108 protein-coding genes and 1 tRNA gene (2 of these 109 only partly in view) are annotated in these 113,257 nt (G+C 72.3%); 40 read left to right on the top strand and 69 right to left on the bottom strand.

Annotation, left to right across the window (positions count from 1 at the left end; translation table 11 throughout):
• The 5 genes from Pta02_RS03370 to Pta02_RS03390 all read right to left on the bottom strand — a co-directional run.
• Positions 1–309, bottom strand: partial view of a CinA family protein gene (locus Pta02_RS03370; protein WP_203873148.1) — the 5' portion only. It extends 198 nt beyond the left edge of the window; the window shows 309 of its 507 coding nt (coding positions 1–309); it begins with the start codon at positions 307–309; its stop codon lies beyond the left edge, outside the window.
• The gene (gene pgsA / locus Pta02_RS03375; RefSeq protein WP_203873149.1) at positions 306–914 is read right to left on the bottom strand and encodes a CDP-diacylglycerol--glycerol-3-phosphate 3-phosphatidyltransferase; all 609 of its coding nucleotides are present in this window, start codon (positions 912–914) and stop codon (positions 306–308) included. Before pgsA ends, Pta02_RS03370 begins: the two co-directional genes overlap by 4 nt.
• A 25-nt stretch (positions 915–939) precedes the next feature.
• On the bottom strand, positions 940–2,349 hold the full coding sequence (rimO, locus tag Pta02_RS03380; RefSeq protein ID WP_203873150.1) for a 30S ribosomal protein S12 methylthiotransferase RimO: 1,410 nt from the start codon (positions 2,347–2,349) through the stop codon (positions 940–942).
• A gap of 73 nt (positions 2,350–2,422) precedes the next feature.
• Positions 2,423–3,256 carry a helix-turn-helix domain-containing protein gene (locus tag Pta02_RS03385; protein WP_203873151.1) on the bottom strand — a complete coding sequence of 278 codons (834 nt, stop codon included), beginning with the start codon at positions 3,254–3,256 and terminating at the stop codon, positions 2,423–2,425.
• A gap of 81 nt (positions 3,257–3,337) precedes the next feature.
• Entirely contained in the window at positions 3,338–5,878 is a 2,541-nt protein-coding gene (locus Pta02_RS03390; RefSeq protein WP_203873152.1) for a DNA translocase FtsK, read from the bottom strand.
• 271 nt (positions 5,879–6,149) lie between these two features.
• Here Pta02_RS03390 and Pta02_RS03395 point away from each other — a divergent pair, with 271 nt between their 5' ends.
• Positions 6,150–7,646, top strand: coding sequence for a sodium:solute symporter family protein (locus Pta02_RS03395; RefSeq protein WP_203873153.1), 1,497 nt, complete (start codon positions 6,150–6,152; stop codon positions 7,644–7,646).
• An 87-nt stretch (positions 7,647–7,733) separates the two neighbouring features.
• Here Pta02_RS03395 and Pta02_RS03400 read toward each other — a convergent pair whose 3' ends face one another.
• Positions 7,734–7,919, bottom strand: coding sequence for a tautomerase family protein (locus Pta02_RS03400; RefSeq protein WP_203873154.1), 186 nt, complete (start codon positions 7,917–7,919; stop codon positions 7,734–7,736).
• 51 nt (positions 7,920–7,970) lie between these two features.
• Here Pta02_RS03400 and Pta02_RS03405 point away from each other — a divergent pair, with 51 nt between their 5' ends.
• On the top strand, positions 7,971–8,903 hold the full coding sequence (locus Pta02_RS03405) for a sugar kinase (RefSeq protein WP_203873155.1): 933 nt from the start codon (positions 7,971–7,973) through the stop codon (positions 8,901–8,903).
• Positions 8,904–9,006: 103 nt separating this feature from the next.
• Here the strand turns inward: Pta02_RS03405 and Pta02_RS03410 are convergent, their stop codons facing one another.
• The 5 genes from Pta02_RS03410 to dapA all read right to left on the bottom strand — a co-directional run bounded on the left by Pta02_RS03410 (position 9,007) and on the right by dapA (position 14,327).
• A complete protein-coding gene (locus Pta02_RS03410) occupies positions 9,007–9,771 on the bottom strand; it encodes an IclR family transcriptional regulator (protein ID WP_203873156.1) in 765 nt (254 codons plus the stop codon).
• 17 nt (positions 9,772–9,788) lie between these two features.
• The gene (locus Pta02_RS03415) at positions 9,789–10,544 is read right to left on the bottom strand and encodes an SDR family oxidoreductase (protein ID WP_203873157.1); all 756 of its coding nucleotides are present in this window, start codon (positions 10,542–10,544) and stop codon (positions 9,789–9,791) included.
• Entirely contained in the window at positions 10,544–11,347 is an 804-nt protein-coding gene (kduI, locus tag Pta02_RS03420; RefSeq protein ID WP_203873158.1) for a 5-dehydro-4-deoxy-D-glucuronate isomerase, read from the bottom strand. Before kduI ends, Pta02_RS03415 begins: the two co-directional genes overlap by 1 nt.
• A 201-nt stretch (positions 11,348–11,548) precedes the next feature.
• Complete coding sequence (locus Pta02_RS03425) at positions 11,549–13,234, bottom strand: ribonuclease J (protein ID WP_203873159.1); 1,686 nt, start codon at positions 13,232–13,234, stop codon at positions 11,549–11,551.
• Between the two features lie 166 nt (positions 13,235–13,400).
• Complete coding sequence (gene dapA, locus Pta02_RS03430) at positions 13,401–14,327, bottom strand: 4-hydroxy-tetrahydrodipicolinate synthase (protein WP_203873160.1); 927 nt, start codon at positions 14,325–14,327, stop codon at positions 13,401–13,403.
• A 416-nt stretch (positions 14,328–14,743) separates the two neighbouring features.
• Between dapA and Pta02_RS03435 the strand changes: the two genes are divergently transcribed.
• Positions 14,744–15,469 (top strand): GntR family transcriptional regulator, encoded by a 726-nt coding sequence (locus Pta02_RS03435; protein ID WP_203873161.1) that lies wholly within the window; start codon positions 14,744–14,746, stop codon positions 15,467–15,469.
• Positions 15,470–15,631: 162 nt separating this feature from the next.
• Positions 15,632–16,324: a JAB domain-containing protein gene (locus Pta02_RS03440; protein ID WP_203873162.1), complete on the top strand. Its 693-nt coding sequence runs from the start codon at positions 15,632–15,634 to the stop codon at positions 16,322–16,324.
• 856 nt (positions 16,325–17,180) lie between these two features.
• Here Pta02_RS03440 and Pta02_RS03445 read toward each other — a convergent pair.
• Positions 17,181–17,513, bottom strand: a complete 333-nt coding sequence (locus Pta02_RS03445) for a hypothetical protein (protein WP_203873163.1) — start codon at positions 17,511–17,513, stop codon at positions 17,181–17,183.
• 110 nt (positions 17,514–17,623) lie between these two features.
• Between Pta02_RS03445 and Pta02_RS03450 the strand changes: the two genes are divergently transcribed.
• Positions 17,624–18,106 (top strand): GntR family transcriptional regulator, encoded by a 483-nt coding sequence (locus Pta02_RS03450; RefSeq protein ID WP_203873164.1) that lies wholly within the window; start codon positions 17,624–17,626, stop codon positions 18,104–18,106.
• A gap of 58 nt (positions 18,107–18,164) precedes the next feature.
• Entirely contained in the window at positions 18,165–18,305 is a 141-nt protein-coding gene (locus Pta02_RS03455) for a hypothetical protein (RefSeq protein WP_203873165.1), read from the top strand.
• Positions 18,306–18,320: 15 nt separating this feature from the next.
• Here the strand turns inward: Pta02_RS03455 and Pta02_RS03460 are convergent, their stop codons facing one another.
• The 4 genes from Pta02_RS03460 to Pta02_RS03475 all read right to left on the bottom strand — a co-directional run bounded on the left by Pta02_RS03460 (position 18,321) and on the right by Pta02_RS03475 (position 21,478).
• Positions 18,321–18,794: a peroxiredoxin gene (locus tag Pta02_RS03460; RefSeq protein WP_203873166.1), complete on the bottom strand. Its 474-nt coding sequence runs from the start codon at positions 18,792–18,794 to the stop codon at positions 18,321–18,323.
• 152 nt (positions 18,795–18,946) lie between these two features.
• On the bottom strand, positions 18,947–19,405 hold the full coding sequence (locus Pta02_RS03465) for a GNAT family N-acetyltransferase (protein ID WP_203873167.1): 459 nt from the start codon (positions 19,403–19,405) through the stop codon (positions 18,947–18,949).
• Positions 19,406–19,499: 94 nt separating this feature from the next.
• Positions 19,500–20,522: a hypothetical protein gene (locus Pta02_RS03470; protein ID WP_203873168.1), complete on the bottom strand. Its 1,023-nt coding sequence runs from the start codon at positions 20,520–20,522 to the stop codon at positions 19,500–19,502.
• A 56-nt stretch (positions 20,523–20,578) separates the two neighbouring features.
• Complete coding sequence (locus tag Pta02_RS03475; RefSeq protein ID WP_275423553.1) at positions 20,579–21,478, bottom strand: DMT family transporter; 900 nt, start codon at positions 21,476–21,478, stop codon at positions 20,579–20,581.
• 163 nt (positions 21,479–21,641) lie between these two features.
• Here Pta02_RS03475 and Pta02_RS03480 point away from each other — a divergent pair, with 163 nt between their 5' ends.
• From Pta02_RS03480 to Pta02_RS03495, 4 genes are all read left to right on the top strand, one after another.
• Positions 21,642–23,051 carry an aminotransferase-like domain-containing protein gene (locus tag Pta02_RS03480; RefSeq protein ID WP_239129513.1) on the top strand — a complete coding sequence of 470 codons (1,410 nt, stop codon included), beginning with the start codon at positions 21,642–21,644 and terminating at the stop codon, positions 23,049–23,051.
• 179 nt (positions 23,052–23,230) lie between these two features.
• A complete protein-coding gene (locus Pta02_RS03485; protein WP_203873171.1) occupies positions 23,231–23,848 on the top strand; it encodes a CGNR zinc finger domain-containing protein in 618 nt (205 codons plus the stop codon).
• Between the two features lie 127 nt (positions 23,849–23,975).
• Positions 23,976–24,587, top strand: coding sequence for a GNAT family N-acetyltransferase (locus Pta02_RS03490; RefSeq protein ID WP_203873172.1), 612 nt, complete (start codon positions 23,976–23,978; stop codon positions 24,585–24,587).
• Between the two features lie 70 nt (positions 24,588–24,657).
• Positions 24,658–25,527 carry a 1,4-dihydroxy-2-naphthoate polyprenyltransferase gene (locus tag Pta02_RS03495; RefSeq protein WP_203873173.1) on the top strand — a complete coding sequence of 290 codons (870 nt, stop codon included), beginning with the start codon at positions 24,658–24,660 and terminating at the stop codon, positions 25,525–25,527.
• Between the two features lie 41 nt (positions 25,528–25,568).
• Here Pta02_RS03495 and Pta02_RS03500 read toward each other — a convergent pair whose 3' ends face one another.
• The 3 genes from Pta02_RS03500 to dapB are packed head-to-tail and all read right to left on the bottom strand — an operon-like array spanning position 25,569 to position 27,018.
• The gene (locus Pta02_RS03500) at positions 25,569–26,078 is read right to left on the bottom strand and encodes a GNAT family N-acetyltransferase (protein WP_203873174.1); all 510 of its coding nucleotides are present in this window, start codon (positions 26,076–26,078) and stop codon (positions 25,569–25,571) included.
• Positions 26,047–26,223: a hypothetical protein gene (locus Pta02_RS03505; RefSeq protein ID WP_203873175.1), complete on the bottom strand. Its 177-nt coding sequence runs from the start codon at positions 26,221–26,223 to the stop codon at positions 26,047–26,049. Before Pta02_RS03505 ends, Pta02_RS03500 begins: the two co-directional genes overlap by 32 nt.
• A gap of 57 nt (positions 26,224–26,280) precedes the next feature.
• On the bottom strand, positions 26,281–27,018 hold the full coding sequence (dapB, locus tag Pta02_RS03510; protein ID WP_203873176.1) for a 4-hydroxy-tetrahydrodipicolinate reductase: 738 nt from the start codon (positions 27,016–27,018) through the stop codon (positions 26,281–26,283).
• Between the two features lie 212 nt (positions 27,019–27,230).
• Between dapB and Pta02_RS03515 the strand changes: the two genes are divergently transcribed.
• Entirely contained in the window at positions 27,231–27,533 is a 303-nt protein-coding gene (locus Pta02_RS03515; RefSeq protein ID WP_203873177.1) for a hypothetical protein, read from the top strand.
• Positions 27,534–27,611: 78 nt separating this feature from the next.
• Here Pta02_RS03515 and Pta02_RS03520 read toward each other — a convergent pair whose 3' ends face one another.
• The 5 genes from Pta02_RS03520 to Pta02_RS03540 all read right to left on the bottom strand — a co-directional run bounded on the left by Pta02_RS03520 (position 27,612) and on the right by Pta02_RS03540 (position 35,057).
• A complete protein-coding gene (locus tag Pta02_RS03520; RefSeq protein ID WP_203873334.1) occupies positions 27,612–28,922 on the bottom strand; it encodes a M16 family metallopeptidase in 1,311 nt (436 codons plus the stop codon).
• Positions 28,922–31,273 (bottom strand): polyribonucleotide nucleotidyltransferase, encoded by a 2,352-nt coding sequence (locus tag Pta02_RS03525; protein WP_203873178.1) that lies wholly within the window; start codon positions 31,271–31,273, stop codon positions 28,922–28,924. Before Pta02_RS03525 ends, Pta02_RS03520 begins: the two co-directional genes overlap by 1 nt.
• A 323-nt stretch (positions 31,274–31,596) precedes the next feature.
• A complete protein-coding gene (gene rpsO / locus Pta02_RS03530; RefSeq protein WP_203873179.1) occupies positions 31,597–31,866 on the bottom strand; it encodes a 30S ribosomal protein S15 in 270 nt (89 codons plus the stop codon).
• A gap of 195 nt (positions 31,867–32,061) precedes the next feature.
• Positions 32,062–33,678 (bottom strand): amidohydrolase, encoded by a 1,617-nt coding sequence (locus Pta02_RS03535; RefSeq protein ID WP_203873180.1) that lies wholly within the window; start codon positions 33,676–33,678, stop codon positions 32,062–32,064.
• Complete coding sequence (locus Pta02_RS03540) at positions 33,675–35,057, bottom strand: APC family permease (protein WP_203873181.1); 1,383 nt, start codon at positions 35,055–35,057, stop codon at positions 33,675–33,677. Before Pta02_RS03540 ends, Pta02_RS03535 begins: the two co-directional genes overlap by 4 nt.
• A gap of 125 nt (positions 35,058–35,182) precedes the next feature.
• Between Pta02_RS03540 and Pta02_RS03545 the strand changes: the two genes are divergently transcribed.
• Both Pta02_RS03545 and Pta02_RS03550 read left to right on the top strand, forming a co-directional pair.
• Positions 35,183–35,803 (top strand): TetR/AcrR family transcriptional regulator, encoded by a 621-nt coding sequence (locus Pta02_RS03545; RefSeq protein ID WP_203873182.1) that lies wholly within the window; start codon positions 35,183–35,185, stop codon positions 35,801–35,803.
• Between the two features lie 64 nt (positions 35,804–35,867).
• On the top strand, positions 35,868–36,188 hold the full coding sequence (locus tag Pta02_RS03550; protein ID WP_203873183.1) for a hypothetical protein: 321 nt from the start codon (positions 35,868–35,870) through the stop codon (positions 36,186–36,188).
• 81 nt (positions 36,189–36,269) lie between these two features.
• Here the strand turns inward: Pta02_RS03550 and Pta02_RS03555 are convergent, their stop codons facing one another.
• The 9 genes from Pta02_RS03555 to rimP all read right to left on the bottom strand — a co-directional run bounded on the left by Pta02_RS03555 (position 36,270) and on the right by rimP (position 45,322).
• Entirely contained in the window at positions 36,270–37,223 is a 954-nt protein-coding gene (locus Pta02_RS03555; RefSeq protein ID WP_203873184.1) for a bifunctional riboflavin kinase/FAD synthetase, read from the bottom strand.
• 153 nt (positions 37,224–37,376) lie between these two features.
• Positions 37,377–38,276 (bottom strand): tRNA pseudouridine(55) synthase TruB, encoded by a 900-nt coding sequence (gene truB / locus Pta02_RS03560; protein WP_203873185.1) that lies wholly within the window; start codon positions 38,274–38,276, stop codon positions 37,377–37,379.
• A 12-nt stretch (positions 38,277–38,288) separates the two neighbouring features.
• Complete coding sequence (locus Pta02_RS03565) at positions 38,289–39,287, bottom strand: DHH family phosphoesterase (RefSeq protein WP_203873186.1); 999 nt, start codon at positions 39,285–39,287, stop codon at positions 38,289–38,291.
• Positions 39,284–39,766: a 30S ribosome-binding factor RbfA gene (gene rbfA / locus Pta02_RS03570; protein WP_203873187.1), complete on the bottom strand. Its 483-nt coding sequence runs from the start codon at positions 39,764–39,766 to the stop codon at positions 39,284–39,286. The genes Pta02_RS03565 and rbfA overlap by 4 nt, the downstream gene beginning before the upstream one ends.
• A 67-nt stretch (positions 39,767–39,833) precedes the next feature.
• On the bottom strand, positions 39,834–40,133 hold the full coding sequence (locus tag Pta02_RS03575) for a DUF503 domain-containing protein (RefSeq protein ID WP_203873188.1): 300 nt from the start codon (positions 40,131–40,133) through the stop codon (positions 39,834–39,836).
• 75 nt (positions 40,134–40,208) lie between these two features.
• Positions 40,209–43,355, bottom strand: a complete 3,147-nt coding sequence (gene infB, locus Pta02_RS03580) for a translation initiation factor IF-2 (RefSeq protein ID WP_203873189.1) — start codon at positions 43,353–43,355, stop codon at positions 40,209–40,211.
• A 143-nt stretch (positions 43,356–43,498) separates the two neighbouring features.
• Positions 43,499–43,801, bottom strand: a complete 303-nt coding sequence (locus tag Pta02_RS03585; RefSeq protein WP_203873190.1) for a YlxR family protein — start codon at positions 43,799–43,801, stop codon at positions 43,499–43,501.
• Positions 43,785–44,789 (bottom strand): transcription termination factor NusA, encoded by a 1,005-nt coding sequence (gene nusA, locus Pta02_RS03590; RefSeq protein ID WP_239129458.1) that lies wholly within the window; start codon positions 44,787–44,789, stop codon positions 43,785–43,787. The genes Pta02_RS03585 and nusA overlap by 17 nt, the downstream gene beginning before the upstream one ends.
• A gap of 11 nt (positions 44,790–44,800) precedes the next feature.
• Entirely contained in the window at positions 44,801–45,322 is a 522-nt protein-coding gene (rimP, locus tag Pta02_RS03595) for a ribosome maturation factor RimP (protein ID WP_203873191.1), read from the bottom strand.
• Between the two features lie 187 nt (positions 45,323–45,509).
• On the opposite strand from rimP, the gene Pta02_RS03600 reads away from it, so the two are divergent.
• The 4 genes from Pta02_RS03600 (at position 45,510) to Pta02_RS03615 (ending at position 47,064) form a co-directional block, all read left to right on the top strand.
• On the top strand, positions 45,510–46,013 hold the full coding sequence (locus Pta02_RS03600) for a hypothetical protein (RefSeq protein ID WP_203873192.1): 504 nt from the start codon (positions 45,510–45,512) through the stop codon (positions 46,011–46,013).
• On the top strand, positions 46,010–46,477 hold the full coding sequence (locus Pta02_RS03605; RefSeq protein ID WP_203873193.1) for a ferritin-like domain-containing protein: 468 nt from the start codon (positions 46,010–46,012) through the stop codon (positions 46,475–46,477). Before Pta02_RS03600 ends, Pta02_RS03605 begins: the two co-directional genes overlap by 4 nt.
• 113 nt (positions 46,478–46,590) lie before the next feature.
• Positions 46,591–46,782 carry a DUF4236 domain-containing protein gene (locus Pta02_RS03610; RefSeq protein WP_203873194.1) on the top strand — a complete coding sequence of 64 codons (192 nt, stop codon included), beginning with the start codon at positions 46,591–46,593 and terminating at the stop codon, positions 46,780–46,782.
• Between the two features lie 72 nt (positions 46,783–46,854).
• Entirely contained in the window at positions 46,855–47,064 is a 210-nt protein-coding gene (locus Pta02_RS03615; protein ID WP_203873195.1) for a DUF4236 domain-containing protein, read from the top strand.
• Between the two features lie 58 nt (positions 47,065–47,122).
• Here the strand turns inward: Pta02_RS03615 and Pta02_RS41810 are convergent, their stop codons facing one another.
• The 3 genes from Pta02_RS41810 to Pta02_RS03630 form a co-directional block, all read right to left on the bottom strand.
• On the bottom strand, positions 47,123–47,710 hold the full coding sequence (locus tag Pta02_RS41810; protein ID WP_203873196.1) for a methyl-accepting chemotaxis protein: 588 nt from the start codon (positions 47,708–47,710) through the stop codon (positions 47,123–47,125).
• A gap of 104 nt (positions 47,711–47,814) precedes the next feature.
• Entirely contained in the window at positions 47,815–49,557 is a 1,743-nt protein-coding gene (locus Pta02_RS03625) for a proline--tRNA ligase (protein ID WP_203873197.1), read from the bottom strand.
• A 137-nt stretch (positions 49,558–49,694) separates the two neighbouring features.
• On the bottom strand, positions 49,695–50,303 hold the full coding sequence (locus Pta02_RS03630) for a hypothetical protein (RefSeq protein WP_203873198.1): 609 nt from the start codon (positions 50,301–50,303) through the stop codon (positions 49,695–49,697).
• 119 nt (positions 50,304–50,422) lie between these two features.
• Between Pta02_RS03630 and Pta02_RS03635 the strand changes: the two genes are divergently transcribed.
• On the top strand, positions 50,423–51,409 hold the full coding sequence (locus tag Pta02_RS03635; protein WP_307837442.1) for an acyl-CoA dehydrogenase family protein: 987 nt from the start codon (positions 50,423–50,425) through the stop codon (positions 51,407–51,409).
• A gap of 76 nt (positions 51,410–51,485) precedes the next feature.
• On the opposite strand, the gene Pta02_RS03640 is transcribed toward Pta02_RS03635, so the two are convergent.
• Entirely contained in the window at positions 51,486–51,947 is a 462-nt protein-coding gene (locus tag Pta02_RS03640) for a sensor histidine kinase (RefSeq protein ID WP_203873199.1), read from the bottom strand.
• A 76-nt stretch (positions 51,948–52,023) separates the two neighbouring features.
• The gene (locus tag Pta02_RS03645; protein ID WP_239129461.1) at positions 52,024–52,482 is read right to left on the bottom strand and encodes a hypothetical protein; all 459 of its coding nucleotides are present in this window, start codon (positions 52,480–52,482) and stop codon (positions 52,024–52,026) included.
• A 232-nt stretch (positions 52,483–52,714) separates the two neighbouring features.
• Between Pta02_RS03645 and Pta02_RS03650 the strand changes: the two genes are divergently transcribed.
• The 7 genes from Pta02_RS03650 (at position 52,715) to Pta02_RS03680 (ending at position 62,555) form a co-directional block, all read left to right on the top strand.
• The gene (locus Pta02_RS03650; protein ID WP_203873200.1) at positions 52,715–53,782 is read left to right on the top strand and encodes an LLM class flavin-dependent oxidoreductase; all 1,068 of its coding nucleotides are present in this window, start codon (positions 52,715–52,717) and stop codon (positions 53,780–53,782) included.
• Complete coding sequence (locus tag Pta02_RS03655; protein WP_203873201.1) at positions 53,779–54,882, top strand: phenylacetate--CoA ligase family protein; 1,104 nt, start codon at positions 53,779–53,781, stop codon at positions 54,880–54,882. The genes Pta02_RS03650 and Pta02_RS03655 overlap by 4 nt, the downstream gene beginning before the upstream one ends.
• 22 nt (positions 54,883–54,904) lie before the next feature.
• Positions 54,905–56,494 carry an AMP-binding protein gene (locus tag Pta02_RS03660; protein ID WP_203873202.1) on the top strand — a complete coding sequence of 530 codons (1,590 nt, stop codon included), beginning with the start codon at positions 54,905–54,907 and terminating at the stop codon, positions 56,492–56,494.
• A gap of 193 nt (positions 56,495–56,687) precedes the next feature.
• Positions 56,688–57,941, top strand: a complete 1,254-nt coding sequence (locus Pta02_RS03665; protein ID WP_203873203.1) for a class I adenylate-forming enzyme family protein — start codon at positions 56,688–56,690, stop codon at positions 57,939–57,941.
• 31 nt (positions 57,942–57,972) lie between these two features.
• Positions 57,973–59,304 carry an FAD-dependent oxidoreductase gene (locus Pta02_RS03670; RefSeq protein ID WP_203873204.1) on the top strand — a complete coding sequence of 444 codons (1,332 nt, stop codon included), beginning with the start codon at positions 57,973–57,975 and terminating at the stop codon, positions 59,302–59,304.
• 158 nt (positions 59,305–59,462) lie between these two features.
• Positions 59,463–61,280, top strand: coding sequence for a tetratricopeptide repeat-containing diguanylate cyclase (locus Pta02_RS03675; protein ID WP_203873205.1), 1,818 nt, complete (start codon positions 59,463–59,465; stop codon positions 61,278–61,280).
• Positions 61,281–61,379: 99 nt separating this feature from the next.
• Positions 61,380–62,555, top strand: a complete 1,176-nt coding sequence (locus Pta02_RS03680; RefSeq protein WP_203873206.1) for a DUF6986 family protein — start codon at positions 61,380–61,382, stop codon at positions 62,553–62,555.
• Between the two features lie 21 nt (positions 62,556–62,576).
• Here Pta02_RS03680 and Pta02_RS03685 read toward each other — a convergent pair whose 3' ends face one another.
• The 3 genes from Pta02_RS03685 to Pta02_RS03695 form a co-directional block, all read right to left on the bottom strand.
• Positions 62,577–63,251, bottom strand: coding sequence for a copper homeostasis protein CutC (locus Pta02_RS03685; RefSeq protein ID WP_203873207.1), 675 nt, complete (start codon positions 63,249–63,251; stop codon positions 62,577–62,579).
• Between the two features lie 43 nt (positions 63,252–63,294).
• A complete protein-coding gene (locus Pta02_RS03690) occupies positions 63,295–63,909 on the bottom strand; it encodes a GNAT family N-acetyltransferase (RefSeq protein ID WP_203873208.1) in 615 nt (204 codons plus the stop codon).
• Positions 63,910–64,123: 214 nt separating this feature from the next.
• Complete coding sequence (locus Pta02_RS03695; protein ID WP_203873209.1) at positions 64,124–64,870, bottom strand: GntR family transcriptional regulator; 747 nt, start codon at positions 64,868–64,870, stop codon at positions 64,124–64,126.
• A gap of 129 nt (positions 64,871–64,999) precedes the next feature.
• Between Pta02_RS03695 and Pta02_RS03700 the strand changes: the two genes are divergently transcribed.
• The 3 genes from Pta02_RS03700 to Pta02_RS03710 all read left to right on the top strand — a co-directional run bounded on the left by Pta02_RS03700 (position 65,000) and on the right by Pta02_RS03710 (position 69,493).
• Positions 65,000–65,338 carry a hypothetical protein gene (locus Pta02_RS03700; RefSeq protein ID WP_203873210.1) on the top strand — a complete coding sequence of 113 codons (339 nt, stop codon included), beginning with the start codon at positions 65,000–65,002 and terminating at the stop codon, positions 65,336–65,338.
• Between the two features lie 211 nt (positions 65,339–65,549).
• Complete coding sequence (locus Pta02_RS03705) at positions 65,550–67,526, top strand: serine/threonine-protein kinase (protein ID WP_203873211.1); 1,977 nt, start codon at positions 65,550–65,552, stop codon at positions 67,524–67,526.
• Positions 67,526–69,493 (top strand): serine/threonine-protein kinase, encoded by a 1,968-nt coding sequence (locus Pta02_RS03710; protein ID WP_203873212.1) that lies wholly within the window; start codon positions 67,526–67,528, stop codon positions 69,491–69,493. Before Pta02_RS03705 ends, Pta02_RS03710 begins: the two co-directional genes overlap by 1 nt.
• 67 nt (positions 69,494–69,560) lie before the next feature.
• Here Pta02_RS03710 and Pta02_RS03715 read toward each other — a convergent pair whose 3' ends face one another.
• Both Pta02_RS03715 and Pta02_RS03720 read right to left on the bottom strand, forming a co-directional pair.
• Complete coding sequence (locus Pta02_RS03715) at positions 69,561–69,947, bottom strand: Zn-ribbon domain-containing OB-fold protein (protein ID WP_203873213.1); 387 nt, start codon at positions 69,945–69,947, stop codon at positions 69,561–69,563.
• Between the two features lie 28 nt (positions 69,948–69,975).
• On the bottom strand, positions 69,976–71,124 hold the full coding sequence (locus tag Pta02_RS03720) for a thiolase C-terminal domain-containing protein (RefSeq protein ID WP_373872336.1): 1,149 nt from the start codon (positions 71,122–71,124) through the stop codon (positions 69,976–69,978).
• A gap of 194 nt (positions 71,125–71,318) precedes the next feature.
• On the opposite strand from Pta02_RS03720, the gene Pta02_RS03725 reads away from it, so the two are divergent.
• Both Pta02_RS03725 and Pta02_RS03730 read left to right on the top strand, forming a co-directional pair.
• The gene (locus tag Pta02_RS03725; RefSeq protein ID WP_203873338.1) at positions 71,319–71,936 is read left to right on the top strand and encodes a flavin reductase family protein; all 618 of its coding nucleotides are present in this window, start codon (positions 71,319–71,321) and stop codon (positions 71,934–71,936) included.
• On the top strand, positions 71,933–73,099 hold the full coding sequence (locus Pta02_RS03730) for an acyl-CoA dehydrogenase family protein (protein ID WP_239129474.1): 1,167 nt from the start codon (positions 71,933–71,935) through the stop codon (positions 73,097–73,099). The genes Pta02_RS03725 and Pta02_RS03730 overlap by 4 nt, the downstream gene beginning before the upstream one ends.
• Positions 73,100–73,159: 60 nt before the next feature.
• On the opposite strand, the gene Pta02_RS03735 is transcribed toward Pta02_RS03730, so the two are convergent.
• The 5 genes from Pta02_RS03735 to Pta02_RS03755 all read right to left on the bottom strand — a co-directional run bounded on the left by Pta02_RS03735 (position 73,160) and on the right by Pta02_RS03755 (position 77,943).
• The gene (locus tag Pta02_RS03735; RefSeq protein WP_203873215.1) at positions 73,160–74,203 is read right to left on the bottom strand and encodes a VWA domain-containing protein; all 1,044 of its coding nucleotides are present in this window, start codon (positions 74,201–74,203) and stop codon (positions 73,160–73,162) included.
• Positions 74,204–75,154 carry a VWA domain-containing protein gene (locus Pta02_RS03740; protein WP_203873216.1) on the bottom strand — a complete coding sequence of 317 codons (951 nt, stop codon included), beginning with the start codon at positions 75,152–75,154 and terminating at the stop codon, positions 74,204–74,206. It abuts the gene before it with no gap.
• A gap of 112 nt (positions 75,155–75,266) precedes the next feature.
• Positions 75,267–76,163, bottom strand: coding sequence for a DUF58 domain-containing protein (locus Pta02_RS03745; RefSeq protein WP_203873217.1), 897 nt, complete (start codon positions 76,161–76,163; stop codon positions 75,267–75,269).
• Positions 76,164–76,166: 3 nt separating this feature from the next.
• Entirely contained in the window at positions 76,167–77,156 is a 990-nt protein-coding gene (locus Pta02_RS03750; RefSeq protein ID WP_203873218.1) for an AAA family ATPase, read from the bottom strand.
• 37 nt (positions 77,157–77,193) lie between these two features.
• Positions 77,194–77,943: a S1C family serine protease gene (locus tag Pta02_RS03755; protein WP_239129483.1), complete on the bottom strand. Its 750-nt coding sequence runs from the start codon at positions 77,941–77,943 to the stop codon at positions 77,194–77,196.
• 247 nt (positions 77,944–78,190) lie between these two features.
• On the opposite strand from Pta02_RS03755, the gene Pta02_RS03760 reads away from it, so the two are divergent.
• The 4 genes from Pta02_RS03760 to Pta02_RS03775 all read left to right on the top strand — a co-directional run bounded on the left by Pta02_RS03760 (position 78,191) and on the right by Pta02_RS03775 (position 84,634).
• Entirely contained in the window at positions 78,191–78,811 is a 621-nt protein-coding gene (locus Pta02_RS03760) for a pentapeptide repeat-containing protein (protein ID WP_203873220.1), read from the top strand.
• Between the two features lie 168 nt (positions 78,812–78,979).
• Positions 78,980–80,152: an FAD-dependent monooxygenase gene (locus Pta02_RS03765; RefSeq protein ID WP_203873221.1), complete on the top strand. Its 1,173-nt coding sequence runs from the start codon at positions 78,980–78,982 to the stop codon at positions 80,150–80,152.
• 150 nt (positions 80,153–80,302) lie between these two features.
• Positions 80,303–81,601, top strand: coding sequence for a DUF2252 domain-containing protein (locus Pta02_RS03770; RefSeq protein WP_203873222.1), 1,299 nt, complete (start codon positions 80,303–80,305; stop codon positions 81,599–81,601).
• Between the two features lie 330 nt (positions 81,602–81,931).
• Positions 81,932–84,634: a hypothetical protein gene (locus tag Pta02_RS03775; protein WP_203873223.1), complete on the top strand. Its 2,703-nt coding sequence runs from the start codon at positions 81,932–81,934 to the stop codon at positions 84,632–84,634.
• A gap of 122 nt (positions 84,635–84,756) precedes the next feature.
• On the opposite strand, the gene Pta02_RS03780 is transcribed toward Pta02_RS03775, so the two are convergent.
• The 5 genes from Pta02_RS03780 to Pta02_RS03800 form a co-directional block, all read right to left on the bottom strand.
• A complete protein-coding gene (locus Pta02_RS03780) occupies positions 84,757–85,725 on the bottom strand; it encodes an ABC transporter ATP-binding protein (protein ID WP_203873224.1) in 969 nt (322 codons plus the stop codon).
• Entirely contained in the window at positions 85,722–86,723 is a 1,002-nt protein-coding gene (locus tag Pta02_RS03785) for an ABC transporter ATP-binding protein (protein ID WP_307837443.1), read from the bottom strand. Before Pta02_RS03785 ends, Pta02_RS03780 begins: the two co-directional genes overlap by 4 nt.
• Positions 86,724–86,803: 80 nt before the next feature.
• Positions 86,804–87,682 (bottom strand): ABC transporter permease, encoded by an 879-nt coding sequence (locus Pta02_RS03790; protein ID WP_203873225.1) that lies wholly within the window; start codon positions 87,680–87,682, stop codon positions 86,804–86,806.
• A complete protein-coding gene (locus tag Pta02_RS03795) occupies positions 87,679–88,731 on the bottom strand; it encodes an ABC transporter permease (RefSeq protein WP_203873226.1) in 1,053 nt (350 codons plus the stop codon). The genes Pta02_RS03790 and Pta02_RS03795 overlap by 4 nt, the downstream gene beginning before the upstream one ends.
• Before the next feature lie 6 nt (positions 88,732–88,737).
• On the bottom strand, positions 88,738–90,582 hold the full coding sequence (locus Pta02_RS03800; protein WP_203873227.1) for an ABC transporter substrate-binding protein: 1,845 nt from the start codon (positions 90,580–90,582) through the stop codon (positions 88,738–88,740).
• Positions 90,583–90,794: 212 nt separating this feature from the next.
• Here Pta02_RS03800 and Pta02_RS03805 point away from each other — a divergent pair, with 212 nt between their 5' ends.
• The gene (locus Pta02_RS03805; protein WP_203873228.1) at positions 90,795–91,556 is read left to right on the top strand and encodes an SDR family oxidoreductase; all 762 of its coding nucleotides are present in this window, start codon (positions 90,795–90,797) and stop codon (positions 91,554–91,556) included.
• Positions 91,557–91,772: 216 nt separating this feature from the next.
• Complete coding sequence (locus Pta02_RS03810) at positions 91,773–94,304, top strand: M14 family zinc carboxypeptidase (protein ID WP_203873229.1); 2,532 nt, start codon at positions 91,773–91,775, stop codon at positions 94,302–94,304.
• A 90-nt stretch (positions 94,305–94,394) separates the two neighbouring features.
• Here Pta02_RS03810 and Pta02_RS03815 read toward each other — a convergent pair whose 3' ends face one another.
• The 5 genes from Pta02_RS03815 to Pta02_RS03835 all read right to left on the bottom strand — a co-directional run bounded on the left by Pta02_RS03815 (position 94,395) and on the right by Pta02_RS03835 (position 97,881).
• Positions 94,395–94,769 (bottom strand): type II toxin-antitoxin system PemK/MazF family toxin, encoded by a 375-nt coding sequence (locus Pta02_RS03815; RefSeq protein ID WP_203873230.1) that lies wholly within the window; start codon positions 94,767–94,769, stop codon positions 94,395–94,397.
• Positions 94,769–95,452 (bottom strand): hypothetical protein, encoded by a 684-nt coding sequence (locus Pta02_RS03820; RefSeq protein ID WP_203873231.1) that lies wholly within the window; start codon positions 95,450–95,452, stop codon positions 94,769–94,771. The genes Pta02_RS03815 and Pta02_RS03820 overlap by 1 nt, the downstream gene beginning before the upstream one ends.
• Positions 95,453–95,677: 225 nt before the next feature.
• Positions 95,678–96,535 (bottom strand): NUDIX hydrolase, encoded by an 858-nt coding sequence (locus Pta02_RS03825; protein ID WP_203873232.1) that lies wholly within the window; start codon positions 96,533–96,535, stop codon positions 95,678–95,680.
• A gap of 56 nt (positions 96,536–96,591) precedes the next feature.
• Positions 96,592–97,305 carry an alkylmercury lyase family protein gene (locus tag Pta02_RS03830; RefSeq protein WP_203873233.1) on the bottom strand — a complete coding sequence of 238 codons (714 nt, stop codon included), beginning with the start codon at positions 97,303–97,305 and terminating at the stop codon, positions 96,592–96,594.
• A 30-nt stretch (positions 97,306–97,335) separates the two neighbouring features.
• Positions 97,336–97,881 (bottom strand): RNA 2'-phosphotransferase, encoded by a 546-nt coding sequence (locus Pta02_RS03835; protein ID WP_203873234.1) that lies wholly within the window; start codon positions 97,879–97,881, stop codon positions 97,336–97,338.
• Positions 97,882–98,013: 132 nt separating this feature from the next.
• Between Pta02_RS03835 and Pta02_RS03840 the strand changes: the two genes are divergently transcribed.
• Entirely contained in the window at positions 98,014–99,429 is a 1,416-nt protein-coding gene (locus Pta02_RS03840; protein ID WP_203873235.1) for a hypothetical protein, read from the top strand.
• Positions 99,430–99,575: 146 nt separating this feature from the next.
• Positions 99,576–99,648 (top strand) — tRNA-Gln (locus Pta02_RS03845).
• A gap of 114 nt (positions 99,649–99,762) precedes the next feature.
• On the opposite strand, the gene Pta02_RS03850 is transcribed toward Pta02_RS03845, so the two are convergent.
• The 5 genes from Pta02_RS03850 to Pta02_RS03870 form a co-directional block, all read right to left on the bottom strand.
• Positions 99,763–100,596: an ATP-grasp domain-containing protein gene (locus Pta02_RS03850; protein ID WP_203873236.1), complete on the bottom strand. Its 834-nt coding sequence runs from the start codon at positions 100,594–100,596 to the stop codon at positions 99,763–99,765.
• Positions 100,597–100,718: 122 nt separating this feature from the next.
• Positions 100,719–101,624 (bottom strand): SDR family oxidoreductase, encoded by a 906-nt coding sequence (locus tag Pta02_RS03855; RefSeq protein ID WP_203873237.1) that lies wholly within the window; start codon positions 101,622–101,624, stop codon positions 100,719–100,721.
• A gap of 43 nt (positions 101,625–101,667) precedes the next feature.
• On the bottom strand, positions 101,668–102,555 hold the full coding sequence (locus Pta02_RS03860; protein ID WP_239129514.1) for an SDR family oxidoreductase: 888 nt from the start codon (positions 102,553–102,555) through the stop codon (positions 101,668–101,670).
• A 132-nt stretch (positions 102,556–102,687) separates the two neighbouring features.
• A complete protein-coding gene (locus Pta02_RS03865) occupies positions 102,688–104,196 on the bottom strand; it encodes a glycoside hydrolase family 3 protein (protein ID WP_203873238.1) in 1,509 nt (502 codons plus the stop codon).
• A gap of 232 nt (positions 104,197–104,428) precedes the next feature.
• Positions 104,429–105,832 carry an alkaline phosphatase D family protein gene (locus tag Pta02_RS03870; protein ID WP_203873239.1) on the bottom strand — a complete coding sequence of 468 codons (1,404 nt, stop codon included), beginning with the start codon at positions 105,830–105,832 and terminating at the stop codon, positions 104,429–104,431.
• Positions 105,833–106,003: 171 nt separating this feature from the next.
• Here Pta02_RS03870 and Pta02_RS03875 point away from each other — a divergent pair, with 171 nt between their 5' ends.
• Both Pta02_RS03875 and Pta02_RS03880 read left to right on the top strand, forming a co-directional pair.
• Complete coding sequence (locus Pta02_RS03875) at positions 106,004–106,690, top strand: TetR/AcrR family transcriptional regulator (RefSeq protein WP_203873240.1); 687 nt, start codon at positions 106,004–106,006, stop codon at positions 106,688–106,690.
• 169 nt (positions 106,691–106,859) lie between these two features.
• A complete protein-coding gene (locus tag Pta02_RS03880; protein ID WP_203873241.1) occupies positions 106,860–107,540 on the top strand; it encodes a DNA alkylation repair protein in 681 nt (226 codons plus the stop codon).
• 57 nt (positions 107,541–107,597) lie between these two features.
• Here the strand turns inward: Pta02_RS03880 and Pta02_RS03885 are convergent, their stop codons facing one another.
• From Pta02_RS03885 to Pta02_RS03910, 6 genes are all read right to left on the bottom strand, one after another.
• Positions 107,598–108,509: a carbohydrate ABC transporter permease gene (locus Pta02_RS03885; protein WP_203873242.1), complete on the bottom strand. Its 912-nt coding sequence runs from the start codon at positions 108,507–108,509 to the stop codon at positions 107,598–107,600.
• Positions 108,509–109,396, bottom strand: coding sequence for a carbohydrate ABC transporter permease (locus Pta02_RS03890; protein WP_239129488.1), 888 nt, complete (start codon positions 109,394–109,396; stop codon positions 108,509–108,511). The genes Pta02_RS03885 and Pta02_RS03890 overlap by 1 nt, the downstream gene beginning before the upstream one ends.
• 61 nt (positions 109,397–109,457) lie before the next feature.
• Positions 109,458–110,864, bottom strand: coding sequence for an N-acetylglucosamine/diacetylchitobiose ABC transporter substrate-binding protein (gene ngcE, locus Pta02_RS03895; RefSeq protein ID WP_239129492.1), 1,407 nt, complete (start codon positions 110,862–110,864; stop codon positions 109,458–109,460).
• A 16-nt stretch (positions 110,865–110,880) separates the two neighbouring features.
• Entirely contained in the window at positions 110,881–111,639 is a 759-nt protein-coding gene (locus Pta02_RS03900) for a sugar isomerase domain-containing protein (RefSeq protein ID WP_203873245.1), read from the bottom strand.
• A 4-nt stretch (positions 111,640–111,643) separates the two neighbouring features.
• The gene (locus Pta02_RS03905; RefSeq protein ID WP_203873342.1) at positions 111,644–112,519 is read right to left on the bottom strand and encodes a MurR/RpiR family transcriptional regulator; all 876 of its coding nucleotides are present in this window, start codon (positions 112,517–112,519) and stop codon (positions 111,644–111,646) included.
• Positions 112,520–112,665: 146 nt separating this feature from the next.
• Positions 112,666–113,257, bottom strand: partial view of a thiolase C-terminal domain-containing protein gene (locus Pta02_RS03910; RefSeq protein WP_203873246.1) — the 3' portion only. 491 nt of this gene lie beyond the right edge of the window; only the last 592 of its 1,083 coding nucleotides appear in the window; its start codon lies off the right edge, out of view; its stop codon occupies positions 112,666–112,668.

The raw sequence follows: 113,257 nt of genomic DNA on the forward strand, positions 1-113,257 counted from the left end.
CCCGGTGGCCGCCAGGCCGTAGGTGGCGCCGGTGAGCTCGCGCACCCCGGTCGCCATCGCCGCGGCGACCTGGGGGTGCACCGCCCCCTCGCGCTCCAGCAGATCGGCGGGGACGCCGAGCAGGCGCCGCTTGAGCTCGGTGGCGTAGGACAGGACGCCGCCCACGAAGGCCGCGGAGGCGCCCGGCGGGCCGGTCAGCGCCGCACCGATCATCCCGGCCGTCAGCGACTCGGCCGTCGCCACCGTCTCGCCCCGGCGGACGAGCAGCGCGAGCACCCGGGCGGCGGCGGGAGACGGGCCGGGGTTCACCGCTCGGCCCGCGCCCGTCTGGCCACCTGCCGCAGCTTGATCGCCCGTACCACGTAGTCGATCCCGGTGCCGACGGTCACCAGGACCGCCGCGCCCATGGTGATCCAGCGGACCAGGTCGGGCACCCCGGGCCACATGTAGAAGGTGATGGCGAGGATCTGCAGGACGGTCTTGACCTTGCCGCCGTAACTGGCCGGGATGACGCCGTGCCGCAGGACCGCGAAGCGCAGCAGCGTGACGCCGAGCTCCCTGCCGATGATCACCGCGGTCGCCCACCACGTCAGCTCGCCCAGGATCGACAGGCTGATCAGGGCGGTGCCGATGAGCGCCTTGTCGGCGATCGGGTCGGCGATCTTCCCGAAGTCGGTGACCAGGCCGTAGCGGCGCGCCAGCTCGCCGTCCAGGAGATCGGTCAGCGAGGCCGCCAGGAAGACCGCCAGCGCGGTGACCCGCCAGCCGGTGCCCGGCAGGAACAGGCAGACCGCGAAGAACGGAACCATCGCCAGTCGTAGCACCGTCACGACGTTGGCGATGTTCCACGCGCTCACCTTGGGGCTCGCGATCGCCGGCGTCACGTCGGTGCCGGTCTCTGGCGTGTTGGTCATACGCTCTCCCGGCCCGGCGGCGCGCTCATGGTGCGACCTTGATGCGTGCGATCAGGTCGACCCCCTCGGAGTCGACGACCACGGCCCGGACGATCTGCCCGGGGACCAGCCCGATGCCCTGCACCGTGACGGAGCCGTCGACCTCGGGCCCCTGGTGGGCCGCGCGGCCCTCGTAGCCGCCGTCGCCGAGGTCCTCCTCGATGAGGACGTCGACCTCGGTGCCGATCCGCTCCTCGGCCCGCTGGGCCATGAGCTCCTCGGCCAGCTCGGTGAGGGCGGCCACGCGGGCGTCCACGGTCTCCTGGTCCAGCTTGCCGGGCAGCGTCGCGGCCTCGGTGCCCTCCTCGTCGGAGTAGCCGAAGACGCCGATCACGTCGAGCCTGGCCTCCTGCAGGAAGTCGACCAGCTCGGCGAACTCCTCCTCCGTCTCGCCGGGGAAGCCGACGATGAAGTTGGAGCGCACACCCGCCTCGGGGACCAGGGCCCGGATGCTCTCCAGCAGGCCCAGGAAGCGCCTGGGGTCGCCGAAACGGCGCATCCGGCGCAGCACGGAGCCGCTGGCGTGCTGGAAGGACAGGTCGAAGTACGGTGCCACGCCCTCGGTGGTGGCGATCACCTCCAGCAGGCCCGGGCGGAGCTCGGCCGGCTGCAGGTAGCTGACCCGCACCCGCTCGATCCCCTCGACCGCGGCCAGGGAGGGCAGCAGCTTCTCCAGGGCCCGCAGGTCGCCGAGGTCCTTGCCGTAGGAGGTGGAGTTCTCGCTGACCAGCACGAGCTCCCTGACGCCCTGCGTGGCCAGCCAGGCGGCCTCGGCCAGCAGTTCCTCGGGGCCGCGCGAGACGTAGGCGCCGCGGAAGGCGGGGATGGCGCAGAAGGTGCAGCGCCGGTCGCAGCCGGAGGCCAGCTTCAGCGAGGCCACCGGCCCGTCGCCCAGGCGCTTGCGCAGCGGCCTGGGCCCGCTGGCCGGGGCGAGGCCCTCGGGCAGCTCGCCGTGGCCGGGGATGCTGGCCTTGGGGGCCGCGGCACGCTCGACCGGCGAGATGGGCAGCAGCGTCCGGCGGTCGCGCGGGCTGTGCGGGACCAGCGGCCGGCCCGCCAGCACGTCGTCCAGGCGCGTGCCGATCTCGGTGTAGTCGTCGAAGGAGATGACGGCCGCGGCCTCGGGCAGGGCGTCGGCGAGCTGGTCACCGTACCGCTCGGCCATGCAGCCCGCAGCGACCACCTTGGCCCCGGAGTCGGCAGCGGCGAGCAGCGTGTCGATGGAGTCCTTTTTCGCTGAGTCGATGAAGCCACAGGTGTTGACGACGATGACATCGGGGTCGTCGTCGCCCAGCTGCCAGCCGGCAGCCTCAAGCCGCGCGGCGAGCTCCTCGGAGTCGACCTCGTTGCGCGCGCAGCCCAGTGTGATCAGCGATGCGGTTCGGCGGGATGACATGGTGAACACTACGGTATCGGGAGTTGGCCACTACCCGATGCACCTCCCCCGCTCCAGCCTCCCGCCCGGGAGCTCAGCCGGTCTTCGCGGAGGCCTTGTAGTAACGCTGGACACGCTGTCCCGAGCGGCCGGGCGAACCCACGTCCTTGCCGTTCACCTGCAGGGAGACCGCTCCCGCGTCGCCGAAGGTGACCCGCACCCCCGTCTTGGCCTTCCACACGGAGGTTTTACCCGCCTTCAGCGTGCCGGCGAACAGCCGGCGCCCCTTGGCGTCCCTGATGTGGAGTCGGGAGGAGCGTTCGGCCTTCACCTCGAGCACGACCGTGTCACCGCGGCTGCCGGCCGCCAGGGCGGTCGCCTGGCGCGGCTGCTCCGGCGCCAGGGCCATGGAGGGCGAGGAGGAGGGAGGCGGGATCGAGCTCGCCTGCATCTCCGCCGTGGTGGTGTCCCCGGCCCCGCCCATCGTCTTCACCACTCCGAACACGACGATGACGGCCAGTGCGACCCCCATGGCCATCGACCAGTTGGGCGAGCGGCGGTCACGGATCTTGATGGGCCTCTCCACCTGGAAGACGCTGGCGGCCCGCACCGGCAGCGGCACCCCGCCGTGCAGTTCGTCGAACTCGTGCACCAGGGCCTCGGCGTCCAGGCCGAGGATCGCCGCCAGGTTGCGCACGTGCCCCCGGGCGTAGAAGTCCCCCCCGCACGGGGAGAAGTCGTCCTTCTCGATCGCCTCGATCAGCGTCTCGCGCACGCACGAGCGCGCGCTCAGCTGCTGCACGCTGAGGCCCGCCGCCTGGCGGGCCTCGGCGAGAACGGTGCCGACGCTCTTGCGAGCGTGCCGCGGCTGCGCCGCCCCGTCCCCGTCGTGGTCCTTCTCGCGCCCTTCCGTCCCCGCTTTTCGCACGTATGTACGCCTCCCCCGTCCCCCGACGCTGCGTAGTGACTCCCATTCAAGCAGTAACGGGCGAAAAGGGGGAGAGGGGGGTCATTCTCCGCGTAGGTCGGCGAGCAGACCCGGGAGATCGTCCGGCTTGACCATCACCTCGCGGGCCTTGGACCCCTCGCTCGGGCCGACCACGTTGCGGCTCTCCAGCAGGTCCATCAGGCGGCCCGCCTTGGCGAAGCCCACCCGCAGCTTGCGCTGGAGCATCGAGGTGGATCCGAACTGGGTGGTCACGATGAGCTCGGCGGCCTGGATCAGCAGGTCGAGGTCGTCGCCGATGTCCTCGTCGATCTCCTTCTTGGCGGTGGCCGCCGCGGCGACGTCCTCGCGGTACTCCACCGCCATCTGCGCCTTGCAGTGGGTGACGACCTCCGTGATCTCCTTTTCGGAGACGAAGGCGTTCTGCAGGCGCATGGGCTTGCTCGCGCCCATCGGCAGGAACAGCGCGTCGCCCTGGCCCACCAGCTTCTCGGCGCCCGGCTGGTCCAGGATGACCCGGGAGTCGGCCAGCGAGGAGGTGGCGAAGGCCAGCCGGGAGGGCACGTTGGCCTTGATCAGGCCGGTGACGACGTCCACCGACGGCCGCTGGGTGGCGATCACCAGGTGGATGCCGGCGGCGCGGGCGAGCTGGGTGATGCGCACGATGGAGTCCTCGACGTCGCGCGGGGCGACCATCATCAGGTCGGCCAGCTCGTCGACGATGACCAGCAGATAGGGGTAGGGCTGGTAGACCCGTTCGCTGCCCGGCGGGGGGACCAGCTTGCCCGCGCGCACCGCCTTGTTGAAGTCGTCGACGTGCCGGAACCCGCTGGCCGCCAGGTCGTCGTAGCGGCGGTCCATCTCCCCCACCACCCACTCCAGGGCCTCGGCGGCCTTCTTGGGGTTGGTGATGATCGGCGTGATCAGGTGCGGGATGCCCTCGTAGACGCTGAGCTCCACCCGCTTGGGGTCGACCAGCACCATCCGGACCTCGTCGGGGGTGGCGCGCATCAGGATCGAGGAGATCAGGCCGTTGACGCAGACCGACTTGCCCGCGCCGGTGGCGCCGGCGATGAGCAGGTGCGGCATCTTGGCCAGGTTGGCCACTATCGTGCGGCCCTCGACGTCCTTGCCCAGGCCCACGATCATCGGGTGGTGGTCGGCCTGGGCCACCTGCGAGCGCAGGATGTCGCCGAGCGAGACCAGGTCCTTGTCGGTGTTGGGGATCTCGACGCCGATCGCCGACCGGCCCGGGATGGGCGACAGGATCCGCACGTCGGCCGACTTGACCGCGTAGGCGATGTTCTTGGTGAGCGCCGTCACCTTCTCGACCTTGACCGCCGGGCCCAGCTCGATCTCGTAGCGCGTCACCGTCGGGCCCCGGGTGAAGCCGATCACCTGGGCGTCGATCGAGAACTGCTCCAGCACGCTGGTGAGCGCGTTGACGACGACGGTGTTGGCCTTGGTCTGCGGCTTGGGCGCGCTGCCCGGCCGCAGCAGCTGGGTGTCGGGCAGGGTGTACGGCCCCGCCTGCGGGGAGAGCACGAGCTGCTCGACCTTGCGGGGCGCCGGGGTGGGCGCGGGGGGCTCGCTCCTGCGGGCCGGGGGCTCCTCCTCCGGGTCCACCAGGCCCGGCACGATCTCCGGCGAGTGGTCGGCGAGCTTGTCCGGCGCGTCGGCGATCACGGGCGTGTCGTAGGGCTTGACGCCCTCTCCGCCCTCGCCGCCCTCCTGCGGGTCCCGGCCCGCGCCGCCGGCCTTCCTGCGCGCGGGCCGCCCGGCGGGCGCGCGGGGGGCGCGCGGCGCGACCGGCACGTCCCGGGTGAAGAGCATGTGCCTGATCTCGGCCAGCCGCTCCGGGATGCGGTGCACCGGGGTGGCGGTGATGACCAGCACCCCGAAGCCGGAAAGGAGCAGCAGCAGCGGGATCGTGATGAAGACCGGCAGGATGCTGTCGGGCGGCGCGGAGACGACGAAGCCGATCATGCCGCCCGCGGCCGACACCTTGTCCATGCCGTCGGCGGCGCCGCCCGAGGGGTACGGCGTGCCGTTGGCGACGTGCACGACGCCGAGCACGCCGATCGTGAGGGCGGAGCACCCGATCATCATCCGGCCGGTGTCGGTGTTCTGGTCGGGATGGCGCAGCAGCCGCCAGGCCAGCAGCGCCAGGAAGACGGGGACCAGCCAGGCCAGCGCCCCGAAGACGCCGCGCATGACGGAGCCGACCACCTCGGAGACCGCGCCTGTGGGGGTGCGCCAGGTCATCGCGGCCAGCACGATCGCCCCGGCGATCACGGCCAGGCCCAGGCCGTCGCGGCGGTGCACCGGGTCGAGCTCCCGCGCGTTGCGGCCCAGGGCCCGCGCCGCGCTGCCGATGCCGCCCGCCAGCAGCATCCAGATGCCCACGAAGAGCTTGCCGATCATCGTGAAGACCCAGCCGAGCGGGTCGGGCTGGGCGGTCGCGGGCCTGCGGGCGGGGGGCTTCGGCCGGGCGGCGGAGGGCCGCTTGGCGGAGGCCGTACGGGCCTGGGCGGGCCTCGGACGGCCGGCGGCTCCCTTGCCCGGGGGCTTTCCTTGGGCGCCTTTAGACGTACGGGTGGCCATGGTAGGGAGGCTAGCCACGAGACGGGCGGTTCGCCCGCAGGCACGCCGAGCGGGCGGGAAGATCCCGATTCGGCGGAGGGACTCCGGTGAGGCGGCCGGGCAAGACGTCCGCCCGCCGGACGGAAAGGTCTCGTTCCGGATACGACGGTCATGACCTCACAGGTGGACCGGCCGCACTTTGAGGAGAGGGAAACCGCATTCCGTCCCATGTATTGACATAGCGTTTCATGTAGTAGAACCTCCTTGCCGACAGGACGTTGGGAGGAGACTCATGTCCGTACTCGACTGGTCCGTTCTGGGCGCGTACTTCCTCGTGATGGTCGGCATCGGCGTGTGGTCGAAGAGCCGGATCCGGAACGTGGTCGACTTCTTCACCGCCGGGGGCCGGATCCCCTGGTGGCTGTCCGGCATCTCCCATCACATGTCGGGCTACAGCGCGGTCATGTTCGTGGCGTTCGCGGCGGTCGCCTACAACTACGGCATGGCCATGTATGTCTGGTGGGCCCTGACCATCGGGCTCGGCGTCGGCATCGGCGCGTTCGTCTGGGCGGCCCGGTGGAACCGGCTCCGCTCCAAGCACGGCGTGGCCTCGCCGCTGGAGTATCTGGCCCGGCGCTACAACCTGCCCACCCAGCAGGTGCTGGCCTACAGCGGCGCGTTGCTGAAGGTCGTGGACATCGCGGCCAAGTGGGTGGCGATCGCGGTGCTGCTGCGCGGCTTCGCCGGGATCCCCATCGCCTGGGGCATCCTCATCACCGGGGCCGTCACCCTGGTCTACATCACCGCCGGCGGCCTCTGGGCCGACGTGCTCACCGACTTCGGCCAGTTCGTCATCCAGGGCGTCGCCGGCGTCGCCATGTTCGTCGCGATCATGTCCCACCTGGACGGCGTCCCCACGTTGTGGACCATGTGGGACAAGCTGCCCGAGGGACACGGCGACCCGTTCGCCGGGCCGTACACCACGACGTTCTTCCTGGCCATGCTGTTCATCAAGACCTTCGAGTACAACGGCGGCATGTGGAACCTCGCCCAGCGCTACATGGCCTCGCCCTCGGGCTCGGCGGCCAGGCGCTCGGCGCTGCTGTCCAGCGCGCTGTGGCTCGTCTGGCCGCTGATCCTGTTCATCCCGATGTTCGCCGCCCCGCTCATCGTGCCGGGCCTGGCCGACGCCGAGGAGGCCTACGTACGGCTGGCGCAGACCCTGCTGCCGCAAGGCGTGATCGGGCTGGTGCTCGCGGGCTTCTTCTCCCACACCATGGCCATGGTCGCCTCCGACGCCAACGTGATCTCCTCCGTCGTCACCCGGGACATCGCGCCGGTGCTCGTGCGCAAGGTGCGGGAGCTGTCGGAGCGGGCCGAGCTGACCTTCGCCCGGGTGACGACGTTCACCTTCGTGCTGATCAGCATGCTCATCGCGATCTCCACCGAGGGCCGGGGCGTGGTCCTGAAGATCGTCGTGGATCTCGTCGCGGCCACCATGGGACCGATCTCCATCCCGCTGATGCTCGGCCTGCTGCCGTGGTTCAAGCGGAGCGGACCGACCGCGGCGATCGCCTCCTGGGCGGCGGGGCTGGGCGTGTGGGCCTACATCAAGTGGATCATCGAGTCCAAGGACACCGCGATGGTGGTGGGGGTGCCGCTGGTCACCTCGCTGGTCCTCTACGTGGCGATCGGCCTGCTGAAGCCGGAGAACACCCCGGACCGCGACGCGCTGGTCGACTCGCTCGACACCGACCCCGAGACCGAGCGGGCCGCCGCGCCCGCCTGAACACGCCGGACCTGAACACGCCGAAAGGGGGCCGGGTGACCCGGCCCCCTTTCTCATGCCCCGAAGCCCTGCGAGGCTCTCCCGGGGTTATCTGTCGGACTCCAGAACGCCGCCGTTGGCCACATCGGACTTCTCGATCTCGGTGAAGACGATGCGCACCGCCTCACGGCGGGCCTTCAGCACGTCGACGGCGGCGTCGGTCACCGCGGCCACGAACTCCCTGCGCTGATCCGGGGTCCGCCCCGAGAGCAACTCGACGGTGATGTTCGGCATACTGTCCTCCAGCTCAATGTTGTCGCATAACATGAGACCACATTCCACTACATGAAACAAGGAGCCGCCGTGGACGTGATCGTGCTGGGCGAGCCGCTGGTGGAGTTCTCCGCCGACCGGGCGCTGACGGAGGCCGTGAGCTTCCGCCTGTCCTTCTCCGGCGACGCGCTCAACGCCTCCGTCGCCGCCGCGGCGCAGGAGGCGCGGGTGGCGCTGGTGACCCGCGTCGGCGCCGACGAGTTCGGCGAGCGCCTGACCGGCTTCGCGGCCGCCAGGGGCGTGGACACCCGGTGGATGACCCCCGGCGAGGGCTCCACCGGCGCCTACGCGCTGGGCGCCGACCCCTCGGGCGAGCGGGCCTTCTGCTACATGCGGTACGGCAGCGCCGCCTCGCGCATGGACCGCGGCGACGTCGACCGCTCCCCTGTGGCCACGGCCCGGGTGGTGGTGCTGGGCGGCATCACCGCGGCGCTCTCCGCCTCCTGCGCGGACGCCGTACGGCACGCCGCCGCGACGGCCTCGGGACGGGTCGTCTACGACGCCAACTTCCGCTCCCGCCTGACCACTCCCGAGGCCGGGGCGGCGGTCCTGCGGGACGTCGCGCCGCACGCCGCGGTGGTCAAGATCTCCTCCCCCGGCGACGGGGAGGCGCTGCTCGGCCGTACCGACCCCGGGGAGATCGGGCGCGCCTGCCTGGAGATGGGCGCGGCGGCCGTGGCGGTGACCATGGGCGCCGGGGGGGTGCTGCTGGCCGAGGCGGACGGCGGGACGACCACGATCCCCGCCCATCCCGTCGCCGAGGTGGTCGACCAGACGGGCGCGGGCGACGCCTTCACCGGCGTCATGGCCGCCTGGCTCGCCCGGGGCGAGAGCCTGCCCGACGCGGTCAGAGCGGGGGCCGCCGCGGCCTCGGTCAACCTCACCGGCCGGGGAGGCACCGGCCGCGTCGCCACCCCCGACGAGATCAGGAAGCTGATCGGCTGACCAGCCGCCGGAGGCGCTCCCCCGGGCCGGTGACCGGCAAGCCGGCGGACCGCCGCACAGGCCGGAGGGACCGCCGGCCCTGCGGAGGGCCGGCCCGGCACGGTCAGCGGCCGGCCGCGGGCTGGGGCGCGCCGAGCGCGGCGGAGACCTCGCGGGCGGCCGCCACGACCTCGGGGGCCAGACGCTCCAGCTCCTGCGGGGTCATGTCCATCTTGAGCGCGGAGACGGAGATCCCGCCCAGGACGTGGCCGGTGTGGTCGAAGACCGGGGCGCCCACGCACAGGATCTCGGGCAGGTTCTCCTCCTCGTCGAAGGCGTAGCCCCGCGCGCGGACCTCGGTCAGGTGGGCCAGGAGGCCGTCGACGGTGGTGATCGTGTTGGGGGTCGGCGCGGGCAGCCCGGTGCGGCCGCAGATCGCGCGCACCTCCTCGGCGGGCAGCTGGGCGAGGATCGCCTTGCCGATGGCGGTGCAGTGCAGGCGCAGGCTCATCCCGACGCGCGAGGGCATCTGGTACGGCCGCCGCCCCTCCAGCTTGTCGACGTAGACCGCCTCGTCACCGCTGCGGATCGCGAAGTGCGTGGTGTAGCCGATCTTCTCGTGCAGGGCGCCCAGCGCCCCGGACGCCTGGCGCGCCGGGTCGAACCGGTTCATCACCCGGCCCGCCAGGGTGAGGATGCGCGGGCCGGGCTCGTAGCCCCCGTTGCCGTCCGCCCGCGCGAACCCCCAGTCCACCAGCGACTGCAGGATGCGGTGGACGGTCGACTTCGACACGCCCGTCGCCGCGGCGATGTCGGTCACGCGGTGGTGCTCGGCGAGAGCCTCCAGCACCGCCAGCGCCTTGTCGATGGAACTGCCTTCCCTGACCACGCCCGAAAGCCTAGTGGTCAGCGGGCCAGCCATCCTCCGTCCACCGCCAGCACGTGCCCGTTGACGTAGTCGGAGGCGCCGGAGGCCAGGAAGACCGCGGCGCCCACGAGGTCCCCGGGCACGCCCCACCGGCCGGCGGGGATCCGCCCCCTGATCTCGGTCTCCCTGACCGGGTCGGCGCGCAGCCGCTCGGTGTTGCCGGTGGCGATGTAGCCGGGGGCGATGGCGTTGACCTGCACCCCCGAGGCCGCCCACTCGACGGCCAGCGCCTTGGTCAGCCCCGCCACGGCGTGCTTGGCCGCGGTGTAGCCGGGCACGTTCAGGCCGCCCTGGAAGGAGAGCATCGACGCGATCGTGATGATCTTCCCGGTCCCCCGGGCCAGCATCCCCGCCCCCACGGCCTTGCTGAGCAGGAAGACCGCGTCGAGGTCGACGTCGAGCACCTGGCGGAAGTCGGCGTAGGAGTGCTCGGCGGCGGGCGCCCGGCGGATCACTCCGGCGTTGTTGACGAGCACGTCGATCCTGCCGAGCGCGGCCGCCGCCTCGGGGATCCGGCCGGGCCGCGACAGGTCCAGGACCCACCGGGAGACCTGGCGGCCGGTCTTGCGGACCTCGGCCTCGACCTCGTCGAGGTCGTCGTCGCGCCCGTGCAGCACCATGTCGGCCCCGGCCTCGGCCAGGCCCACGGCCAGCGCCCGGCCGATGCCCGTGCGGGCCCCGGTGACGAGCGCCGTCCTGCCCTCCAGCGAGAACATCTCCCCCGGTGCGGGCATCAGCGCAACTCCCCGATCGCGACCTGCTCCATGTCGTCGTAGGCCTGGTTCTCCCCGCCCATCGCCCACACGAAGGAGTAGCTGCGGGTGCCGAAACCGCAGTGCACCGACCAGGCGGGCGATATCACCGCCTGCCGGTCGGCGACCACCAGGTTGCGGGTCTCCTCGGGGCGCCCCATCAGGTGGATCACCCGCTGGTCCTCGGGGAGGCCGAAGTAGAAGTAGACCTCGGTCCTGCGCTCGTGGGTGTGGCAGGGCATGGTGTTCCACATGCTGCCGGGCTCCAGCACGGTGACGCCGAGCACGAGCCGGCAGCTCCGCACGCCCTTGGCGTGGACGTGCTTGTAGATCGTGCGGTCGTTGGAGCCCTCCGCGCCGCCCAGCCGTACGGGCTCGGCGTCCTCCAGCGTGCTCCTGGCCGTCGGGTGCTCGGTGTGCGCGGGGGTGGAGACGAGGTAGAACGCGCCCTCGTCGAAGGTCACCTCGCGGGCCCCGCGGCCGACGTAGAGACACTCCTTGCCCCCCAGCTCGTACGGCGTGCCGTCCACCGTCACCACGCCCGGCCCGCCCACGTTGACCACGCCCAGCTCGCGCCGCTCCAGGAAGTGCTCCGCACGCAGCGGATCGGGGTTCGGCAGGCGTGCCGGCCCCACCGCCCCGCCCACCACCATCCGGTCCTCGTGCGAGTAGACCAGCCGCACCTCCCCGGGGGCGAACAGGTCCTCCACCAGGAACCGGCCCCGCAGCCACTCGGTCGTCGCCCCCGGGATCTGATCCGGCGCCGTGGCGTGCCGTACCTCCATCGCCCCTCCACGTCCCGCTCGTGTTCCGACGTCGCTTCATGCGCTTCGTTTCATTACACAGAACAAAAAATTGCTACATGAAACATTAGGAGCATACAACGACACCGCCTCCCGGCGCATCAGGCCGGGAGGCGGTGTCGGAGACGGCGGGGCGCCGAGTGAGAGCGCCCCGGTTCGCGCGTCGCCGTGCGGGCGGGCGGCTCAGACCTCGACGACCACCGGGATGATCATCGGGCGGCGGCGGTAGGTGTCGCTCACCCAGCGGCCCACGGTCCTGCGGACCACGCGGCGGATCTGCTGGATGTCGACCACCCCGTCGGCGGCGTTGTCCTGCAGGGCCCTCTCGACCTGGGGAATGACCTCGTCGAAGCGGTCGGGGTCGATGCCCGAGCCGCGGGCGTGGATCTCGGGCCCGGCCGTCAGCTTGCCGGTGTTCGAGTCGACCACGACGACGACCGAGATGAACCCCTCCTCGCCCAGGATCCTGCGGTCCTTCAGCGCGAAGTCGGTCACGTCGCCGACGGAGGTGCCGTCCACGTAGACGTAGCCGGCCTGGACGGCGCCCGAGATCCGCGCGCGGCCGTCGATGAGGTCGACCACCACGCCGTCCTCGGCGATCACGATGTGATCGTCGGGCACGCCGGTCAGCGCGGCCAGCTTGGCGTGCGCCCGCAGGTGCCGCCACTCGCCGTGCACCGGCATGAAGTTGGACGGCCGGGTCAGGTTGAGCACGTACAGCAGCTCCCCCGCGGCCGCGTGCCCGGACACGTGCACCTTGGCGTTGCCCTTGTGCACGACCCGGGCGCCCCAGCGGGTCAGCCCGTTGATCACCCTCGTGACGGCGGTCTCGTTGCCCGGCACCAGCGAGGAGGCCAGCAGCACGGTGTCGCCCTCGGCGATGCGGATGGGGTGGTCGCGGTTGGCCATGCGCGACAGCGCGGCCATCGGCTCGCCCTGGGAACCGGTGCAGATCAGCACCACGTCCTCCGGCGGCCAGCCCTCGATCTCCTTGGAGTCGACGATCAGGCCCGGCGGCACCTTCAGGTAGCCCAGGTCGCGCGCCACGCCCATGTTGCGGACCATGGAGCGGCCGATCAGCGCGACCTTGCGGCCGTGCCTCTCGGCGGAGTCCACGACCTGCTGGACGCGGTGGATGTGGGAGGCGAAGCTCGCCACGATCACGCGCTTGGTCGCGGTGCGGACCACCTCGTCGATGACCGGCGCGATCTCCCGCTCGCTGGTGACGAAGCCCGGCACCTCGGCGTTGGTGGAGTCGGACATCAGCAGGTCGACACCCTCGCGGCCGAGCCTGGCGAACCCGCCCAGGTCGGTCAGGCGCCCGTCGCTGGGCAACTGGTCCATCCGGAAGTCCCCGGTGTGCAGGACGATGCCCGCGGGCGTCCTGATCGCGACCGCCAGGGCGTCCGGGATCGAGTGGTTGACCGCGAGGAACTCGCAGTCGAACGGCCCGAACCGGTGCCGCTGCTCCTCGGCGACCTCGACCTTGACCGGCTGGATGCGGTGCTCGGTCAGCTTGGCCTCGATCAGCGCCAGGGTGAGCCTGGAGCCGACGACCGGGATGTCGCGACGTTCGCGCAGGAGGTACGGCACCGCGCCGATGTGGTCCTCGTGGGCGTGGGTCAGCACCACGGCTTCGACGTCGTCCAGGCGGTCGCGGATGTAGTCGAAGTCGGGCAGGATCAGGTCGACTCCGGGCTGCTCCGGTTCGGGGAACAGCACTCCGCAGTCGACGATCAGCAGGCGGCCGTCGAACTCGAACACCGCCATGTTGCGGCCGATCTCCCCGAGCCCGCCCAGCGCCACGATGCGCAGCGCGCCCTCGGGAAGCAACGGGGGCGGGCCGAGTTCGGGATGGGGGTGACTCATCCGGTCACACCTCTCTCACATGTACGAACTCACATGTACGAACGAACCTCCCGGACGACCGGACTGCCCCCTCGCCGAGCACTCCGGACTCCATCGGGTCCCTGCGTCGGTCGTTCAAACCGTCGTTCCTCCCTCCAGCGGCCCTCTGCGGCCGCGACGTTCCGTCTCATGCCACGACCCCGTCGGACAGCTTCACGCCGCCCGCCACGAGGTCCTCGCGCAGTCGCGCGATCTGCTGTTCGGTGGCCTCCGCCAGCGGCAGCCGTACGGGCCCCGCGGGCCGGCCCACCAGCGCCAGCGCCGCCTTGACCATGATCGCGCCTCCGGCCTGCATCATGATCCCGGAGACGACCGGGAGCAGACGGCGGTGGACGGCCAGCGCTCCGGCGACGTCGCCGGAGCGGTACAGCTCCATCATGGTGGCGATCTCGGCGCCCACGACGTGGCCCACGACGCTCACGCATCCGGCGGCGCCGACCGAGAGCCAGGGCAGGTTCAGGGTGTCGTCACCCGAGTAGAAGACCAGGTCGGTGGCCGCCATGACCTGCGACCCCGCGAAGAGGTCGGCCTTGGCGTCCTTCACCGCGACGATGCGCTCGTGGTGCGCCAGCCGGAGGAGGGTCTCGCTCTGGATCGGCACACCGCTGCGGCCGGGGATGTCGTAGAGCATGACCGGCAGCCCCGTGGCGTCGGCCACGGCGGTGAAGTGCCGGTAGAGCCCCTCCTGCGGGGGCTTGTTGTAGTACGGCGTCACCACCAGCAGGCCGTGGGCCCCGGCGCGCTCGGCGGCGCGGGCCAGCTCGATGCTGTGGTGGGTGTCGTTGCTGCCCGCTCCTGCCACCACGACGGCGCGGTCGCCGACCGCTTCGAGGACGGCGCGCAGAAGGCGCTCCTTCTCCTCGTCGGTGGTGGTCGGGGACTCGCCCGTCGTGCCGCTCACCACGAGGCCGTCGTTGCTCTGCTCGTCCACCAGGTAGGTCGCCAGGCGCTGCACCGCCTCGTAGTCGACCGCGCCGTCATCGGTGAACGGTGTCACCATGGCGGTCAGCATGCGGCCGAAGGGGGCGTCGGAGGTCGTCATTGGTGCTGCCATAGACGGAACGGTACCCGGATCCGGCGGGACGGTGGACGCCGCCACCCCGCTCCGCCCGCCCGGCGAGCCGCTCACGGCTCCCCGGGGGCCCGTCGAACGGTCGATGACCCCAAAGCACTCCTAATATCCCGTAACTCCACCTTCACAGGACATTCCCCGATCAAAGCCCCGAAACTCCCCCCGGGCACACGAAAGAGGCCGCCGATATGTGCTCGGGGGTACACACATCGACGACCTCTACCGTTCAATCGGGGGCGCCCACGGAGGTGTTACACGATCTCCGAGAGATTTTTCCCTTCCGGGAGAAGGCCTGCGGAAGGCCCTAAAGTTGGAGCTCCAAATTCCTGCCATTACCCTGAGTTTTCCGCCGAATACGCCAGGATGGGACATCGTCCAAGAACCTTGGGATGGATCACGTGGCAAGTTCCGATCCGGTCTACCTGCGCGTCGTCGCAGACATCCGCCGCCAGATCGTCGACGGATCGCTGCCCCCCGGCGCCCCGATCCCCTCGCGGGCCCAGCTCACCCGTAAGTACGGCGTCGGCGAAACCGCGGCACGCCACGCGCTGCGCGTGCTCGCCTCCGAAGGCCTCATCGTCGGCCGTGTCGGCTCCGGCCACTACGTCCGGGCCAGACCCGTGCTCCTGCCGCTGTACCGATGGCGGTTCCACGACAACCGCGTCCCCTTCGGGGCCGACCTGCCGTCGCAGGGCACCCGCACCACCTGGGACTGGCGCGCCGAACCCGCCGAGGCCACCCCCGACATCGCCCAGCGGCTGCGCCTGAAGGAGGCGGCCCCCGTCACCCGCATCCGCTACGTGTTCCGCGGCGACGGCAAACCCGTCCAGCTGGCGACCTCCTACGAACCCGCCGGGCTCGGCGAGCCCGTGTCGGACGAGACCCAGCGGGCCCTGATCAACCGCATCTCGTCGGCCGGCATGAAGATCACCGAGGTCGTGGAGGAGGTCTACACGCGCGTGCCCCAGCCCTCCGAGAGCGACGCGCTCGCCCTGCCCGCCGGCGTGCACGTCCTGCACGTCGAACGCACCCACTGGGCCGGCGACCGCCCCGTCGAGACCAGCGACATCGTCATCCCCGGCGACCGCTTCCGGCTGGTCTACTCCCAGTCCCTGCACTCCTGAGGCACTCCCCGCCCTCCCGCGGGACCTGCCCGGCCCCGCGCCTCCGGGCGGGATCACCGGGGCGGACCGGCGCGTCCGCGCGGACCCACCGTGATCATGACGGCACGGAATGTCGGCATCCACTGGTAGAACGGGAACGGTTTCCCACGCCGGAGGTGCCGATTGCGCGTCAAGGACATGCCCCCGGGCGACCAGCCGCGTGAGCGGCTCCTGTCGACGGGGGCGGCGGCCCTGGCCGACCGCGAGCTTCTGGCGTTGCTTCTCGGCTCGGGCAGCCGGGGCGCCAACGCGGTCGAGCTCGCCTCCCGCCTGATCGCCCACTGCGGCGACCTGCGCGGGCTGGCCCGCTCCGACGCCCACCGCCTGATGACGGTCCCGGGCGTCGGCCCGGCCAAGGCCGCCCGCGTCATCGCCGCCTTCCATCTCGTACGGCAGGCGCAGACGGAGCCGGAGCGCCGCCGCATCACCTGCTCGGGCGACCTGGCCGCCGTCGCCTCCCCCCTGCTGCGCGACCTCGGCCACGAGCGTGTGGTCGCCGTGATCTGCGACTCCGGCGGCTCCGTGATCCGCAGGGTGATCGTCAGCGAGGGCGGCAGCGACCACGCCCTCGCCCCCGTCCGGGAGATCGTCACGACCGTCCTCACCTCCGGCGGCGCCTCCTTCGGCCTGGCCCACAACCACCCCAGCGGCCACCTCGACCCCAGCCCCGCCGACCTCGACGTCACCGCCCGCCTGCGCCTGGCCGCCGAGACCGTCGGCCTGCGCCTCCTCGACCACCTGATCGTCACCGACACCGCCTGGCGCCGCGTCCCGGACCCCGGGGACGCACCTTCCCCGGCGCCGCTGGACGAGTGAGCCCGAAGCGGGTGGGGGCGCGCCGGGGGGGCGGGCCCGGCCGTGGGATGCGCCCCGGCAGAGCGGGTGCCGCCCACCCGGGCTGCGCCGACGATGCCGAGTCCGCCCACGACACCAGGACGCCCGGACACGAGGACGTCCGCGACGAGGAGTGGGCGAGGGGTGCCGGGCACCCGCCGCCGTGCGGCGCAGCCCGGGTGGGCAGCACCCGGCTCACTGCGGACGCGCTCCACGGGTGGGCGACACCCGCCCCGCACCGCCGTACCCGCCTTCAGCCCCAGGAGCTACTCGTCTCGGCCTTCCGAGGACACCGGACTCCCAGAACCTGCCGGACCTCCGGGTCCCGGAGTTCCCGGATCTCTCCGGTCTCCCGGGCCCGTCCGGCTGAGGACCCGGTCCGGGCATCACCCATGCCCGGACCGGGTTGCCGGTCGTTGTCGACGTCCGGACGGCGACAACGCCCCGGATGGCCTCGACCCCCTCCAGACCCGAGGCCACGATGGACCCCGGCAGGCGGGCGCGCACTGCCGGGGAACCCGGATCCGGCAGACAGACGCGCGCCTGCCGGAATTCCGCACCCGGCAGGCGAGCGACACACCTGCCGGGAACCCGCTCCCGGCGGGCGGTGTGGGAACGCCCGCCGGGATCTTGGTTGGTGGCCCCGGCACCCCTCAGTCCTCGGGGCCACCGCCCGGCCCTTCCGGCGTCTCAATGCGCCCGGAAGGCCGGGAGTCTCTCCGCCGGCAGCACAGGGATCACGCCCATGCCGCCAGGCACATCTTTCACAGGCTCGTCGCCCACCACCGCGGCGGTTTCACGGCCCGCCACCCACCGCCGCCCGGCCTACACCCGATCGTCATCGCGCACTTCCCATGAGCAGCCGGATCCACAACTCCTGCGTCTCCTTCGTCAGCAGCCATGGAGACTCGTGCACCACCGTCGACTTCGGCCCGCGGTGCGTCCGCCGGATGAACATCAGCCCGCCCGCCTGGCAGAGCTCGTAGAACGTCGCCTTGCAGTCGCACGTGTGCTCCCTTATCCGCACCCGCGCCGCCCTGGCCTGCTCTTCCCTCCAGTCGATCTGTTCGCGCTCCGCCTGCAGAGTCCCGATGTGGAAGCTGTGATGCCGATTCCTCGGCTCCCGAGGTGTCGCATCCGCCTCATTGCCCCGCACCTCTCCGTCGAGCACTCGATAACCATACGTCTAGTTGTATTCACTCGTCAAAGCAGAGGTGTCAGTTCCCCTATTTAGATGACCCATTTTGTGAGAGGCCGTCCCTATTCGTCTATCCTCAAGCAGTGCTCGACTATGAAGGAGACACCCACCTCTACCTGCAAATCGCCGAAATCATCCGCCATAGGATCACGGAAGCCGACCTCCCACCCGGGCATGCCGTTGCCAGCGAGGCGGATATCCGCAACGAGTTCGGCGTGGCCAGGACGACCGCCAGAAGAGCCGTCCAGATCCTCAGAGACGAAGGACTCGTCTACACGGTCCAAGGGGAGGGCACCTTCGTCGGCCCACCGGACAAAGGACCTCGACAGGCTCGCAAGACCCCGATGTACCGGCAGATCGCAGAAGAACTCGTCGAACTCATCCGCAGCGGTGACCTGAGGCCTCGCCGTCCCATTCCCAGCGAGACGGCACTGGTGGACCGATACGACGTGGCCAGAGAGACCGCGCGGCGCGCCGTCGGCCTGCTCCGCGAACAGGGCTGGGTCTACACCGTGCCGCAGCGTGGGAGTTTCGTCTCTCCTGAGGACGACTGGCCGGAGAAGTAACCGCAGATCGTTTCCGGTTTCCCATGTCCGGTCGTATCTGCACGTCCAACCTTTGACTGTGCTCGACAGACAAGGGCCTGTGCCGGTTTACATCCAGATCGCCGACATGGTGCAACGCCGCATCATCGCCGACCGCATCCGGCGCGGCGAGATCGAGGTCAACCGCAGGATCCCCAGCGAGAAGACGCTCATTTCGTGAAAGCCGACGCCCCGATCAGGCGGACCGGGCGCGGAGGACTTCCAGGGCTCGGTCGGCGTGGATGTTCATGTTGGCCTCGTCGTGGATCACTTCGAGGATGCGGCGGTCGACGTCGATGACGAACGTCATCCGGCGGGTGAGGAAGGGGCCGACGGCGTAGCTGCGGCGGGCGCCGAGGCTGCGGGCGACGACGCCGTCGGGGTCGGACAGCAGCGGGAAGCCGAAGTCGTAGGTGTCGGCGAAGCGCTTCTGGCGCGGGACGACGTCGCGGCTGATGCCGACCGGGCAGGCGCCGGCCTTGGCGAAGTCGTCGGCCAGGTCGCGGAAGTGACAGCTCTCCAGCGTGCACCCCGAGGTCAGGGCCGCCGGATAGAAGAACAGCACCACCGGCCCGTCGGCCAGCAGGTCACCGAGCTTGCGGGGCGTTCCGGTCTCGTCGAGCAGTTCGAAGTCCTCGACCACATCCCCGACCGCGACACTTCCGGCCACGACGTCCTCCCGGTGGTGCTCGAAACCCTCCGGCGGGCCGCTTGTGGCGGATCGGCCGGAGGGTCGGTGTCCTCGGATCCTGCCCCGGCGCCCGCGCTCGGCCCTGCGGCGGGGCGGGGTCCCGGAACAGGATCAAGGATGGTGCCCCGGGTTCAGTCGAGCAAGAGCTCCGCGACTATCTCTCCTTCGAACACCTGCCCGGTCGGCCGGAAGCCGAGCTTGAGATAGAACTCCTCGGGACCGTGCTCGTGCTCCTCCCAGAGCACGGTGACGCGCTTGGCGCCCCTGCGCCGGGCCTCCTCGCAGAGCTCCCGCACCGCGAAGCGCCCGTATCCCTTCCCCTGGTGCTCGGCGGCGATGTTCAGCCGCCAGATGCCGCACTGGAAGAAGTCGATCGGGGAGTCGAATTCGAAGTTTCCCATGATGAACCCGACCACCTCCTCCCCGTCGCAGATCAGGCGGGGCCAGGCCGTCTCCCGGGAGGCGTAGGCCTCGGCGAGGGAGCGCTCGACCGGGGCGACGGTCCCCTCCTGCTCCGGCCGGATCCTGATCTTCAACGCGGCGCCGAGGTTGTCCCGGGTCACCTGCTCCAGGCGTAATGATGAACTCATGCGCCGACGGTAGACCCTGCCACCGACAGAGTTGACCTCTCGATCCGCCGGCGCCCGCGATCCCCGGGTACGGCGGGCGCCGGAACGCGGGGATTCAGAACACAGGGATGATGTCCTCGGGGTCGAGGATGTCGACGTCGACGCCCTCGATGTCGAGCTCGGGGATGGCCGGGAAGTCGATGCCCCAGCGCTCCACGATCGCGCGGATGCGGGCCATGGCGACCCGCCAGTTCTCGGCCTGCTCCTCGTAGGAGAGCACGCCCAGACCGCCTTCGCGGGCGTGGTCCATCAGGACGCGGTGGTTGTTCATGAAGTACGGCGGAAGCTCCCAGAACCCGCCCGGCGGCTCCCAGAGGATCATGGACAGGAAGACGAACCCGGCACGGAGCTGGCGGGTGATGAGCGAGCGGGTCTCGTCGGTGAGACCGGGCCACTCGTTCTCCAGGATGGTCATGCAGATCTGCAGATGGCGTGACTCGTCACGGCCGATGCGCTGGAACATCTCGCCGAAGACCGGGTGCCGCGTGCCGGTGGCCATGCCGCGGAAGAGGGTCGAGGCCGCCATCTCGCCCATCATGAAGCTGGTGAACAGCACCGGGAGGGTGTACTTGCCGACCGCGGTGTTGTAGCCCGTCCAGTAGCGGCCGCCGTTGTGGTACAGCCAGCCGATGTTGTTGTGCGCCGCCTTCTCCAGGTCGGTGCGCGGCGTCCAGTCGAGCGGCCCGCCCGGCCAGAGCTTGGCGATGGTGCGCTGGCAGCACTCCTCGTGGTTCATCTCGTCGCGGGTGATCGAGAAGAAGCACTTCCTGACCGGGTCCTCCTCGTGCTTCTCGAACGCCTGGATGGTGGCCCGGGCGAAGACCGCCGGCCCGGAGGCGTCGAAGTTGGCCAGCACGGAGAACCAGTACATGATCCCCAGGCGCTGCTCGACGGTGAAGTCGGCGGGGTCGAGGCCGTCCCAGGGCAGGTCGGCGGGGTTCCAGAGCATGCGCTTGGACTTCTCGTAGATCGCCGCGAGCTTGGCGGTCTCGACCCGCCACTCCATCGGATAGATGTTCGGCTGCGGGATCTCCGGAGCCGGCCAGAAACCGCCGTCGGGAATCGTCAGGTCCGCCATGTCCCACCTCTTTGTGACACCGTTAGCTCACACACTGCCTCCGGATGTCACATCTTTCAAGAGCGTGCCCGCTGTGTCATGGCCACGCAGGCCAGTACGGCCAGCGCCGCCCCGATCGTCGCCGGCCCGACGTCCTCGCCGAGCAGGAGCCAGGCCCACAGCAGCGTCAGCGGCGGCTGGGCCAACTGGGTCTGTCCCGCGCGGGCGATGCCGCCCGCGGCCAGCCCGGCGTACCAGGGGATGAAGCCCAGGAACATGGAGATCAGGCTCACGTAGGCGAACCCGGCCAGCGACGCCGCGCCGGGCCGTACGTCGGTGCTCAGCGCCAGCACCGCGGTCACCGGGACGGTCAGCGGCAGGGCGACCACCAGGGCGTAGGAGATCACCCGCCAGCCGGGCGTCTCGCGGGCCAGGCGTCCCCCCTCGGTGTAACCGGCCGCGGCCGACAGCAGCGCCCCGACCATGAGCAGATCGGCCCCCGTGACGTGCCCGCCGCCCCGGGTGAGGGTGAAGACCGTGACGGACGCGGCTCCGAGCGCGCAGGCCGTCCAGAACAGCGGCCTCGGGCGCTCTCCCGCCCGCAGCACCGCGCAGGCCGCGGTCGCGGCGGGCAGCAGCCCGACCACCACGGCGGCGTGCGAGGTGCTCGCCCCGGAGTCGAGCGCGAGCCCGCTGAAGACGGGGAACCCGAAGACCACCCCGGCCACGATGACGAGATAGGACCTCAGATGCGCCCGGGGCGGCAGGATCGGCGCCCCGGCCGCCACGAGGACCACCAGGGCCGCCACCGCGGCCGCCACCGCCCGCCCGATCGCCACCAGGTAGGGGTCCAGCCCTTCCATCGCGAACGCCGTCGCCGGGAGCGACCCCGAGAACGCCAGCACCCCGAGAGCCGCCAGTCCGGTCCCCCGCCACGCCGCGCCCCCCGGTGCCGCGGAAGAAACAGGACCCCGCACGGCAGACGGGCCGGGCGACGCCGCATCGGAGGGCCCGTCGCCCGGGCGCGCGGGGGAATCCGGGGCCGGGGCCGAGGGTGCCGGAGCAGGACGGTGAGCGGGAGCCGCTACTCGCCTCGGGGTGGTAGCGCTACTGTTGTCTCTCATGAATGACGATAGCAGTATCGTCCGATTGGCGGCCATCCTCCGGCAGGAGACCGAGCGGCTCAGGCCCGGGGACAAACTGACGTCGAGCCGGGAGCTGACGCGGCTGCACGGCGTCAGCCCGGTCACCGTGTCGCGGGCCATCGGGCGGCTGGCCGCCGAGGGCCGGGTGGTCACCCGGCCGGGGAGCGGCACCTACGTCGCCCACCGGCCCGCCACCGGGAGCGGCGGCGTCAACGGCTCCGCCGACCTCTCCTGGCAGACGGTCGCGCTCGGCGACCGGGTGGTGGACGACACCGGGATCACCGGCCTGCTCACTCCCCCGCCCGACGGGGTCGTCCCGCTCACGGGCGGTTACCTCAACCCGGACCTGCGCCCGTCGAGGGCGCTCACCACGGCCGCCGCCAGGGCGATGCGCCGTCCCGACGCCTGGGCGCTCCCGCCGCTCACCGGCCTGCCCGAGCTGCGCAGGTGGTTCGCCGGGGAGGCGGGGGGCGAGGTCACCTCCGCCGACGTGCTGGTGGTCAGCGGCGGCCAGTCGGCCCTCACCCACGCCTTCCGCGCCCTGGCCGCCCCTGGCACGCCCGTGCTCGTCGAGGCCCCCACCTATCCGGGCGCCCTGGCCGCCGCGCGGGCCGCCGGGCTCCGGGCGACCGCCGTACCGACGGATCCCGGCGGAGTGCGGCCCGACCACCTCGCCGAGGCCTTCGCCGTCACGGGGGCGCGCGTCTTCTTCTGCCAGCCGACCCTGCACAACCCCACCGGGGCGACGCTCACGCTGGAGCGCCGCGAGCAGGTGCTGGCGGTGGCGAGGGCGGCGGGGGCGTTCGTGGTCGAGGACGACTACGCGCGTTACTTCACGACCGCGCCCGTCCCGCCGCCGCTCGTCGCCCTCGACGCCCACGGCACCGTCGTCCACGTCAACTCGCTGACCAAGATCCTGGCCCCGAGCATGCGGGTGGCGGGCGTGGTCGCCCGGGGGCCGGCGGCGCACCGGCTGCGGGCGAGCCAGATCGTGGAGTCCTTCTTCGTCGCCCGGCCGCTGCAGGAGACGGCCCTGGAGTTCGTCAGCTCGCCCGCCTGGCCCCGGCACCTGTCGGCCGTCACCGCGGAGCTGGCGAGCCGCAGGGACGCGCTCCTGGCGGCGCTGGCCGCCCATCTGCCCGCCGCCGAGCCCCACCTCGTCCCCCGCGGCGGCCTGCACCTGTGGGTACGGCTCCCGCCCGGCCTCGACGAGGACGCCGTGGTGGAGACGGCCGCGAGGGCGGGGGTGCTGGTGAGCCCGGGACGCATCTACTACCCGGCCGAGCCTCCCGGCCCCCGTGTCCGGCTGACCCACTCGGCGGCCGTCCACCTGCCGGAGCTGGCCGAGGGGGTCAGGCGGCTGGCCCTGGCCGTCGAACGGGTGACGGCCGCTCAGGCCCCGTGACGGCCCGGGCCCGCCGGTGCCGTTCGCGCCCGCGGGCCTTCCGGAACGCCGGACAGGCCGGACAGGCCGGACACCACATGGCGATCTCCTCTCGAACACCACCTAAGAAGGTATGAAGGTGTCTCGACGAGAGCAACCCCCTACTGCCGTACAGTGGTGGCGAAGAGGTGATCCGCCCCATGCCCAGCCCCGCCGACCTGGTGTGCGACTTCGTCAACACCTATGACGTCGAAAGCGACGCCGACGCTCTGCCCTCGCCCGCCGCGCTGGCCGCGTGGCTCGTCAAGCGCGGCCTGGCGGCCCCCGGCGACGCCGCGGGCGAGGAGGACCTGGACGTCGCCGTCCACCTGCGCGAGACGCTGCGCGCGACGCTGCGGCGCCACCACGCCCCCGGCGACGCCTCCGGCGACACCCCCGACACCCCCGATGACGCCTCCGGCGGCCCTTCCGGCGCCCTCTCCGGCGACGGTGACGAGCGCGGCTCCGCCCTGTCCCACGCCCTGGACCGGCTGCCCGTCGTGGTCGTCCTCACCTCCGGCGATCCCGGGCTGGAGCCGGTGGCGGGCGGGGTGCCCGGCGGCCTGGCCCGGATCGCCGCCGCCGTGATGGCGGTCCACGCCCAGGGGATGTGGCCCCGGCTGAAGGTGTGCACCGAGAGCACCTGCCAGTGGGCGTTCGTCGACTCCTCCAAGAACCGCTCCCGGTCCTGGTGTTCGATGAAGGTGTGCGGCAACCGTACGAAGACCCGGGCGTACCGGGCGCGCCGTCAGTCGGAGACAGGTTCGCGTCATCCGTGAGGCGGATTCCCCGATACGGTGTAACTGCCTGTCTCACGGGTCGACCCGCCTGACGCCCGCTCGTGCGGCACGAGACCCCCGAGGCAGCGCGTCATGGCGGCGTACGGCAGATAAGGAGCGGGCCGAGATGGCAGACGTAGGCGTGCGGGTGGCTCGGCACGATGATGTCGACGCGGTGACGGGCACCCAGATCCGCGCCTGGCGGTACGGCTACCGCGAGTTCCTGCCCGAGGGACCGCTGGAGCAGATGACCGGCCCGGCCGCCGAACAGATGTGGCGCCGGCAGTGGGACGAGGCGATCGTCAGCCCTCCGACCTCCCTGCACCGCGTCCTGGTCGCCGTGGAGCAGGTCGTCCTCGACACCGACGCGTTCCCCGCACTCGGGCCCGGCGGGATCGAGGCCCTGGCGGCGATGCAGGGCGCCGAGCGCGTGGTCGGCCTGGCCTCCCACGCCCCGGCCGAGGATCCGGACCTCGACCCCACCACCACCTCCGAGCTGCTCACCTTCCTGGTGGACCCCGACTACGTCCGGCGCGGCCACGGCAGTCGCCTGCTCAACGCCACGGTCGACTATCTGCGCGAGGACGGCTACCGCACGATCGTGACCTGGGTGTTCGCCGACAACCACCCCCTGCTCGGGTTCCTGGAGTCGGCGGGCTGGGGCCAGGACGGCGCCGAGCGGGTCCTGAACATGGGACGGCCGGTGCGGATGATCCGCCTGGCCACCGACATCAGTTAGCGTTCCCTCCCGGCTCCCGAGAGGCCGGGAGGGCCGCCCGGACATCTCCGAGAGGAAGATCCGCAGCACCATGGCCTCTGTCAGCCAGTGGATCGCCGGCGCCCGGCCGCGCACCCTTCCCGCCGCCGTCGTGCCCGTCGCGGTCGGCACCGGCGTGGCCGCCGGATACGACGGGGCGGTGTGGTGGCGGGCCCTGCTCGCCCTGTTCGTGGCGCTCGCCCTGCAGGTGGGCGTGAACTACGCCAACGACTACAGCGACGGCGTGCGCGGCACCGACGACGACCGGGTCGGTCCCATGCGGCTGGTCGGCTCGGGCGCCGCCTCACCGCGCGCGGTCCTGACGGCCGCCATGGCCTGCTTCCTGGCCGCCGCCGTGGCCGGTCTGGTCCTGGTCGTGGTGACCCGGGCCTGGTGGATGCTGCTGGTCGGCGCGGCGTCGATCGCCGCCGCCTGGTTCTACACCGGCGGCTCGCGCCCGTACGGCTACCGCGCGCTCGGCGAGGTCTCGGTCTTCGTCTTCTTCGGCCTGGTGGCCGTAGCCGGCACCACGTTCGTCCAGTTGGAGCGGCTGCCCTGGATCGCGGTGGCCGCGGCGGTCCCCGTCGGCCTCCTGGCCTGCGCGATGCTGGTCGTCAACAATCTGCGCGACATCGTGACCGACGGCCCGGCGGGCAAGCGCACCATGGCCGTCGTGCTCGGCGACGCCCGCACCCGCACGCTCTACGCCCTGTGCCTGATCCTGCCGCTGGTCATCTCACTGGCCCTGGCCCCCTGGCACCCCTTCGCGGCGCTGGGCGTGCTCGCCGCGCCGCTGGCGATCGGCCCGGTCAGGGCGGTCAGGCAGGGGGCCGTCGGCCCGGCGCTGATCGCGACGCTCCAGCAGACCGGCCGTCTCCAGCTCGTCTTCGGCCTGCTGTTCACCGTCGGCCTGGCGATCTGAGCCGCTCGCGTCCCGGCCACACCCTTCCTTCAGGGCCGCGATCAGAGGATCCGGCGCATCGCCACGCGGGGGGCGAGCTCGATGCCCAGCTCCCGCTCATGGGCCACCAGCGCGTCCAGCTCCGGTCCCCATTCCGCCGGGTCCAGTACGGCGAAGCCGCGCCGTCCGTACCAGGGCGCGTTCCAGGGGACGTCGCGGAAGGTGGTGAGCGTGACGGCCGGCGCCCCCCGAGAGGCCGCGTGCGCGCACAGCGCCTCCACCAGGCGCCCGCCGACGCCCCGCCGCCCGTGGCCGGGATGGACCGCGAGCTGGTCGAGGTGGACGTTCCCGTCGGCCCAGCCGAACATCGCGAACCCGACCGGCGGCTCGCCCGCGACGAGCACCCGCGAGGGGTCGTCGGTCTCCTCGATCATCGTCGTGCCCGCCGGGAAGACGATCCCCACCTGGGCGAACACCCCGTCGGCGGCGAGCTCGACGGCCGCCAGCCCCGGCAGTTCCCCCGGCCTCGCCCAGCGGACCTCAGCCGAAGTCGAAGATGGAGTGCTTGTCATAGAAGTGGAGGATATAGCGGCATCGCGTGCAGATCATCAGGGTCAACCGGTGGGAGGTGAACCCCCACCGGCCCTCCAACCGGCCCTGCTCCTGCTGGAACTCCGTGTTGTCACAGAGCGGGCAAGCGAGCTCAGGTCTCGTCATATCCATAGGACGAGCGGCCGGGCGCCGGGAGTTCCGGGCTCCCGGCGCGCATGTCCCTCAGAGGTCGAGCAGGTTCTCCAGCCCCACGGTCAGGCCCGGGATCTCACGGACCCGGCGCACGCCCAGCAGCACGCCCGGGGTGAACGACGAGCGGTTCATGGTGTCGTGCCGGATGGTGAGGATCTCCCCGTCGCCGCCCAGGATCACCTCCTGGTGCGCGATCAGCCCGGCCAGCCGTACGGCGTGGACGTGCACGCCGTCCACGTCCGCCCCGCGCGCGCCGTCCAGTTCCTGGCTGGTCGCGTCGGGCATCGGGCCCATCCCGGCCTTGCGCCGGGCCTCGGCGACCAGCTCGGCCGTACGGCGGGCGGTGCCGGAGGGCGCGTCGGCCTTGTTCGGGTGGTGCAGCTCGACGATCTCGACGGAGTCGAAGTAGCGGGCGGCCTGCTGGGCGAAGTGCATCATCAGCACCGCGGCGATGCCGAAGTTGGGCGCGATCAGCGCGTTGACCCCGGGATTGGCGTCCAGCCAGCCGCGCACCGTGGCCAGCCGGCCGGCGTCGAAGCCGGTGGTTCCGACCACCGGGTGGATGCCGTGCTCGATGCACCAGCGCATGTTGTCCATGACCACGCCGGGGTGGGTGAAATCGACCACCACCTCGGCGCCGTCCAGCCGCTCGATCGGGTCGTCCTTGTCGACCGTCGCGACCAGCTCCAGATCGCCGGCCGCCTCGACGGCCTTGCACACTTCCACACCGACGCGCCCGCCGGCGCCGAGAACACCTACCCTGATCACGCGCCCCAGGGTATACCGTCCGCGCTTCCCGACACCGCCCGGTGTCCACAACCCCCCGACCCGGGGCGCCGTGCTCCGATCGCGGAAAATCGGCGGTTCAGCTCCGCGCTCCGCCGACGTAGCGTTGAGTGTCATGCGGGCAGGCATCGTGATCCTTCCGGATCAGCCGTGGACGGTCGCCGCGCAACGGCGGCGGCGCGCCGGGGCGTACGGTGGCCGGGGCAGGGCGCCGTTTCGACGACGTCCTGGCCGCCGCCGGCCGTGATCCGGCGACCGTGGATCGATATCTGATGCTGGACCCGGCCTCGCCGGTCTACTCGCTGTCCGGCGCGGGGTTCTTCGCCGACGCGCTCGCGCGGGCGGCCGAGTACGGCTTCACCGACGCTGTCACGTACTGGCCGCGCAGTGCGGGCTGGTACGCGGGTGACGAGGCCGTCCTGGACAGGATCGCCGCCGATGTGCTGCCGGGTCTGCAGCCGCCTGGGCGGGGCACGGACTCCGGCGCCCGGCCCTGAGTTCCGCGCCGTACGGGATGCGGCGCCGTACGGGGTGGCGGTCCGCCGGGAAGCATGGCGGACCGCCGTGTCGTGACGTCAGGCGGACAGTGCGCCGCTGAAGTCCTTGTCCTCGTAGGGACCGATGACCGCGAGGGTCATGGGGCGGGTGAAGACGTCGTGGGCGATCGCGACGACCTCCTCCGGGGTGACCTCGTCGATCCGCGCCAGGACCTCGTCGACCGAGAGCAGCTCGTCGTAGACGAGCTCGCCCTTGCCGATCCGGGACATCCGGGAGCCGGTGTCCTCCAGGCCGAGCACGAGGCCGCCGCGCATCTGGCCCTTGCCGCGGTCGATCTCCTCCACGGTGATGCCGCCGTCGAGCACCCGGTGGAGCTCCTCCCGGCAGATCTCCAGGACATCGTCGATCTTGGAGGGCAGGCAGCCGGCGTAGATGCCGAACTGGCCGGTGTCGGCGTACTGGGAGGTGTAGCTGTACGTCGAGTAGGCCAGGCCGCGCTTCTCCCGGATCTCCTGGAACAGGCGCGAGGACATGCCGCCGCCGAGCGCCGCGTTGAGCACGCCCAGGGCGAAGCGGCGCTCGTCGGTGCGGGTCAGGCCGGTCGTGCCGAGCACGAGGTTGGCCTGCTCGGTGGGCCGGTGCAGCACCCGGATGCCCGAGCGCGGCTCGACGCCCTCGCCGGACACCCTGGGCGGGATCGGCTCGGCGCCGCCGCCCAGGGCGCCGGCCCGCTCGTAGGCGGCGGCGACCAGGGAGACGACCTGCTCGTGGGTGACGTTGCCCGCCACCGACACCACGGTGTGCGTGGGCTTGTAGTGGCGCCGGTAGTACTCCGTGATCCGGTCGCGGTCGATCGCGTTGATCGACTCGACCGTGCCGAGGATCGGCCTGCCGATGGGCGTGTCGCCGTACAGCTCCGCGGAGAACTGCTCGTGCACCATGTCCGACGGGTCGTCGTCGTGCATGGCGATCTCCTCCAGGATCACGCCGCGCTCGGCCTCGACGTCCTCGGCGGTGATGCGCGAGGAGGTCACCACGTCGGCGAGCACGTCGATCGCCACCCTCAGGTCCTCGTCGAGGACCCGGGCGTAGTAGCAGGTGTACTCCTTGGCGGTGAAGGCGTTGATCTCACCGCCGATGCCCTCGATCGCCGCGGAGATCTCCAGCGCGTCCCGCGTGGGGGTCCCCTTGAACAGCAGGTGCTCAAGGAAGTGGGAGGCCCCCATGTGCTCGGGGGCCTCGTCCCTGGAGCCGATGCCGACCCACATGCCGACCGCGACGGATCGCACGGTCGGCATGGACTCGGTCACCACCCGGAGCCCACCGGGGAGGACGGTGCGCTGCACGACCCCGGCGCCGTCCTTGCCGGGGTGCAGAGTGGTGGTGATCACGAGTTGCGGTCTTCTCCCCCGCGGTTGCCGCCGCTGCGGGTCCGCACGCGGGTGCGGCGGGGCTTGTCGTCGGCCGACTTGTCGGCGGCGGGCCTGTCCGAGGCCGGGGCGGCGTCGGCCGGAGCGGCGTCCGAATCGCCCGACTCGGGCGTGCCGGCCTCGCCCTTGGCCTCGGCCTCCTTCTCGACGACCTCGACCGGGACCAGGGAGAGCTTGCCGCGCGAGTCGATCTCGGCGATCTCCACCTGGATCTTCTCGCCGACGTTCATGACGTCCTCGACGTTCTCGATGCGCTTGCCGCCGTGCAGCTTGCGGATCTGGGAGACGTGCAGCAGGCCGTCCTTGCCCGGCATGAGGGAGATGAACGCACCGAAGGCGGCGATCTTGACGACCGTGCCCAGGTAGCGCTCGCCGACCTCCGGCATGTGCGGGTTGGCGATGGCGTTGATCGCCGAACGGGCCGCCTCGGCGGACGGGCCGTCGGTGGCGCCGATGTAGATGGTTCCGTCGTCCTCGATCGTGATCTCGGCGCCGGTGTCGTCCTGGATCTGGTTGATCATCTTGCCCTTCGGGCCGATGACCTCGCCGATCTTGTCGACCGGGACCTTGATCGTGATGATGCGCGGGGCCGTGGCGTTCATCTCCGCCGGGGAGTCGATGGCCTCCTGCATCACGTCGATGATGGCCAGGCGGGCGCCCTTGGCCTGCTTCAGCGCGGCGGCCAGGACCGAGGCGGGGATGCCGTCGAGCTTGGTGTCGAGCTGGAGCGCGGTGATGACGTCCTTGGTGCCGGCGACCTTGAAGTCCATGTCGCCCATGGCGTCCTCGGCGCCGAGGATGTCGGTCAGCGTGACGTACTGGTCGCCCTCGTTGATCAGGCCCATCGCGATGCCCGCGACGATGCCCTTGAGCGGCACGCCCGCGTCGAGCAGCGCCATGGTCGAGGCGCAGACCGAACCCATCGAGGTGGAGCCGTTGGAGCCCAGCGCCTCCGACACCTGGCGGATCGCGTAGGGGAACTCCTCGCGGGCCGGCAGGACCGGGATGAGCGCCCGCTCGGCGAGGGCGCCGTGGCCGATCTCGCGGCGCTTGGGCGAGCCCACGCGGCCGGTCTCACCGGTGGAGTACGGCGGGAAGTTGTAGTTGTGCATGTAGCGCTTGGTGCGCTCGGGGTTGAGCGTGTCGATCATCTGCTCCATGCGGAGCATGTTCAGCGTGGTGATGCCCAGGATCTGGGTCTCGCCGCGCTCGAACAGGGCCGAGCCGTGCACCCGGGGGACGACGTGGACCTCGGCGTTGAGCTGGCGGATGTCCTTGACGCCGCGGCCGTCGATGCGCACGCCCTCGTTGATCACGCGCTCGCGCATGAGCTTCTTGGTCAGCGACCGGAAGGCGGCGCCGATCTCCTTCTCGCGGCCCTCGAAGTCGGGGGCGACCTTCTCGGCGGCCAGGGCCTTGACCCGGTCGAGCTCGGTCTCGCGCTCCTGCTTGCCGGCGATGGTCAGCGCGGCGGCGAGCTCGGTCTTGACCGCGCCGGTCACGGCCTCCAGGACGTCGTCCTGGTAGTCGAGGAACAGGGGGTACTCGGCGGTCTCCTTGGCGGCGACCTTGGCCACCTTGGCCTGCGCCTCGCACAGCACCTTGATGAACGGCTTGGAGGCCTCCAGGCCCTGCGCCACGGTCTCCTCGGTCGGCGCGACGGCGCCGTCGGCGATGAGCTTGAGCGTGTCACGGGTGGACTCGGCCTCGACCATCATGATCGCGACGTCGCCGTCATCCAGGACGCGGCCGGCCACGACCATGTCGAAGGTGGCGTTCTCCAGCTCCGAGTGGGTCGGGAAGGCGATCCACTGGCCCTCGATCAGCGCGACGCGCACGCCGCCGATCGGGCCGGAGAAGGGCAGCCCGGCGAGCTGGGTGGACAGGGACGCGGCGTTGATCGCGACCACGTCGTAGAGGTGGTCGGGGTTGAGCGCCATGATCGTGGCGACGACCTGGATCTCGTTGCGCAGGCCCTTGACGAACGACGGGCGCAGCGGCCGGTCGATCAGGCGGCAGGTGAGGATGGCGTCCTCGGAGGGACGGCCCTCACGCCGGAAGAACGAGCCGGGGATGCGGCCCGCGGCGTACATCCGCTCCTCGACGTCCACCGTGAGGGGGAAGAAGTCGAGGTTCTCCTTGGGAGCTTTGGACGCGGTGGTCGCGGAAAGGACCATCGTCTCGTCGTCCAGGTAGACGACGGCGGAACCCGCCGCCTGGCGCGCGAGCCGCCCGGTCTCGAACCGGATGGTACGCGTGCCGAAGGAGCCGTTGTCGATGACGGCTTCACTGCTGTGGACACCCTCCACGGGGGACCTCCTTGTGGTTGGTCACCCGCGTCCGCCCGGGCACGCGTGTCGTACCTGGGTCGTCTTTGTTGCCGCTTCCCCGTAGGTGCAGCGCCGGTCTTCGATCGAAGCGCCCGGTTCCAGTGATACGGCGTGTGCCGTGATGACCGGGGGCCACTACCGAGGACCGGCCCTCCGACGCCGTGGGGCGCGTTTGCTTGCGGACGCGGGGGCACTTTCTCGGCTATTCAGTTTGCTCGCAGGGACAGGTTCCCACGGCGCGACGCGCCGGAACATCCCCCACGAAAGTGGGGGAGCGGCGCGGACGCCACTCCCCCTTCATGCTATCGGCGCAGGCCGAGCCGCTCGATGAGCGAACGGTAACGCTGGATGTCCTTGCTCTGCAGGTACTTGAGCAGACGACGGCGACGGCCGACCAGCAGCAGCAGACCGCGCTGGCTGTGGAAGTCGTGCTTGTTGCGCTTCATGTGCTCGGTGAGCTCGCTGATGCGCTTGCTGAGGAGCGCGATCTGCACCTCGGGCGAGCCGGTGTCGGTCTCGCTCTTGGCGTACTCACTGATGATCTGCTTCTTGGCGGCGGTGTCGAGTGACACGTCTCTCCTTGAACGTCTACGGGCACACGTGATTTCGGAAAAAGCCCGAGCGACCGTGCGTGCCTACAGTCGCCGTGGCGGATCAGCCGCCGGGGGCTACGACACCACCGGTTACAGAGCTGACACGCCAGACTACCATCGGCCCCGGCTCCCCCGCACCGCCGGAGCCCGCGTGCGCCGCCCGGCACACGAGGTTCACTCCGCCCGGTGCACGACCCGGCCGCCCACGATCACCGTCTCGGTACGGACCTCGGGGATGCGCTCCACCGGGATCGCGAACAGGTCCTCCGAGAGGATCACCAGGTCGGCGAGCTTGCCCACGGTCAGGGAGCCGCGGTCGTGGTCGCAGAAGTTGGCGTAGGCCGAACCCAGGGTGTAGGCCCGGATCGCGGTCTCCAGGTCGACGGTCTCCTCCGGCACCCAGGCGGGGCCGCCCGACAGGCCGCGCCGGGTGACCGCGGTGTAGAGGCCGATCATCGGGTCCATCTCGGCGACGTTCCAGTCGCTGGAGAAGGCCAGTACGGCCCCCGCCTCGTGCAGCGAGCGCATCGGCCAGGCCTTGGCCCACCGGCCGGGCCCCACGGCCTCGGCCCAGTCGTGGCCGGGCCCGGCGATGTCGGGCGAGCAGTGCCGGGGCTGCATGCAGGCCACCACGCCCAGCTCGGCGAAGCGCGGCACGTCCGCCGGGTCGAGGCACTCGACGTGGACGATCTGGTGGCGGGCGTCGCGGGGACCGTTCACCTCGCGGGCGTGCTCCACGGCGTCCAGCACGGTGCGGATGCCCCGGTCCCCGGTGGCGTGCACGAACGCCTGGAAGCCCGCCGCGTCCAGCTTGGCCAGCAGCCCGGCGAACTCCTCGGGAGGATAGAAGGTCTCCCCCCGGTGCGCGTGCCCGCAGTACGGCTCCAGCAGCGCCGCCGTGTGCGGCTCCACCACGTCGTCGATGTAGAGCTTGAGCGGCCCGGCCCGCAGCCACTCGTCCCCGCCGCGGGCCGCCGCGGCGAAGTCCGCCAGGTCGGCGTCGCTCGTGCCCCGGGGATGGAACAGTGCGGCGATCACCCGGGACCGGAGCCGCCCCTCGGCCCGGGCCCGCGCGAACAGCGCCAGGTCGTCCGGCGAGTTCTGCGGCTCGACGATCGTGGTGATGCCGTACCGGGTGGCCATGTCGAGGCTGGCCAGCAGCCGGGGGTACTGCCGCCCGGCGCCCGCCCACGGCACGCCCAGCTCCGCCAGGGCGCGCTGGCCGTCCCGCGACAGCCCGCGCACCGCGAACTCGGTGACGAAGCCGGTCGGCTCGCCCGCCGCGTCGGTCTCGGCCACGCCGTACGGCAGGTCGGTGTGGTCGCGGTCGACGCCCAGCTCGCGCAGGCCCGCCGTGTTCAGCCACATGGTGTGCACGTCGTAGCCGAACACGAAGGCGGGCAGGCCCCCGGTGAGCGGGTCCAGGTCGGCGGCGCGCGGCATCCGGCCGCCGGGGATCGCGGAGTACTCGAAGCCCTCGCACTCGATCCACCGGGCGTCGGGGTTGGCCGCCCGCCAGGCGGCGATCCGCCGGCCGATCTCGGCGAGGGAGCCCGCCCCGGCGAGCTGGACGCACGCCTCGTCCGAGCCGAGCCGTACGTGGTTGTGGGCGTCCACGAAGCCGGGCAGGACCGGCCGCCCGCCCGCGTCGATCACCTCGGCGGCCTCCGGGCACGAGGCGTCGTCGCCGATCCAGGTGATCCGCCCGTCGCGTACGGCCAGCGCCTGCGCCCGCGGCAGCGCGGGGTCCACGGTGTGGACGCGGGCGTTGCGCACTACGAGATCGTTCACGGCACCGGGTCCTCGGGAGTCGTCACGACCCAGCGGCTCGCCGTACGGGGCCGCAGGTAGAACGCGTAGTACACGGTGCAGACCGCGACGATGACCCCGGCGACGACCAGGTCGGCCACCGCCTGCTCGGCCAGCGCGTAGACCAGGGCGGCGATCACCGCGACCGGGACGACCGGCCACAGCGGCATCCGCCAGGCGGCGGCCGTACGGCGGGCCCCGGAGCGGGCGCGCAGGGCGGCGACCGCGATGACCAGGGAGACCAGCGTCAGGATCACCGACGTCACGCCGAGCAGTCCCTCGATGTCGAACAGGGCCGCCATCAGCGCGCCTGGCAGGCCGACGGCCAGGGTGCTCACCCAGGGCGATCCCCACTTCGGGTGCAGCCGGGTCAGCGCCCGGTTGACGGGCTCGGGCCAGGCGCGGTCGCGGCCGGAGGCGAAGATGACGCGGCCGTTCTGCAGAGCCATGACCAGCACCGCGTTGAGGATCGCGATCGCGATGCCCAGGTTGATCACGGCGGCGAAGCCGGGACTGGTCCACTGCCGCACGTAGTCGGGGAAGGTGCCGTTGACCAGGTCGTCGAGCGAGCCGACGCCGAGCACCGCGGCGGCCGTGGGCACGATGATGACCACCGCGGCCAGTCCCAGCGCCCAGAAGACGGTCCGCGGGACGTCGCGGCGCGGGTCCTTGATCTCCTCGGTGAGATAGACGGCCGAGCCGAACCCGTTGAAGGAGAACATGGTGACCGTCAGCCCGGCCATCAGGATCGCCAGCGAGAAGGCCGACAGCCCGCCCTGCCCGTCGGGCACCACGGGGGAGACCAGCACCGAGGCGTCGCGCTGGGAGTTGAGCAGCCCCAGGCCGGCGACCACCGCGGCGGCGACGATCTCGATGGCGAGGAAGACGCCGGTGATGAACGCGTTGGAGCGGACGTCGAGCACCGCCAGCAGGGTCGCCAGCAGCATCACGACCGCGCCGGCGAGCGAGCGGTCCACGGCGAACAGGTCCGCCAGATAGTCGGCGGTGCCCAGCGCGATGATCGGCGGGATGACGACCAGCAGGGAGGCCGACAGGCCGAAGGTGATCCAGCCGGCGAACCGGCCGAGCACCGCGGTCACCATGGCGTACTCCCCGCCGGAGCTGGGCGCGAGCGTGCCCAGTTCGGCGTAGCAGAACGCGATCCCGGCCGAGACGACCAGGCCGGCGACCAGCGCGATCACCGCGCCGCTCCCCTGCCCCGCCAGCACCTCCGGAACGATGATGAACAGCGACGAGGTGGGGGTGATGCACGACAGAGTCAGCATGACCGCGCCGAACAACCCGAGCACCCGGGGCAAGGACGGCGTTGTCGGCTGGGTGACCGTGACCTGGTCCAGCACGGGGCGACCCCCTTGGGGACGGCCATTTTGAATGGCGTTCAATAACTTTGAATGGCGTTCAAAATGCCCTGCCGTAGAGTCGTGCGTCAAGACTTCCCAATGACCCGTTACCGGAACGAGGCGGTATGGCACGCGGTCAGGCGCGCGGCACGGGCCGGCGGCGACTGGAGCGCCCGCGCGAGCAGATGCTGGAAGCCGCGATGGAGGCGATCACCGAGTACGGCCCCGCGGAGACGACCATGGCCGAGCTCGCGCGCAGGCTGGGCACCAGCGGCGGCCACGTCCTGTACTACTTCGGCAGCAAGGACCAGGTCCTGCTGGAGACGCTCCGCTGGAGCGAGGAGAAGCACGTCCCGGGCCGGACGGCGCTGCTGGCCTCCGGCGGGAGCGCGATGGACCGCATCCCCGCCTACGCCGGCCTGTACCTCCCCGAGGGCGCGGCCGACCCCCGCTGGCTGCTCTGGGTCCACGTCTGGGGCCGCACGCTGGCGGTGCCCGAACTGCGCGACACCCAGGTCGAGCTCGACCTGGCCTGGCACCGCGACCTGGTCGCCCTCCTGGAGCAGGGCGCGCGCGCCGGCGAGTTCGCCCCCGTGAACCTGGAGGACTTCTCCGTACGGCTGCGCGCCATGCTGGACGGGTTCAGCACCCAGATCGTGATCGGCGTCCCCGGAGTGACCCGGGAGGGCTCGATCGTCCACGCGACCGCCTACGCCCGCCAGGCCCTCCTGCCCGCCCCGGCCTGACCCCCTCGGAGCCCGCCCGGCCCTATCGGCGATCTCCCTCCACGGACATGTAGCTGCAGTTACCATGACCATGGTTGCCGCTTCTGGAGGTGGGTCCTCGTCCGAGTGGGCCAAGCCCGGCGCGCTCTTCGACAGGGAGATCGAGTGGGGCGAACTGACGGAGTTCGCCGGGAACCCGGCCCCCGGCGCCGCCTTCGGCGACTGGCGGGAGGCCGTCGACGCGCTGCTCCGGCTCGGGGAAGACCGGGACCGGCCGGTCACGGTCGTGCTGGACGAGTTCTCCTATCTCATGGACGCGGCCCCTCCCCTGACCTCGATCGTCCAGAACGCGCTCAGCCCTCGCGGCCACGCCAAGACCCGGACGCGCACCCGGACGTGGTGGTGATCGAGGCCCGGCACGACGTCGAGCTGATCGGCCTGGAGCGTCTCTACGGCGGGCAGTGACCTCCTGACGGGCGGGCCCGGGTCAGGAGGTCAGGCGGCGGGCCTCGGCGACGTCGGCGTTCATCTGCTCGATCAGCGCCTCGATCGAGTCGAACTTCGTGTTGCCGCGCAGCCGGTGGCCGAAGTCGACGGCCACGTGCGCGCCGTACAGGTCGAGGTCGTCGCGGTCGAGCGCGTAGGCCTCGACGGTGCGGTCCACGCCCTCGAAGGTGGGGTTGGTGCCCACGGAGATCGCGGCGGGCCAGCGCTCGCCGCCGTAGACGGCGGGCAGGTTGCCGGTCGGGATGCCCTGCAGCCAGCCGGCGTAGACGCCGTCGGCGGGGATCGCGGTGAACTCCGGCGACTCGACGTTGGCGGTCGGGAAGCCGAGCTGACGGCCGCGCTGATAGCCGCGGACCACTACGCCCTCCACCCGGTGCGGGCGGCCCAGCGCCGCGGTGACGCCCTCGATGTCCCCGGCGGCCAGGCGCTCGCGGATCAGCGTCGAGGAGATGGCCTCCCCGTTGCTCACCAGCGGCACGCCCTCGGCCTCGAAGTCGTACTTCTCGCCGAGGTTCCGCAGCGTCTCGACGTCGCCGGCGGCCTTGTGGCCGAAGCGGAAGTTCTCCCCCACCACGACCCCCGCCGCGTGCAACCGGTCCACCAGGACGGTCTGCACGAACTCGTCGGGGGTCATCCGGGAGAACTCCAGCGTGAACGGCAGCACGCACACGGCGTCGACGCCCAGGGCGGCCAGCAGCTCGGTGCGGTGCCTGGCGGTCGTCAGCCTGGGCGGATGCGTGCCCGGCCGGACCACCTCCTCCGGATGGGGGTCGAACGTCACCGCCACCGACGGCACCCCGAGCCGGCCGGCCATCGCCACGGCCCTGGCCACCATCTGCTGGTGTCCGGTGTGCACGCCGTCGAAGACGCCGATCGTGATGACGGACCTGCCCCAGTCATCGGGCACGTCGTCCAATCCGTGCCAGCCTCGCACCGCAGCCTCTTCCCTCGTGACGGATCGACCCCTAAAGACTGCCATGCGCCACCGCCCTGTCCCCAATCGGGGAGTCCCTTGACCGGCGGCACCCCCTCCGGCCTGGCCGGGAACCGGTCACCCGCCTCCGGCCGGGGCGGAACCCGGGCGCGCTCAGCCCACGAACACGGCCAGGGACTTGGCGATCTTGCCCTGCTCCTCGACCAAGGCGATCAGCGTGCCGTCGGGGCCGAAGACCCCGATCGGGCCCTTGCCCAGTCCCGCGGCGGGCAGCCGCCCGCCGTGCGCCACCGTACCGGCCTCCTGCTCGGTCACGTCGCGGCGCGGGAAGGCCGCGGCGACCGCCTCGGCCATGGGCAGGATGACGCACTCCCCGCCGAGCTCCTCGATCGTGCGTGCCATCGACAGGTCGTAGGGGCCGACGCGGGTGCGGCGCAGGGCGGTCAGGTGGCCGCCGGTGCCCAGGGCCGCGCCGAGGTCGCGGGCCAGCGCCCGGATGTAGGTCCCGCTGGAGCAGGTCACCGAGACGTCCACGTCGACCAGGTCGCCCTCGCGGCGCACGGCGGTGACCTCGAAGCCGGAGACCGTGACCGGGCGCGCCTGGAGCTCGACCTCCTCGCCGGCCCTGGCCCGCTTGTAGGCCCGCTCGCCGTTCACCTTGATGGCGCTCACCTGCGGCGGGACCTGCATGATCCGGCCGGTCAGCGCCTCGACGCCCTTGCGGACGTCCTCGTCGGTCACCGCCGCCGCGGACGCCGTCGCGACGATCTCGCCCTCGGCGTCGTCGGTGTTGGTGGACCGGCCGAGCCGGATCGTGCCGTCGTAGCCCTTCTCGGTGAGGGCCAGGTGGCCCAGCAGACGGGTCGCCTTCTCCACGCCGACCACCAGCACGCCGGTGGCCATCGGGTCCAGCGTCCCGGCGTGGCCGACCCGGCGGGTGCCGGCGATGCCGCGCAGCTTGCCCACGACGTCGTGCGAGGTCCACTCGGCGGGCTTGTCGACGATGATCAGCCCGCTCGGCGGCGGGGTTCGCTTGGCGCGAGCCGTACTCATGGAGGAATCCTTCTACAGAAGCGCGCGCAGCCGCGCCATCGTCTCTTCGACGGTCAGGTGGGAGGTGAAACCGGCGGCCCTGGCGTGCCCGCCGCCGCCCAGCGCGGCGCACAGGCGCGCGACGTCCACCCCGCCCTTGGAGCGGGTGGAGACCTGCCAGGCCCCGTCGTCGTCCTCCTTGAGGATCACGGCGACCTCCGCCTCGTCGACGCGCCGGACCACGTCGATGATCCCCTCCACCGCGTCGTACGGCAGGCCGTGGGCGGCCCGGTCGTCGCGGGTGACGAACGTCCAGACCAGGCCCGCGCCCACCTCGGCCTCCAGCGTCACCCGCGCGAGGACGGCGCTGAGCGCCTTCAGGTAGCCGAACGGCGAGCGGTCCCACAGCCGCCGGGAGATCTCCTCGGGATCCAGGCCCGCGGCCACCATCCGGGCGGCCATGAGGTGCGCCGCGGGGGTGGTCGAGGAGTGCCTGAACGAGCCGGTGTCGGTCACCAGGCCGGTGTACAGGCAGGTGGCGACGGCCTCGTCGACCGGCAGGCCGAGCCTGCGCAGCAGTTCCTCGACCAGCGTGGTGGTGGAGGGCGCCGCCGGATCGACGAGGTTGACCGTGCCGAAGCCGGGGTTGGAGGGGTGGTGGTCCACCACGATCAGCTCGCGGGCCTTGCCGGCGTTCTCGGCGAGCACGCCGAGCCGGTCGGCGACGGCCACGTCGAAGGTGATCATCAGGTCGGGCGCGGCCGGGTAGTCGGCGGGCTCGACCAGGAGGTCCTGGCCGGGCAGGAAGCCCAGCAGCCGGGGCACCTCGAAACGGCGGTCGCCGAAGGAGGCCGTCACACGCCTGCCCGCCGCCCGCAGCGCCATGCCGGCCGCGAGCATCGAGCCGAGGGCGTCGCCGTCCGGCGAGACGTGACAGGCCAGGGCGATCTCGTCGGCGGACGAGATCAGTTCGACGGCCCGGCCCCAGTCACGCTCGGGCACCGGACCGTCGTCACGCAGGTGGGGCGTCACGTTGCCGAGTGTCCCGCGCGGTCTGACGAGTCGTCCGCGTTTTCGGCGGATTCGCCGTCCTCGTCGGGCTTCTTGTAGGGGTCGGCCTCCCCCGCGTACTGGGCGCTCTGCGCCTGCCTGGCGATCTCGGCGTCCTTGGCCCTGGCCTCGGCGAGCAGGTCGTCGAGGTGGCGGGCGCTGTCCGGGAGCGGGTCGTGGGTGAACGTCAGGCTCGGCGTGTGGCGCAGGCCGGTCTGACGACCGACCTCGGAGCGGATGAGCCCCTTGGCGCTCTCCAGGGCGGCGGCGGAGTCGGCCCGCTCGGCCTCGGAGCCGAACACGGTGTAGAACACCGTCGCGTCGCTGAGGTCGGCGGTGATGCGGGCGTCGGTTATGGTGACGAAGCCCAGCCGCGGATCCTTGATGCGGCGCTCCAGCAGCTCGGCCACGATCTGCTGGATACGGTCAGCGATCTTGCGCGCGCGTGCGGCGTCCACCATCTTCGCTTCCCCCCTTCTCGCGGGCGGCCGGTCGCGGGGCTGCTGCCCCGTCTCCGGCCGTCCGTAACTAGTCCTCGTCCTCGTTGTAGAGCCGCTGCCTGGCTGACAGCAGCTCGATCTCCGGGCGGCCGGCGACCAGACGCTCGCAGTCGTCCAGCACGCCGGTGCAGTTGGCCGCGGTGGCGGAGACGACCGCGATGCCGATCTCGGTACGGCGGTGCAGGTCCAGATGGCCGGTCTCGGCGACCGCCACCCCCGGGAACCGGCGCTGCACCTCGGCGATGATGGGACGCACCGCGGAGCGCTTCTGCTTCAGCGAACGGACGTCGCCGAGCAGGATGTCCAATGTCAGGGCACCTACGTACATGGCTGGTTCACCACGCGTGCCTTCCCCCGCCCGCGCCGGTGCGGCATGCCGCACCGGCGCGGGCGGGGACGGGCGTCACACGCGCGGCTTCTCCCGCATCTCGAAGGTCTCGATGACGTCGTCGACCTTGATGTCGTTGTAGCCGACACCGATACCGCACTCGTAGCCCTCGCGGACCTCGGTCGCGTCGTCCTTGAAGCGACGCAGCGACGACACGGTGAGGTTGTCGGAGATGACGACACCGCCACGGATGATGCGGGCCTTGCTGTTGCGGACGATGAGACCCGAGCGGACCAGCGCACCGGCGATGTTGCCGATCTTCGGCACCTTGAAGACCTCGCGGACTTCGGCGGTGCCCATCTGGACCTCTTCGAACTCGGGCTTCAGCATGCCCTTCAGGGCCGCCTCGATCTCCTCGATCGCCTGGTAGATGACCGAGTAGTAGCGGATGTCGACGCCCTCGCGCTCGGCCAGGTCGCGCGCCCGGACCTCGGGACGCACGTTGAAGCCGATGATGACGGCGTTGTCGTCGGCCATGGCCAGGTTGACGTCGTACTCGGTGATCGCGCCGACCGCGCGGTGGAGCACCCGGAGGCGCACCTCCTCGCCGACGTCGATCTTGAGCAGCGCGTCCTCCAGAGCCTCGACGGAACCGGAGACGTCACCCTTGATGATGAGCTTGAGCTCGTCGGCCTGACCCTTCTCCATCTCGTTGAAGATCTCTTCGAGGGTGCGACGCCGGCCGGACTTGGCCATGTCGGCGATGCGCTTGCGGGCCGCCCGCTGCTGGGCGATCTGGCGCGCCATCCGGTCGTCGGTGACGACGATGAAGTTGTCACCGGCGCCGGGCACCGCGGTCAGACCGAGCACCAGGACCGGACGCGACGGGTCGGCCTCCTCGATGGAGTCGCCGTTCTCGTCCAGCATCGCCCGGACGCGGCCGAAGGCCTCGCCGCAGACGATCGAGTCGCCGACGCGGAGCGTGCCGCGCTGGACCAGCACGGTCGCCACCGGGCCGCGGCCCTTGTCGAGGTGGGCCTCGATCGCGACGCCCTGGGCGTCCATCGTCGGGTTCGCCCGCAGGTCGAGCTCGGCGTCCGCGGTGAGCAGGACCGCCTCGAGCAGGTTCTCGATGCCGATGTCGTTCTTGGCGGAGATGTCGACGAACAGCGTGCTGCCGCCGTACTCCTCGGCGACGAGGCCGTACTCGGTGAGCTGGGCCCGGACCTTGTTCGGGTCGGCGCCCTCCTTGTCGATCTTGTTGACCGCGACCACGATCGGCACGTCCGCCGCCTGGGCGTGGTTCAGCGCCTCGATGGTCTGCGGCTTCACACCGTCGTCGGCCGCGACCACCAGGATGGCGATGTCGGTGACCTTGGCACCGCGGGCACGCATGGCGGTGAACGCCTCGTGACCCGGGGTGTCGATGAAGGTGATCCGCCGCTGCTCGTCCTCGTGCTCGGTGGTGATCTGGTAGGCACCGATGTGCTGGGTGATGCCACCGGCCTCACGGGCCACCACGTTGGTCTTGCGGATGGCGTCGAGCAGCCTGGTCTTACCGTGGTCGACGTGACCCATGACGGTCACCACCGGCGGACGCGCGACCAGGTCGGCCTCGTCGCCCTCGTCCTCGCCGAACTCGATGTCGAAGGACTCGAGCAGCTCGCGGTCCTCCTCCTCCGGGCTGACGACCAGGAGGTTGTAGTCGAGCTCGGCGGCCAGCAGCTGCAGCGTCTCCTCGTTGACCGACTGCGTGGCGGTCACCATCTCGCCGAGGTGCAGCATGATCTGCACCAGCGACGCGGGGTTCGCACCGATCTTGTCGGCGAAGTCCGCCAGGGAGGCGCCGCGCGACAGGCGGATCGTCTGACCGCCGCCGCGGGGAGCCTGCACGCCGCCGATCGCCGGGGCCTGCATGTTGTCGAACTCCTGGCGCCTCTGGCGCTTGGACTTGCGACCGCGGGCCGGGCGTCCGCCCGGACGGCCGAAGGCACCCGCCGTACCGCCGCCGCGGCCACGGCCGCCACCGCCGCCGGGACGACCGGCGAAGCCGCCGCCGCCACCGCCACCGGGACCACCGGTGCCGGTGCCGGGACGACCGGCGCCGCCACCGCCGCCGGGACGACCGGCGAAGCCGCCGCCACCGCCCGGACGGCCACCGCCGCCGGGACGACCGGCGCCACCGCCGCCACCCGGACGGCCACCGCCGCCGGGACGACCGGCGCCACCGCCGCCGCCCGGACCCGCGGGACGGCCCTGGGGCATCATCATCGGGCTGGGACGCGGACCACCCGGACGCGGACCGGCGACACCGCCGCCACCGCCCGGACGCGGGCCACCGGCGCCGGGACCCGGACGCGGACCGGCCGCACCGGGCGGACCGGGACGCGGACCGCCGGGACGCGGACCGGCGCCGTCACGCGGAGCGCGGTCCTCGCGCGGGCCGCGGTCCTCGCGGGGACCCGGGCGCGGGCCGCGGTCGCCGGGACCGCCGTCACGGCCACCGGGGCCGCCGGGGCCGCCCGGACGCGGCGGACGGGCCTGGCCCATGCCGCTGGCGTTGGAGGAGAACGGGTTGTTGCCCGGACGCGGGCCGCGCGGACCCGGACGCGGACCGGGCTTCGCACCGCCGGCACCGGGACGGGGCGCGGAAGGCGCTCCACCGGGACCACCCGCGGGGCGGCCCTCCGGACGCGCGGCCTCGGGACGCCCGCCCTGAGCCGGCCGAGGGGCCGGACCGGGGCGCGGACCCGGCTTGGGACCGGGGCCCGCCGGACGCGGAGCGTCGGAACGGGGAGCCTCGAAGCGCGGCGGCTGAACCGGGGACGGCTGCTGCGGCGCCGCCGGAGGCTGCTGCTGGATCTGAGGCTGCTGGGCCTGCGGCGCGGGGGCCGCCGGCCGAGGAGCCGGACCGGGGCGCGGACCCGGCTTGGGAGCCGGTCCCGGCCGCGGGACTGAGGTGGGCGCCGGAGCGCCGTTGCCGGCCTGGCTGTCTGCCGGCCGGGGGGCCGCCTGCGGCGGCCTGGGCGTCCTGTTGCCGCCCCTGTCGGACGAGCCCTTGCTCGGCCCGCCCAAAGCTTCCGTGAGCCTGCGGACTACCGGTGCTTCGATAGTCGAGGACGCCGAACGCACGAACTCGCCCATCTCCTGGAGCTTGGCCATGACGACCTTGCTCTCGACACCGAACTCCTTGGCGAGCTCGTATACCCGGACCTTCGCCACTGCACTCCCTTACTCGGCCCGGGAGGCAGTGCCGCCGGACCGTCGTTACGTGAACGTACTCATCGCCGCATGCTCATCAGGCGCTCATAGCTATCTGACCAGCCCATCAACTCGGCGTCCTACATGACAGTTGGCAACCATCTTCACCCGATCCTTTCGGTCTGCAGCCCTTCCAGGTGGCGTCTCACCGGCGACGGATCGAGCATCCCCACGGCGCGGAACGCGCGCGGAAACGCCCGACGACGCTCGGCGAGTTCGAGACAGCTCAGGGCGGGATGCAGTGAAGCACCTCTCCCCGGGAGCCGTCGTCGCAGGTCAGGGACGATGACGCCCTCGACCACCACCAGGCGGAGCAGCTCGGAGTAAACCGTGCGAACCCGGCAGCCCACGCATGTTCTCAGCGGGGCAACCTGGTCACCATATTCCAGCTTACCGTGTGGACGCATCTGTGGAACCGGCCGCGTCCCCCGCCTGGGCGTCGGAACGGATGTCGATGCGCCAGCCGGTGAGCCGGGCGGCCAGCCGGGCGTTCTGCCCCTCCTTGCCGATGGCGAGGGAGAGCTGGTAGTCCGGCACGACCACGCGCGCGGCACGGCCCGCGGGATCGATCACCTCGACGCTCGAAACACGGGCGGGCGAGAGGGCGTTGCCCACGAACTCCGCCGGGTCGTCCGACCAGTCGATGATGTCGATCTTCTCGCCGTGCAGCTCGGTCATCACGTTGCGCACCCGCGAGCCCATCGGGCCGATGCAGGCGCCCTTGGCGTTGACCCCGGGACGGCGGGAGCGCACGGCGATCTTCGTACGGTGGCCCGCCTCCCGGGCGACGGCGGCGATCTCGACCGTGCCGTCGCCGATCTCCGGGACCTCCAGCGCGAAGAGCTTCTTGACCAGGCCGGGGTGGGTGCGCGACAGCGTCACCGACGGGCCCTTGTGGCCCTTCTTGACCTGGACCACGTAGCAGCGGATGCGCTCTCCGTGGACGTACTCCTCGCCGGGGACCTGCTCGTTGTGCGGGAGCACGGCCTCGATCTTGCCCAGGTCCACCAGGACCACCCGGGGGTCCTTGCCCTGCTGGATGACGCCGGCCACGAGCTCGCCCTCACGGCTGGCGAACTCGCCGAAGTTGATCTCGTCCTCGGCGTCCCTGAGCTGCTGCAGGATGACCTGCTTGGCCGTGGTCGCGGCGATGCGGCTGAAGTTGCCCGGGGTGTCGTCGAACTCCCTGAGCACCTCCCCGCCCTCGCCGATCTCGGCGGCGTAGATGGTCACGTGCCCGGTGTGCCTGTCGAGCTCGGCGCGCGCCTTGGCGGCCGCTCCCTCGGTCCGGAAATATGCGATCAGCAGTGCGTCCTCGATCGCCTTGACGACCAGGTCGAAGGAGATGTCCTTCTCCCGCTCCAGGCTGCGCAGGACGCTCATGTCGATGTCCACGAGGCTTCCCCTTAGCCCTCGTCGCCGTCGTCGCCGTCGTCTCCGGCGTCGTCGCCGTCGTCGTCGGTCTCGTCGAACCGGCGGAACTCCACCTGCACCCGGCCTCGGGTCAGGTCCTGATGGTCGAGGCGGTGCGGCACGCCGTCGACGTCCAGATCCACGCCGGTCTCGTCGACGGCGAGGATCCGTCCCTCCAGAGAGGTGCCGTCCCGCAGGTCGGCCTTGACCAGCCGCTTCACCGCGCGCCGCCAGTGGCGCGGCTCGGTGAGGGGGCGGTCGACCCCGGGAGAGGAGACCTCCAGCACGTACGGCGCCGACCCCATGACGTCATCGGCGTCCAGCGCGGCGGAGACGGCTTGGCTGACCTCCGCGACGTCGTCCAGGCTCACGCCGCCGTCACGGTCGACGACGACGCGCAGCAGCCGCCGCTTGCCCGCCGGAGTGACCGTGACGTCCTCCAGGTCGAGCCCTTCGGCTCCGACGACGGGCTCCAGAAGCTTCATCAGGCGGTCGCGGGATGTGGCGCTGCCCATGTCGACCTCCCATTGTCACGATCTGCGCGGGCGTCCCTCGCCCACGCGGTCCACCAGCCTATCCACACCAGGGCGTAGAAAGAGCGCCACTCGGTGTGGCGAGACCGACCAAGAAGCGCGATGGCTGCCATTGTGAACCCGTACGATGCTAGATGCGTCAGCAACCACCCTAGACCGGAGGTCGTCCGTGCGTTCCCTCTCCCGGCGCACCCTGCTGGGGGGCGGCGCTCTCGGCGTGGCCGCCGCGGTGGTCGCGGGATGCTCCGCCGAGCAGCCCGAGCCGGCCGCGTCCGCGCCTCCCGACCCGGAGACCGTGCTGCTGCGGCAGCTCATCGCGGACAAGGAGCAGACGATCGCGCTCTACGCCTCGGCGTCGTCGAGCAAGCTCCTCCCCTTCCGGCAACGGCACGAGGCCCACCTCGCCGAGCTGCGCAGGCGCCTGCCCGCCGACCGCCCGGCGTCCTCCCCGGCGCCCTCCTCCGCGGCCCCGTCGCCGGGAGGTCCCGCCTCCTCGCCGACCCCGGCGCCGGAACCGGCGGTCTCCGTGCGCGAGCTGCGCGATCTCGAACGCAAGGCGGCGGCCCTGCGCTCCCGGCAGGTCGCCGACGTCTCTCCCGCGCTGGCCCAGCTGGTGGCCTCCATCGGCGCCTGCGAGGCCGCCCACGCCACGGCTCTGTCGAGGGCCCTGTGAGCTCCGAGCAGGGGCTCGGCACGGCCCTGGCCGCCGAGCACGCCGCCGTCTACGCCTACGGGGTCATCGCCGCCAGGACCACGGGCAGGCTGCGGGCCACCGCGACGAACGCGTTCAACGCCCACCGCGCCCGCCGCGACCGGCTCCGCGCGCTGATCACCACGCGCGGCGGCACCCCGGCCGAGCCGGGCGCCTCCTACACGCTGCCCGTCACCCCCTCCACCGCGGACCAGGCCGTCGAGCTGGCCGTGCTGATCGAGCAGAGAGTGACGACGGCCTATCTGGAGCTGGCCGCCTCCGACGACATGTCCCTGCGGCGGATGGCCGCGCTGGCCATGCAGGAGTGCGCCACCCGGTCGTACGGCCTGCGCCCGTCGATCGACGCCTTCCCCGGCATGCCCGAGGTCGCTCCGCCCGCGCCGGGCACGCCCGCGCCGACACCGACGACGACGTCCTCCTCCTGACCCCGGGTCCCCGGGACCCGAGGGCCCGTGCCCCCTTTGCTCCCCTTTGTCGATGTTTGGCGGATCACTGACGGGTAGAGGAAGCACCCCGAGTTCACCGAGGGAGGAAAACAATGGGCTGGGGATTCAGGAAATCCGTCAAGATGGGGCCGTTCCGCCTCAACCTGTCCCGCAGCGGGGTCGGGCACAGCTGGGGCAACCGGGCCTTCCGCGTGACCAAGACAGCCGACGGCCGCCGGACGCTGAGCGTCAACCTGCCGGGCGGCTTCCACTGGCGCAAGACCCTCAGCGGCTCCCGGCGCTAGCCGGTCGCGCAGGAACCATCCGCGGGCACCGGCCGTTGTCCCCGATGACGCACGAGGTTCCGGGGAGATGACATGGGCTGGCACTACAGGAAGTCGATCAAGCTGGGTCCGTTCCGTCTCGACCTGTCCCCCCACGGGGTGGGTCAGAGTTTCGGCACCCGCAGGTTCCACGTCAGCAGGACCCCCGACGGCCGCAAGTACGTGACGCTGAACCTGCCCGGCGGCTTCCACGTCGGCAAGGCGATCGGCAAGCGCTCCCGCTATCGCCGTCACCGCTACTAGCATAACCGGGCCCGCCCGGGAGCCCCGCCGTGACGGGGCTCCCGGGCGGGCCCCGGTCTCAGGAGCGGAATCCCGCGGCCAGGGAGCGCAGCCGCTCCGAGACCTCCGCCAGTTCGCCCGCGGCGCGCCGCGGCTCCTCGACGGCGGCGGCGATGGTCGTCTGATAGTCGTCGATCTGGGCGATGACCCCGGCCACGTCCGCGATCGCCTGGACGGCCCCGGCGGTGTCGGCCTGGATCGCCTCGACCCGGCGCGCGATGTCCTCGGTCGCCCGCGCGGTCTCCTGGGCCAGGTCCTTGACCTCGCCCGCGACCACCGCGAAGCCCTTGCCGGACTCCCCGGCGCGGGCCGCCTCGATGGTGGCGTTGAGCGCCAGCAGGCTGGTCTGCTCGGCGATCGAGGTGATCACCTTCACCACGTCGCCGATCAGGCGGTTGATGGCCGCGAGCCAGTCGGCGAACAGCGGCTTGGCCTGCTCCATCAGGATCGCCCTGGCCTCGTCGGTGTCGCCGGCCATGCGCAGGGTGATCACCTCGTCGATCAGCGGCAGGGTCTCCCGCTCGATCCGCTCGATCCGCTCGATCTCCGCGTGCGCGTTCTTCTCCGCCTGGCCGACCTTGCCCGCGTCGGCGAATATCGCGGTCATCTTCTCGGCCGAGGCGGATCGCCGCGCGTCCGGGCACGCCGATGAGCGGCCCGCCGGGACGGCGGGCCGCTCATCGGTCGTTCAGACGGTGACCGTCCGGACGGTCAGGCGCGGCAGGCGGCCTCGACGCGGTCGGCGGCCTCGGCGATCGGGATCTCCTCCTTGACGCCGGTGGCCCGGTCGCGCAGCTCGGCGACGCCCTGGGCCAGGCCCCGGCCGATGACCACGATGGTCGGCATGCCGAGCAGCTCGGCGTCCTTGAACTTCACGCCCGGCGAGACCCCGGCGCGATCGTCCACCAGGACGCGCAGGCCGCGGGCCCGGAGCTCCTCGGCGAGCCGGACGGCCACCTCGATCTGGTTCTCCTTGCCGGTGCCCACGATGTGCACGTCGGCGGGGGCGACCTCACGGGGCCAGACCAGGCCGAGTTCGTCGTGCTTCTGCTCGACCAGCACCGCCACCGCCCGCGAGACGCCGATGCCGTACGAGCCCATGGTGATGCGCACGGGCTTGCCGTCGGGGCCCAGGGCGTCGAGCTTGGCGGCGTCGGCGTACTTGCGGCCGAGCTGGAAGATGTGGCCGATCTCGATGCCGCGGTCGATGGAGAGCGGCGAGCCGCACGCGGGGCAGTCGTCCCCGGCGCGGACCTCGGCCGCCTCGATGGTCCCCTCGGCGACGAAGTCGCGTCCGGCGACCACGTTCACGGCGTGCTTGCCGGGCTCGTTGGCGCCGGTCACCCAGGCGCTGCCGGCGACGACCCGGGGGTCGACGAGGTAGCGGATGCCCAGGTCCTTGAGCACCTGCGGGCCGATGTAGCCGCGCACCAGGCCGGGGTGCCTGGCGAAGTCCTCGGCCTCGAAGATGGCGGGCTCGCCGGGGGCCAGGGACGCCTCGAGCCGCTTGAAGTCGACCTCGCGGTCGCCGGGCACGCCGATGACGAGGGTCTCGGTCTTGCCGGAGCCGGGGGTGGTGACCTTGACCACGACGTTCTTGAGCGTGTCGGCGGCGGTGATGCCCAGGCCGTAGTGCTCGTTGATGTAGGTCACCAGCGACTCGATGGTCGGGGTGTCCGGGGTGTCCAGCACCCGCAGGGCCGGGCTCTCGCCTCCGGGCGCGGCGGGGGCGGGGGTGGTGACCGCCTCGGCGTTGGCCGCGTAGCCGCAGTGGTGGCAGGCCACGAAGGTGTCCTCGCCGGTCCCGGCCGGGGCGAGGAACTCCTCCGAGGCCGAGCCGCCCATCGCGCCGGAGGTGGCGAAGCAGATCTTGTAGGTGAGCCCGAGCCGGTCGAAGGTCCGGATGTAGGCCTCGCGGTGCTGCTCGTAGGAGCGCTTGAGGCCGTCGTCGTCGAGGTCGAAGGAGTAGGAGTCCTTCATGACGAACTCGCGGCCGCGCAGGATGCCGGCCCGGGGGCGGGCCTCGTCGCGGTACTTCGTCTGGATCTGGTACAGCGTCACCGGGTAGTCCTTGTAGGAGGAGTACTCCCCCTTGACCATGTCGGTGAACATCTCCTCGTGCGTGGGCCCGAGGAGATAGTCGGCGCCCTTGCGGTCCTTGAGGCGGAAGAGCGTGTCGCCGTACTCCGTCCAGCGGCCGGTGCCCTCGTAGTACTCCCTGGGCAGGAGGGCGGGGAAGAGCACTTCCTGGCCGCCCATCCGGTCCATCTCCTCGCGGACGACGCGCGTGACGTTCTCCAGGACCATCTTGCCGAGCGGCAGCCAGGAGTAGACGCCGGGTGCGACGCGGCGGACGTAACCGGCGCGGACGAGCAGCTTGTGGCTCGGGACCTCCGCGTCTGCCGGGTCGTCCCTCAGGGTTCGGAGAAACAACGACGACATGCGCAGCAGCACGGCTACTCCTCGCTAGCAGGGAATCACAGGGATTACAGAGGATTACAGGGATTGCTGCCCTACAGCGTATCGACTCGGGCAACCGGACCGCTTGGCGTTATCCCCCGCCGCGCGCACGAGGCCATCCTCACCTCGCGCTATCCGCCCGCCGCGTACACGAAGTGCGCGGCCCCCAGCGCCAGCGCCACCACGGCGGCGCGGACGCGTCCCACGCCCCCGCGCATGCAGAGCAGCACCACGGCCACGAGGATGGCCGCCGTGAAGACCGTCCAGGTCCCGTCCTGCAGCGCCCGGATCGCCTGGATCGCCATGAACCCGGCGGGCAGGCCCGTGGCCAGGTCGCCCCGCAGGCCCTCGTACCCGGCGAAGTGGGCCAGCGTCCCGAAGGCCGCCAGGCTCAGGAACACGAAGTTCAGCGTCAGGCCGTCGCCGTCCAGCCGCAGCAGGTGGGCCTCCGGCATCAGGGCCGTCGCCGCCAGCATGGCGATGACGGGCCCCAGAGCGGCCAGCGCGCTGCCCAGCAGCGCCCAGCCGAACCCGGCGGCGGTCCGCCCCACCACGGCCACCAGGAGAAGGTAGGCGTAGGGGTCGATGGCGCCGTGCAATGACGCCGGTCCGCTCGCGAGCGCCTCTCCCAGCGCGCCGAAGGCCAGTCCCATGGTGAGGGAGAAGACCATGTGACGCAGGATCGCCCGTTCCCTTCGCTCCCCCGCGAGGAAGTCGAGCGTGTCGTTCTGTCCAACCAAAGCCGCTGATCCCCCGATCTGCATCCGACTGTGGCTATATGGAGCATATCTGACCTGCAAATATCGACAAAAACGTTCAAGCTATACCAAACAAGCGAGCGCTTGCTTATGCTCCGCCTGTGGACGCTGCCGACATGACCCTCACCGAGGAACAGGCCGATCTGCGCGACGCCGTGCGCGCCTTCCTCTCCGCGCGGCCGGACGCGTCGTGGCGCCGGTTCGCCGCCGAACTCGGCGTCGCGGGCCTGGCCGTACCCGAGGAGTACGGCGGGGCGGGGTGCGGACCGGCGGAGACCGCCGTCGTCTGCGAGGAGCTCGGCGGCGCGCTGAGCCCCCATCCCTATCTGGCCACCGCCGTCCTCGCCGTCGGGGCGCTCGTGGCCGGCGGGGACCGTACGGCGATGGCCCGGCTGCTGCCCGGCATCGCCGACGGCTCGCGCACCGCGACCGTCCTGCTGCCCGGCGACGCCGACCTGACGCTGTCCGGCGGGCGGCTCACCGGCACCGCCCCCTACGCGCCGGACGGCGAGGTGGTGCTGGCCTTCGCCGGCGGCGAGCTGGTGGAGGCCGTCCCCTCCTCCAGGACGCCCCACACCACCCTCGACCCCACCCGCCCGCTGACCGCGCTGTCCTTCGACGCCGTCCCGGTCGTGCCCGCCGGCGACGGCTCGGGCTGGGAGCGGGTCCGCGACCTGGGCGTCACCGGCCTGGCCGCCGAGCAGGTGGGCGGCGCCGCGCGCTGCCTGGAATCGGCCGTGGCCCACGCCGGGCGACGTCACCAGTTCGGCCGCCCCATCGGCTCCTTCCAGGCCGTCAAGCACAAGCTCGCCGACCTGCTCCTGCTGGTCGAGTCCGCCAGGTCGGCCGCCCTGGCCGCGGCCCGGGCCCCCGCCGGCGAGCTGCCCGTCGCCGCCGCGGTGGCCGGTTCCTACTGCACCGAGGCCTACCTGGCCGCCGCCGGCGAGAACATCCAGATCCACGGCGGCACCGGGATCACCTGGGAGCACCCGGCCCACCGCTACTTCAAGCGCGCCACCTCCGACGCCCAGCTGTTCGGCCCGCCCCAGGCCCACCGCGCCCGCCTGGCCGCGGCGGCCGGCCTGTGAGTCCGGCCCGTAAGTCCGGTCTGTGAGGAGGCCGGTGCCCGGGTCAGGTCACCCGGGGGCGCGGAGGGTCACGGGCTCACAGGGGAACGGCGCCGGAGACCGTCGTGCCCTCGCCGAGCACGCTCCTGACCGTGAGCCGGCCGCCGACGGCGGCGAAGGAGGCCTCCATGGCCGCCAGGCCGCGCCCGCGCGCCGGACCGGGGAAGCCCCGGCCGTCGTCGCCCACCGTCAGCCGCAGCTTCCCGGGGCCCGCGGTGACCGCGACGGAGACGGTGCGCGCCCCGCTGTGCCGGGCGACGTTCGACAGCGCCCCGCTCACCACGACGAGGACGCTGCCGGCGATCTGGGCGGGCACCCTGCCCCGGGGCAGCGCCCAGAGCTCCACCGCGATCCCCGTGTGCTCCGACCATCCGGTCAGCAGGTCCCGCAGGGCCTCCCCGAGCATGCCGTCCCGCACCTCGCGGGCGAGCGCGTCCTCGGTCCGACGGACGGCGACGAGGACCGGCGCGACGTGCCCGCCCCTGGTCTGAATGGCCATTCGGCTCCTCTCTCTACCGGTCACCACTGTGACCGACGGGACTGGGAACCGACTGGTGACCCACTGGTGGACGGCCTCAGCCGCCCAGGAGCTCCTCCCAGGGGTGACGCGAGGTCGTACGGCGGGTGGTGTCGAGGGCGTCGGCCAGGCGCCAGGGGCCGGGGCGGGTGCGGAGCCGGTCGCGGCCCAGGGGGTCGACGGCCCGCAGCAGGAAGCGCACCCCCATCACGTCGAGGGCGGCCGAGCCGGGGGTGGCCAGCCCGGCGGGGGTGACCAGCGCGGCGGGAGAGTCGGGGTCGCGGATGCGCTCGGCGAGCGTGACGGCGACCTCGGCGGCGTACAGGCCCTCACGCCACTCGATGTACCAGCTGTGGTCGGTCCCCCGCCACCACGTCAGGTCGCGGCAGCCCTCCATCAGCTCGGCGTCGCAGGCGAGTGCGGCCATCACCCGGCCGAACGCCTCGAAGCGGCGCGCGCCGGCCAGCTGGATCTCGTCGGGTGCGCTCGCGGAGCGCCCTACGCGCAGTCCCCTCATGACTGGGAGCGTGCCACCTTCCGGATGTCGCGTCTCCCGCTTTGCCGCTTCTTCGCCCCCGCCACACGTGAACCCGCCACAGGAGACCGGCTTGTCATCGCACGTCCCCTTTCCCGCCGGGCGCACGGACTCGGCTTGTTGCCGTTCCACCCGGCTGGTAATCTCGCCAAGCGAGCGCTTGGTTAAATTTCGATCCGCGGCAGTGGACTGACATGACACAACGGAGGCGTGGATGACGTCCCTACGGATCAGCCTGGGATACGAGCTGGAGGTCCGCGGGCGTTCCCGCGAGGTCGAGCAGCGCGCGTTCCGGAACGTCGTCGACCAGGTGGTCCTCGGCGACCGGCTGGGCTTCGACACCGCGTGGTTCGTCGAACATCACTTCACCCGGGGCTTCTCCCACTCGTCCGCCCCCGATCTCGTCCTGGCGGCCGCCTCCCAGCTGACCGAGCGGATCCACCTGGGTCTCGGCGTGGTGCTGCTGCCCTTCCAGTCCCCGATCCGCACGGCCGAGCGGGTGGCGACCCTCGACGTCCTGTCCGGCGGCCGGGTGGAGTTCGGCACCGGCCGGGGCGCCTCCCCGCTGGAGTACCAGGCGTTCCAGCGGCCGTTCGAGAAGTCGCGGCAGATCTGGGAGGACTCCCTGGAGGCGACGCTGGCGATCTGGAACGCCGACGGAGAGCCGGTCAGCCGGTCCAACGAGTTCTTCGAGATCCCCGACGTCGCGGTCTATCCCCGGCCCGCCCAGGTCCCGCATCCGCCGGTGTGGGTGGCGTCCACCTCGCTGGAGGGCTATCTCGCCGCGGCCCGGCACGGCTACCACCTGCTCGGCATGACGATGCTCAAGGGCATCGACGACGTCGCCGAGGACATCGCCGCCTACAAGCAGTGCCTGGCCGACAACGGCTTCGACCCCGCGACGCGGCGGATCGCGCTGATGATCCCCTGGTTCGTCGGGCGGACCCGCGAGGAGGCGATCGGGATCGCCGCCGACCCCGTCCTGTGGTACATCAGGCGCCAGGTCAACCTGGTCACCCCGCCCGACTACTACGACGCCCGGCACGCCACCCACAAGGTCCTGGGCCAGCTCGCCGCCGGGCTGCCACCGGATGAGGCCATGGCCACCCTCCGCGAGCACCACATGGTCGTGGTCGACGACGTGGAGGGCTCCCGCAAGGCCGCCGCCCGCGTGGCCGAGGCCGGGGCCACCGACCTGATCCTCCAGGCCCAGGTGGGCGGCCTGGCCCACGAGCACGTCTGCGAGTCGATGCGGCTGTTCATGACCGAGGTGATGAAGTGACCCCGGAGAGCACGACGTCCCTTCCCGGCGCCGACGGCGGCGCCCCGGCGGTCTGGCGGACCCGCGGCGGCCCCGCCTCCGCGGCGCGCGCCCTGACCGGGCTCCTGCTGGTCTCCCCGGACGGCGACACCGTCGTGCGCGGCGCGCCGGCCGCGGCGGCCGGGGCCTTCACCGCCGCCCTGGAGGCGGCCGGCGTCGGGCCGTCGGACCGGGTCGTGGTGGCCCTGTCGAACGACGGAGAGCTGGCCGGCCCGCAGTGGGCGCACGCCGCCGCCGAGCGGGCGCAGGCGGCGGCCTCGATCGGCCCGCGGGGGCGGCTGCGGCTGCACCACGCGCTGGAGGCCCTGGGCGCGACGACCCTGGTCATCACGCCGACCGGGGCGATGGACCTGCTGGCCAGGCTGCACCTGGAGTTCCTGCTCGACCCGCTGGACCTGGGGCTGCGGCGCATCATCCTGACCGGCGAGATCGCCTCCCGGCGGACCATGGAGCACCTGGCCTCCGAGTTCGAGGCGGACGTCACCGAGGTCTACTGCTCCCCGTTCACCGGGGTGCCGCTGGGCTGGCGCTCCTCGGAGGCCGACCCGCTCACGCCGATCGACCCGGGCTCGCTCCGCCTGGCCTCGCTGGAGAAGGACGAGCTGCTCGCCCCGCCGTACGCCGAGGGGCTGGCCGAGCTGGCGATCGTCGACGGCGACACCGTGCTGCGGACCGGGCAGGTCGCCCGGGTGCCCGCCGGGGAGGTGATCCCCGCCCCCGTGCACACGGTGGGCGATCACGTACTGGTACGCGGGGTCTGGCTGTCGCTGGAACGGCTGCGCAGGGCGCTCGGCAGGATCGACGGGGTGTCGGGCTGGGAGCTGGGCCTCTCCCGGCAGGGCACGCTCGACGTCGTGACCCTGACGGTGACGTTCAACCGGGAGAGCCTCATCGGCAACCCCATGTGGCGGTCCCGCATCCAGCAGTCGCTCAAGGCCATCACCCCGATCACGATCGCCGTGGAGGTCGCCGAGCGGGCCGCCGAGACGGGCGCGCCGGGCACGGTGACCGACGCGCGAGGTCACCACCTGGGCCGCGACCGTACGGCCCCGGCTCCCTGAACCGTCCTTCGAAAGGCGCGAGATGGACGTTCCGGACTGGGGGACCATCCCCCGGATGCTGCGCGACCAGGCCGCCGGCCATCCCTCCGACATCGTCGTGGCCGACGGGGAGGTCCGGCTGTCGCTGGCCGAGCTGCGCACCCGGGCCGGCGCCGTCGCCCGGGGGCTGATCGCCCTGGGCGTCGAGCCGGGCGACCGGGTGGCGATCTGGGGTGTGAACGACCTGCAGTGGGTCCTGGCGGCCTTCGGCGTCTGGGACGCCGGGGCGATGGTGGTGCCGCTGTCCTCGCGGTACAAGGGCATCGAGGCGGTCGAGCTGCTGCGCAAGACCTCCGCGAGCGTGCTGATCACCGGTGCGGGCCCCGACGGGACGGTCTTCGCCGACCTGCTCTCCGGGGCGGCCGGCGGGCCCGCGCCGGGACGGCCCGTGACCGGGCTCCCCGCCCTGGAGCACGTGATCGTCCCCGAGGACGTGCGGCGTCCGGGATGCCTCCCGGCGTCGGGGCTGCTCGCGGCGGGCGCGCGGGTCTCCCGGGCCGAGGCCGAGGAGCGGGCGCTGGCCGTACGGCCCGACGACCTGTGCGAGATCATGTCCACCTCCGGGACCACCGGCACGCCCAAGGGCGTGATGCTGGAGCACTCCCAGGTCCTGCGCGGTTACTGGGACTGGTCGGAGATCGTCACGCTGGGGCCGGGCGACCGCTATCCGATCATCGCGCCCTTCGCCCACGGGTTCGGGCTCAACGCCGGGATGCTCGCCTGCGTGCTGCGCCGCGCCACGATGATGCCGATCAGGGCGTTCAGCCCGGATCTGCTCACGGAGCTGGTGCAGAGGCGGAGGATCACGATCCTGGCCGGCCCGCCGACGCTGTTCCACCGCGTGCTGGAGGAGGTCGACACCACCGGCCACACGCTGCGGGTGGCGATCTGCGGCGCGGCCTCCGTCCCGGCCGAGCTCGTCCGCCGGGCGCTGGACCGGCTGGGGCTGGAGCGCATGATCAACGCCTACGGGCTGATGGAGGGCACGGTCGTCTCCATGACCAGGGCGCGGGACCCGGTCGAGGTCATCGCCTCCAGCACCGGCCGTCCCGTGCCGGGCATCGAGGTCAGGATCGTGGACGACGCGGGCCGGGAGGTCCCCGTCGGGGAGCGCGGCGAGATCCTCATGCGGGGGTACGGCGTCATGCGCGGCTACTGGGACGAGCCGGACAAGACCGCCGAGGTGGTCCGCGACGGCTGGCTCCACACCGGCGACGTCGGCACCTTCGACGCCGCCGGGAACCTGGCCGTCGTTGACCGCAAGAAGGAGCTGTTCATCGTCAACGGGTTCAACGTCTCCCCCGCCGAGGTCGAGGGCCTGCTGCTGCGGGAGGGCTCGCTGGCCCAGGCGGCGGTGGTCGGGGTGCCGGACGAGCGGCTGGGCGAGGCCGGCTGGGCGTTCGTGGTGCCCCGCCCGGGCCGCACCGCCGACCCCGACAAGATCATCGCCTGGGCCCGGGACAACATGTCCAACTACAAGGTGCCCCGGCGGGTGATCGTGGTGGACGCCCTCCCGGTGAACGCCAACGGCAAGATCGACAAGCGGGTCCTCCGGGAGCGGACCGCCGAGTAGCGGGACGGATCGCGCCCTCCCGGGGAAGACCGGTCCCGGGAGGGCGGGAAGAGAGACCACGGGGCGGTCACGGAGGCCGCCGATCCCGGGAGGGCGGTCGCGGGGCCGCCGATCTCGGAGGGCGGAGACAGGGGCGGCGGGGCGATCGCGGGAGTAGGTTGGATGGGCGCCTTCTCACCAGGGGAGCCCCGCGATGCTGCGACTGCTCGCCGGGGAGGCCGCGCGCCGGTTCGGGGCGCGCGCGGCGGTCGACTCCGGATCCCTCGTCCTGTCCTTCGCCGATCTCGACCGGCTCTCCGACGGGGTCGCCGCCGGCCTCGCCCATCAGGGTGTGCGGATGGGCGACCTGGTGGCGCTCGCGCTCCCCGACGGGCCGGAGTTCCCGATCTGCTACCTGGCCGCGGCCAAGATCGGCGCGGTCACCGCGGGGCTCCGCCCGGACCGCCCCGTCCCGCTGAGCCGCTTCGACCCGGCGCTGGTGATCACCGCTCCCGGGCTGCTCCCCCCGCTTCCCGGTCTCGACGTGCTCACCCTTCCCCTCGGGGAGCGCCCGGCCCAGGGCGAGCCGTACGGCGCCGGCGGGGAGGACCCGGCCCGGCGCGAGCCGTACGACGCCGGCCGGCTCAGGGGGCTGCACCGGCCCGAACGGCCGCCGCCCCCGCTGCCGCCGGATCCGCGGCGCCCGGTGGCCGTGGTGTTCACCGCGGCCTCCTCGGGCCCGCCCAGGGGGGCCGTGTTCTCCGATCGGCAGCTGGAGGCGGTCCGCGCGCACGGGGCCGGGGTGCGCTGGGGCACCGGTGACGCGCGGCTGCTGTCCCGCCCCCTGGGGCACCTGACGTTCATGACGAGGCTGCCGGTCTTCCTGCAGACGGGCAGGACCGCGCACGTGCTGCCCCGCTGGGAGTCCGCGGCGGCCTTCCGGGTCCTGGCCGAGCACCGGCTCAGCGTGCTGCAGGGCACCCCGGCGCAGCTGGCCGGGCTGCTGGACCACGAGAGCCGCCGGCCGGGCGGCCGGGTGGAGCTGCCGCACCTGCGCCTGGTCCTGTCCGGCGGCGGCCCGCCGGCCGACGGGCTGATCCGGGCGCTGCGGGAGCGGTTCGGCGTACCGGTCTGCAACCGTTACCTGTGCACCGAGGCGGGGCTGGGCCTGGGGACCCGCCCCGAGGACCCGCCCGAGGACGCCGAGCACACGGTGGGCCGCCCGCGCGGCGGGGTGAGCCTCGCGCTGCGCGACCCCGGCGGGCGGGCGCTGCCGCCGGGCGAGGTCGGCGAGGTGCTGCTGCGGTCGGGGGCGGTGACCGACGGCTACTACCGCGACCCCGAGGCGAGCGCCGAGATCTTCGCCAAGGACGGTTTCGTGCGCACCGGGGACACGGGCTATCTCGACCACGCCGGCCGGTTGAGTCTGGTCGGGCGTAGTTCGGTTGATACACAATCGCGGGAATAACGTCTACAGGGCGACATGCCAGGGAGGCGATGTGCCGCTGCGAGTCGCGATCGTGGGATCCGGGCCCGCCGGGGTCTACACGGCCGAAGCACTGACGAAACAGGCCACCGCTCCCGTCGAAGTGGACGTGATCGAGCGCCTGCCCACCCCCTACGGACTGGTCCGGTACGGCGTGGCCCCCGACCACACCTCGATCAAGTCGATCGCCGGCTATCTCCGCCGGGTCCTGGAGCTGCCGGGCGTGCGCTTCCTGGGCGGGATCGAGTTCGGCCGGGACGCCGGCGTCGGGGACCTGCTGGCCTGTTACGACGCGGTCGTCTACTGCACCGGGGCGATGGTGGACCGGCGGATGGGCATCCCCGGCGAGGACCTGCCCGGGAGCGTGGCGGCCACCGACTTCGTCAACTGGTACTGCGGGCACCCCGACGTGCCCGCCGACCGCTTCGTCCTCGACAGCCCCGAGGTCGCGGTGATCGGCGTGGGGAACGTGGCGGTGGACGTGGTGCGCGTCCTGGCCAAGACCGCCGGGGAGCTGAGCGCCACCGACGTGCCCGAGGAGGTGCTGGCCCGGCTGGCCGACAGCCAGGTGAAGGCCATCCACATGATCGGCCGCCGGGGGCCGGAGCACGCCAAGTTCACCCTCAAGGAGCTGCGCGAACTCGGTGAGCTGACCAACGCGGACGTGTGCGTGCGGCCCGACGAGGCCCCCGTCTCCGGGGAGCCCTCCGCCCTGCCCCGGCAGGTCCGGGGGAACGTGGAGGTGCTGCAGGCCTGGGCCGCCCGTATCCCCGTGGGCCGGCCCCGCCGCCTGGACGTGCGCTTCTGGATGCGCCCCGTGGAGATCCTCGGCGACGGGCGGGTGGAGGCGCTGCGGCTGGAGCGCACCCGGCTGGAGGGGGGCCGGGTCGTCGGCACCGGGGTGTTCGAGACCCTCCCGGTCGGCATGGTGCTGCGCTCGGTGGGCTACCAGAGCGTCCCGCTGCCCGGCGTCCCCTTCTCCGAGGCCACCATGACCGTGCCCAACGAGGCCGGGCGGGTGCGCGACCGCGAGTACGTGGCGGGCTGGCTCAAACGCGGCCCGACAGGCGTGATCGGCACCAACAAGTCCGACGCCGCCGAGACGGTCCGCACCCTCCTGGCCGACCTGGACGGCCGCGAGCCCGCCGCGCGCGCCGATCTCGTCTCCCTGCTCGCCGGGCGCGGAGTCTTCCCGGTGACCTACCGGCAGTGGCTGTCCATCGAGGCCGCCGAGGCGGAACTGGCGCGGAGCCTGGGCCGGGGCGAGCGGGTGAAGCTGCCGGGCCTGGCCGCCATGCTCGGCGCCATGACCGGCGGCGGGGACGGCGCCGGACCGGAGGGGTGAGGAGGCCGTACGCGCAGGGTGACGGCTCCGGCGGGGGAAGGCACGCGGAGCCGGTCCGGGAAGGGACACGGAGCCGTCCCGCACGGCACGGTGAGTGATTTTTCTGGCTATCTCGGAAAACAGCTAATACGTGTGGCGGGCGGGCCGATGGAGCCTGCGTGAATGGACCTCTGGCAGGCAAGATCCCGGGACAGGCATCGAGGGCGTGCGCCCCGGACGACGCGGCGTACGCGGCTTCCGGCGACCGCGCGGCCGACCCGGGCCCGCCCGCCGCGCCCGGCGCCTCCAGCGCCTCCAGCACGCCTGCCGCGTCCGGTGCGCCCGGCGCCTCCGAGGCGCCCTGCACGTCCACCATGCCCGCCGACACGCTCACCGTCGAGCAGCTCCGGCTCGAACTGGAGAGGCTCGAGGGAACCAGCGGCTACAACATCGAGGCCGCCTACGACCGCGCGGGAGAGCTGGAGCGGATCGCCGAGGAGCTCGGCGAGGTCGCGCTGGAGCTGCGCGCCCGGCTGATCCAGATCGACGTGCGGGTCCGCGGGGGCGAGCTGACCTCGGTGGTCTCGATCGTCTGGCAGATCAACCAGTGGGCCGTCGCCCACGGCGTCCGGCCGCTGCTGTCGCGCAGCCACCTGCTGATGGCCCGGGTCCACCGCGACCTGGGCGATCTGGCCTCCGCGCTGGAACACACGGTGGCCTCCGTGGAGGCCCTCGACGAGGACACCCCCGCCCGCATCCGGATCTACCACCTGATGAAGCTCGCCGACATCCTCGACGAGACCGGCTCCCTGGAGGCCTCCCGCGAGCGCTACCAGCAGGCCGAGCGGCTGGCCGCCACCATCGACGTGGAGCGCCACGTGACGGTGCTCAACAACATCGCCTACGCCGAGTACGAGGCCGGCCAGACCGAGCTCGCCTGGGCGGTCATCGAGCGCATGCTGGCGCTGAGCACGACGCACAAGTTCGAGCTGGACGCGACCGTGCTGGACACCGTCGCCCGCGTCCAGATCGCGCTCGGCCGCTACGACGAGGCCGTGATGACCGCGCAGACGGCCATCCAGATCTACGACTCCCAGGAGATGAAGCAGGCCGACGCGCTGCCCGAGGCGCTGCTGACCCTGGCCGTCGCCCAGCGCCTGATGGGCACGACGAAGGACGCCCAGGAGAGCCTGGACCTCAGCCGCACGATGTGCGACGAGCACGGCTATCTCAGGATCCGCCTGCGGGTGCACAAGGAGCAGGCCGAGCTGCACGCCGCCACCGGCGACTACCGCAAGGCCTTCGAGGCCTACAAGGCCTATCACGCCTTCGAGAAGGAGCTGGCCTCACAGCAGCGCGAGGCCCAGGCCCGCACCCGGCAGGCGATGTTCGAGGCCACCGAGGCCCGGCAGGAGGCCGAGCTCTTCCGCGAGCAGGCCCGCCGCGACCCGCTGACCGGGCTGCGCAACCGCCGTTACGTCGACGAGCACCTGCCCGCCCTGATCGCCGAGGCCACCGCGACCGGCGGCGCGGTCACGGTGGCGATCGTCGACCTCGACCACTTCAAGCGGATCAACGACACCTGCTCCCACGACGTGGGCGACCAGGTGCTGGTCGCCGTGGCCGAGATGCTCGACGCGACGCCCTCCTGCGACGGCGTCGCCTCCGGCTTCGCCGCGCGGATGGGCGGCGAGGAGTTCCTCCTCGTCCTGACCGGCATGACCCCCACCGAGGCCGTGGTCCGCCTGGAGGACCTGCGCGCCTCCGTCGCCGCGCGCTCCTGGCGGTCGCTGACCGGGGACCTGCCCGTCACGGTGAGCATCGGCGTCACCGCCTCCCAGCCGCACAGCACCCAGGCCGAGCTGCTCGCCCTGGCCGACGCGAACCTGTACACGGCCAAGCACAAGGGCCGCAACAGGGTCTGCGCCACCTCCGGCACCGCCCTGACCGAACGCCGCCGCCACCGCGACCTCCCCGTCCCGCCGCACGTCCGCTGAGGCGGAGGCACGGGACGGACGGGACGGGCCACCGGGCCGGGCACGGCGGGGCACCCGTTAGGGTGCCTCTGACCCGGTCCGCCCGCGAGGAGCACCACCATGCGCGTCACGCTCTCCGACCCCCTGACCCTGATCCCGGGCTTCGAGCGAGCCCATCGGGAGCAGTCGGAGCTCTATCCGGCCACGGTCCCCGGCTGGCAGCCGGTGCACACCGTCTACGTGCCGGCCGACCGGTTCGACGCCGACACCGTGGCGCGCTGGGGCGGTGAGGCGCTCGATCTGTTCGCCCGGCACCTGGCCGCCCCCGGGGACCTGGCCGGGCTCCTCGGGACGGAGGACGACCTGGCCGCCGAGGTGCACCGCAGGGTGGCCGCCAAGCTGGGCCGGGAACCGGTCGAGGACCTGCGGGTGGACTTCGAGGACGGGTACGGCGTGCGCCCCGCCGAGGAGGACGGCCACGCCGCCGGGGCCGCCGAGGCGGTCGCCGCCATGCACGCGGCCGGAACGCTCCCGCGCCGCTGGGGGCTGCGGGTCAAGTCGTTCGCCGACGGCGACCCCGGCCGGAGCCTGCGGACGCTGGACGGGTTCCTGACCGGCGTCGCCGAGCGGGCCGGGGGCCTGCCCGAGGGCTTCACGGTCACCTTCCCCAAGGTGCTGATGAAGGACTACCTGTACCAGTTCGCCGACTGCCTGGCAGCCCTGGAGAAGGGGCTGGGACTGGCCGAGGGCGCGCTCCGCTTCGAGATCCAGGTCGAGGCCACCCAGACCCTGGGCTTCCTCGGCACGGGCCTGGCCGCCTCACTCGGCGGCAGGCTGGCGGCGGCGCACTTCGGCGTCTTCGACTACACCGCCAGCTGCTCGCTCCCGCCGCACGAGCAGCGGCTGGACCACCCCGCCTGCGACCACGCCCGGCACGTCATGCAGACCGCCTTCGCCGGGACCGGCGTGGAGCTGTCGGACGGCTCGCTGGCCGCCTCCCCCGCCTCCGACTCCGGGCCCGACGTGCACGCGCTGTGGGCGCGCCACGCCGAGTTGGTCGGCCACTCCCTGCGCCACGGTTTCCACCAGGGCTGGGACATGCACCCCTCGCACCTCGTCAGCCGCTACGCCGCGGTCTACGCCTTCCACCTGCGCCACTACGCCGAGTTCTCCCACCGGGTCCGGGCCTGGCAGGAACAGCGCGAGGCGGGCGGCGGGGTGATGGACGAGCCGGCGACGGTCAAGACGATGGCCGCGGCGCTGCGCCGCGCCGACCTGGCCCTCGGGGGCGGGTGAGCGCCGGCTCCCCGGCGGCCGTCAGTCGATCAGGTCACGCCACCGGCGGACCATGAGGGGGTCGACCGGGTCGGACCACGAGGTCCGTACGGCGCTGCCGACGTGGAAGGCCCGCACGCCGTACTCCAGCAGAGCGGGCACGTGACCGGGCCGCAGCCCGCCGCCCGCCATGATCAGGGGCCCGTCGCCGGCCTCGCAGCGGGTCTTGAGCACCGCCAGGCCCTCGCCCACCCCGCCGGGCGCGCCCGAGGTGAGCACGGTGGCGAGGTTGGGCAGCAGGCGCACGGCGCGCCAGCCGGCCTGCACGTCGGCCGCGTGGTCCACCGCCCGGTGGAAGGTCCAGGGCAGCGGGGCCACCGCGTGGATCATCGCCTCGGTGGCGGCCAGGTCCACCGCTCCCGCGGCGTCGAGGAAGCCGAACACGAACCCGGCCGCCCCCGCCTCCGCCAGGGCCTTGGCGTCGCGCCGCAGGACCTCCAGCGTCTCGGGGGCGGCCAGGAACGAGGCCTCCGCGCGCAGCATCACCATCTGCGGCAGCGTGCACTCCCTGGAGATCGCCGCGACCGTCTCCACCGCGGGGGTGAGGCCGTCGGACGTCATGTCGGCGACGATCTCCAGGCGGTCCGCGCCGCCCTCCTCCGCCGCGACGGCATCACGCACGTCGAGCGCTATCACCTCAAGCAGGGATCCGGTCATGAAGCGAGGCTATCCGATGGCTTTGTCCTGGGATCGCCCTGGATCAGACATGCTCCACCACCGGCTCCACCGCCGTACCGCGCCGGTCGACGAACGGCAGGGGGCTTCCGGGGACGCCGCCGCGCAGACCTCCCGCCCGCTGGAACAGGGCGCCGGAGGCGCGGTGCGGCAGATCCACCGTGCGCAGGTGGGTGAAGCGCTGCCGCCGGTAGTAGTCCTGCAGACCCGGATTGTCCTTGGCGCAGTCCAGCCGGAGCCACCGCCGGCCCGCGGTGAGCACGCGCAGACCGGCCCAGTCGAGCAGCGCCTCGCCCAGTCCCCGGCCGGAGTGGCTGCGCGCCACCGCCAGCTTGTGGACGTACAGGGCCGCGTCCGGCCGGTCCGCGGAGGTCCAGAACTCGGGGTCGGCGCCGCCGTCCAGGGCCAGGGTGGCGGCCGGGCCGTCCTCGCCGTCCAGCAGGTACATGACACCCTCCCCGATCAGTGGGACGATGCGCACCGCGGGGAAGCCGCCGGCGGGCCACTGGCGGACCCCGCGGCCGTTCAGCCACGCGGCCGTCTCCGCCAGGAGCTCCAGCACCGCCGGGAGGTCGTCCTCCGTCGCTCTGCGCAATGTGAGCCGCCGGGGCGTTACGAGATCAGCGGTGTTCGAGTGCATGATTCATCCCTTCGTTGCGTTGGGTGCACGAGTGGACACGGACAGTGGCCGACCGATGGCACACGGCGTCCATGCCGGGCCCCTGAGTCGCTAGGGGCCCGAGGCGAAACGGAGGAAAAGAGAACCGTGCCCGCCCGTGTCACGGAGACGGTCCAGTGCCCGTCCGCGGCGCGGACGAGGCGGGGGCCGCCACGTCAGGGCGGCCACGGAGACCTCAACGGCTCTCCAGCTCGTACCTGATCAGGTGCTTGTCCGCGGGGAGCACGGACACCGCGACGCGCACGGGCGTGCCCTCCTCGTCGTATCCGACGCGGACGTAGACGACGACCGGCGTGCCGAGCTGGAGCTGCAGACGCTCGCTCTCCGAGCTCGTGGGCATCCGGGCCCAGATGTCGTCCACCACCCTGACCTGCGGATGGCCGAGCTCCTCCAGCACACGGTTGGCCCCCCGCCCGATGTCGCCGGGGCGGGCGATCTCCGAACCGGAGACCAGCGTGAGCGGGAAGTAGGAGTCGTTGGTGTTGTACGGCTGGCCGTCCACGTACCGCAGCCGGCGGCGGACCACGGCCAGCTCGTCGTCGGGCAGTTCCAGCCTGCTGGCGATCTCCTCGGACGGGTGCACGATGGAGACCTCGATCTCCTGGCTGGGCGCGCGCCCCTCCTGGGAGACCGCCCAGGCGAAGGCCTCCCTGGTCTCCCCCGGCTGGGGCTGGAGCTCCCGTTGCGGGTGCATGAGCAGCGGGCGGCGTTCCCTGACCACGGTGCCCCGGCGCGGGGTACGGGTCACCAGGCCCTCGTTGACCAGCTCACCGAGGGCGAGCCGGACGGTGTTGCGGCTCACCTGGTGGGCCGACATGAGCTCCGCCTCGGTCGGCAGCTGATCTCCGGGTCCGAGCACGCCGGAGTAGATGGTCCTCCGAAGTTCTGAGGCCACCAATTGGTACAGCGTCGACCGTGCCATTAAGTCCCCTTTATTCCAACAAAACTAGACGATCTGGTTCTAGTGGGGAACAGCCCCTTGACCCAGCCTCCCAGGAGCCGCATCATCCAATCGTTGGTACAAATCCATCGAAAGGTCGGCAGGGGGTGAATGCCAGTGCTGTCGGTCCCGACGGGCATGCCGTACCTGCCCTGGCGAGATCCCTGCGAGGCGACTCGTTTACTGCGCTACGCGTTGCATCGCCAGGGATTCACCCACACCTACCAGAGCAACGGGACGGGAATGTCCGTGCTTTCGGTGCTCACCGATCTGACGGTGTGGTGCAAGAACGGATTGTTCGTATGGCATGAAGACGGGCACGAGGTCTCACATCCGGCGGACGATCCGGTCGGAGCCGCACGCCTGATCTCGCGGCACTACCGGCGGCCGGCCCCGGAGGACGACCCGGAGACCACGGCCTTCATCCCCACCGACTCCCTGCGCGAGTAGCCGGTTCGAGGACCCCATCCCTCGCCGGGGTCCTCGTCCGCCGCGCGGGGACGGAACGCGTCCTGGCGGGTCCCCCACGCCCGCCAGGGCGCGTTTCCGCATCCGGCCCCGGCCCGCATACGGAACGTACGACGGGCTTCTCTCCCCCCGTGCCGCTCGCCCATAATGACGATCAGACGGCTGTCCCATCCGGGAGACGGGGGCGTTCCGCATGCCGCACGCCGTACCACCGAATCCGGCCGGCCCGCACGAGTTCGCGGGATACCGGATCACCGGCGGAGCCGGCGGCGCCCGGCCGCAGGAGGCCTACCTCGCCGAGGACCCCTCCGGGAAGCGGGTGGTGGTCAGGCTGCTGCCCCCCGGCGCGGACCCCGAGCGCTTCCTGCGGACCGTGGAGCCGCTGCGCGGGGTCTCGGCGTTCGGTGTGGCGCAGGTGCTGGGCGGCGGGATGTACGGGGACCGGCCCTACATCGTCAGCGAGCACGTCGAGGGACCGACGCTGGCCGAGGCGGTCGCGGCGGACGGCACCCTGCGCGGCGCGGCCCTGGACCGGCTCGCCATCGGCACGATGGCCGCGCTGGCCGCCGTCCACCGGGCCGGCGCCGTGCACGGCGACATCCGGCCCGAGACGGTCGTCCTGGGACCCGGCGGCCCGGTCGTCGTGGACTTCGGGTTCGTCTCGGCGCTGGCGGCCGTGGAGGGCGCCCCGACCAGGCCCGTCGGGCTGCCCGCCTACCAGGCGCCCGAACAGCTGGACGGCGCTCCGCCCGCCGCGCGGGCCGACGTGTTCGCCTGGGCGGCGACGGTGGCGTTCGCCGCGAGCGGCACCGCCCCGTTCGCGGGCGGCACGGTGGCCGCGACGGTCAACCGGGTCCTGAACGACGAGCCGGACCTCGCCGCCGTCCCCGGGGAACTGGACGCCGTGCTGGCGGAGTGCCTGGCCAAGGACCCGGCGGACCGGCCCGCCGCCAACGCGGTGCTGCTCCGGCTGATCGGCGAGGACTCGCTGCTGCAGGCCGCCACGGCCATCACCACCGGGCGGGTGGCCGCACCACCGCCCGCGCCGCCGGCCGTGTCCCCGGCCGCGCCGTCCCAAGGCCGCGGCCGGCGCGCGCTGGTCCTGGGCGGGGCCCTCCTCGCGGCGGCCGCCGTCTCCGGCGCGGCGGTCTACCTGCTGGCGCCGCCGAGACCGGCGGAGGTCCGGCGGGCCGCCGCGGCGGTCTCGCCCGGCGGTTCGCCGGCCCCGGCGCCCACCGCCGCCCCGCCCGTCGCGACGGCGCAGCCGACCGGTGCGGCCTGGGCGAAGGTCGAGAAGCCGAACACGGAGGTCAAGCTCGCCGGCACCTCCGTCACCGTCCACGAGCACCCCTCCGACCCCGTCAAGATCAGCACATATGTGCTGGCCAAGCAGCCGTTCACGTCCTACCTGCGGGATCGGTCCGGGAGCTTCCGCCAGGTCGGCACGGCGGAGCAGGCCGTGCCGTCCCCGGACGGCAGGTGGGTGGCGCTGAACCCGTTCGTCAAGTTCGCCGGCTCCGACCACGACCGGATAGGGCTGAGCGACCCGGCTGGCGGAGAGAAGTTCACGGTCGCCACGGTCAAGAAGCCCCTGCAGACGACGTTCCCGGTCTGGTCGCGCGACGGCTCCCGGCTGCTGCTGTCGATCCACGACCCGGCGAAGGGGCTGATCACCGGTTTCGTGCTCGTCGACCCGGTCTCCCGTACGGCCACCGCCGTGCAGGCCGAGTACTTCGACGACGCGGCCAGGCCGTTCACCTTCACGCCCGACGGCCGCATCGCCCGCGGGTTCTCGGACGGCAGGCGGATCGGGATCAACCTCTACGACACCTCCGGTCGGGTGGCCAGGTCCCTGCACTGGGTGGGCAGCCCGCAGGGCACCTCCTGGTTCTCCCCCTCCGGCGCCCTGTTCGCCACCTACTGCCCCAAGGGCGACGGGAGCCTCTGCGTCTGGAACACCGCGACGGGCGAGCGGCGGGCGACCGTCAGCGTGCCCCCGAAGACGCAGCCGGCCGGCTGGTTCAACGAGCAGCACCTCATCGTGCAGGTCCCGCACAAGAAGGGCACCCGATACCAGCTCGTGGCCCTCGACGGCGTCGTCGAGCGCGTGCTGGCCGACCTGCCCGAGGAGAACGAGACCCTCCTCATGTTCGACCGGGCCACGAGCTGATGCCTTCCGCCGCATCCCCCTCCTCCGAGGACCCCGGGCTCCGCGAGCTCCGCGAGCTTCCGGCGGGCTACCGCGTGCTCGGCACGCTCGGCGCGGGCGGGCAGGGCGTGGTCTACCTCGCGGAGCAGACCGGGGGCGGGCGCGTCGCGGTCAAGGTGCTCCACCGGCACGCGGCCGGCGACCCGGGCCCGTTCCTCGCCGAGGCCGGGCTGATCGGCAGGGTCCGGGCGTTCTGCACCGCCCAGGTGGTGGACTCGGGGGTGGCCGACGGCCTGCCGTACCTCGTCACCGAGTACGTCGACGGGCCGAGCCTGGCCCAGGTGATCGAGGAGCGCGACGCGCTGCGCGGGGCCGAGCTGGTCCGGCTGGTCTTCGGCACGCTCACCGCGCTGGCCGCCGTCCACCAGGCCGGGGTGGTGCACCGGGACTTCAAACCGGCCAACGTGCTGCTCGGCCGGGACGGGCCGCGGGTGATCGACTTCGGGATCGCCCGGCTGCTGGACGCCGCCGACGGCACCGGCGAGCTGGTCGGCACTCCGCCCTACATGGCGCCGGAGCAGTTCGACGGGGCGGAGGCCGGGCCGCCCGCGGACATGTTCGCCTGGGCCTCCACCGTCGTGTGCGCCGCCACCGGCAGGCCCCCCTTCGGGACCGGGCCGACCCCCGTGGTGATCAACCGGATCCTGAACGGGCCGCCGGACCTGGGTGGGGCGGATGGGCTGGACGGCGAGCTGCGCGAGCTGGTGACCGCCTGCCTGGACAAGGACCCCGCCCGGCGGCCCACCGCGGCGGGCGCCCTGATGCGCCTGCTGGGCGGGGAGGTGCCCGCCCGGGAGCTCCTGCCCGAGGGGAGCCGCCGGGCCGCACCGGATGCCCCGCCCGAGGAGGGCGACACCGTGCCGTCGGCTCCGGAACGGGCGCGGCGGCCCGGGCGGATCGTGGCGGTGGCGGCAGCGCTGGCGATCGCGCTGACCGCGGGCGGCCTGGTGACCGCCCGCCTGCTGGCGGCCGGCGACCCGCCGCCCTCCTCCCCCTCCACGCCTCCGCCCTCCTCCTCCGCCCCCCTCACCCCGCCGACCATGGCGGCCGGGTCGACGACGCGGACCCCCGTCCCCGGCTCCGGGGTGACGCTGCACGAGGCCCCCTCCGATGAGATGCGGGTCTCGGCCTACCAGGACCGGCGCACGAAGACCTCGGCCTGGTTCCTGCGGGATCCCGGCTCGGGCGCCTTCCAGGCCGTCGGGGAACCGCGGCAGGCGATGGAGGTGGCCCCGGGCGGGCGCCTGGTCGCCTCGCTCTCGGCCCTGCGCCTGTTCACGCTCGACTACGACCGCGTCAACATCGCGGACCGCGTCTCCGGCGACTCCTACGACATCCGCACCGTGGACCGGCCGCTGTTCACCGACGGCCTCTCCTGGAACGACGACGGCACCAGGGTCCTGCTCACCGTCCACGCCGAGGCCAGGGACGACGCGGCGCGCGTCGGCTTCGTGGTGGTGGACCCCGTCAAGCGCACCGCGTACATCACCCGGATGCCCGCGAGCGGCCACCCCTACATGTGGGGCCCCGAACCCGGCACCGTGATGCAGCGGGGTCCCGGCGGCGCGGCCCTGGTGTACGGGCTGGACGGCACGCTGCGGCGGACCGTCCCCGGCGTGGGCGACCTGCTCTGGGACGGGGCCGTCGCCACCGCCGCAGGCGGCCTGTTCCTGACCGCCTGCCCGGACGCGCCCCGGGACACGTGCGTCTGGGACTACCGCTCGGGCACGCGCGAGGCCCGGCTGCGGACCGGCGAGCGGACCACGGTGCACGGCTGGCTGGGCGCGGAGCACCTGCTGGCCACCCGGAAGGGGGGGAAGGTCTCCGAGGTCGTCATGCTCGACCTGTCGGGCAAGGCCGTCCGGGTGCTCGCCGACGGCCCCGCCGCCGAGATCGACAAGATCGCGATGTGGTACACGCCGGAGTAGGCCCCCGCGGCGGCCGCTCCGCCGGAGAGATCCGGGTCGCTCAGCCCGCCGGAGAGGTCCCGGTCGCTCAGCCCGCCGGGCGCCAGTCGATCAGTGTGAGCCCGTCGTCCACCGCGGTGAAGACCGCCTCGACGCGCCGCCCGGCCCGCGGGGGCTCCTCGCAGCGCCAGTTGCCGTACATCACGCACTCGGACGCGTCGGCCAGCCGTACCATCACCACGACGTACGGCTCCCGCACCCCGGGCAGGAACGGCTGGTGGCTGACGATCCAGCTCTCGATCCGCCCGGCGGGCTCCACCGGCTCCCAGCTCCACCCCGCGGTACGGCAGCGGTGGCAGTAGGCGCGGGCCGGGAAGCGCCGTGTGCCGCAGGAGTCGCACCGCTGGAGCACGAACTCGCCCGCGCGGACCCGCTCCCACCAGGCCGCCGAGTCCCGGTCGGTCACCGGGCGCACGGGGCCTCCCTCCTCCGCCGGCACGCGCTCACCCCTTCCTGAGGATCAGGGCGGAGGTGGCGGGCAGGATGTAGCCGGGCTGGGCGGTGGACAGCGCCACCTGCGCGCCGTCCACCTGCCGGTCGCCCGCCTCGCCCCGCAGCTGCGAGACGGCCTCGGCGACGTGGTTGATCCCGTGCACGTACCCCTCCGACAGGAACCCGCCGTGCGTGTTGACCGGGACGCCCGCGCCGGAGGCCGCGTACGGCCCGCCCTCCCCCTTGGCGCAGAAGCCGTAGTCCTCCAGCTGGACGATCACCGAGTAGGTGAAGCAGTCGTAGATCTCGGCCACGTCGATCTCGGCCGGCCCGAGGCCCGCCTGCCGGTACAGGCGCGGGGCCATCTCCGCCGCCGCGGTCACCGTGACGTCGCCCCCGCCCCCGGACAGGAAGGAGTCGCCGCCGCCCCAGGCCGCCGCGGAGATCAGCACCGGCGGCCGGCGCAGGTCCCGCGCCCGCTCGGCGGAGGTCACGACCAGCGCGCAGGCGCCGTCGGTCTCCAGGCAGCAGTCGAGCAGCCGGAACGGCTCAGCGATCCAGCGGCTGGCGAGATAGTCGTCGAGCGTGATCGGGGTGCGCATCAGCGCCCGGGGGTTCTTCACGGCGCTGGCGCGCTGCCGTACGGCGAGCTGCCCGAAGTGCTCCTCTTTAGTTCCATATTTCGTCATATGGGCGCGGGCGAACATCGCGTACTGCTGCGGCGGCGCGACGTAGCCGTACGGCGCCTGGTACTGCACCTCCGGACTGACGGGCAGCGCCCGGCCCGTCCCGCCCATCCGGAACTCCGACCGCGCGTTGATCGCCCGGTAGCAGACGACCGTCCGCGCCACCCCGGCCGCGACCGCGAGCGCGGCCTGCCCGATCACCGCGTGGGAGACGCTGCCGCCGCCGAACTGGTCGAGGTGCCAGGCCGGTTCGCGGATGCCGAGGGCGGGGCCGACCACCGACGGGGCGGCGGAGTCGCCGACCCGGTGGGTGGCCAGGCCGTCCACGTCGTCGGCCGTCAGCCCGGCGTCGTCCAGGGCGGCCAGGATCGCCTCGCAGGCGAGGGTCAGCGTGCTGACCCCGGAGTCCTTGGAGAACCGGGTGTAGCCGACGCCCGCGACGGCCGTACGGTCCCGGAATCCCGCCACGCGCACCCCCAGCCATCAAGCAAGCGCTTGGCCAGAGGCTAGATCGGGCGGCTCGCGCGTGTCAACGAAGCACTTTTTCCGGCCCTCCCCTACCATCCAAGCAAGCGCTTGGTAATATGATGGGGACGGCACGCTGCAAGACTGCCGTCACCATCCCCTCGGGGGCCGACCGGGCGCGAATGAGGAGGCGGAACGTGACCATGAGCACCCACGCGGCGCGACTGCTGCACGGCCACCCCCGTGCCCACCAGAACGGGCACGGGCCCACCGTCAACGGAGCCGCCATGCGCAACGGCCTCTCCCCAGGCCTGTCCGACGGATCCGGCGACCGCGGCTCCGCCGTGGACGGCAACCGGTTCCGATCCGTGCTCGGGCACTTCGCCACCGGCGTCGTGGCCATCACCGCGATCGACCCCGAGACGGGCGAGCCCTGCGGCCTGGCCGCCAACTCCTTCACCTCGGTCTCGCTCGACCCGCCCCTCGTGGCCTTCTGCGTGGCCCACACCAGCACGTCGTGGCCGCGCGTGCGCGCCGCCGCGACGCTCACGGTCAACGTCCTGGCCGAGCACCAGCAGCCGGTCTGCGCGGCCCTCGCCAGCAGGGGCGGCGACAAGTTCGCCGACCTCGACTGGGCCGCCTCCCCCTGCGGCAACCCGGTGATCGGCGGCACCCTGGCCTGGATCGACTGCTCCGTCGAGGCGGAGTACCCCGCCGGCGACCACGTCATCGTCGTGGCCCGGGTCCACCAGCTCGACATCCAGGGCGACCGGGGCCCGCTGGTGTTCTTCCGCGGCGGCTACGGCCGCTTCCGCGCATGACCGCTCCCCGGATGACCGAGGACTTCCGCCGGGAGATCCGCTCCTGGCTGGAGGAGCACCTGAACGGGGAGTTCGCCCACGCCCGCGGGCTGGGCGGGCCCGGTCGCGAGCACGAGGGCCACGAGGTGCGCCTGGCCTGGGAGCGGCGGCTCGGCGAGGCCGGGTGGACCTGCCTGGGCTGGCCCAAGGAGCACGGCGGACGCGACGCCACCCTCGCCGAGCAGGTCGTCTTCCATGAGGAGTACGCCCGGGCGGCGGCCCCGGCCCGGGTCGGGCACATCGGCGAGGGCCTCATCGGGCCCACGATCATCGACCACGGCACCGAGGAGCAGAAACGGCGCTTCCTGCCGCCGATCCGGCTCGGCCGGGAGCTGTGGTGCCAGGGATACTCCGAGCCGGAGGCCGGATCCGACCTGGCCAACGTGCAGACCCGGGCGCGCCTGGAGGACGGCGAGTGGGTGATCACCGGTCAGAAGGTGTGGACCTCGCTGGCCCACGTCGCCGACCGGTGCTTCGTGCTGGCCCGCACCGAGCCCGGCTCGCAGCGGCACCGGGGGCTGTCCTACCTGCTGGTCCCGATGGACCAGCCGGGCGTCGAGGTCCGGCCCATCGTCCAGCTGACCGGCACGAGCGAGTTCAACGAGGTCTTCTTCGACGGGGCCCGTACGGCCGCCGCCGACATCCTGGGCGCGCCCGGCGACGGCTGGCGGATCGCGATGGCCACCCTCGGCTACGAGCGCGGCGCCTCCACGCTGGGCCAGCAGATCGGCTTCCAGCGGGAGCTCGCCGAGGTCGTGGAGACCGCCGGGCGCACCGGCGCGGCCGGGGACCCGGTGCTGCGCGACCGGCTGATCCGGTCGTGGCTGGAGCTGCGGATCATGCGCCTGAACGCGCTGCGCACGATGACCTCCCTGTCGGCCGGGGAACCGGGTCCCGAGGTCTCGATCGCCAAGCTCTACTGGTCGGAGTGGCACCGGCGGCTGGGCGAGCTGGCGCAGGCCGTACAGGGCAGGGCGGGGCTGGTCGCCGACGGCCCGCCGTACGAGCTGAACGACCTGCAGAGGCTGTACCTGTTCAGCCGGGCCGACACCATCTACGCCGGGTCCAGCGAGATCCAGCGCAACATCATCGCCGAACGCACCCTGGGCCTGCCCAAGGGGTAGCGAGCGCATCGTGATCCTCGCCGGCCGGATCCGGATGCGGGTGCCGGAGCACGTCCCCGGTCAGCGGGCCGGGGCCCGGGGACGGTTCCACCACAGGGACAGGGACAGGGCCGCGGTGATGAGGACGGCGCCGCCTGCGGCGAAGGCGGCGGCCGCGTCGACCCGCCGGTGGACGACGGTGAAGCTGCCGGGCAGGGCGTTGAGAGCGCTTTGGAGCTGGTCGGCGTTCTCGGCCCGGTGGTAGGAGCCGCCGGTGGTCTGGGCTATCTGTTTGAGTGCGGGCTCGTCGATCATGCGGATGTTGCGGCCTCTGTCGAATCTGCCGCGGCCGCCCCAGCCGCCGAAACCGCGGCCGTCGAACTGGGAGTTGTCGCACACCAGCGGGGCCGGGTTCGTGGTGCCGAAGCCGATGGTGAAGACGCGGACGCGGCGCAGGGCCGCCTCCCGGGCGGCGATCCGGGGGTCGACGCCCTGGGTGTTGGCGCCGTCGGTGAGCACGATGATCGCGGCGCCGGCGTCGCCTTCGCCGTCGCCGGGGGCCGCCCCGCTGGGAGCGACCGACGGGTCGACCTCCGCGATCGCGTCGATCGAGGTGAGCATGGCCTGCCCGATCGCGGTGCCGCGGGCCACGGTGAGGCCCTCCAGCGCCTCGATCAGCGAGTCGGTGTCGTCGGTCGGCGGGACGAGCAGGCCCGCGGTGCCCGCGAAGGTGACCAGGCCGATGCGCGGCCCGCCCCGCTGTGACTCGATGAACTCGGCGGCGGCCTTCTTCGCGGCGGTGATGCGGTTGGGGTCGACGTCCGTGGAGCACATGGAGCCGGAGGTGTCGAGCGCGAGCAGGATCGTCGCCGACGTCCGCGGCACCGGCATCGACGCCTGCGGTCGCGCGGCCCCGACCGTGAGCAGCGCGAGCCCGGCGACGAACAGCGCCGCGGGGATCCTCCGCGTCCAGCGCGTACGGCCGGGCAGGGCGCTGCGGACCAGCGCGATCGAGGTGACGCGCACGGCGGCCTTGCGGCGGCGGCGCCGCGCCCACTCCCGGACGGCGAAGATCAGCGGAATGATCAGGGCCGACAACAGCGCCCACGGCCATGAGAACGTCATTCAGATCACCCGTCCGGATCGGAGCACGGTGAACGCCGCTCCCGCGGTGAGCAGCGCGAGGGCGAGCCCGATCAGCCCGCCGGCGAGGGGCAGCGGCTCGTCGGAGACGGTGAGCCGCAGGTCGATCGTGTCGGCGATCCCGTCGAGCCGCGCGACGTCGGAGGCGGGGTGGTAGGCGCCGCCGGTGGTCTGCGCGATCAAGGTGAGGGTCTCCTCCTCCAGCGAGGTCTGCAGGCGGTAGCCGTCGACCGTGACCGTCGCCCCGGCCGTGGTGCCCACCCCCACGGTGTGGATGTGGACGCCCGCCCGCTGGGCCACGGCGGCGGCCTGTTCGACGTCCGCGCCCTGGTTCTGGCCGTCGGAGAACATCACGATCGTCGCCGACGGCCAGTAGCCGATGTCGGGCGCGGTGCCGTCGCGGCCGACGGCCACCGGCTTGCCGGTGATCGCCGACAGCGAGCCCGTGATGGCCGTGGCCAGCGAGGTGCCGCCGGTGATCTTCAGCCGGTCGATGGCCGCGAGCGCCTTGGCGTGGTCGGCGTCGGGCCGCGCGGTGGTGAGCGCGCCCCGCTCGAACGCGACGACTCCGATGTCGACGCTGTCGGGCTGCGCCGCCACGAAGGCGCGGGCCGCCCGCTGCGCGGCCGCCAGCCGGGTGGGCGCGACGTCCTCGGCCCCCATGCTGTTGGAGACGTCGACGGCGAGGACGACGGTGCCCGCGGTCCGCGGGACCGGCACCATCGCCGCCGGTCCCGCCGTGGCGACCGCGAGCACCCCGACGCCGGCGACCGTCAGGCCGGCTCCGAGGTATGTACGGCGGCCGCCCGCTACGGCGACGCCCGCCGCGGCCAGCGCGGCCGTCCGGCGGCGCGCCGAGACGACGACCCCCCAGGCCAGCGCCGCCGTGATGAGCAGCCCGACGACCAGCAGCAACGGAGAGGACAGGGTCATGTGGCCTCCCCCGCCGGCCTCGCGCCCAGGACGCCGCGTCCGGTGACGGTCCCGGTCATGAGGCCTCCCCCCGGTCCCGTGACCAGGACGCCGCGTCCGGTGACGGTCCCGGTCATGGCGACCGGTCCCGGGTGCGGGCGACGACCTCGACGAGCGCCTCGGCCAGGTCGCGGTCGGTGTCGATGCGGTGGACGGGCACCCCGGCCCGGCGCATGCCCGTCGTGAGCCGGGCGTCGCGGGCGTCGACGGCCTCGCGGAAACGGACCCGCAGCAGCGGGTCGGCGGAGTCGACGACGAGCTGCTCGCCGGTCTCGGCGTCCTCGACCACGATCAGCCCGGCTTCGGGCAGCACGTCGTCGGCGGTGTCCACGATCCGCAGGGCGACCACCTCGTGCCGCCGGACCAGGCGCTGGAGCGCGCGCTCCCAGTCGCCGTCGCCGATGAAGTCCGACAGCACGACGACGAGCGCGCGGCGGCGCGCGAGCCGTCCGGCCGCCTCGAGCATCTCCGCCAGGTCGGTGGTGGTGCCGCCGCGCGCCCCGGTGGCGCCTTCCGCGGTGCGTTCCAGCTCGGCGCCGATCCGCAGCGCGTGCCGCCGGCCGGTGCCGGGCGGCACGACGCGCAGCACCCCGGTGCCGAACAGCAGGGCGCCGACGCGGTTGCCGCCCCGGCCGAACAGCCGGGCGAGGACGAGCGCGAGCTCGGCGAGCACGTCGTGCTTGCCGCGCCCGGGACGGCCGGCCGCCATCGACGCCGACCGGTCGAGCACGAGCCACACCGTCAGCTCGCGGTCCTCGGTGAACACGCGCAGGTGCGGCTCGTCCAGCCGCGCGGTCACGTTCCAGTCGATGTGGCGGGCGTCGTCGCCCTCGCTGTACGCGCGCACCCCGGTGAAGTCGATCCCGGAGCCGCGGTGCGCGGTGCGGTGGTCGCCCTGGAGCCGGCCGTCGAGCCTGCGGACGACCTTCCACTCCAGGCGGAGCAGGAGTCTCTCTGGGGCGGTGGCCATGGCTCAGCGATTCTGCAGGACGACGTCGGGCGCGCGGACGGCCCCGAGCACCCCGGTGATGATCGTGTCGGCGTCGACGTCGTCGGCGAGGGCCTCGTAGGACAGCACGAGGCGGTGGCGCAGCACGTCGAGCGCGATCTCGGACAGGTCGTGCGGCAGGACGTAGTCGCGGCCGCGCAGGAACGCCAGCGCCCGGGCGCCCGTGACGAGCGCGATGGACGCCCGCGGGCTCGCCCCGTAGGTGACGTACCGTTCCAGCTCGCCGAGCCCGGCCGTCGCGGGGGAACGCGTCACGGCGACCAGCCGTACCGCGTAGTCGACGATCGCCGGATCGACGTACACCTGCCGGGCGCGGGCCCGCATCGCGATCAGGTCCTCGGTCGTCACCGTCGGCTGCGGCGGCTCCGGCGGGCGCAGCGCCCGCGCGACGATCGCCTGTTCCTCGGGCTGGGTCGGATAGTCGACGACCACCTTCATCATGAAACGGTCGACCTGCGCCTCGGGCAGCGGGTAGGTGCCCTCCGACTCGATCGGGTTCTCCGTCGCCATGACCAGGAACGGCTCGGGCACCCGGAACGTCTCACGGCCGATCGTCACCTGGTGCTCCTGCATCACCTCCAGCAGGGCGCTCTGCACCTTGGCGGGGGCGCGGTTGATCTCGTCGGCCAGCAGCAGGTTCGCGAACACCGGGCCGAGCTCGGTCCGGAACTCCCCGGAGTGCTGGTGGTAGACCCGCGTGCCCACGAGGTCGGCGGGCACCAGGTCGGGGGTGAACTGGACGCGCTGGAAGCTCCCGGCGATCGCGGCGGCCAGCGACCTCACCGCGAGCGTCTTGGCCAGGCCCGGCACGCCCTCCACCAGCAGGTGGCCGTCGGCGATCAGCGCGACGGCCATGCGCTCCAGCAGGACGTCCTGCCCGACGATCGTGCGTTTGACCTCGAACAACACCTGTTCGAGCGGATGGGCCGGATCGAGGGGCTTGGTCGAGGTCATATGGTGATCCTTCTCCTGACGCTTCGGTCGGCTTCGGTCAGATCAGGGGCCCGTCCCCCGGCGGGCCGTCGCCTTCGCCGCCGCCCAGGGCCGCGCCGATCGGCACCGCGAACGCGATGCCGGCGAACGCCTCGTCCCCTCCCGGGTCGGCGATCGAGACGACGATCCCGACGACCAGGCCGCGGGCGTCCAGGAGGGGCCCGCCGGAGCTGCCCGGGTTGACGGAGGCGTCGAACTGGATGAGCCCGCTCAGGTCGCCGTCCTCGGCGGTCCGGCCGGCGGTCCGGTCGAGGCCCGACACGACGCCGGTGGAGACGCTGTAGGTCAGGCCCAGCGGATTGCCGATCGCCACGACGGGCGCGCCCACGGCCACGGCGCCGCCGAGCGTCGCCGGGACGACGATCTCCGGCAGCTGCGCGGGCTTGAGGGTCGCGACGTCGCGCCCGGGGTTCGACGACGCCACGACGGCCTTCGACTTGGTGCCGTCGGCGAAGGTCAGGGTGACCTCCTCGGCGCCTTTGACGACGTGGTGCGCCGTCAGGACCGTCCCGTCCTCGGCCGCGATCACCCCGGTCCCGAGCGAGCGCCCGGCCCGGACGACCACCACCGACGGCCCGACCCTCTCGTAGACGTCGGCCACCGTGAGCGTCGCGCCGGGCGTCGGCGTCGCGCTCGGCGCGGACCCGGCCACTTCGCCGCCCCCGCCGCCGCCCAGCCGGTACGCCAGCACCGCCACGAGGACGAGCGCGACACCCCCGACGGCGAACCGCCGGGTTCTCCCGGCCACGGCCCCCTGAGCTGCCTGAGCCCCCTGAGCCTCAGCCGTACCGGCCTCCTGCGGTACGCGCTCCATCGCCCCATACTCATAAATCTCTATCGAAAGTGCCACAAACTTCACCTGGGAACTTCATGAGAAACGGTTCCCTCGGCTCCCCGCGTGATCGCCGTCCGGGAACTGTCGGTACGGCGTGGCAGGATCCGGCGGGTGATCTGCATCCGAAGCTCCGCCCCCGGTTCCCCCCGGAGCGCCGCCCATGGCTGAGCGCGAACACGGCGTGCCCGCGCCCGCGACCGAATCGACGATCAGCGGCGAAGACTGGGACAGCGAGGACCTGGCCGACCGCTCCTACGAGCGGGTCGCCTTCATCGACGTGGACATGACCGAGGCGACCAGCCGCGGCGCGGTCTTCACCGAGTGCACCTTCCGCAACGTCCGGTTCAACGCCTCCACCCACACCGAGAGCGCGTTCCTGAACTGCACCTTCACCCGGTGCGCGTTCTTCGACGCCACCTTCACCGACTGCAAGCTCGTCGGCAGCGTGTTCGACGGCTGCACCTTCGAGCTGCTGAAGGTCTCCGGCGGCGACTGGTCCTACACCGGCCTGTCCGGGGCAGGCCTGCTCGGCGTCTCCTTCGGTGACGTGCGGATGCGCGAGGCCGACCTGACCGGGGCGCGGTGCGAGCGGGCCACGTTCCGGGGGGTCGACCTGTCCGGGGCGTGGCTGCACGGCGCCGACCTGACCCGCTGCGACCTGCGCGGCAGCGACCTGTCGGCGGTCGACCCGCTCAACGTCACGCTGAAGGGCGCGGTGGTCGACCTCGCGCAGGCGGTCACGATCGCCACCGTGCTCGGCCTCGACGTCCGCTCGGACTGAGCCGCCCGCTCCGCAGGGGGAGGCACGGCGGGTGTCCGCACGCACCGCGCCCGATCCCGCCGTCCGGTCCCCGTCAGCGGCCGGTAGGCGGCCCGTCAGCGTCCTCCCCCAGTCTTCAGATCACCGGGTCCGCGTCCGCGGATCCGGGCCTGACGACAGGGGGACCCCGTGAAGAGCGCGTCCGTTCTCATCTCCGGCGCCGGCATCGCCGGGCCCGCGCTGGCCTTCTGGCTGCACCGCCGCGGCTTCACCGTGACGGTGGTGGAGCGGGCCGCGGCGCTGCGGGAGGGCGGCCAGGCGGTCGACTTCCGCGGCGCGGCGCACATGGGCATGCTGCGGCGCATGGGGGTGCTGGAGGACATCCGCCGGTTGCGCACCACCCCGGGCCCGCTGACCGTCGTCGACGGGCAGGGGAGGCCGCTGGCGAGCCTGCCGCCGGAGTTCACCGGAGGCGAGGTGGAGATCCTCCGCGGCGACCTCAGCCGCCTGCTGTACGACAGGACCCGCGACGACGCCGAGTACCTCTTCGGCGACTCCATCGCCTCCATGACCGAGACCCCCGGCGGGGTGGACGTCGCCTTCGAGAGCGGCGCCCGCCGTACCTTCGATCTGGTGGTGGGCGCCGACGGCCTGCACTCCACCGTGCGCAGGCTGGCCTTCGGGCCCGAGGAGCGGTTCGTGCACCCCTCCGGCTACTACGTCGCGATCTTCACCACCCCCGACGACCTCGGTCTCGGGCCGGGCTCGCTGATGTACACCGAGCCCGGCAGGTCCCTGGCCGCGGGCGACGAGCGCGGCCGTACCGGCGTCATGTGCGTCTTCTCCGCCGAGCACCCGCCGGGCGGCGACCACCGCGACACCGGGCGGCAGCGCCGCTTCCTGGCCGACGTCTACGAGGGCATGGGCTGGGAGGCCGCGCGGCTGATGAAGGGCGTGCGGGAGGCCGGGGACCTCTATTTCGACGCGATCGGCCTGGTCCGCATGGAGCGCTTCACCCGGGGACGGGTGGCGCTGCTCGGGGACGCCGGGTACGGCGCCACCTGCGGCGGCATGGGCGCGGGGATGGCCATGATCTCCGCCTACGTGCTGGCCGGCGAGCTGGCGGCGGCCGGGGGCGGGCACCGTACCGGCCTGGCCCGCTACGAGCAGGAGATCCGCGGCTACGCCAGGGCCTGCCAGAAGGTCGCGGGCAATGTCGGCCCGTTCTTCGCCCCGCCCACCGACAGGAAGATCCGCAACCGCAACCGGACCTACCGGATCCTGTCCTCGCCCATCATGTCCGCCCCTTTCAACAGGCTGACCACCAGGGCGGCGAACTCGATCAAGCTGAAGGACTACTGAGGACCCCGCGCGGCGATGACGACGAGGCGACGGCACCCGGCCTATCTCGGGGAGCGCCGACCGGCCTGTCGCAAAAAGTCATTGATACGTTCCAAAATCACGGGCTTTCCCATCTGGCGCAGTGCCGTTCCCCGGTCTAGCGTGCGCAGCATGACCACCGAAGGGCGCTCGGCCCACATCCTCGACGTCCTGACCACCGAGTTCGGTGACGCCATCGCGCTCGACCCACCCGCCTTCCGGCGCAAGTTCCGGAAGATGGCCGCCTCGCCCTTCGCCTTCTACCGGGGCAGCGCCAGCCTGTTCTACGCGGACATGACCGGCTCGTTCGCCGACGAGGCGTTCCTGGAGGACAGGACGAGCCGGGTGTGGATCCACGGCGACCTGCACGCCGAGAACTTCGGCACCTACATGAACGCCTCGGGCGTGCTGGTCTTCAACGTCAACGACTTCGACGAGGCCTACGTGGGCCCGTACGTGTGGGACCTCAAGAGGTTCGCCGCCAGCGTCGCGCTGATCGGCTACGCCAAGGCCCTGTCGGATGAGACCATCGGCGAGCTGGTCGCCCGCTTCTCCCAGGCCTACCTCGCCGAGCTGCACGGCATCTCGCACGGCGGCGACGACGCCATCGGCGCGCTGACCCTGGAGACCACCAGCGGCGTGCTGCACCGGGTGCTCCAGCAGGCCCGCCTGCACACCCGGGTGGCCCTGCTCGACGTGGAGACCACGATCGAGAACTACGACCGCCGCTTCACCGTCATGGAGGGGCGCTATCCGGTCGACGAGGAGACCCGCAAAACGGTCGAGACCGCCTTCCTGGACTATCTGACCACGCTCCCCTCGGTCTCCGAGGTCGAGCACACGATCAAGGACTTCGCCCTGCGCAAGGGGGTCGGCATCGGCTCCGCCGGGCTGCCCTCCTACAACATGCTCCTGGAGGGCCACACCCAGGCGCTGGAGAACGACGTCATCCTCTACATGAAGCAGGCCCAGGTCCCGGCCGTGGCCCGGTACATCACCGACGAGAAGGTGCGCGGCTACTTCAAGCACCAGGGGCACCGCACCGCCGAGTCCCAGCGGGCCCTGCAGGCCTACGCCGACCCGTGGCTCGGCTACACCACGCTGAACGGCGTCGGCCAGATGGTCGCCGAGGTCTCGCCGTACTCCACCGACCTCGACTGGGGCGACGTCAACGAGCCCGAGGAGCTGGCCTCGGTGGTGGGCGACCTGGGTACGGCGGTGGCGCGCATGCACTCGGTGGCCGACGACGAGTCCAGCCACGACCTGGTCGACTTCTCCACCGAGGACGCCATCGTGTCGGTGATCGACGGCGACGAGAAGGGCTTCACCGCCATGCTGGTCGACTTCGCCCACGCCTACGGCGCCCAGGCCAGGACCGACCACCAGCTCTTCGTCGACCTGTTCCGCAACGGCCGCCTGCCCGGCCTCTGACCCGGCCCCGGGATCGACCGGGGCTCTCAGTCCCCGCGTGATGTACGGAAATGGCCGCATTCGGACGTTGACGGGTGGATCGGTCCAGCACACGATTCATTCGTGGTGTCCGGGATCGTCGTGCCCGCCCATCCGGGAGAACCGGAACACGTGCACAGCCGCCTGTAGCCAGTGGTTGACCAGGTGCGGCGATGGTCGCGTCAGATGATCGCCTGCCCGCCTCCTTTCCCGGTCGTCTCGGGAGCGTCCGGCCGTACGCGCCGGTCATCTTCCGCATGCCGGGGCCCTGCCCGGGCCATCGGCGGTTCGAGGAGAGGGAGAGGCTGCACCATGGGGTTCTTACGAGCGAAGACCACGGGGTTCGCGGGAGTCTTCCACACGCGGGAGTCGCAGTGGAGGGCGATGTTCCTGCGGGGCGAGCAGGTCGCGCTGGTCGGCCAGCAGGCGCTGGTGTCACAGGGGCCGCTGACGCAGCAGTTCGGCGGGAAGCTGAACGGCCTGCCCGAGCCGTTCGCCAGCTGCAGCGAGGCGGCGATCATGGCGACCGCCTCCGACGGCGTACGGCGCACCGTGTTCATCGCCGGTGACATGTGCGTGGACTGGAAACACGGCGTCGGCGCCCAGTACACGGGACTGCTCACCGGCCTGGCGAACTTCGGTTCCCACCTGCCGGCGGAGTTCCGCAGCGACGTCGACGTCCTGCTGCAACGGCCGAGCGTCAACCCGGTGGTCACGCTGCTGATCAAGGGCGACCGGTGCACATCGATCACCTGGGGCAAGGGGGCCACCTATACGGGGCCGCTGTCAGGGCTGCCCGAAGCCGGGTGGAAGAAGCTGCCCGCCGACATGCGCGGCGACTTCGACCACGCCGTCATGCTCCCCAACGCCGACGGCAACTTCCAGACCCTGTTCGTCAAAGGCGACCGGGCGATGCAGTTCGACTGGATCAAAGGCCCCAAGAGCATCGGCGCCTACGCCGAGGTGCTGGCCGGGCTCGGCGCGCTGCCCGCCGAGTACCGGCGGCTGCGGCTCCCGGCCGCCGGGCGTTTCACCGGCACCACCGCCGCGGGCGATTCGAAGGTCGAGCTGCGCGTCGACCTGGCCGGCGAGAAGCCGGTGGTGTCCGGAGACTTCTTCGACCTCGCCGACGGCGTGGAGACCTACGCCACGTCGTTCATCCTGGACGGCGGCACGGCCGTCGCCCTGCCCGCCACCATCATCGGCACGGTGACGAAGTCGGATGAGTCCGGGCCGCCGGTGCAGTCGGTGGAGGTCGACAAGCTCGCCCCCGGCGGCATCGCCACGCTCACCCTCACCGGATCGGACGGAGCCGGCCCCACCGTCTACACCTGCGACTACGTCTCGCGGTTCCTGCGGACCATCGACTGGGAGATCGACTACGTCAAGGACACCGAACCACCCGGCCAGTACGCCACCACCGAGCACCAGCCGCTCCCGGCCGGACTGGACAAGAAGATCATCACTGTCCAGTCGGCCTTCGCCGACGCCGGAATCGAACTGCGCATGGCGGGCAAGCCCAACGAGGTGCCCGTATCCGAGGCGGGCGAGGACAGGCACTGGTCGGCGGCCGAACTGCACGCCGCGATGGCCGGCCACTTCAGCCTGTACCGCGACGAGCCGCAATGGAAGTTGTGGAATTTCATCGCCGACAGCTACATCAACGCCGAAGGCAAGATCGACGAGGCCGACGGCGTCATGTTCGACGACACCGACGACGTCCCGCGGCAGGGCGTGGCCACCTTCTACAACGTCATGAAAACGGCCGACACGCTCGGCACGCGCGACGAGTTGTTCACCTACATCCACGAGATCGGCCACGCTCTCAACCTGGCCCACTCCTGGCAGAAGGACGAGAACATCCCCCCGTCACCGCTGGGCCCGTGCAAGGGCTACGGCGACAAGTCGTTCATGAACTACCAGCAGGACTACAGGGAGGACCCGGCGGCGACGGAGGGCGACGAGGCGCTCTTCTGGAAGGTGTTCACCTGGCGGTTCACCCCCGACGAGCTCCGGCACCTGCGCCACGGCTTCTACTCCGACGTCGTCTTCGGCGGCTCGGACATGCACACCGGCGGCGCCCACCTGGCCGACCTCGCCCCGCCCGCCCCCAGCCGGTCCGGGTTGCGCGTGCAGCTGTCGGGCCGCGAGGCCTTCTCCCACGGCGAGCCCGTCACCGTCGAGATCAAGGTGTCCCTGGACGGCAGCCGTCCCACGGCCCAGGCCGCCGACGACCTCACCCCGGGAGGCGGCCACCTGTCCGTCCTGGTCACCGACCCGGCCGGGCAGGTCCGCCCCTTCCGGCCGATCGCCCGCCCCTGCGGCGGCCACCGCGCCGTCACCCTCGACGCCACCACCCCGGCCCTGTACGGCAGCGCCTACCTCGGCTACGGCGCCGCCGGCTTCACCTTCCCCCAGCCCGGCACCTACCGGCTGCAGGCCCGCTACCGGGCACCCGACGGCTCCACCGTCGTCTCACCCGACCACTCCGTCCAGATCAACCCGCCCGCCGACGAGGCCGACCGGGCCGCCGGCGACCTGCTGCTGGGCGACCAGCAGGGCACCCTGCTGGCCCTGCGCGGCTCCGACGCCCCCCAGCTCGCCGACGGCAACGCCGCCCTCGACCGGCTCATCGCCGACCACCCCGACCACCCCCTGACCGTCCACGCGCGCCTGGCCAAGGGCGCCAACGCCGGACGCCACTTCCTCACCCTGACCGACGACGGCATCACCGTGCGCACCGCCGACACCGAGACCAGCATCGACCAGCTCAACGCGGTCGTGGAAACCACCCTCGACCCCGGCACCGACGCGGGCGTCGACAACATCACCCTGAATGAGGCCATGCGCCGCCTGGCCCGCGCCCACGCCCGCGGCGGCGACCTCAAAGAGGCCGACGCCGTCCTGGACCAGCTCGTCGAGACCTTCCGCGTCAAGGACGTCCCCGGCCCCGTCCTGGCCACCGTCAACGAGCAGGCCGAAACGACCCGCGCCCAGCTCCACGCACAACCCTGACCGACACCCCGGGGCCGCGGGACCACCGGGCCCCGCGGCCTTCCGACACTCCGGTGCGGCTTCGCGATCCACGACGATCCCGGCCCCGCGGCGGCCCCGATGTGGTGGAGCACCGGGCGGGCTCAGAGCCGGGGCTGACGGGCCCGCGCGTAGTGGCAGGCGGCCTGCAGGGCGGCCGAGGACGGCAGGACCTCCAGCGGCTGCGACCGGCACAGCCCGTCGACCCCGGCCTCGGCCGCCTTCCCCGCGGCCAGGACGTGGCAGCGGGGGTGGAAGCGGCAGCCGCCGGGGATGCGGGTCGGGTCGGGCGGCTCGCCGCTCAGCACGATGGGCGCGGGCGACTCCGGGAGCACCGAGAGCAGCGCCTGCGTGTAGGGGTGGGAGGGCGCGCTCAGCACCTGCTCGACGGGGCCCGACTCGACGATCCTGCCGAGGTACATCACCGCGACCCGGTCGGCGATGTTCCACGCCAGGCCGAGGTCGTGGGTGACCACCAGCGCCGACAGGCCCAGCTCCGCGCGCAGGCGCAGCAGCAGGGCGAGGATCTCGCCGCGGACGGAGGCGTCCAGGGAGGCCACCGGCTCGTCGGCGACCAGGACCTCGGGGTCCAGGGCGAGCGCCCCGGCGATGACCACGCGCTGGCGCTGGCCGCCGGACAGCTCGTGCGGGTACACCGGGAAGAACCGCTCGGGCGGCCGGAGCCCGGCCCGCGACAGCGCCGAGGCGACCCGCTCCCGCTCGTCGCGCAGGCCGTGGATGCGCGGCCCCTCGGCCACCGCCTCGTAGACCGTGTGCCGGGGGTTGAGCGAGCCGGTCGGGTCCTGCGGCACCAGCTGGACCTCGCGGCGGTAGGCCTTGAGCGCGCGGGCGGAGTAGGCCAGGGGCGCCCCGCCGTACAGGACCGTGCCCGAGGCGGGCCGCTCCAGCCCGAGCAGGGTGCGTGCCAGCGTCGTCTTGCCGCAGCCCGACTCGCCCACCAGCGCGACGATCTCGCCCTCGCCGACGGTGAGGTCGACCCCGTCCACGGCCCGGGCCCGCCGCCCGCGGGAGGCGAACTCCACGTGCAGGTCTCTGGCTTCGAGCAGGGTCATGCGCTCTCCTCCTCCGGCTCCGGCAGGACGTGGACGCACGCCGCGGTGTGCCGGGTCTCCGTGCTCCGGGTGACGTGATCCGCGGGATCCACGGCGGCGCCGTCCGCCGGCCACAGCTCGACCTCCCGCCACGCGCAGGACGGCAGGGCCACCGGGCAGCGCGGGTGGAAGGAGCAGCCGCCGGGCAGCCGCATCGGGTCGGGCGGGTCGCCGCCCAGGCCCCGGGGCGCCATCCGGGAGGAGGGGTCGCCGACCGTGGGGAACGCCTCGGCCAGCGCCCTGCCGTACGGGTGCCGGGCGCCGGTGAAGACCTCGCGCGCCGGTCCCGTCTCGACCACCCGCCCGGCGTACATCACCGCCAGCCGGTCGCACGTGGCGGCCAGGACGGACAGGTCGTGCGAGATCATGATCAGGCCGATGCCCCGGTCGGCGATGAGCGAGCGGATCAGCGTGAGCACCTGCGCCTGGATCATCACGTCCAGGGCCGTCGTCGGCTCGTCGGCGATGATCAGGCGGGGCGAGCAGGCCAGCGCCATGGCGATCATCACCCGTTGACGCTGCCCGCCGGACAGCTCGTGCGGGTAGCTCCTGGCCCGCCAGGCGGGCAGGCCGACCTGCTCCAGCAGCCCGGCCACCCGCGTGCGCGCCTCGGCCGGCGCGGCGATGCCGTGCACCAGCAGCGGCTCGGCGATCTGCTCGCCGACCCGGCGCACCGGGTTCAGCGCGTGCTGGGCCCCCTGGAAGACCACCGAGGCCGAGGCCCACCGCACCGCGCGCAGCCGTCCCCAGTTCATCCGGAGCACGTCCTCGCCGTCCAGCAGGATCTCCCCGGTGACCCGGGCGCTCTTGGGCAGCAGCCGCAGCAGCGTCATGGCCAGGGTCGACTTGCCCGACCCCGACTCCCCCGCCAGGCCCAGGGCCTCGCCCTCGGCCACCTCCAGCGAGATCCCGCGCACGGCGGGCACGTCCCCGGCGGCGCTCCGGTAGGTGACCGCCACATCCCGCAGCTCCAGCAGCCTCCCCGGCCGCGTCTCCGGTCGCGTCTCCGGCTGTGTCCCCGGTTGTGTCCCCGACGATGTCACGCGACCCCCCGCAGGCGTGGGTTGAGCACGGCCTCCAGCGCCCGGCCGCAGAACGTGAACGCCAGGACGACCGCGACGATGCACAGGCCCGGCGGCAGGACGTACCACCACGCGCCGGAGGTGACCGCCCCCCAGTCGTAGGAGCCGCGCAGCATGCTGCCCCACGACGCCTGCCCCGCGTCCGCGCCGAGGAAGGCCAGGGTCGACTCGGTGACGATGGCGCCGGCCACCGTGAGCGTGGTGTTGGCCAGCACGAGCGGGGCGACGTTGGGCAGCACGTGCCGGGTCATGACGTGCCAGTGCCCGGCGCCGAGCACCCGCGAGCGCTCGACGTACGGCCTGGCCTCCACGGCCAGCGTCTGGGCCCGGATCAGCCGGGCCGTCGCCGCCCAGGAGGTCACCCCGATCGCCAGGATGATCGTGGAGGTGCCGCCGCCGAGGATGGCCGCCAGCACCAGGGCGAGCACGAGCGAGGGCAGGACCAGGAACCAGTCCGTGATCCGCATCAGCACCGCCGACGACCAGCCCCGGAAGTGCCCGGCGGTGATCCCGGTGACCGTGCCGATGACCATGCTGAGCAGCGCCGCCAGGAAGCCGATCAGCAGCGACACCCGCGAGCCCCACAGGATCATCAGCAGGATCGAGCGGCCCGACTCGTCGGTGCCCAGCGGGAACTGCGCGCTCGGCGGCGCCATCTTGGGTCCCGTCGCCTTGGTCACGTCCAGGCCCGACGGGTCGGTGACCAGGGGTGTGACCAGGGCCAGCAGGACGAACACGGCCAGGATCGCGGCGCCGTACAGCCCGGCCCGCTGGGCGCGGTAGTCCCGCCAGAACCGCATCAGCGCTCTCCGGCGGCGCGCCGCCGTCTCACTCATGCGGACCTCACCCGGGGGTCCAGGACGTGGTACAGCACGTCGGCCAGCGTGTTCATGATGATCACCGCGACGCACAGGACCATGAACGTCCCCTGCATCACGGCGAAGTCCGGGCCCTTGATCGCCTCGTAGAACAGCAGGCCCAGGCCCGGCCAGGAGTAGACGGTCTCGGTGGTCACCGCGCCCTGCACCACCAGCCCGATGTGCAGGAAGACCAGCGTCACCGTGGGCAGCAGGGCGTTGGGCACGGCGTGGCGGCGGCGCACCTGGGCGTCGCGCAGCCCCTTGGCGCGCGCGGTGGTCACGTAGTCCTGGCCGATCTCGTCGAGCAGCGAGGAGCGCATGACCACCAGGTACTGCGCGTAGACCACCGCGACCAGGGTGATGCACGGCAGCACCAGGTGGTGGGCGACGTGCAGCAGGTACATCGGGCCGTCCGGCGCGTCGACGTCCTCCATGCCTCGGGTGGGGAAGATGCCCGGGATCGGGCCCACCCCGGCCGCGAACACCATCAGCAGCAACAGCCCGAGCCAGAACGTCGGCACCGACCACAGGGTCAGCGAGATCCCGGTGGAGAAGCGGTCCAGCCGTCCCCCGTGGTTCCAGGCGGCCCGGGTGCCCTGCCACAGGCCCAGGGTGACGGCGATCACCAGGCCGGTGCCGACCAGCAGCAGGGTCGGCCCCAGCCGCTCGCCGATGAGCTCGGCGACCGGCCGGCGGTACTCGTAGGAGGTGCCGAGATCGCCCTGCAGCGCCCTGGCCACGAAGTCCAGGAACTGCTCGGGCAGCGGCCGGTCCAGCCCCATCTGGCGGCGGAGCAGGGTCAGCTGGTCCGGGGTGAGCGGCACGTCCCGGGTGTAGGCGATCGCCGGGTCGCCGGGGATCAGCCGGAACAGGAAGAAGGTCGCGACGACGACCATGCCGATGCTCAGCAGCGCGCCGCCGAGCTTGGCCAGCGCGTATCCGAGCGCGCCCCGCCGGGCGCCGCGTCCATCCTCCGGGCCCGCCGCCGGACCGGCGGCGGGCTCGATCTCGATGGGTGCCGTCATCGGCGCTCACTCACGGTCGTCGTCACCCTTGCGGCGCAGCCGCGCCATCAGCACGAGTCCCAGGCCGAAGACGACCACGACGCCCGCCGCGGTCGCCACGACGGCGGTGGTGAAGGGACCGGCGCCGCCGTCGTCCGAGGGGGCCGGGCCGGCCGGCGCCTGGAGCGAGTAGACGGGCCAGTAGCCGCTGCCGCCGTACAGGATGCCCTTGTCCTCCGGGATCGGGGTGATCGAGGTGATCCGGTCCTTGCGGTAGCCCTCCAGGTTGTTCGGGTAGTAGACGGCGATGATCGGCGCGTCGGTGTAGAGCTTCTCCTGCATCTGCTTCATCAGCGCGATGCGCTTGGGCCGGTCGAGCTCGGCCAGCTGCTGCCGGTAGAGCTTCTCGTACTCCTCGTTGCAGTAGAACGACTCGGTGCCGCCGCCCTCACCGGCCGCCGTCGGCCGCCGGCTGCACAGGTGGGTGGCGAAGACCTCCTCGGGGTCCGGGTTGACCGACCAGCCGCTGATGGCGATGTCGTACAGCGCGGTGCTCCCGGTCTCCTCGGTGAACTTGTTGGAGTCGAGCTTGCGCGTGGTCAGCTGGATGCCGATGTCCTTGAGCCAGCCGGTGAGGAACTGGGCGAGCTTGTCCTCGATGGGGTCCTCGGTGTGGATGCTGAAGCGCATCTCCAGCTTCCGGTCCCCGTCCGGCATGGTGCGGATGCCGTCGGCGCCCTTCTTGTAGCCCGCGTCGTCGAGGATCTTGTTGGCCCGGGCCGGGTCGAAGCTCACCCGCGTGTCGCCCTCGGCCTGCCAGAAGAAGTCCTTGTACATCGGCGGGACGATCGAGCCGTCGGCGGGCACGGCCAGGCCGTTCTGCACCTGGTCGACCAGGGCCTTCTTGTCGATCGCGTGGTGGATCGCCTGGCGCACCTTCACGTCCTTCAGCGCCGGGTGGCCGTCGCCGATCGCCTCGCCGTCGGCGGTGGCCGCCCCGGGGTTGAGCTGCAGATAGCTCGCCCGGCGGCCCTGGGTGTTCCACTGCACGATGTTCGGGTCGCCGGCCAGGGCCTGGAACTGCGGGCCGGCCAGCCGGCCGATCCAGTCGATGTCGCCCTTCTTCAGCCCGACGTTGGCCGCCTCGGGGTTCTCGTAGAAGATCACGTGCAGCTCGTCGATCTTGGGGGCGCCGCGCCAGTAGGCCGGGTTGGCCTTCAGCTTCACGTAGGCGTTCTTCTTGTGCTCGACCGCGATGTAGGGTCCGTCGCCGACGGCCGGGTACTGCTCGGCCTCGTAGGTGCCGACGTCGGGGACCTTCTCCCAGACGTGCTTGGGCACGATCGGGATCGGCAGCTCCAGCATCGAGGCCTGCGGCTGCTTGGTCTTGATGACCAGCGTGCGGTCGTCGGAGGCGGTCACGCTCTCGAAGTTCTCCACCGCCGGGCCGTTGGCCGTCTTCGCCCCGTCGTCGGTCATGATCTTGTTGAGGGTCCACGCCGCGTCCTGCGCGGTGACCGGCGTGCCGTCGGACCACTTCGTGTCGCGGATCTTGAAGGTCCAGGTGAGCTTGTCGTCCGAGGTCTGCCAGGACTCGGCCAGGTCGGGACTGGGCTGGAGGGTCTTGGAGTCGGGAGTCGTCAGGTAGGCGTACATCCACCGGTGGACCGAGGTCGAGATCACCCGGACCGCCAGGAAGGGGTTCATCGAGTCGATGGCCTGGATCGCCCCCAGCCGGACGATCCTCTTGCCTTCCGCGGGTTCCTGTACGGCCTGCGCCCGAGCCTGCCCGGCCTGCGCGGCGGTCGCGGGGAAAGCCGCGAGCGACAGCGCCAGTCCCAGCGCCGCCAGCCGCCCGCCCAATCTGGTCATGGTGGTTCCTCACCTTCCAACCAGTGAATCGTTGTAGTCGAAGGCACACCCTGGCGGGGGGACATGTCAACGAGTCGTGGAAGATTGTTTCACTCTTGTGTTTTACCCCGACATTATTTTTCAACCCCCGCGAAGTCCGGCGAGGGCGGTGTGACGAGGAACCGACCAGTCGGTATGGACGGCGCGGCAGCCGTACGGCATGCTTACCGAACATGAGTCTGTTCTCTGTGGAAGGCAAGAAAGTCGTGGTCACGGGCGGTTCCCGCGGGATCGGCCGGATGATCGCAGAGGGGTTCGCCCGGGCGGGGGCGACGGTCTACATCTCCTCGCGCAAGGCCGCCGAGGTGGAGAAGACGGCCGCCGAGCTGGGGTGCGTCGCCGTACCGGCCGACCTGTCCACCGAGGAGGGCGTCACCGCGCTCGTGGAGGCGGTCTCCGCCCGCGAGGACCGGCTGGACGTCCTGGTCAACAACGCCGGGGCGACCTGGGGCGCGCCGCTGGAGGAGTATCCCGGGCACGCCTTCGACAAGCTCTGGGGCGTCAACGTCAAGGGCGTGTTCTATCTGACCCAGCGGTTCCTGCCGCTGCTGCGCGCCGCCGCCTCCGCCGAGGACCCGGCCCGGGTCGTCAACATCGGGTCCGTGGACGGCATCCGGGTGCCCGCGCTGGAGACCTATGCCTACTCCACGACCAAGGCCGCCGTGCACATGCTCACCCGCCAGCTGGCGCACCGGCTCGCGAACGAGTCGATCACGGTCAACGCGATCGCGCCCGGCCCGTTCGACTCCAAGATGATGGCCTTCGCCCTCGACGACCCGGGCACCCGCGACGCGATCGCGTCGAGCGTGCCGCTCGGCCGGATCGGCCGCCCGGAGGACATGGCGGGCACCGCCATCTATCTCGCCTCGCGGGCGGGCTCCTATCTGACCGGGGCCGTGATCCCGGTGGACGGCGGCATCACCACCCACGGCTGAGCCGTCCGGCACCGAACGGCCCGGCACCGAACGGCCGGGCGCCGAGCAGTCGAGCACAGAACCGGCCGGGTACCGATCGGACCGGCGCCGAACCGGCCGCCCGCGGTGGCCCGTCCCGGGACTGCGCGCCGGGACGGGCCACCGCGGGCGCCCCTCTCGCACATGACCCGGTCTCACGTCTTGCTGTGATCGATTCCGGGTGACAGCGTGATCGTCATGGCGAACCGCTTCACAGCGATCGCGACGGCCGTCCTGGCCGTCGCCGTCACGCTTCCCGCCGGAGCCGCCCACGCGGATCCCACCCCCGCCTCCGCCGCGGCGACGCCCCCCGCCGCCTGCGACGCCACCCAGACACCCCCCTCCTACACCGGCGACGTGCCCACGCCCCGGAGCGTGCTCGGCTTCGACCTCGGCGAGCGCGAGGTCACCACCGCCGAGTCCGACACCCTGCTGGCCGCGATCGACACGGCCAGCGACCGGGTGGTCTCCGGCACCCTGGCCACCAGCGCGCAGGGACGCCCGCTGAGGTACGCGATCGTCGGCACCCCCGGCAACATCAGGCGCCTGCCCGCGATCGAGGCCGCGATCAAGACGCTGCGCAACCCCCTCGTCCCCGAACCCGCCGCCCGCGCCCTGGCCCGGAAGACTCCGGCGATCCTCTGGGTCGCCGGGAACGTCCACGGCGGCGAGGAGAGCGGCACCGACGCCGCCCTGAAGACCCTCCACGACCTCGCCGGACGCGACGACTGCGCCGCCCGGCGCATCCTGGACAACGCCGTCGTCGTCATCCTGCCCACGCAGAACCCCGACGGCCGCGAGGCCGACACCCGGCGCAACGCCTACGCCTTCGACATGAACCGCGACTGGTTCGCCCGGACCCAGCCGGAGACCGACGGCAAGATCGAGCTGCTCCGGAAGTATCCGCCGCAGCTGTTCATCGACGCCCACGAGATGGGCGGCACGGAGTACTTCTTCCCGCCGAACGCCGACCCGATCTATCACGACATCGCCGAGCCCACGGTCAGCTGGATCAACGACGTCTACGGCGCCTCGATGATCGCCGAGTTCACCCGGCGCGGCATCCCGTTCTTCAACCGCGACGTCTACGACCTGTTCTACATGGGCTACGGCGACACGGTCCCGGTGACCGGCTTCAGCGCCGCGGGCATGACCTTCGAGAAGGGCGGCTCCTCCCCGATCGCCGCCCGCACCTTCGAGCAGCGGCTGACCCAGTGGGTCTCCCTGTCGGCCGCCGCCGACCGGAGGGCCGAGATCCTCACCACCTGGGCGGGCGTGCACCGGGAGGCGTTCAGGCAGGGCCTGGCCGGTGAACTGGAGCCGAACAAGGTCTACAACCCGGGCAACGAGGTCATCACCCAGGTCCCGGACCGCAAGGTCCGCCACTACTTCCTGCGCGCCGGCGACCCGGCCGAGAAGGCCGGGACCGAGCTGATCGTGCGCCGCCTGCAGCGCATGGACGTGCAGGTGTTCAGGCTCACCCGGCCGCTGACGGTCAGGGACTTCAAGGCGTACGGCAGGCCCGAGGCCAGGACCACCCTGCCCGCGGGCACCTACTGGATCCCCATGGCCCAGGGCCAGAAGCACTGGGCCCAGGCCATGCTGAACGAGGACACCTACACGCCCTTCCCCTACTTCTACGACGTCACGGCCTGGAGCCTGCCGCTGCTGGCCGACGTCTCCGGCGGCTCCTCAGGCCAGGTCCTGCTCCCGGCCGCGGCCCCGGTCAAGCCCGTCGCCGCCCCCTCCGGCCGGATCACCACCTCCCGCAGGATCGGCGTGCTCCAGCTGGCCGGCCCGTCCCAGGCCGCCAACGAGTCCACCGGCTGGCTGCGCCACCGGCTCGACCGCGACTGGAAGCTGTCCTACGAGGTGCTCGTCCCCGCCGACGTCGCCGCGGGCGGGCTCGCCGGGCTGGACGTGCTGCTGGTCCCGGACGGCCCGGCCGCGACGGGCAACGCCCAGCTCGGTGACGCGGGCCGTACGGCGCTGCGGGAGTGGGTCGCCGCGGGCGGACGGTACGTCGGCTGGGCGGGCGGCACGCAGCTGGCCGTGCTGGCGGGCGTCTCCGGCGTCACGCTGGCCGAGCCGACGTCCGACGTGCCCGGCTCGCTGTTCCGCACGACCGTGTCCGGCGGTCCGCTGGGCGCGGGCGCCGGGCCGGACGTCATGACCTTCTACGCCTACGACCTGGTGATGCGGGCCGCCGACCCGTCCCACGCGGTGGTCTCCTACCCGGCGCCGGACTCCCCCGACTGGTTCGTGTCCGGCTTCGCGATGGGCGCCGAGGAGCTCGGCGGCACGGCCGCCGTGGTGGACGAGCCGGTCGGCGCGGGCCACGCGGTGCTGTTCGCCGCCGACCCGAACTTCCGCGCCTTCACCGACGGCACCGCCAGGATCGTCGCCAACGCCGTCACCGCCGACCTGCCCTCCACCCGGGCGAAGGCACAGGCCCCCGATCCGGACGCCGCCCGCGCCGCGGCGGCCGTACCCGACCGGGAGTCCGCCATCAGGATCACGGTCCCGGCGGCCCGCAAGGCCGCGGTCGCCGGGATCCTGACCGGCTACGGCGCCACCTGGACCGAACAGCCCGCCCCCGGCGGCGCGGTCCGCTTCGTGGTCGCCAACCCCGGCGGCCTGAGCGCCGACGAACACCCCTGGGCGGCCAGGCTCCCCGCCGCCCTGCGCACCGCAGGCGTCACCCCCCTCGCGGTGGTCCTCCCCCACTGACCCACCCGAGCACGGCGCGCGCCCCGACCCCCGGGGCGCGCGCCGTCATTTTCTCCACGCCGGCTGTCTTGTCGCCGGGGCTTTCAGCGGTCAGTCCAAGAGGCCGAGATACTGAGCGAGACGGCCTTGAAGCTGGGTCAGCAAGTCCTCATCGAGCATTCCGGTCCGGTCTTCCAGAGCCGACTTCATGAGAGGCTGCACGGCCGGAATGCGGATCCAGCACTTCTTGACGGCCCCACCCTGGCCCTTGGCCAACTGAACGTCGAAACGGGTGCGTCGCGAGGTGGAACCGGAGATGGGGCAGATGAGGACGAACGGCCAGGCCGGGTCGCCGTTGGTTTCCGTTCCCGTGACCACGACCACAGGTCGTCGCTCATCGTGGACGACTCGCTCCTCCTCAGGGATGAGGCGCAGGGCTTTGTCGCTGACGAGGTGAACACCGCCCGCCATGTACGGACCGGGCACTAGTCCTCCAGAAGGTGCCGGGTGGCATCGGCGCGGTGATCGGCGAGTTGGTCGACCTCTTCGGCGAGATCGCCGATGCCGCCTGGCTCGTCGTCCGGCAGAGGGTTACCCCTGGCCCATCTGCGAAGCCGGGCAAGCCCGGAACCGAGGTCGGGCAGAGGTGGTCCCCCTGCGAGGTCGAGCCGCACATCACGTTGACGCCTCTTGAGAGCCTCCTGCATGGGAGGCGTCTGACAGGCGAGATCACGCAGCTGCCCGGCCGACCATCGCCCGTAGTCAGCCAGGACACCGTTCACGATCTCCGCGAACTCGGCGTCGATGTCCGTCCGGGGAGTGTCCACGAGATGGACGAGACATTCCCGATGACCCGCGAAGGGATCGGCCTTGTCTTCCACGAGGATGATGCCCGCCTCACGAAGGTCCTCCTCGACCTCGGCAAGGCGCCGGCTGTGGGGACCCCGGTCGCGCCATCTCCATTCGACGCCCGAACCGGGAGGGAGGCCGTTCTCGACGGCGCGCAGGTCGGCGAGATAGAGAAGCTCACTGAGCTTGGTGCGATTGACGCGCACACCGCTGACACGGGCCGTCGCCAGCAGATGGGCGACTGCCGCAGCGGGACCCCGAAGGGTCACAGCGGACATCACGGTGTCCAGTGTAGGCGCCGCGTTTCCCACGACCAGCACCTCCCGCTCCCTTCGATTGAAAACGCGTTCGAGGACAGGGGTCAACGCTTCATGAGATTAGGCCAGGTCACCAGGGATTCGCAGGCGAGTCGACCTGCTCATCGACGACAGGGGCTCAGAGGATCCCAAGTCATTCGCCCTCCCGCCATCAACGGGATGTCCTTCACTACGGGGCAGAATAGGAATCGTCAGAATATCCATATACAACCCGCATTAACATGCCACTCATTCAGATATCCGCATTTTGTAGGCGAGCCCCTCGGGTTCGCCTACATCGGAATGCTCCGGCGCCTCACCGGTCGCGGGGGTGGCGTTCCACTCGTGGAGGGCGAACGGCTCTCCGGTGGTGATGGCGTGTACGGCCGACGCCGGGTAGGCGATCATGTCCGGGGGGAGGTCGTCCAGGGGGTGCCAGGCGATCTCGGAGCATTTGGCGGGCTCGGCGTTGCACGGCTCGCCGTTCCAGTTCCGGGCCAGGAAGAACAGGCCGACGCGGTCGGGGGCGCGGTGCATGACGTGGGCGAACGTCAGGTCCTCGGGGGCGATCGTCACGCCGGTCTCCTCGTGGGTCTCCCTGACGGCCGCGGCCACGGCCGACTCCCCCGCTTCGAGGTGGCCGGAGGGCAGGTGCCAGCGGCCGTCGCCGTACCCGGTGTTCGCCCGGCGCAGCAGGAGCACCTCGCCGCCGCGGACCAGCAGCACGTGGACGTCCACGATGGCCCTGAACCGCTCCTTGACGACCGGCTCCGGGCCGGGACGGCGGCGGTCGAGGGCCTGGATCCACTTGGCGGCGACGGCGGCGACCTGGACCAGCTCCGTCCGCAGCGCCTCGGGGTCGTCCTCGGCGAACGCCTCCAGCACCTCCTCGATCAGGATGTGCCGCCAGGTCAGCGTCCCGTCCGCGAACGCCGCCGCGGTCTCGTCCTTGGCCCGCTCGGCCGCGGCCGCCCGCTCCGGGTCCGTGCCGTCGGCGATGTCCTGGATCCCCCACCGGGCGTCCTGGGCGGCGCGCTCGGTCCCGATGTCGGCGAGCACCCGCGCCAGCGAGCCCGGTACGCCGAAGTCCCCGTTCACCAGTGTCATGCGCCGCGACGTCCTTCCGCTCTCCTCACGTCAGGGCACGCTACAGGTCACCTGCGTCAGCCGGGGTCCTCACCGGTCATGACCGCTTCCACCCGGTCCACGGGCAGCCTCCAGAAGTCCCCGGTGAAGCCCGCCTCCGTGAGCAGCCGCTGCGAGGCGGCCGTCCGGCGCGGGCGGTAGTCCGGGTCGAGGCGGTCGCCGTACCAGGGCTGGGCGAGCCTCCACAGCCGGGCGACCGGCACGGCCTCCCCTGTGGCACGGCCCGTTCTCGCCGACCAGCGCGCCAGGTGCTCGGCGGAGCAGAAGGTGCGCAGGTTGCCGCACGTGTCGATGACGTCGTGCCACCACTCGCGGGCGGGCCGGGGGACGTGCGCCACCCAGTCCTGCCCAGGCGGGCGGCTCGGGCCGGCCTCCATGCGCAGCTCCCGCCCGCAGCCGGGGCAGCGGGTGGCGACGACGACCTCCAGCTTGAGCGCCGCGCCGATGCCGAAGGAGTCCCAGGTGCAGCCGCCCCACCACATGCGGTCGTCGTACGGCGCCGCGGGGGTCACCACGAACCCCATCGGCGCGGCGGAGAACGGGTGCGCCATCCGGATCGCGTCGCCGTAGTCCCCCAGCACCACCGCGTGGGCGTCGTGGAGGTCCTCCAGCCCGTTCAGCACGGCCTTCCCGTCCAGGCCGAGCCGGTCTGCGAGCTCGGCCACCGAAGGCGCCCGGCCCTCCCGCGCGAACGTGTCGAGCACCAGCCGGCGGATGTCCCGATGCTTCATGGCCCGCACCTCCACTCCGCCCATCATCCTTCAGCCCGGGAAACGGATGAAGGACGGGGGGACGTGCCCGACCAGCCAGACGCCGTTGGCGCTCAGGTGGAACTCGTGCCCGGCGGCGTGCATGGCTGCGGCGTCGACGGCCAGCACGACCGGCCTGCCCCGGCGGGAGCCCACCCGGGTGGCGGTCTCGCGGTCGGGGGACAGGTGCACGTGGTGGCGGCCCATCGGGCGCAGCCCCTCGGCGCGGATCGCGGCGACGTTGCCGGCCACGGTGCCGTGGTAGAGGAAGGCGGGCGGCTCGGCCACCGGCAGGTCGAGCTCCACCGGGACGGAGTGCCCCTGGCTGGCGCGGATCCTGCCGTCCTCGATCGCGTAGCGCCGCTTGTCGTTGCCCGCGACGACCTGTTCCAGCTCCTCGGGCGAGATCGGGAACCCGTGCGCGGCCGCGGCCGCCAGCAGCGCGTCCACCTCCACCCAGCCCCGGGCGTCCAGCTCGATCCCGATCCGCTCGGGCTGGTGCCGCAGATGCTTGGCCAGGTACTTGGAGACCTTCACCAGCCGCCGCTCATCCGTCATGCCGTCACATTCTGGCCGACCGGTCCTCCGCCTGGCGATCGGATAATCCGGCCTCGGGTAGTCCGGTCCCGGGTAGTCCGGTCCCGGGTAATTCGGTCGAAGTGCGGGGACGGCGGCGCGCATCATGGCGGCATGGCATCTCGCAGGGAGAAGGACACCTCACGGCGGAGGATCCTCGTGGAGCTGCACGCGTCGCTGGACCGGCGCTATCGCCCCGAGGACGTCGCCGACCTGGTCTTGCGCGCCCTGGAGGGGCGGCTGGTACGGCGTGAGCGGGCCGTGCTGGAGCGCGCGGCCGGGCGTTCGTCGCGGGTGACGGGACAGTTCTCCTCCATGCCGGACGACTTCGCCCGGCCGGTCGGCGGCGCCCGCCAGGTCGCGGCGGCCAACCGGCTGTTCGGACGGTCCTCCGAGGTGGACGCCGACGACGCGGACCGGTTGCTCGCCTTCGCGGCGCGGACCGGCCGGGCCGTCGGATGGGCGCCGGACCGGACCGACTTCCTGCGCGACCGGCTGAACCGGCAGGCCCGGGACGCCGCCGGGATGGACCTGTCCAAGCGGCAGTACAACCGCCGCTTCCGCGTGCTGCGCCGCCTGGCCGCCAAGGCCGGGACGCTCGCCGCCGAGCAGGACAAGCGGCGGATGCTCATGGTCGGCGTCGCCGGGTTCGCCTCGGACATCCCGCTGGAGCGCTTCCTGGCCGATCCCGACGCCGCCTGCTTCGTGGCCTACTACACCGCGCGGCGCAAGCTGCGCCGGGAGTTCAGCCTGTCGGGCCGGGAGAACCCGTTCGACGAGATCGCCGAGGTCCTGTTCGACCGGTGCCGGGCCGGCGGCGACTGGTGGATGATCGCCCAGGTCCGCGCCGCACCGGACGTGCTGGAGCGCCTGACCGAGCGGGAGCGCGGGCTGCTGCTCGGCCGGTGGTCGGCGGTCATGCGGCACGCCGCCGAGCGGCTGGGCAGGACGTGGCGGCCCGGTTCGGACCGGGAGACGATGATCGTCCGGCGCGGGGACGACTCCTCGACCTGGAACACCGTCGCGACCGCCTACAACGCGGCGCGCGCCGGATGGCTGGCGTGCCTGCAGTCGCTCGGCGCGCTGGAGCTCCTGGACGCCGCCTGCCCCGGCAAGGCCATGCGCCTGATGGCCGCCGACCTGGCCTTCTGGCACCGCGGCACCGGCGGGGACGTCGACCCCGCCACCATGGTCTGGGCCCTGCTGCCGCCGCCGTGGCAGGTACTGGACGGCACCGCCTCGTGCACGCGGGCCGAGGTCGAGGAGGTCTGCCGGATGGCGGGGCTGGACCCGGAGCGGTCCGGCTGGACGGCGCCCGCGGCCACGCGCGGGGTGGCGGCCTTCCGGCCGACCCCCGAGCTGGTGCACGGGGTGACCGTCGCCGACCCGGTGTGGGCGTCGCTGCTGCGCCGGGCCGGGGCGTTCAGCGGCAGGCCCGTCAAGGCGGAGCTCGCCGGCGACGCGGCCCACGGCCTGGCCGCCGGCGTCGTGCTCAGCGATCTGCCGGTGCGGGACGACGCACCGGAGTGACGGACCTCCTCGGGGACGGCTCCTGCGGCCCCGGGAGGGCTCCGGCGATCCCGGCGCGACTGCGGCGGCTCCGGGGAGGGACGGCTGCGGCGGTCCGGGAAAATCGCTGGGCGCCGGGGCGGAGGGGGCTGCATGATGAGAGCGGCCTCACCGTAGCTCAGTGGTAGAGCGCCCGGCTCTGGGACCGGGTGGACGCCGGTTCGAGCCCGGTCGGTGAGGCCCGCGGTCTCCTCCCGCCCCGCGCGCCGGGACGGGAGCCCCGGCCCGGCCGGGCGTGGACCACCCCGGCCGGGCTCGGTCCGCCCCGGCTCGACCCGGCCGGGCCCGATCCCGTCAGACCGCCTCGGCCACCGCGCGGGCCATGCCGGCCGCCGCGTCGGGGGCGTAGCGCAGGAACAGGTACGGCTCGGTCAGTTCGACCTCGATGACCGCCGCACCGCCGTCGGGCAGGCGGACCAGGTCGACCCGGGCGTACAGCACGCCGGGGAACTCCGCCAGGACCCGCTCGGCGAGCGCCACCTGGTCGGGGTCGGGGTCGCGCAGCTGGGCCCGGGCGTTGTCGGCGTCCGGCGCGGCGGTGCCCCCGGCCAGCATCGGGTTGCGGCGCACGGTGTGGCTGAGGCGCCCGCCGAAGTACAGCAGCGAGGTCTCCCCCTCGGTCTCGACCATGTCCAGGTACGGCTGGATCATCGCGGTCCGGCCCTCGGCGGCCAGCCGGGCGGCGTGCGCCTCGGCCTTGCCCCGGTCGGTGGTCCTGATGGTGTCGCGGGCACCCGCCGAGATCGCGGGCTTGACCACGTACTCGTCGAGGTCCGGCAGGTCCACCGCCTGCCCCGGCTCGACCCAGGAGGTGGGGATGATCGGCACCGCCAGGTCCCGCAGGTACGTCTTGTCGGTGTTGCGCTCCAGCACGGCGGCCGGGTTGGCCAGCCGGGTGACGGACTCCACCCGGCGCGCCCAGTCGAGGAACTCCGCACGGCGGGCCACGTAGTCCCAGACCGAGCGGACGACCACGATGTCGAAGGCGGACCAGTCGACCCCGGGGTCGTCCCAGCGCACGATCCGCCCGTCGATCCCGGCCTCGGCCCAGGCGGCGAGCGCGATCTCCTTCTCGTCGTCGAAGCCGTCCGGGTCCTCGTACGTCACGTACGCCGCGGAAACGCTCACAGCAATGCCCCTATGTCAGTATCCAAACAATGCTGAGGACATTACACAGCGGACACGAGACCTCAATCCAACCGTAGTCCCACCATTCGGGACGCCCATCGCCGAACGGGAGGATCCGATCCCTACGCGCCGTAGACCGGTTCCGGGTCCGGGGCGTCGGCCAGCAGCTTGGCGACCGCCTCGCCGACCTCGGCCGCCTCCCACCGGGAGTCCCGTTCGGCGCGCGGGCCGTGCCGCCAGCCGTCGGCGAGCGAGATGACCCCGCCCTCCACCTCGAACACCCGGCCCGTCACGTGCGCGGACTCGATCGACCCCAGCCAGGCCACCAGCGGCGCCACGTTGGCCGGGTCCATCGCGTCGAACCCGTCCCGCGGGCGGGCCATCGTCTCGGCGAAGACCCGCTCGGTCATCCGGGTGCGGGCGGCCGGGGCGATCGCGTTCGCGGTCACCCCGTAGCGGCCCAGTTCGGCGGCGGCCACCACCGTGAACGCCGCGATGCCGGCCTTGGCCGCGGCGTAGTTGCCCTGGCCCACGCTGCCGAGCAGTCCCGCCCCCGATGAGGTGTTGATCACCCGGGCGTCCACCCGCTCACCCGACTTCGCACGCTCCCGCCAGTGCGCCGCGGCGTGCCGCAACGGCAGGAAGTGACCCTTGAGGTGCACCCGGATCACGTCGTCCCATTCCTGCTCGGTCATCGAGACCAGCATCCGGTCGCGGACGAACCCGGCGTTGTTCACCAGCACGTCCAGCCGCCCGAAGGCGCTCACCGCCATCTTGACCAGCCGGGCCGCGCCGTCCCAGTCGGCGACGTCGTCGCTGTTGGCCACCGCGCGGCCGCCCATGGCCTTGATCTCCTCGACCACCCCCAGCGCGGGGCCGCCGGAGCGCCCGGTGCCGTCCCGTCCGGCCCCCAGGTCGTTGACCACGACCGAGGCGCCCTGCCGGGCGAACTCCAGGGCGTGCTCCCGCCCGATGCCGCGCCCGGCACCGGTCACGATCACCACGCGGCCGTCACAGATCCCGCTCATGCCAAGGTCCCTTCGCCGTGATCATCCAGAGTTTCCCCGCGGTTCATCCGCCGTGTCCAGAGGCGGCCTGTCCGGAGGCGGCCTGTCCGGAGGCGATCTCCCGCCAGGCGGGGATCTCCCCGCCGCCGTGCAGAGCGATCTCGGCTCCCGTCACGTAGCCGGGGGCGGCCAGCCACAGGCACGCCTGCGCCACGTCCGCGGGCGAGGCCATCCGCCCGGCCGGTACGGCGGCGCCCATCCGCCGCACGCCCTCCGGTCCTCCGTAGTGGCCGGCCGCGGCCTCGGTCTCGGCCAGGCCGACGACCACCGTGTTGACCCGGACGCGCGGGGCCCACTCGGCGGCCAGGCACGCGGCCAGATGGTGCAGGCCCGCCTTCGCCGCGCCGTAGGCGGAGGTGCCGGGCGAGGGCCGCGCACCGCTCGAACTGCCGATCATGATGACCGACCCGGCGGCCCCCGCCTGCGCGCCGTCCGGTCCTCCCGGATCTCCCGGGACGCCCGGGGCACCTGAGGCACTCGCGGCCAGGAGGGGGTAGGCCCGCTGGGCGACCAGCAGCGGCGCGATCAGGTTGAGCTCGACGATCCGGGCGTGCAGCCGCGGCGAGGTCCCGGCCACGGGCGCGTACGGCGAGCCGCCCGCGTTGTTGACCACGACGTCGAGCCGGCCGTACCGCTCCTCGATCCCCGCGAACAGCCGGTCCACCTCCGCCGGGTCCCTGACGTCGGCGGCGGCGAAGTCACCGGCCACGGAGGAGCCGGGCCTCCCTCGGGCGCACACGACCACGCGGGCCCCGGCCGCCAGGAACGCCTGCGCGATCCCGGCGCCGATCCCCCGGGTCCCGCCGGTGACCAGAACCACCGATCCGGTGTAGTCGTAGGAGACCCGCACGCCGGCCCTCGCCTTCTCTCCCGGTCCGCCGCACGCCACCATACCAAGCAAGCGTTAGGTAATACAGGAAGAGAAGGATGGTCCTTTACGAAGTAATGTCATCCCATGCCGGACACGCCCCGGTACGACGCACCGTCCGAGGCGCGCTCCGCCGACGTCCGGCACGGCGGCGCGTCAGGCCGGGAGCTCACCCGCCAGGAACTCGGCGGCGGCCTGGCCGCAGACGCGGGCCGAGCCGTGGGTGGCGATGTGCACGGCGCCGAGGTCGGAGCGGCCCGGCAGCCCCATCTCGATCACGACGGTGTCCGGGCGGGCGGCCAGGAGATGGTTCAGGGCGTCCTCCTGCCACAGGTGGCGGTGGGCGTCGCGGACCACGACGACCAGGGGCCGGCCCTCGGCCGAGCCCAGGGCGGTCTCGATCGCGCCCCCGGTGGCGGCCGAGACGTCCAGGCGGGTCACCGTGGTGCCCGGCAGGAGCTTGCCGAGCGGCTCGCCCACCCCCCAGGGGGTGGCCTTGTCGATGGCGAGGTTCATCTCGGGGGCGAGCTCGACCACGTGCGGCGGGGCCGGCAGGGGCAGCACGTCCGCCGCGGAGCGGCGGGTGATCCGCAGGGCGCGCCGGGCGGCGACCAGGCCGATCGGGACGTCGCCCGGACGGCTGGGCACGACCGGCGGGGTCGGGCCGGGGGTGCCCCAGGCGGCGAGGGCGCCGACCCTGCGGGCCGCGTCGGCCAGCCGCTCCTCGGGCAGCCATCCTTCCAGCACGGCGTCCACGATGGCGTCGCGGGCCTCCACGGCGGTCTGCTCGTCGGCGTGCTCGCCGCCGATGCAGACGGCGTCGGCACCCCCGGCGATGGCCCGCGCGGAGGCGCCGCCGATGCCGAAGGGGCCGGAGACGGCCTGCATCTCGATGCCGTCGGTGATGATGACGCCCTCGAAGCCCATCTCGGCCCGGAGCAGATCGTGCAGGATCCGGCTGCTGAGCGTCGCGGGCATCCCGCCGTCGTAGGCGGACACCAGCAGGTGGCCCGTCATGATCGACTGCACGCCCGCATCGATGGCGGCGCGGAAGGGCCGCAGGGCCACCTCGTACAGCTCCTCCACACCGGCCGCGACCGCCGGGAGCCCGTGGTGGGAGTCCACGGAGGTGTCGCCGTGACCGGGGAAGTGCTTGGCGCAGGCGGCCACGCACGCGGACTGCAGGCCCTTGATCCAGGCGACGGCGTGCCGGGCGACCAGGTCGGGGTCGGCGCCGAAGGAGCGCAGGCCGATGACCGGGTTGTCGGGGTTGGAGTTCACGTCCGCCGAGGGGGCGAAGTCGAAGTTGACGCCCGCCCGCGCCAGGTCGTGGCCGAGATCCCTGGCGATCCGCTCGGTCAGCTCGACGTCGTCCACCACGCCGAGCGCGTAGTTGCCGGGGCGGGTGCTCCCGGCCGCCACCTCCAGGCGGGTGACCTCGCCGCCCTCTTCGTCGATGCCGACCAGGAGGGCGGGGTTCTCCGCGCGGAGCGCGGCCGTCAGCTCGGCCACCTGGGCGGGCCCGGCGATGTTGCGGGAGAAGAGCACCACCCCGGACAACCCGCCGGACAGGCGCCTGCGGAGCCACTCTGGCGGCGTCTTCCCCTCGAACCCGGGGAACAGGACCGCGTCCGCCAGACGGAGCAGCTCTGGGCTGCGCTTCATGCATCCTCCTCGCTGGCGGACCGGCGGCATGGCATGCCGAAGGCGCACAGACACCTTGTCGTCTCGGCCCTTTGGGAAAGCGCTCCCAGGAGCCTGCGCGCAAATCTAATAGGAAAGTTTCCTAAAAGCTATAGGGCTGACCATGGCTCTTCCCCGGTGCGGGACGGAGAAGGGGACACGCGGCGAATGCCGCGAGGAACGCCGGGAACACCCCGGCCGTCCGCGGGCGCGCTCAGGCGGTGTCGGGGACGAGCCGGTTGTCCTGGACGGTGAAACCGGCCACGTCGCGCACCGGTGCTCCCGGCAGGTCGACGAAGTCGACGGCGCGGTAGGCGGTGTGCCAGCCCTCCGCCGTGACCGTGCACATCACGTAGCCGCGGCGGCCGTCGAAGAACTTCAGGTGCGGGTTGGCCGCGAGGACGGCGTCGGCGTCGGTCACCGAGGACGCACTGGTCACCGACGAGCCGACGAACTCCACGCCGGTCCGGGCCGACGACGGGTCGGCGAAGTCGGCCATGATCTCCCCCGCCCAGGCGTTGTGGACGTCCCCGGAGATGACCACCAGGCCCCGCACGCCCGCGTTCGCGATGCGCGCGCGCAGCGCCGGATAGCCGTCCCAGGCGTCGGTGCTCACGTGGGGCGGCGGGCCGGGCAGGAGCCTGCGCGCGAAGAACAGCGGCTGCGCCAGCACCTTCCAGCGCGCCGACGACGCCGCGAGCCGCTCCATCAGCCACCGCTCCTGCGCGGCGCCGAGCATGTCGGCCCTCGTCCTGTACTGGCGGACGTCCAGGGCCAGGAAGTCGGCGACCCGGCCGTAGGGCCGCCACCGGTACATCTGCAGCCCGGAGTCCGACGGCCGCACCCGCAGCGGCAGGTGCTCGTAGTACGCCTGGTAGGCGGCGGCGCGCCGGCGCCGGAAGGCGGCCGGGTCGGACCCGTCCCCCGGAAGCGTTCCCTGGTAGTTGTCCCTGACCTCGTGGTCGTCCCAGACGGTCACCCAGGGCACGGCCCGGTGCGCGGCCTGCAGGTCCGGGTCGGTCCGATAGCGGGCGTAGCGGTTGCGGTACTGGTGGAGGGTCTCGCAGGCCCTCTCGGGAGGCTCCAGCTTGCGGACGTAGCGCCCCGGCGCCGGGGCTGCGGGCTTGCCGTACTCGTAGATGTAGTCGCCGAGCTGGAAGACCACATCGGGCCGCTCGTCCGTCATGTGCCGCAGCGCGGTGTAGCGCCCGTGCTCGTAGCGCTGGCAGGAGACGAACGCGAAGCGCACCGGCGCCAGGGAGGAGGCCGCCGGCGCGGTTCTGGTCCGGCCGGCCGGGCTGGCGGTGGCGGCGAACGGCGCGCCGACGGAGAAGCGGTAGAAGTACTCGGTCGCCGGGTTCAGGCCGGCGACCTTGACGTGCACGCTGTGCGCCCAGCGCCGCTCCGCCCGGGCGGTTCCCTCGCGGACGATCCGCGTGAAGCCCTCGTCCTCGGCGACCTGCCACCGGACCGTCACGACCGTGTCGGGCATGCCGCCCGGACGCTGGGGGTCCTGGCCGAGCGGGTCGGGGGCGAGCCGGGTCCAGATGATCACCCCGTCGGGCGCCGGCTCCCCCGAGGCCACCCCGAGTGTGAAAGGGAACCCGAGCTTCGCCATGGGACGATCGTGACGCACAAAGCGTGATTTGTCAGAGTCTTTCGGTGATCACGGCATCGGTCGCGCCAGATCACCGGATACGGGCGGCCCGTCCTCTCGGACGCCGTGCCGCCTCGATGAGCTGGCGCGTTCTTGTGAACAAGCGATTGCGCAAGGGCTCATAATGGGAGGGTGAACACGCGAAAGAACTCCGGCGCCGCCGCCACCCCGGTCAAGCGGCAGGGCACGACGAAGCGCGCGACCGCCTCCGGCTCCGCTTCGGAGCGCCGCGACCACCTCGTCAAGCTCGCCGCCGAGCTCTTCGCCCGCAAGGGTTTCCAGGCGACCACCGTCCGCGAGATCGCGGAGGAGGCGGGCATCCTCTCGGGGAGCCTCTACCACCACTTCGACTCCAAGGAGACGATCGTCGACGAGGTGCTCACCACCTTCCTCGACGACCTGGTCGGCCGCTACCGGGCCGCCCTGGAGCAGGACGGCGACCCCCGCACGATCCTGTCAGAGATGGTGCGCATCGGCTTCAGCACCCTCGAACCCCACCGCGCGGCGATCACCGTCATGCAGAACGACTGGAACTACCTGCGCTCCCTGCCCGGTGACCGCTTCGACTACCTCGTCAAGGCCGAGGACGAGGTCGAGCGCATGTGGGTCGAGCAGATCAAGCGCGGCCAGGCCGCCGGCCAGTTCCGCTCCGACGTCGACCCCAAGCTCACCTACCGCATGATCCGCGACACCATCTGGGTCGCCGTGCGCTGGTTCCGCCCCGGAGGCCGCCTCAACACCGCGGGCCTGGCCGACCACTACGTCACCGTCCTGTTCGACGGCCTGGCCACCGGCGAGCGCACCAGCCAGAAGGCCTGACCCCGCGGCGCCTCCCGCGGCACGGCTCCGTCGTGAACGCCCTGCGAGCGATCCGCGAGCGATCCTGAAGGGGCATGGCTCCCCCCACGGGCCGGGCCGGCGCGGTACGCTCTACGGCCGGCGAGGGATGAGTCGTCCGTGATGAGCGAACGAGGAGTGATGAGCGGGCATGGAGGCACTCCTGAAGGCAGTGAGGCTGGCGCTCGCCGAGGCAGCCGATCCCGCCAAGGCCCCTGCCATGCAGGCCTACATGAAGTCGTCCATGCCCTTCCTCGGGGTGCACGCCACCACCCGCCGCACGCTGCTGAGAAGGGTCTTCGCCGAGCACCCGCTGGAGAGCGCGCCCGAGTGGCGCAGGGCCGTGCTCGCCCTGTGGCGGGAGGCGGAGTACCGCGAGGAGCGCTACGCGGCGATCACCCTCACCGCCTTCCCGCTGCACTGGGGCCAGACGCTCTACACGCTCCCGATCTACGAGGAGATGGTCGTCTCCGGGGCGTGGTGGGACTTCGTCGACGAGGTCGCCATCCAGCGGGTCGGCGCCCTGCTGCGCAGGTTCCCCGACACCATGCGCCCGCTCATGCTGGAGTGGGCGCACAGCGACGACCTGTGGAAGCGCCGTACCTCGATCATCTGCCAGAACAAGTTCAAGGCCGACACCGACACCGGCCTGCTGTACGCCTGCATCGAGCCCAGCCTGTCCGACACCGCCTTCTTCGCCCGCAAGGCGATCGGCTGGGCCCTGCGGGAGTACGCCAAGACCAACCCCCAGGAGGTCGTCCGCTATGTCACCCACAAGGGCATCAGCGGCCTGAGCCGGCGCGAGGCGCTGAAGAACCTCCCGGTCCGGTGAGCCCGCCGCCGAGCCCGTGACCGGGCGGGGCTGTTCGAGCGCCCCGGCCGGGCGGGGCTATTTGAGCGCCCCGGCCGTCAGCCCCTTCTGGATCTGGCTCTGGAAGATCACATAGACGACCAGCATCGGGAGGATGGCCATGCTCAGGGCCGCGAACAGCGCCGCCCAGTCGGCGTCGTACCCGGCGTCCGCGGAGATCTCGGCGATGCCCTGGGTGAGCACCCACTTGTCCTTGACCGAGGTGAGCAGCACCAGGGGCAGCTGATACTGGTTCCACTGCCCCAGGATGTTGAACACGGTCACGCTGATGATGCCCGGCCTGGCCATCGGGAGCATGACCTGGAAGAACACCCGGGTGTGCGAGGCCCCGTCCACGAAGGCCGCCTCGGCCACCGCCCCGGGCAGCGTCCGGAAGAACGCCGCCAGGAAGAACACCGTGAACGGCAGCGAGTAGGCGATGTAGACCAGGATCAGCCCGCCGTGGGTGTTCAGGCCGATGAACGGGCCGATCACCGGGACCCCGCCCATGTTCTGCACGACGAAGAACAGCGGGGTCAGCGCCAGATAGACGGGGAAGGCCAGCCCGGAGACGAACAGCAGATAGATCGCCCGGCTGCCGCGGAAGGGATAGCGGGCCAGCACGTAGGCCGCCATCGAGCCGAGCAGCATGGTGCCGAACGTGCTGCACGCCACCACGATGACACTGTTGATCATGTACTGCCCGACGTTCGCCTGCTCCCAGGCGCGGGCCCAGTTGTCCAGGCGCACGGTGGCCGGCAGCGACCAGGCGTCGCCGAAGATCTCGTCCTCGCTCTTCACCGACGCCAGGAACGTCCACACGATCGGGACGACCACCAGGACCGTCCAGACCATCAGCGCCGCGTGCGTCAGGACCGACAGCGGCCCCAGCCGCCTCCTGCGCTCCCGCCGGGCGTAGGACCTGCTCCGGGCGACCGCCGCGTCCGCCATCAGAACTCGATCCGCTCACGCCGCGACAGCCGCAGGGCCAGCGCCGCGAACCCGATGGTGAAGAAGAACAGCACCACGCCCATCGCGGAGGCGTAGCCGAACTTGGAGTACTCGAACGCGTTGCGGTAGATCTCCGCCGCCATCACCGTCGTCGAGTAGTCGGGGCCGCCCTGCTCGGGCGTCATCACCCACACGATCGCGAAGACGTCCAGCGCGATGATGCCGAGATAGACCCATCCGACCTGGATGGTGTCCCACAGCAGCGGGAGCGTGATCCGGAAGAACATCGGCGGGCCGCCCGCCCCGTCGATCGCCGCCGCCTCGAACAGCTCGCGCGGGATGGAGGCGATGCCCGCCGAGAACAGCACCACGTAGAAGCCGACGGCCTGCCAGACGAGCACGCCGAGGATCGACCAGAGCGCGATGTCGGTGTCGGACAGGAACCCGATCGGCTCGAAGCCCATCGCGATCAGCGGCGCGTTGAGCATGCCGCTGCGGTCGGGGCGGAAGACCTGCTGGAACAGGACCGCGATCACGGCGATCGCCAGGACCTGGGGGAAGAAGAACACCACCCGGTAGAACCTCGACCCCCACACTCCCCCGGCCCCGCCGCGCCCGCCCGCGTTGAGCAGGAAGGCGAAGAACAGAGCGATCACGAGGGTGAGCACCGGCAGCAGGACCAGCAGCAGGAGGTTGTGGCCGACCGCCTTCCAGAAGACGGTGTCTTCCAGCAGCCTGCGGAAGTTCTCCAGGCCCACGAACCGCGGGCTGGCGTTCACCCCGCGCCAGTTGGTCAGCGCGATGGAGAACGCCTGCGCGTAGGGGGCGATCACGTAGATCACGTAGAGGGTCACCGGGAGCACGAGGAACCCGACGGCGAACCGCATCCTCCCGTGCCTCATGACCCGCCCGCCGCTCGGCCGCACGAGCCCGCCCGCTCCGGACGGCTCACCGCTTGAACTTCTTGACCGACGAGTCGTTCTTGATCGATTCGGCCTTCTTCTGGGCGCGCTCCGCCCACTCGTCCACCGTCAGCTTGCCGTTCATCAGCTGGCCGGACGCGGCGGCCACCTCGTCGTGCAGCTCGGCGTACCACTTGCGGAACAGGAACCAGACCGCGTTGTCGCCCGCCACGAGCAGGGCCTTGGCGGCGCTCTTCAGCCCCGGCTTGAGCGTACGGCCCTCGCCCGCGCCCTTGACGACCGTGAGCGTGGAGACCAGCTCCATGAAGTCGCCGGCGCCGTCCTTGGAGAGCATCGCCCGCATGTACTCCATGCCCGCCCGGGGGTTGGCCGACTTCGCCGACACGACGTACTCCTCGCCCGGCTGGACGTGCAGCGTGCCGTACGGCATGGCGTCGGAGGAGGTGAAGGAGGGCAGCGCGAACATGGCGTAGCCGAAGTCCTCGGGGGTGGTGTCCTTCTGCTCGTTCTCCAGCCAGGACCCGCAGGGCAGCATGGCGACCTGCCCCTTGTTCTGCGCGGTCTGGGTCTGGACGTGGTCCAGGCCCGCGGTGCCCTGCATGAGGTACTTGGCCCCGATCTCGGCGAAGGCCCCCGCCGCCTGCTTGACCGGCTCGGCCGTCCAGGCGCCCTCCTCCAGGTTGTCGATGTTCTTCAGCACGTCCTTACCGCCGATCTTGGCGGCGAGCGTGAGGATGGCCTCGTAGATGTAGTACGGGTGCCTGCCCGCGTAGGTGAAGGGCGCCGTCTCGCCCGCCTTCTTGATCTCCTCGCAGAGCGCGGTGAAGGCCTCCCACGTCCTGGGCGGCCGCCAGCCGTTGTCGTCGAAGAGCTTCTGCGAGTACCAGATGCCCCAGACCGTGTTGACGTAGTTCAGGACGTACGGCGTGCCGTCGTAGCTGCCCAGCTCGATGGCGGAGGGGTCGATCGTGTCGCGCACCTTCACGGTGGGGTCGTCCCAGCTCGGCGCGTCGTACAGGGGGGTGAGGTCGGCCAGCTGGCCGTCCTGGACCAGGGCGCCGAAGTCCATCGCGTTGGCGCCGGAGTTGTTGATGAACTCCGGCGGGTTGCCCCCGGCGAAGCGCGGCTGGAGGGTCTTGGCGATCTCCTGGGTGGCGTTGTGCTTGATCTCCAGCTTGGGGTACTTCGCCTTGAGCAGCGGTTCGTGGATGTCCGTGGCGTAGGCGTCGCCGAAGCCGCCGTCGAAGATCCAGATCTCCAGCGGCCGGTTCTCGGCCAGGCCGAGCGGGTTGGCGGCGCTGGTCGCCCCGGCGGCCGGCGCCGAGGAGGTGCCGCCGTCGCCGGCGGGGGTGGCGCACGCGGACGCGACGGGCAGGGCGAGCCCGGCGAGGACCGCGCTGCGCAGGAGTTCGCGCCTGGATAGCGGGGTCATGCTTCCTCCTGGATGGTTAGGCACCTCGCCGGATCCTTCCGGCGTAACGGCTCTCCAGAGCCTGGTTGTGCTCGTCGCCGCCGGCCACGTTCGCCGAGCGGTAGACCGGCGGGCTCTGCCCGTCCCCGGCCAGCTCGCGCACCACCTCGGCCACGACCATCTGGGCCAGCAGCGCCGAGGTGATCGTGGAGACCGCGCCGAACGAGCCGCCGCCCGGCAGCGGCAGGACGGCGTCGCCGTACGGGGCGCCGTTGTCGAGCACCACGTCGGCGAGGTCGAGGAGCTTGCGGCCCGAGGGGTGGCGGGAGGTCATCGCGGTGCTGTGGCGCACCGAGGTCAGCGCGATCAGGTCGTGGCCGCGCTCCTTGACGAGGGAGGCCAGCTCCACCACCGAGCCGTTCACGCCGGAGCTGGAGACCAGCACGAACACGTCCTGCGGCTCGACGGGGGCCAGGTCGTAGATCCTGCGGGCCACGGAGGGGTCGCGCTCCAGCCGCGAGGGCGCCTCGGTCAGCACGCTCACCGGGGCGCCGCCGTACAGGACGATGTCGCGCAGGGCGAGCCGGTTGCTGGGCACCAGGCCGCCCGCGCGCCCGGCGATCTCCATCGCGACGGCCTCGGAGTGGCCGGAGCCGAACGCCTGGATCACGCCGCCGCCGCGCAGCGAGGCGGCCATCAGGGCGGCGGCCCTGCCCACCGCCTCGCCCTGCGTGCGCACGGTCTCCTCCAGCAGGGACCGCACCTCGCGGACGTAGTCGGAGGCACCGATGTCCATGCGGTCAGCTCCTCTCCACCCGGTGGCTCTCCAGCGCCCGGATCGTCCGCTCGAACGACTCGTTGGTCCGCTCGTAGGTGCGCTGGGCGACGGCCACGTAGACGGCGTCGAGCACGAACAGCTGCGAGTGCACGGCGGCGAGCCCGCCCAGCCTGAAGGTGGTCTCCCGGCTGGCGGTGGTCAGCACCAGCTCGGCCAGCTCGGCCAGCGGGGAACGGGCGAAGGAGGTGACCGCGACGGTCAGCGCGCCCCGGTCGCCGGCCTCGGCCAGGGACTCCAGCACCTCCCGGGTGCGGCCCTGGTGGGAGATCCCGATCGCGACGTCGCCCTCGGCCAGCAGCGCCGCGTCGGCCAGCGCCTCGTGCGCGTCGGCGTGGCTCCAGCAGGGCACCCGGATCCGGCGCAGCCGCCCGCCCAGCATGCCGGCCACCGCGCCGCTGGTGGAGACCCCGAAGATCAGGACCCGCCGGGCCGCGACGACCGCGTCGGCGATCGCGGCGACGGTGGCGGGGTCGAGCTGGGCGGCGGTGTCCTGGATGAGCCGCGAGTCGGCCGCGGCCATCACGCCGATCGCCGCGTCGAGCGGGTCGGTGGGGCCGATCTCGTGGCCCACCCCGGCGTCCCAGTGGGCCTGCGCGACCCGGCCGGTCTCGGTGGCCAGCGCGACGCGCAGCTCGGCGTATCCGCCGAAGCCGAAGACCCGGCAGAACCGCGTGACGGTGGCCGGCGAGCTCCCGCTGACCTCGGCGAGCGCGATGATCGTGGAGCGGGCCGCCCCGGCGGGATCGGCCAGGATCGTCTCCCCCACCCGGCGCAGAGCCTCGGGCAGGGCGGGCGTCTCGGTCCGGATGCGTCCGAGCGCGCCTGCGGCCACAGACATTCCTTTCACCCAAGGAATGGATGCATGAAAATTATTCTTGTCAACCTCCCACGTCAAGACCCCGGGCACGATGCCCGGCGTGTCGGTATGGCAGGTCTTCCGGCGACGTCAGGCGCCACCGGACCCGCCGGTGGCCGGGGTGGTGCTCAACCGCCCCGGGTGAGGAGCGCGGCGCTGCCGTAGGAGCCGCCGAAGCCGGTCACCAGTGCCGTCTCGCGGTCTCCGCGGAGTTCCCGTACGGCCTGGGCCACGTTGTTGAGGCCGTGCACATAGCCCTCCGACAGCAGACCGCCGTGCGGGTTGACCCCGGCGTGGCGGCGCTCCAGCAGGAAGGCGCCCAGGTCGGCCCGGTCGGCCAGGCCGAAGTCCTCCAGCTGCCGGGGCACCAGCCAGGAGTAGGCGTCGTACAGCAGCGCCACGTCCACGTCGTCCGGCTTCATGCCCGAGCGTTCCCACAGCAGGGGGGCCAGGTGGCCGGAGAAGATCCGCGTGACGTCCGGCGCGCGGTCCATGGCCGAGCAGCCGGGGCCGCCGCCCCGCACCACGGTGTGGACGCGCGGGGCTCCGGGCGCCAGCCGCGCGTCCCGGACCACCAGCGCGCACGCGCCGTCGGTCTCCTGGCAGCAGTCCACCGTGCGCAGCGGCGAGCAGACGTACGGCCTGGCGAGATAGTCCGCCAGGGACAGGGGGTCGCGGCGCAGGGCGCGCGGGTTGGCCGCGGCGTTCTGCCGGGACTGG

Origin of the sequence: Paraplanobispora takensis, assembly GCF_016863195.1 — a bacterium.
Lineage (GTDB): Bacteria > Actinomycetota > Actinomycetes > Streptosporangiales > Streptosporangiaceae > Planobispora > Planobispora takensis.

Bases quoted from the DNA above. Each gene is read 5' to 3' on its own strand.
- Pta02_RS03790 (WP_203873225.1), bottom strand. From the start codon at position 87,682: ATGAGTGAGACGGCGGCGCGCCGCCGGAGAGCGCTGATGCGGTTCTGG.
- Pta02_RS03890 (WP_239129488.1), bottom strand. From the start codon at position 109,396: ATGCGGTTCGCCGTCGGGTTCCTCGTGCTCCCGGTGACCCTCTACGTG.
- kduI (WP_203873158.1), bottom strand. From the start codon at position 11,347: ATGGAGGTACGGCACGCCACGGCGCCGGATCAGATCCCGGGGGCGACG.
- Pta02_RS03805 (WP_203873228.1), top strand. From the start codon at position 90,795: ATGAGTCTGTTCTCTGTGGAAGGCAAGAAAGTCGTGGTCACGGGCGGT.
- Pta02_RS03810 (WP_203873229.1), top strand. From the start codon at position 91,773: ATGGCGAACCGCTTCACAGCGATCGCGACGGCCGTCCTGGCCGTCGCC.
- Pta02_RS03550 (WP_203873183.1), top strand. From the start codon at position 35,868: ATGACCATGGTTGCCGCTTCTGGAGGTGGGTCCTCGTCCGAGTGGGCC.
- Pta02_RS03695 (WP_203873209.1), bottom strand. From the start codon at position 64,870: ATGGCACGGTCGACGCTGTACCAATTGGTGGCCTCAGAACTTCGGAGG.
- Pta02_RS03575 (WP_203873188.1), bottom strand. From the start codon at position 40,133: ATGTACGTAGGTGCCCTGACATTGGACATCCTGCTCGGCGACGTCCGT.
- Pta02_RS03700 (WP_203873210.1), top strand. From the start codon at position 65,000: ATGCCAGTGCTGTCGGTCCCGACGGGCATGCCGTACCTGCCCTGGCGA.
- Pta02_RS03485 (WP_203873171.1), top strand. From the start codon at position 23,231: ATGCCCAGCCCCGCCGACCTGGTGTGCGACTTCGTCAACACCTATGAC.
- ngcE (WP_239129492.1), bottom strand. From the start codon at position 110,864: ATGACCCCGCTATCCAGGCGCGAACTCCTGCGCAGCGCGGTCCTCGCC.
- rbfA (WP_203873187.1), bottom strand. From the start codon at position 39,766: ATGGTGGACGCCGCACGCGCGCGCAAGATCGCTGACCGTATCCAGCAG.
- Pta02_RS03710 (WP_203873212.1), top strand. From the start codon at position 67,526: ATGCCTTCCGCCGCATCCCCCTCCTCCGAGGACCCCGGGCTCCGCGAG.
- Pta02_RS03800 (WP_203873227.1), bottom strand. From the start codon at position 90,582: ATGACCAGATTGGGCGGGCGGCTGGCGGCGCTGGGACTGGCGCTGTCG.
- Pta02_RS03750 (WP_203873218.1), bottom strand. From the start codon at position 77,156: ATGACCTCGACCAAGCCCCTCGATCCGGCCCATCCGCTCGAACAGGTG.
- Pta02_RS03665 (WP_203873203.1), top strand. From the start codon at position 56,688: ATGCTGCGACTGCTCGCCGGGGAGGCCGCGCGCCGGTTCGGGGCGCGC.
- Pta02_RS03735 (WP_203873215.1), bottom strand. From the start codon at position 74,203: ATGACGTTCTCATGGCCGTGGGCGCTGTTGTCGGCCCTGATCATTCCG.
- Pta02_RS03885 (WP_203873242.1), bottom strand. From the start codon at position 108,509: ATGGCGGACGCGGCGGTCGCCCGGAGCAGGTCCTACGCCCGGCGGGAG.
- Pta02_RS03490 (WP_203873172.1), top strand. From the start codon at position 23,976: ATGGCAGACGTAGGCGTGCGGGTGGCTCGGCACGATGATGTCGACGCG.
- Pta02_RS03905 (WP_203873342.1), bottom strand. From the start codon at position 112,519: ATGTCTGTGGCCGCAGGCGCGCTCGGACGCATCCGGACCGAGACGCCC.
- Pta02_RS03795 (WP_203873226.1), bottom strand. From the start codon at position 88,731: ATGACGGCACCCATCGAGATCGAGCCCGCCGCCGGTCCGGCGGCGGGC.
- Pta02_RS03585 (WP_203873190.1), bottom strand. From the start codon at position 43,801: ATGCGTCCACACGGTAAGCTGGAATATGGTGACCAGGTTGCCCCGCTG.
- Pta02_RS03685 (WP_203873207.1), bottom strand. From the start codon at position 63,251: ATGACCGGATCCCTGCTTGAGGTGATAGCGCTCGACGTGCGTGATGCC.
- Pta02_RS03880 (WP_203873241.1), top strand. From the start codon at position 106,860: ATGGAGGCACTCCTGAAGGCAGTGAGGCTGGCGCTCGCCGAGGCAGCC.
- Pta02_RS03705 (WP_203873211.1), top strand. From the start codon at position 65,550: ATGCCGCACGCCGTACCACCGAATCCGGCCGGCCCGCACGAGTTCGCG.
- Pta02_RS41810 (WP_203873196.1), bottom strand. From the start codon at position 47,710: ATGACCGCGATATTCGCCGACGCGGGCAAGGTCGGCCAGGCGGAGAAG.
- Pta02_RS03865 (WP_203873238.1), bottom strand. From the start codon at position 104,196: ATGAAGCGCAGCCCAGAGCTGCTCCGTCTGGCGGACGCGGTCCTGTTC.
- Pta02_RS03640 (WP_203873199.1), bottom strand. From the start codon at position 51,947: ATGGCCATTCAGACCAGGGGCGGGCACGTCGCGCCGGTCCTCGTCGCC.
- Pta02_RS03390 (WP_203873152.1), bottom strand. From the start codon at position 5,878: ATGGCCACCCGTACGTCTAAAGGCGCCCAAGGAAAGCCCCCGGGCAAG.
- Pta02_RS03770 (WP_203873222.1), top strand. From the start codon at position 80,303: ATGACCACCGAAGGGCGCTCGGCCCACATCCTCGACGTCCTGACCACC.
- Pta02_RS03835 (WP_203873234.1), bottom strand. From the start codon at position 97,881: ATGACGGATGAGCGGCGGCTGGTGAAGGTCTCCAAGTACCTGGCCAAG.
- Pta02_RS03775 (WP_203873223.1), top strand. From the start codon at position 81,932: ATGGGGTTCTTACGAGCGAAGACCACGGGGTTCGCGGGAGTCTTCCAC.
- Pta02_RS03860 (WP_239129514.1), bottom strand. From the start codon at position 102,555: ATGGTGGCGTGCGGCGGACCGGGAGAGAAGGCGAGGGCCGGCGTGCGG.
- Pta02_RS03725 (WP_203873338.1), top strand. From the start codon at position 71,319: ATGAGCACCCACGCGGCGCGACTGCTGCACGGCCACCCCCGTGCCCAC.
- Pta02_RS03780 (WP_203873224.1), bottom strand. From the start codon at position 85,725: ATGACCCTGCTCGAAGCCAGAGACCTGCACGTGGAGTTCGCCTCCCGC.
- Pta02_RS03545 (WP_203873182.1), top strand. From the start codon at position 35,183: ATGGCACGCGGTCAGGCGCGCGGCACGGGCCGGCGGCGACTGGAGCGC.
- Pta02_RS03505 (WP_203873175.1), bottom strand. From the start codon at position 26,223: ATGACGAGACCTGAGCTCGCTTGCCCGCTCTGTGACAACACGGAGTTC.
- Pta02_RS03395 (WP_203873153.1), top strand. From the start codon at position 6,150: ATGTCCGTACTCGACTGGTCCGTTCTGGGCGCGTACTTCCTCGTGATG.
- Pta02_RS03465 (WP_203873167.1), bottom strand. From the start codon at position 19,405: ATGAGTTCATCATTACGCCTGGAGCAGGTGACCCGGGACAACCTCGGC.
- Pta02_RS03610 (WP_203873194.1), top strand. From the start codon at position 46,591: ATGGGCTGGGGATTCAGGAAATCCGTCAAGATGGGGCCGTTCCGCCTC.
- Pta02_RS03645 (WP_239129461.1), bottom strand. From the start codon at position 52,482: ATGAGGGGACTGCGCGTAGGGCGCTCCGCGAGCGCACCCGACGAGATC.
- rimO (WP_203873150.1), bottom strand. From the start codon at position 2,349: ATGTCATCCCGCCGAACCGCATCGCTGATCACACTGGGCTGCGCGCGC.
- truB (WP_203873185.1), bottom strand. From the start codon at position 38,276: ATGAGTACGGCTCGCGCCAAGCGAACCCCGCCGCCGAGCGGGCTGATC.
- Pta02_RS03690 (WP_203873208.1), bottom strand. From the start codon at position 63,909: ATGCACTCGAACACCGCTGATCTCGTAACGCCCCGGCGGCTCACATTG.
- Pta02_RS03840 (WP_203873235.1), top strand. From the start codon at position 98,014: ATGGCATCTCGCAGGGAGAAGGACACCTCACGGCGGAGGATCCTCGTG.
- Pta02_RS03495 (WP_203873173.1), top strand. From the start codon at position 24,658: ATGGCCTCTGTCAGCCAGTGGATCGCCGGCGCCCGGCCGCGCACCCTT.
- Pta02_RS03730 (WP_239129474.1), top strand. From the start codon at position 71,933: ATGACCGCTCCCCGGATGACCGAGGACTTCCGCCGGGAGATCCGCTCC.
- Pta02_RS03870 (WP_203873239.1), bottom strand. From the start codon at position 105,832: ATGGCGAAGCTCGGGTTCCCTTTCACACTCGGGGTGGCCTCGGGGGAG.
- Pta02_RS03470 (WP_203873168.1), bottom strand. From the start codon at position 20,522: ATGGCGGACCTGACGATTCCCGACGGCGGTTTCTGGCCGGCTCCGGAG.
- Pta02_RS03740 (WP_203873216.1), bottom strand. From the start codon at position 75,154: ATGACCCTGTCCTCTCCGTTGCTGCTGGTCGTCGGGCTGCTCATCACG.
- Pta02_RS03680 (WP_203873206.1), top strand. From the start codon at position 61,380: ATGCGCGTCACGCTCTCCGACCCCCTGACCCTGATCCCGGGCTTCGAG.
- Pta02_RS03405 (WP_203873155.1), top strand. From the start codon at position 7,971: ATGAAACAAGGAGCCGCCGTGGACGTGATCGTGCTGGGCGAGCCGCTG.
- Pta02_RS03830 (WP_203873233.1), bottom strand. From the start codon at position 97,305: ATGAAGCATCGGGACATCCGCCGGCTGGTGCTCGACACGTTCGCGCGG.
- Pta02_RS03425 (WP_203873159.1), bottom strand. From the start codon at position 13,234: ATGAGTCACCCCCATCCCGAACTCGGCCCGCCCCCGTTGCTTCCCGAG.
- Pta02_RS03615 (WP_203873195.1), top strand. From the start codon at position 46,855: ATGGGCTGGCACTACAGGAAGTCGATCAAGCTGGGTCCGTTCCGTCTC.
- pgsA (WP_203873149.1), bottom strand. From the start codon at position 914: ATGACCAACACGCCAGAGACCGGCACCGACGTGACGCCGGCGATCGCG.
- Pta02_RS03415 (WP_203873157.1), bottom strand. From the start codon at position 10,544: ATGCCCGCACCGGGGGAGATGTTCTCGCTGGAGGGCAGGACGGCGCTC.
- Pta02_RS03825 (WP_203873232.1), bottom strand. From the start codon at position 96,535: ATGACACTGGTGAACGGGGACTTCGGCGTACCGGGCTCGCTGGCGCGG.
- Pta02_RS03855 (WP_203873237.1), bottom strand. From the start codon at position 101,624: ATGAGCGGGATCTGTGACGGCCGCGTGGTGATCGTGACCGGTGCCGGG.
- dapA (WP_203873160.1), bottom strand. From the start codon at position 14,327: ATGGCAGCACCAATGACGACCTCCGACGCCCCCTTCGGCCGCATGCTG.
- Pta02_RS03745 (WP_203873217.1), bottom strand. From the start codon at position 76,163: ATGGCCACCGCCCCAGAGAGACTCCTGCTCCGCCTGGAGTGGAAGGTC.
- Pta02_RS03660 (WP_203873202.1), top strand. From the start codon at position 54,905: ATGGACGTTCCGGACTGGGGGACCATCCCCCGGATGCTGCGCGACCAG.
- Pta02_RS03400 (WP_203873154.1), bottom strand. From the start codon at position 7,919: ATGCCGAACATCACCGTCGAGTTGCTCTCGGGGCGGACCCCGGATCAG.
- Pta02_RS03900 (WP_203873245.1), bottom strand. From the start codon at position 111,639: ATGGACATCGGTGCCTCCGACTACGTCCGCGAGGTGCGGTCCCTGCTG.
- Pta02_RS03650 (WP_203873200.1), top strand. From the start codon at position 52,715: ATGACGTCCCTACGGATCAGCCTGGGATACGAGCTGGAGGTCCGCGGG.
- Pta02_RS03760 (WP_203873220.1), top strand. From the start codon at position 78,191: ATGGCTGAGCGCGAACACGGCGTGCCCGCGCCCGCGACCGAATCGACG.
- Pta02_RS03500 (WP_203873174.1), bottom strand. From the start codon at position 26,078: ATGACAAGCACTCCATCTTCGACTTCGGCTGAGGTCCGCTGGGCGAGG.
- rimP (WP_203873191.1), bottom strand. From the start codon at position 45,322: ATGGGCAGCGCCACATCCCGCGACCGCCTGATGAAGCTTCTGGAGCCC.